Genomic DNA, 115,343 nt, shown 5'->3' on the forward strand with positions numbered 1-115,343 from the left:
AAGGCTAGCGCGTTCATCGCCAGCGGCACGCGGCCGGTGACGCGCAGGCCGGGCGCGGTGCCACCGGTCAGTTCCATCCAGCGAACGTCGGTCTTGTTGCCGGTATCCTGCGGGCGAATATAGTCATGATCCTGGGCGGCGATCGCCCCGCGCCACAACCCGATCATCGCGCTCGTCTTGCGGTCGACATAGCTTTCATGCGGCCCGCGGCCATACCATTCCACCGTCTCGAACCGGGTCGGCATGGCGTAGGCGAAACCGATCCGCAGGGGATCCGGCAAGTCGCTCGCCAGCGGGGTAAAGATGCCCTCCACCGCGACCGATCCGTCGCCGTCCATAGTGTAGCGGGTGACGAAACGGACCGCCTTGCCCGCCTTCGTGCCGTCGCCCATTGTTGCGTCGACAGTGACGGTCGCCCCGTCAGCGGTAACGCGGTCGATCGTGCGGGCATCCGACATCGCCTGCCATGTGGCGTGCTTCTTGTCCGGATCAGTACCGATATCATTGTCGGTCAGCGCCCGAGCGAAGTTGGGCGCACCGCCGCTGAGGATATCGGTGGTACCGACGCGGTAGCTGGCAATCAGCCCGGTCTTGCGGTCGACGGTCAACATGGCGCCGCCGGCCGCCAGCGACACCGTGCCCGGCTTTTCCGATAGCGTGACGCGACCGGGTCGCGGTGTCGGTACGGCGGGTGTGGCGGCCAGCGCAAACTGCTCCCACCCAACGATCGCGTTGGCAGGGACGAGCGGGATCGAGCCGGACTTTGCAAGGGCGCGGATCGTGACCAGATATTCGCTGCCGGGGGTGGCTGACAATGCCGGCAGCGCCAGCGCGAACGGCTGCGTGGTGCGCGCCTTGGTCGCGAGTCGTGGCCCCGCACCGCGCGCGACGACGACCCCGTTCCTGGTTACCTCCCAGTCGAGGGTAAACCCCGACAGGTCTTGGAAGTCGTGGTGATTGGTGACCGTGAATCGACCCGATCCGGCATCGGCCGCGGCAAACTGGATCGGTGAATAGACCTTTTGCAGTTCGTAGAAATGCGGGTTGGGCGTGCGATCGGACTGGAGCAGGCCATCGCCGAATTCGATCTCGCCACCGGGGTTCGGTCCATATTCGCTGCCGTCGCCCCAATAGCGGTGGCCGGCCTTGTCATAGCGATACATCGACTGATCGACCCAGTCCCAGACAAAGCCCCCCTGCAACCGGTCGGGATGGGCGTAGATCGCGTTCCAATAGTCGGTCAGGTTGCCGCCCGAATTCCCCTGCATATGGGCATATTCGCACTGGATCATCGGTTGCCGATATTCGGTGCGCCGTGCGTACTCGATCATCTTGGCCGGGCTGTCATACATCGGCGCATAAATGTCGGAGAACGGGTTTGGGCGGAAATCCTCCAATTGGGTCCAGCCGAGATATGAGATCAGGCGGGTAGGATCGAGAGCGCGCGCGGCGGCCGCGGCGGCTTCGAAATTGGGGCCGTTGCCGGATTCGTTGCCGAGCGACCAGAAGATGATCGAAGGGTGGTTCTTGTCACGCTCGACCATGTTGACGACTCGTGACACCTGCGCCGCGCGCCACGCCGGGTCATAGCCGATCTCGTACTTCGTGCGGTCGACGTCGGTGCGACGGGCATTGATCATGTAGCCGTGGCTCTCGATGTCCGCCTCGTCCATCACGTACAAGCCGTATTCGTCGGCCAACGCATATAGCCGTTCGTCATTCGGGTAGTGCGAGGTGCGCAACGCGTTGATGTTGGCGCGCTTCATCAGTTCGATGTCGCGCCGCATCGATGCTTCGGAAATGACGTGGAAGGTTTCGGGATCATGTTCGTGACGGTTGACGCCACGGATCGTGATCGGTTTGCCGTTGACGGTGACGACCCCGTTGCGGATCGCGACGGTGCGAAAGCCGATCCGTTGCCCGGTCGCCTGAACCACCGTCCCCTTTGCGTCGATCAGTTCGACCAGCAGGGTATAAAGGTTGGGGGTTTCGGCGGTCCACGGCTTTACCGACCGAACGATGCCGGTGATGCTGACAACCGGCGTGGCGGGTGCGATCTTGGTAAAGAGAGCGCGCGTGCCGTCAATCAGCGTGACGCGCGCGGTCATGCCGCGAGCGGGATGAGTCGTCTTGAGCGAAAGCGCCAGCGTGCCATCGCGCCATGCGTTGGTCAGGCCGGCTTGCGCGGATATGTCCGCGATCCGGGCCTTGGGCGCCGCAATCAGATAGACCGAGCGTTCGATACCAGAGACACGCCAGAAATCCTGGTCTTCGAGATAGCTGCCGTCGGACCAGCGGTGGATCTGGATCGACACGCTGTTGCGACCGGCCTTCACGAAGCGGGTGACGTCGAATTCCGACGGCAGCTTCGAATCTTCCGCATAGCCGATCTTGTGGCCGTTGACCCACACGTCATAGGCAGACCCTGCCGCGCCGATATGCAGGATTACGTCTTCTCGCACCCAGTCGGTCGGTAGGTCGACGTCACGGCGATAGGAACCGACCGGATTGGTGGCATGGGGGATCAGCGGCCGGTTGGCGGGAAACGGATAGGTGATGTTGTTGTATCGTGGCTGATCATAGCCTTGCGTCTGCCAGTCGGCGGGTACCTTTATCGCTTTCCAGCGCGATACGTCGTACTCCGCGCGCGCAAATTCGGTCGACGCCTTGTCCGCATCGGCGGAGAAGGCGAATTTCCACATCCCGTCGAGCGACAGGAAACGGCGCGACCGGCTATGGTCCCCCACCAGCGCGGCAGCGCGCGTTTCGAATGGAAAACCGGTGGCGTGCGCGGGCAACCTGCCGCGTTCGAAGACTGCCGGATTTTCCCAGTCGGGTCGGGACTGGTCGACCTGTGGCTGGATCGGCAGCACCATTTGTGCGGACAGCGGGGTGGCGCTCGACAGGAGCAGCCAAACGGTGTGCGAGGGTTTCATCGCTGGCCACGCCGCGACCAGGAGGCACGGCGGTTCGCCGTCGTCGCGCCGGGCGGGGCGGTGGCATAGGCGATGCCTTGTTCAAGCCCGCGCAATTCCGCTAGCCCGCGCAGCCGCCCGATCAGCGAATAGCCGGGATTGGTAACGCGGCCGAGATCGTCGAGCATCTGGTGGCCGTGGTCGGGACGCATCGGGATGCTGCGGCCGGACGCGGTCGACAGGCGATGCACGGCGGCGATGATCGCGGGCATGTCGGCGCTGCCACCTAGATGGGTTGCCTCGTGAAAGGCCGTCTCGCCTTCGCGTTCGACCGCGCGGAGATGAAGGAAGCCGATCCGCTCGCCCAGCCGGTCGATCATGCCAGGCAGATCGTTGTCCGCCCGCGCGCCCAGCGATCCGGTGCAGAAACACAAGCCGTTGGAGTCATGGGGGACGCTGGCGAACAGCGTGGCGAGATCGGCCTCGGTACTGACGATGCGCGGCAGGCCGAAGATCGGAAACGGGGGGTCGTCGGGATGGACCACCAATCGGATACCCAGCGTGTCGGCATGGGGGCACACCGCCTCGAGAAAAGCGACGTGATTGGCGCGCAATCGCTCTGCGTCGATGGTCGCGTAATCGGCGATCGCAGCGAGGAAGCTGGCGGAGGTGAAGCTCTCCTCCGCGCCGGGCAGACCCGCGAGAATGGTGGCTTCGAGCCGATCGCGCTCGGTCTGGTCCATCGCAGCAAAGCGGCGTCCGGCGGCTTCGACGATCTCGGGGGCGTAATCGTCTGCCGCGCCGCGCCGGCACAGAATATGAAGATCATAGGCGGCGACCGCTTCCCATTCGAACCGCAGCGCCAACGCGCCGTCGGGCAACGCATAGGCAAGATCGGTGCGGGTCCAGTCGAGCAGTGGCATGAAGTTATAGGTGACGACGCGGATACCCTCAGCCGCGAGATGACTCAGCGATTCTTTATAGGCCTCGATCAACGCGGGGGCGCGCGGGCCACCGGTCTTCAACTCGTCGTGCACGGGCAGGCTTTCGACTACCGTCCATTCGAGGCCAGCCGCCTCGATCAGTGCACGGCGTTCGGCGATCGCCAAGCGGGGCCAGACTTCGCCGTTCGGGATGTCGTGCAGGGCGGTGACGATGCCGGTTGCGCCCGCCTGGCGAATGCCCTCCAGCCTGACGGGATCGGCCGGGCCGAACCAGCGCATCGTCTGCGTCATCAACACGTCATTCGTCTCCATCGATTCAGACCGCCATCGATCCCGCAAGATAACAGACCAGTGTGAAGTTATTGGTCGGTCCACTTTATCGTCCGAGCCGCGCAATTGTGCAAGCGTATCGCCGTGGCCACCGGACTGCGACCGCTGCAGATGTCGGACAGGTCGACATGACCGCCCCCCGCGGCGCCGTGGTTACGATTTCGATCCATTCGCCGCGAGCCGAGCACAGTCACGACCTATTCGCGGCTGGTGAGGATGGGCAGGCATTGCGCTGACGCTACGGGGGTCGACCGGGACCTCAATCCTCTCTCACGCGGCCACGGCGAAGGGCGAGTTGGCGTGATCCCGGGACGCCCTTTTACATTAGCCGAGAACGCCGCCGGGCTTTCCCGGCCGCGCCGTTTGGCGGACGCGTGCGGTTGAGTTCCGCGATCAGCGCGCGTTGGGCAGCGACCGCCTCGTAGTGACCATGATCCGGTTGGCGATACCCCTCGATTTCCTCATGGGCGAACGCCAAGATTTGGCCCGGGATGCCGACCGTCACATCACTGCCATGGGAGAGGCGTTCGAAAGTCTCCGGGTTAATTGCGACGAAATCGGATCGATATTCGAACGATCGCGCTCGGTGCTTGATGCCACAGTTTGCAGGTTCCAGCCTAGGCGGCATAAGCGAGCCATCCGATCGCGATTGGAGCGGCGCCATGGCGGGCTTGTCGAGCATGTGCGGCGTTACAAAGATGTGCACGGTTCATTTGTGCAACCAGCGCAATTGCTAAATGGTCGATCGTGTCCCGCCGGGTGATGTAGCTTTGGCGGCGTAGCGGTATTGATCGCCGGTCTGGCCGGCATTGGTCGGGCGGTCACGGATGGCAGCGTGACGGCGGTATCATCGTCCCATTGCGTAGCGTTTCCCGGCGTCATGTAGCGACCCCGGGAAACCGCCCGCTTATCGGCCTCCTCCAATGGCAAAGCGCTGGCGACGCGGGTAAGGCATCCTTGATGGGAAAAATGCCGACGATGCCGGTGTCTCGTTTGATCGCGCCGTTTGGCGGTCGAGTGGGTTGGCGCTGTGCTGTGCAGCGATCCGGTGGCGGGAACAATATGTAGGGGAGCACGTCGTCCTCAGCCGCATATCAGTCGCACGCGGCCGGTCAGGGCCCAGACACGCCCGATTGACCTCCTCGTCACCGCTATGCTGGTTACCCCAGCGCCGAGGAGCGCCTTGGCGATCTGGTCGTCCACGGGGTGCTCGCCGCTTGCGCCGAAAGCGCGCAGCCGGGCCGGACCATCGGTGCCACGCGCCCGGCGCGGTACCAGAGCAGGCGAATCCAGTTCGTGCCAGCCTGCTCGATGTCACCGCTGTGGGACTTCGGCGACGGCCCTCTCGAACCTCGTCCTGTCGCCCGCCACGAGGCTCCAATCGGTGTTGGACCCAGGGCCTATGATGGCCGGGGTATAGAGGTCGTCGACGTCGCGCGACTGTCGCGGCGGCGAGCGCCATGAACGTCAGGGCGTGTCGTTCGGGACCTGTGGGGCCACCATCGTCGCCGGCGCCTCGTACCGGCGGGGCTCCAGGGCTGCGGGGGTGGGGACGAGCGCCATCCACCGCCGCGCGTCGGCGGGCGCAGTCTCGCAGGCTGCGTACTCGCGGGCGAAACCGAACTTGGCGTTCAAAAAGGTCCTTGATGAGAAGCGACACCTTCACGACGGCCTTGCCGTCGAAGGCCCCAAGGGGCGCCTGTCAGGCAGCGCATCTGAAGTAGAGCCGGCCGGTGCCGGGATCTGCCGAGGGCGATGCCATCGCGCGCTTTGTCACGTCGTTCTGTACCCATGTGCGGTCCACATCGCGGGCAAAGATCACGTGAGTAAGGATATTTCCAAGCGTTGGTCGGAAATGGTGACCCCTACGAGAATCGAACTCGTGCTTACGCCGTGAGAGGGCGTCGTCCTAACCGCTAGACGAAGGGGCCGTGTAGCAGAAGCGGGCGTCTACGGAAGGGGGCGGCAGTCGTCAAGACGATTACCGCAAATTCCTTAGGCGCCCGCTGTTTTTTCTCAGGCGGCGACCTTCTTCCGCTCGGCCATTTCCTCGTTCAGCATCTCGGCCAGCAGGAAGGCGAGTTCGAGGCTCTGGCTCGCGTTGAGGCGCGGGTCGCAATGCGTGTGGTAGCGATCCGCCAGCGATTGCTCGGTCACGTCGACCGCGCCGCCGGTGCATTCGGTCACATTCTGCCCCGTCATCTCGGCATGGATGCCGCCGGCATGCGTGCCCTCCGCGCGGTGGACCGCGAAGAAGCCGCGGACTTCGGCAAGAATGCGGTCGAACGGGCGCGTCTTATAGCCGTTGGCGGCCTTGACGACGTTGCCGTGCATCGGGTCGCAGCTCCAGACCACCGGATGGCCTTCGCGTGTCACGGCGCGAACCAGGCGAGGCAGGTTTGCCTCTATCTTGTCATAGCCGTAGCGCGTGATCAGCGTCATCCGACCCGGGATTCGGGCAGGGTTGAGCGTGTCGAGCATCCGAAGCAGCGCTTCAGGCTCAAGACTGGGACCGCACTTGATGCCGATCGGATTGCCGATGCCGCGCAGGTATTCGACGTGCGAAGAGCCTTCGAAGCGGGTGCGGTCGCCGATCCACAGGAAGTGTGCGCTGGTATCGTACCAGTCGCCGGTCAGTGAATCCTGCCGGGTCAGCGCCTGCTCATACTGGAGCAGCAGCGCCTCATGGCTGGTGTAGAAATGCGTCTGCGCGAGTTGCGGCACGGTTTCGGGGTCGATCCCGCACGCCGCCATGAACTCGAGCGCCTCGCCGATCCGGTCCGCGGTCTCGGCGTATTTCCTCGACCACGGGCTGCGGCCCATGAAGTCGTGCGTCCAGCGATGGACCTGATGCAGGTTCGCATAGCCTCCTTGCGCGAACGCGCGCAGCAGGTTGAGCGTCGCAGCCGACTGCGAATACGCCCGGATCATCCGCTGGGGATCGGGCGCACGTGCTTCGGGCGTGAAGGCGATGTCGTTGACGTTATCGCCGCGGTACGACGGCAGTTCGACGCCACCGATCGTCTCGGTATCGGTCGAACGCGGCTTGGCAAACTGGCCCGCCATGCGCCCGAGCTTCACCACCGGAAGCTTCGACGCAAACGTCAGCACGACCGCCATTTGCAGGATGACGCGGAACGTGTCGCGGATGTTGTTCGCACTATGCTCTGCGAAGCTCTCCGCGCAATCGCCGCCCTGCAGCAAGAATGCCTTACCGGCGGCGACCTCGGCGAGCGCAGCGGTCAGGTTGCGCGCCTCGCCGGCAAAGACGAGCGGCGGGAAGGTGGCCAGCTGATCGGTAGCAGCGGTCAGCGCTGCGGGATCGGTGTAGGTCGGGAGCTGGCGAGCTTCGTGCTGCGTCCAGCTGTCGGGGGCCCAGTTCACGGCCATGATATGTCGTCCGATTAGTGAATTGTGCGGCTGGCCATGCGCGAAAACCGGTTTTTGCGCAACGAAGTAAACCTTGGCTCCGCATGGTACAGACCGGCATCCGCGAGTGTGCAATCACTTCGATGGATATTTTCATTCAGTGTGGCACAAATAATATATGGCGTGTTCGCTGTCGTTTAGGCATGAACCGTAAATGGATATGCCAATGCGAATTATCGTTGCGTTCTCGATCATCGCCGGCGGCGTCGCGCTTGGCGTGCCGGTGCTGATCATACTCGGCCGTCGCCGGCGCGCCGACAAACTGCGGCGGCGTGGCGTCAAAAGCTATAATCGCCGGCCGCAAGTCACGCCCGTCACCACGCGGTCGAGCGGTCAGTAACCCGCCGTCAGGTCGGCGACGTTCTGCAGCGGCGTACCGGCAAGAAATGCGGTCAGGTTCTTCATGAACAGGGTCGCACCGCGGGCGAACATCGTCGTCTGGCTGCGGCCCGACAAGTGCATCGTTATGATGGCGTTCGGCGCCGACCATAAGGGATGATCGACCGGCAGCGGTTCGGGGCTGGTCGGATCGAGGAATGCGCCCGCGATGTTCCCGTTTTCCAGTGCCGTGATCAGCGCATCGTCGTCGATCATGTCGCCGCGCGCGATGTTGATTAGCCACGCCGATGGCTTCATCCGTGCCAACGCGGCGCCATCGATCATCGCCTGCGTCGTATCGGTTGAGGGGGCGGCAAGGATGACCCAGTCGAATGCGCCGAGTCGATCGTGCCAGGCATCCGGCGTGATCGTCCCGTCACGGCCGCTGCGCGTCACGCCGGTCACATCGACGCCGAACGCGATCAGGCGATCGCCGATCATCCGGCCAATCGTACCATAGCCGATCACCAGCGCCTTGGTTCCAGCAAGTTCGACCTTGCCGGGTGCATCCCTCAACCACTCGTGACGATCCTGCGCCCGCAGGACGGTATCGAACCGCTTGGCGGCCACCAGCACCCCCATCACGGCATATTCGGCGACGGTGACAGCGTTGATGCCCGCGCCGTTGGTGAGCGTCACGTTACCGGTGCGCAGGACATCGAGCGGGAATGCGTCGAGCCCTGCATAGATCGTCGACACCCACCGCAACCGGGGACCGGCGGCGCGAATCGCCTCTGCCACGAGATGCGTCGGCTGCATGTCGACCCAGGCGATCTCCGCATCGGCGATCATTGCCTTCGCCTCGTCGGGGGTCGTGAACCAGGCGGCTTCGAGCGTTGGCGGCAGTTGCGGTTCGAGGAGGGGGCGAGCGGCGGCGGGCAAGACGGCTTTCATCCCCCCAGCATCGGCGCTGCGTGCCGTCTGTCAAGCATCGCGCGCACATCGTCCGGCCGACGGGCTAAGCGTACAGTTTGGCGGAAGGGTCGAGCACCGCCGGTCGTCGCAGAATGACGATTGCACGAGCACCATCGGCTTGTGATTCGACTTTGCGAACACGTCTTTTGTTGCCATGCCGGGGTGTACGACGATGCACTGAGAGCCTTATTGGCAGATCAACGATAGACGCCAGCAGAACCGGTCCCGGGGTGACCGACGGGTTTGCGACTGCTGCGTCCCCATTCATCGCAGGACGACCGCTGTCGAGCCGGCCTTGCTCAAACCGCGTGCCACACGGACGGCGGGCTCCATCCCCGCCATTGTGTCGACCGTCAGAATGGCGGCGGCGTGACGGCCGGGCATTGCGTGCGGTGCGCGGCCGTCTCCGTCCGCTCAAGCGTCAACTGGCGTGGACGGTCTTCGTGATCAGATGCGCGGCGATGCCCTCGGGTCCGTCCTCGGAGCCGTGGCCACTCTCCTTGATACCACCGAACGGGCTGTCGACGTAGCTGAGGCGGACATTGTTGATCGCGATCATGCCCGCCTCGATCGCGTCGCCCAGAACGTTCTGGCGGCGACCATTCTCGGTAAAGCAATAGGCAGCGAGGCCGAACGACAGGCGATTGGCTTCGGCGATCGCGTCGTCGTCGGTCGCGAACCGGCTGAGCAGCGCGATCGGGCCGAACGGCTCCTCATTCATCGCGCGCGCCGACAGCGGTACGTCCGACAGAACGGTCGGCTGAAAGAAAAATCCGCCTTGCCCGCCATAGTCGCCGCCCGCGAGCAGCCTGGCGCCGTGGCTGGTAGCATCGCCGACCAGTTCAGCGATCGCCGCCGGACGGCGGGCATTGGCCATCGGGCCCATCTGGCTCGCCGCATCCATCCCGTCACCGATCCGCAGCGCACGAGTGCGCTCGGCAAACCCTGCGGCAAAGCGGTCGTAGATCCCGTCCTGGACATGAAACCGCGTCGGTGCGACGCAGACCTGCCCGGCGTTGCGAAACTTGTGCGCGACCAAGGTATCCAGTGTCTTGTCGAGGTCGCAATCGTCGAACACCAGCACCGGACCGTGGCCGCCAAGTTCCATCGTTGTCCGCATCATCGTGTCGGCGGCGAGCTTCATCAGCGCCTTCCCGACCGGTACCGAGCCGGTGAAACTCAGTTTCCGTGTGATCGGCGACGCGAGCAACTGGCGCGAGACCGCGTCGGGTACGCCGAATACGCATTGCGCGACGTCGCCGGGCAGGCCGGCATCCTGGAAGCAGCGCATAACCTCGACCGCGCTGCCCGCCGTCTCCTCGGACGGTTTGATGATGATCGAGCAGCCTGCGGCGACCGCCGGCGCGATCTTGCGCACGACGTTCATGATCGGAAAATTCCATGCACAGAACGCCGCGACCGGGCCGACCGGCTGGTGCAGGACGAGGCTGCGCGAGCCCGACGGGCGGGGCAGGACGCGGCCATAGATCCGCTGTGCCTCGGCCGCGTGGAATTCGAGTAGGCCCGCAGCGAACGCGATCTCACCCTTCGCCTCGGCCTGGATCTTGCCCTGCTCGAGCGTCGCGATCCGTGCGATATGATCGCCGCGTTCGCGCAGCAATTGTGCGGTGCGGACCAGGATCGCGCCGCGCTTTTCGGGCGGGGTCGCCCGCCACGCCACGAAGCCGCGCTGCGCCGCCTCCAGCGCCCGATCGAGATCCGCGGCCGTGGCAAGCGGCAACGCCGCCTGGCCCGCTCCGGTTGCCGGATTGAGCACGTCGCGCGTATCCCGTCCGTCACCGCTGAGCCATTCGCCGGCGATGTAGAGGCCGAGCGTCGTGTCATAGGGCGTGGTCATGGGTCGTCTCCGTTGCTGGCACCGCGTGAGGCTGCGTTGCTGCCGTCAGCCCAGGCCGTCAATGCGAATTCTCTGCTCGCCAGACAAGCGTTCGTCGGCGCGCCCGTGGCAATGCCGGAGCGCGCGCGGTGGGATGCGATCGGCGTGATAGCCGTAAACCTGCACGCCGACCCGCGCAAAGCCGACAATGCCGTCCACCGTTTCGGACCAGCGGGAATTCTACAGGGCGTGGTCGCCATTCGGGTCGGCTGTACCGCAGGTGACGGCGCGTTTGCCATGACGCTCGGCGGATCGGACGCGGCCAGCGATCCGCGTCTGGTCAGCGTCGAAAAAGTGCGGGGACGCGGCCGCGTCCCCGCTCACGATCAATATTTCACACGCAGGCGGGTATAGTAGAAGCCGCCATTAAACCCGAATGGTCCGCCGTTCCGCGCATAGACCTGGCCGTCGGACGTGCCGCCGGTAAGCGGGTAGATCTGCACCGTCGCATTTGCCGCAAGGCGATCGGGATGCTCGTCGGTAAAGTTCTGCGCGCCGACCGACAGCGTGAAGTTTTCGGCGAAGATGTAGCTCAGCTCGAGATCGGTGGTGAACTTGCCGCCGAAACGCTGATTGGCATACCCCTCGGCGGGCGTCGTGGCGGTGGCCGCCCTGGTTACGGTCACGCCGTAATCCTGCGCGCTGGTCCATGAGCTGTAATAGTTTTCACGCACGTTAAAGCTCAGATTGCCCAATGACCAGTTCGCGTTCGCGACGAGGCGGTGTTTCGGTGCCAGGTTTTCGGCATCGATCCGTTGCGCCAGACCGATCACCTGCTGGTCGAACGATTTAAGCTTGGTATTGTTGTAGTTGTACGCCAGCGAGAAGTTGAGCATCGCGCCGCTAAACTTTGTACGATAGGTGCCGACGAAGTCGATGCCGCGCGTCCGTGTCTTGAATCCGTTGGTGAAATATTGGACCTGCCCGTCGACCCCGACCGCCTGGAGCGCCGGCTGTGCGGCGACCGCCGCCGCGTCGACGATGAACGGCGATGTCAGGCCGATGCGGTTGCGCAGATCGATCTGATACCCATCGACCGTGATCGTCATGCCGCGGATCGGTTCCAGGATGACGCCAGCGCCATAGTTGGTCGATTTTTCCGGCGTCAGCGGCTGGGCGCCATAATATTGCGCCGGTGCGCTGTCGACGGGATAGGTGCCCGCCTGAAACGCGTTGCCGCCGTTGAACGACGTCGTGACGATCGAGACGTTCGACTGGCCCGGCGACGGCGCATGGAAGCCGGTGCCGAAACTGCCGCGGACCGAAAGCCCTTCAACGAGCTTGTAGAGTGCGTTGACCTTGCCGACCCACGCGCTGCCGAAGGTGTTGTAATGCTCGTACCGGCCCGCTGCGCCGACCGTTAGCGCGTCGGTCAGATCGGTTTCGAGACCGACATAGGCGGCATAGGCCTTCTGGTCGAAACTGCCTGCAGTTGCCTCGCTGGTGCCGGCATAGCCGCTGGCGCCGACGCCTTGCGCCGCGGTCTTGCCGGAGTCGACATATACGCCCGGCGCGGTCAGCGTGTAGAGTTGCTGTGCGACCGCATAGGGTCCCGCGCTATAGGATTGCAGATCGCCCGCAGTCTGTTCGTAGGTTTCCTTGCGGAATTCGCCGCCTGCCGAGATCGTCAGCGGCGCCGCCAGTCCAAGTTCCGCCGCATAGGTGAAGTCGGCGTTGAAGTTCACTTCCTTCTGGATCAGGTCGCCGAAATCGAAGCTCGTCTGCGTCGCCGGCCCGTAGGAGAAGTTGGCCGAATTATACATCGACAGCGACAGCTTGTTGCGCGCCAGCGTCCCCGACAGATCGTAGCTAAAGGCGCCGCTGGTGCCCTTGTAACCCAGCACGCCATAGAGCTCCTGCGTCTTGCCGACGAAGCGCGGCGTGAAGCCGGCCGGATATAGCGTGCCGAACTTGAACGTGTTGCCGTCGCGGACGAAGCCGCCGCTCTTGCAGGTCGCGTTGCCGGCGGGGCAGGGGGTCAGGAAGAAGGTGTTGTTGAACGCGCCGTTCGCGTTCTGAGGGCGGACGACGCCGTTCGTGTCGACCGCGGTGCTGCTCACCGACGCGCGATAGTTGAAGCTCTGGTTGCCCTTGCTCTGCGCAAAGTTGCCGAAGAAATACAGCTTGCTGTCAGGCGTGACGTTGATCGCCGCGTTCAGCACCGACTTGAAGCCATGCGAGGGCGAATTGCCCCAGATCTGCACCGGCAGCGGATAATTGGGCAATTGCGACGCCAGCGCGGGGAAATTCTGCGCGAAGTTCGCCGCCGACGGGCGCGTTCGGCCGCGGCTGGTCTGCCCCTCGTCGACATATTCACCGGTCGCGTTGATGAACCCCCAGTCGCCCTTTAGGCCTGCATTGCCCGCAATCTGGTAGCTTTCGCCATCGCCTGCGTAATATTGGCCCACACGGCCGACCAGTTCGATCCCCTGGTCTTCACGAAGCCCGTAGTTGAGCACGCCGGCGATCGCGTCAGAGCCGTATTGCGCGGTCGCGCCTTCGCGCAGCACCTGGAGATTGCCGATCGCGAGCGACGGGATCGCCGAGATGTCCGGCCCCTGCGCGCCGCGGCCAAGCCCGGTGTCACTGCCGCCATAGACCTGCACCAGCGCCGACCGATTGTAGCGCTTGCCGTTGAGCATAACGAGGACCTGGTCGCCCGACAGCCCGCGCAGCGAAGGCGAGCGCACGAAGGTCGACGCGTCCGAGATCGAGTTCTGCCCGGCATAGAAGGACGGGACGATATTCTTGAGCGCATCGATCATGTTCGCGGCGGGCTGCGTCGTCAGGTCGGCCGAACTGATGATGTCGACCGGCGACGCCGAGTTTGCGAGCGTTCGGTCGGTGCGGCGCGTACCCAGGACGAGAATGTCGCCGGCCGGTTCTGCTTCGGCGGGCGCGACGGCCTGCGGGGTCACATCCTGCGCGGACGCCGCGACGGCGTCCTGAACCGCATCGGAGCCGGCCGCATATGCGGCCGAGCTCGACAGCAATGCAATCGCCAGTGCGACGGTCGAAGTCGTATGTCTGATCATCTGAAGCCCCCGTAAGAAATCCGGCCCGTCAAGAGCCTTGTCCGGATGTTCCCAATCGCGATCGTCGCTTATCCGCGACGTATCGAAACCGCTTTTTGATCAGCCCTGCGCAGTTGTGACCGCGTCATTCCATGCGCCGTCATCAGGCGACAGAGCGACATACTAGCTCCCGCATGACAATCGAAAATGTCGCTGGACGCGGCAAAAGTATCGTGACGTTGCATTTTTAGCGCACTATCGGTGCAATTGTGGCGCAGGTTGCGTTTGTTTCTTCACCGAAACGTCGAGCGCTTGCAGATCATAGCGACCAGCATAGCGCTGCCAACGCGACACGTATGTCACGCCTTTACCACGTCGCGATACTGGGCGCTGGCAAGCGACCTGCGGCTAGCGCGCACGGGGCCGTGCGTTGGCGCGAGCGTCGCCGTCAGCCGGGTTTACGTAACGCGCACACCGCGTAGCCCAACGGCGGCAGCGTGATGGTCATGCTGCCCGGCGCGGTGACCTTGCCACAGCCCCGGCCCGCCAACGTCGTAGCCGTCGCGGCGCCGACGCCGATCTCGACCTGCCGCGTCAATGCCGTCGATGCCGTGTTGAACGCGAGCAACACTTCGGCATTGGTGGCGGGATCGAAGCGCGAAATCGCAAGCAGGCCAGGCTTGTCCTCGCGTGCGCGCAGCGTCTGCGGACCGCGGGTGAGCGCAGGGGTCGCGGTGCGCAGGCGGGCAAGCGTCGCGGTTTGGGCGAACAGCGGGTTATCATGGCCGAAATGCGCCGTCGCGGTCGTGCTGGCCGTGCCGAGCAGGCGATTGTCGTTATATACAGCGACCTTGCTCGCGAACATGTCCTCGCGCGCGTCCTGGTCGTTGCCGTCGCTGACGAAGCCCTGTTCGTCTCCCGAATAGATCGTCGGGACGCCGCGCAGCGTCAGCAGCATGGCGTTCGCCAGCATCACGCGCGCCATTACCTCTGTATCGCTGGCCTGCGGAAACGCTCTCCGAACGAATGTCGCGAACCGGCCGTCGTCGTGATTGCCGGTGAAGGTCGGCAGCGTCACCGCGGTGTCGAACCCTTTCGCATACAGCGCGTCGCCGTCGAACAGCGCTTCGAAAGCCTCGGTGCCGCGCGAGCCCGCCACCGTCTCGACAACCGCCTGGCGGAACGAGAAGTCGAGCACGGCGGGCAGCTTGTCGACGATCGTGTGCTGCGCGAGCACCGCGGGGCGGACCTCGTGATCCGACACTTCGCCGAAGATGTGGAAGTTGGGGATGCCCTTTGCAGCAGCGCGGGCGGTCATCGCGGGAACGAACTGGGCCCAGAATGCCGGGTTGACGTGGCGCGCCGTGTCGATCCGGAAACCGTCGACGGCATAGCGATCGATCCAGCCGCCGAAGATGTCGATCATGCGCGCGACAACCCGCGGGTCCTCCGTCATCAGGTCGTCGAGCCCGACGAAATCGCCCATCGTCGAACTCTCGTTACGATAGGTCGTGTCGCCGCGGTTGTGATAATAGCGGACGTCGTTGAGCCAGGCGGGCACCTTTACGGTCCGCTCGCCCGCCGGCACAAACGGGGTATAGGCATAATCGCTCCGCATGAGCCGCGCGAAATTATCGGCCGTCTGGACGTCGTCACCCAGGAAGCCGGGATTGATCGCGGTGCCGCCGGTGCCGAGATGGCGCTGATACGGATAGTCCGCGCGGCTACGATACGGGCATTCGGTCTTGCCGACGCATTCGCGGTACTGGATCACGTCGGCAGTGTGGTTGACGATGATGTCCATATACACCTTCATCCCGCGGCCATGCGCAGCCGCGACGAGCGCGGCGAAGTCGGCGTTGGTGCCGAGATGCGGATCGACCTGCGTGAAGTTGGTGATCCAATAGCCGTGATAACCCGCCGACTGCCGGCCGGGACCGCCCTGCACGGGCTTGTTCTTGAAAATCGGGCCGACCCAGATCGCGGTGGTGCCGAGCGACTGAATATAGTCAAGCCGCTTGGTCAGTCCCTTGAGGTCGCCACCGTGGTAAAAGCCTTTCGCGGCAGGATCGAAGCCGGTGACCAAGGGCCCGCCGGACAGTCCGCCGCGATCATTGGAAACGTCGCCGTTCTCGAACCGGTCGGGCAGAAGGAAATATATGACCTCGTCCTGCGGCAACCGTGCGCGGTAGTCGTCGGCATGTGTGGCCGACTGAACGCCGGGCTGGGACCCTGATCGGGCGCTCGACTGGACCGTGGTATGCACGGGAGTCCGAACGGGGATCTGCGCGGCGGCGGCAGACGCGGCGAACAGCAGCGCGAGCGCTGTTCCGGTGGCAAGCTTCGACATAGATCCTCCCGAACGTCGCAGCTTCGCCGGTCTGTCGACGGCCACGTTCGGGCGGTATCTTGCCGGCTGGCGACGGCGACACCAACCCGGTCACATACGTATTCTGTCCCGATGGTACGGCGCGCCCTTGCGATCGCAGCGTCGTGATCGGACCGAACAGGCAGCGACCGGCAATGCCACGTGCGGAACCGGTCATGAGCGGAATCACGTTGTTACAGGGTGTGCTCGGAGCGTCGAAACCGGCGACCACGCGAAACCGATCGCGCGATAGAGTGATCGGCGCGCGCCGGTAACGACGACGTCGGCGGTGTCGTGCGGCGGTGCGGTCGTGGCGGCAGACGATGCGGGCGCCATTCGGTGCGAACGCCGTCCGCATGCAACCCACTCACGGCCTCGCAGCCGCCTGGGCGGCATCTGGGCTCCTCATCATCGTGTGTCTTCCGGGCGCATCTGTACGGATCGGTTATCGGCGGACCGCGACATCCGCGCGCCGCGCCGCAAACCGCGTCGCCTCACCGATCGGCGGGAACGACGCTGGCGGGTGTGCAGCTTAAAAATGCTTGCGTCTGCTTTCAGCTGTACCGATGCTGCGCGCGTCCGGCGCGTTTCGCCCGAAATTGAAGTGGAGTATGCCGTGCACGGTTCACCGCTTACCGCATTCGTCGCCATCGTCGTGACGCCGTCTTGACCCCGTCACGGAAAGCCTTTCTCGGCGAGCTGATCTCCGAGGCGGTGGCGATCTGCATCGTCATGACGTTCGGCCTGTCGGTCGCCGCGATGTACACGCTGTACGATCCGAGCCCGTACAAGACCGCCTATTGGGGCGTGTGCATCACCTGGGGCATGGCGGTGTCGATCTCGATCTACGTCACCGGTGCAGTATCGGGGACGCATGCCAATCCGGGCGTGACGCTCGCGCTGGCGCTGTACCGCGGGTTCGCGTGGAAGAAGGTGCTGCCCTATTGGTGCGCGCAACTCGTCGGCGCATTTCTCGGCGCGGCGATCGTCTACGCGCTGTATTACACCGTGATCGACCACTTCAACGCGACGCAGCACCTGACGCGGGCGGGCGGCGGTGCGGCGGGCGTGTTCTTCACGGCGCCGGGGCTCGCGGTGACGCCGATGAAGGCGTTCGTCGACGAGATCATCCTGACCGCGATCCTGATCTTCGGGATCTTCGCGATCACCGACGAGTTCAACACCATGGCGCCGCAAGCCAATTTCGGGGCGATCGTCATCGGGCTTCTGGTCGCGGTGATCGGTGCGTCGGCGGGGTATCTGGAAGCATGGGCGATCAACCCGGCGCGCGACCTAGGCCCGCGGAGTTTCGCGTGGCTTATGGGATGGGACGCGGCGGCGTTTCCCGGCGTCGGCAATTACTGGTGGGTGCCGATCGCGGGACCATTGATCGGGGCGGTGATCGGCGGCGGACTGCAACATCTGCTGATTCGCCCGTTCCTGCCGCGCAACAGGCCGCTAGCCGGTCCCCAATGAAGACGTCCCGCAAGGCTGACGCGCGCAAAGATATCAAGGAGAGTAAGGCGTGACCGACACCATCATCCTGGCGATAGACCAGGGCACGACCTCGACGAGGAGCATGACCTTCGGCACCGACGGCGTGCCGCGGGAGACCGTGCGCCGCGAATTCGCGCAGCATTATCCCCAATCGGGCTGGGTCGAGCATGACGCCGAGGACATCTGGCGCGACACCGTGGCGACACTCAAGGACGCAGCGGCGGCGGATGGCGGCAAGGTCGCCGCGATCGGCATCACCAACCAGCGTGAGACGGTGGTGGTATGGGATCGCAGGACGGGCGAGCCCGTCCATAACGCGATCGTCTGGCAGGACCGGCGCACCGCCAAGCTCTGCGCGGCGTTGAAAGCCGACGGCAACGAGCCGCTGGTGCGCGAGCGGACCGGGTTGATCCTGGATCCTTATTTCTCGGGCACCAAGCTCAAATGGATCCTCGACAACGTCGATGGCGTCCGCGCCCGTGCCGACCGCGGCGAACTCGCATTCGGGACGATCGACAGCTTCCTGCTGTGGCGGCTGACCGGCGGGAAGGTTCATGCAACGGACGCGTCCAACGCCTCGCGCACCTTGCTGTTCGACATCCACAAGGGGGCCTGGGATCCGGACATGCTGCGCATGCTCGACATCCCCGAGAGCTTGCTCCCCGAGGTCAAGAACAACAGCACGATCTTTGGCGAGACCACGTCCGACCTGCTCGGCAGGGCGGTGCCGATCGGCGGCATGGCGGGTGACCAGCAGGCCGCCGTCGTCGGTCAGGCCTGTTTCCAGCGTGGTGACGCCAAATCGACCTACGGCACCGGCTGTTTCGTCCTGCTCAACACCGGCAAGGAGGCGGTGACGAGCAAGAACGGTATGCTGACGACGATAGCCTATCAGCTCGACGGCGAGATCACGTATGCGCTCGAGGGCTCGATCTTTGTCGCCGGCGCGGCGGTCAAATGGCTGCGCGACGGACTTGGCCTGATCAACCGCGCGGCGGATACCGACGACATGGCGACCAAGCTCGACGGCAACGGGGGCGTCTACATGGTGCCCGGGTTCGTCGGCCTCGGCGCACCACACTGGGACCCCGATGCGCGCGCGAGCATCACCGGGCTCACCTTCGCCGCGACCGGATCCCACATCGCTCGCGCTGCGCTGGAATCGGTTGCCTACCAGACGGCCGACCTGATGAACGCGATGGTCGCCGACGGCGCGCGCGATGCGCGGCAGATCCGCGTCGATGGCGGCATGGCGGCGAACGATTGGTTCTGCCAGTTCCTCGCCAACATGCTCGACACCGACGTCGTCCGCCCCGCCAATATCGAGACGACTGCAGCCGGGGCCGCCTTCCTCGCCGGCATGGCGGTTGGGATCTGGAACGGCCCCGACGATATTGCGGCCACCTGGAAGGAAGACCGCATTTTCGAGCCCGGGATGAACACCAAGGAGCGGACTGCGTTGATGGCCGGATGGCAGGACGCCGTGGATCGAACACGTTCTAGGAAGACGGCATGAGCGAGCACGACACGCATCACGAGGTCGACCTCCTCGTCATCGGCGGGGGCGTCAACGGCACCGGGATCGCCCGCGATGCAGCCGGTCGCGGGCTGAAGGTCATGCTGGTCGAGCAAGACGACCTGGCCGCGCATACGTCGTCGGCAAGCTCGAAGCTGATCCATGGCGGTCTGCGCTATCTTGAGATGTACGAATTCCGACTGGTCCGCGAAGCGCTCGAAGAGCGCGAAAAACTGCTCGACATCGCACCGCATCTGATCCGTGGCATGCGGTTCGTGATGCCGCTGGCCAAGGGCATGAGGCCCGCGTGGCTGATCCGTATCGGCCTTCTCCTGTACGATAACATCGGCGGTCGCAGCCGGCTGCCCAAGTCGATCGGTGTCCGGCTCGATCGCACCGACTGGGGCCGGGGACTGAAGCCGGTCCGGCGCGGTTTCGTCTATTCGGACGGCTGGGTCGACGATGCGCGGCTGGTCGTGCTGAACGCGCTCGACGCGGCCGAACGCGGCGCCGATATCCGCACGCACGTGAAGTTCGAAGGGGCGACGCGCGAAGCCGACCATTGGGCGTGCCGACTGGGCGATGGCAGCATCGTCCGCGCGCGTGCGATCGCCAACACGTCGGGCCCCTGGGTCGGTCAGGTCCTCGGTGACATGCCCGAAGCCCAGCACGAGCGCCCACCGCGGCTGGTCAAGGGCAGCCACATCGTCGTGCCGCAGCTGTTCGCGGGCGACCATGCCTTCATCCTCCAGAACGCCGACAAACGCGTGATCTTCGCGATCCCGTATCAGGGCGACCTGACGCTGGTCGGCACCACCGACAAGCCGTTCGACGGTGACCCCTCCGCGCCGACGATCGATCCCGACGAGACCGAGTATCTGTGCGCCAGCGTGAACCGCTATTTCACGCGGCAGACCGCGCCCGCCGACGTGGTCACGAGCTATTCGGGCGTGCGGCCGCTGTTCGACGACGGCAACGCGAACGCATCCGAGGTCACGCGCGACTATGTTCTGAAGCTCGGCACGCGTGAAAGCCCGCAGATCCTGTCCGCATTCGGCGGCAAGATCACGACCTATCGCCGGCTGTCCGAACACGCCTTGGACGAACTGGCACCGTTCCTCCCGCCGATGGGGCCGCAATGGACCGCCGACGCACCGCTCCCCGGCGGGGACGTGCCGCCCGGCGGGATCGCCGCGTTCGCGGATACGGTTGCGAGGCGTTGGCCGTTCCTCGGCGATGCCACGGCACTTCGCATGACGCACGCTTATGGCACGCGGATCGGCGACGTGATGGGGGATGCGACCAGTATCGAGGATCTCGGCGACGGCCTGTCGACCCGCGAAGTCGACTATCTCGTCGCGAAGGAATGGGCGCGGTCGGTCGACGACATCCTGTGGCGGCGGACCAAGCTCGGCATCCACGGCGGCGAAACGCTGCGCGACGCGGTGGCGGCATATCTGAAAAGATCGGGCATCGTTACGGTCTGAGCGATCTTCTTGCGAAGAGCCAAGGGGGCGGTCGAAGCCATCAATCTGGAGCAAAGATCGGGAACGCCATGACATCGGCGATGGCACAGTTTCGCGCTGGCATCAGTTCTCCTCGGCGCACAGCCCGGGGTAGGGCGACGCCGTAGCACTGCAAGGGACGAACGCGTGACGGTTCAACTATACGGCATTGCCAATTGCGACACGATGAAGAAGGCGCGGCGGTGGCTCGACGACCACGGCGTCTCCTATGTCTTCCACGATTACAAAAAGACCGGTGCCGACGCGGCGCTGGTGCGGCACTGGGTGGAAACGCTGGGGTGGGAAACCGTGCTCAACCGCGCGGGCACCACGTTCCGCAAACTTCCCGAAGCCGACCGTGTCGACCTGGACGCCAGCACGGCGATCGCGCTGATGCTGGCGCAACCCTCGATGATCAAGCGCCCGATCCTCGACACGGGCGAGACGCTGCTGGCCGGCTTCGATCCAAAGCGGTATGAGGCGGTGGGACTGGGGAACGGCTGAAGGAGATCGGCATGCCTGTTGCGACATGGAACGGCCAAGAGATCGCACGCTCGGACGATACCGTCGTCGTCGAGGGCAACCCGTATTTCCCCGCGGACAGCGTTGATCCGGCACTGCTGGAGGATAGTGCGACGCAGTCGAGCTGCCCCTGGAAGGGCGTGGCGCACTACAAGACGCTGGTCGTCGACGGGAAGCGCAACGTCGATGCGATCTGGTATTATCCCGATCCCAAGCCCGCCGCCGCCGAGATCAAGGGACGGTACGCTTTCTGGAAGGGTGTGTCGGTCCGCTAAGGTGTGCAGCCTCGTGATGTGTCGTCCTTCGGACGAATTTCGCGAGGCGCCCATCATCAGGTATAGCGAGTCTTGGAAGGGGGGATCAGCGCTCGCGGCGGTATCGCACCGGTCATGGCGAATACGCGCTGAAAGTCTTTGCCTTGCGACCGGGGGCGCAAAGTCACGGGGACACAACGCGCGAAAAGCCTACCCGCTTCTCCTTCCCGATCGACCAAGGCTAACCGCCCCGCCGAGGCGGGGGCGGCGTTGCAGTCAGATCGCGCCCGAGAACGTGTCGCACTGCGCGGGGTCGCCACTGTCCAGACCGCGCTTCAGCCACGACTGGCGTTGCGCCGACGAGCCGTGTGTGAAGCTGTCGGGCACCACGCGACCCTGCGATTGCTTCTGCAGCGTATCGTCGCCGATCGCCTGCGCCGCGGTCATGCCCTCCTCGATATCGCCCGCCTCGAGCCGCGACCGGTTCGCCGCCGCCCAGACGCCTGCATAGCAGTCGGCCTGTAGTTCCAGCCGGACCGACAGCGCATTGCCCTCGGTCTCGCTGGCCTGACGCTGCGCCTGCTGGACTTGCGCGTTGGTGCCGAGCAGCTTCTGGATGTGATGGCCGAACTCATGCGCGATCACGTAATCCTGCGCGAAGTCGCCATTGGCCTTGAACCGTGTCGAGAGCTCGTTGAAGAAGCTGGTGTCGAGATAGATGCCCTGGTCGGTCGGGCAATAGAACGGCCCCATCGCCGACTGCGCCGCGCCGCAACCCGACTGGCCGTTGCCGTCGAAGAAGACGAGCTTGGGCGCTTCGAAACGCTGGCCGTTTTTCTGGAAGATCGCTTCCCAGGTGTTGTCGGCCGAGCTGAACGCGTTGCACGCGGCCTTGCTCTCGGGCGTCAGGTTGCAGCTCGACGTCGTGTCGGTGCCCGCGCGCGGCGACCCGCTCTGCGTGGTCGGGGCGGAGGACTGGCCGCCACCGAGCAGGCCGCCGAGCCCGCCCATGCCACCGAAGACCGCCATCAGGATCAACACGACGACGATGCCGCCGCACCCAAAGCGGCTGCCGATCATCGGCAACAGGCCCATCAACAGTCCGCCGCCACCGCCGAAGCCGCCGCCGCCGCCGCCGCCCGAGCCGCGCTGGTCCTCGACGTTAATGTTCGGATCGTAATCGTCGAGCCGCATGAAAATGCCCCTTTTCGTTTCTGCTTGGGAACGAAATGCGCAAGGTGGCGCTAGAGTTGCACGGCAGCTCGATCAGCTGCGCCAAAGCGATGGGGAGTGCGCATGTTCCTGAAAGGCAAGACCGCGGTCATCACCGGATCCACATCGGGGATCGGACTGGCCTATGCCAAGGCGTTTGCAGCCGAAGGCGCCGCGGTGGTGCTCAACGGCTTCGGCGACGCCGCGGCGATCGAGGCCGATCGCGCGGCACTGGCGCGGACCAGCGGTGCGGTAGCGCTGTACGATCCGGCCGACATGACGAAGCCCGACGAGATCGCTGCGATGGTCGCGCGCGCCGCGTCCGAGACCGGCAGCGTCGACATCGTCGTCAACAACGCGGGCATCCAGCACGTCGCCGGGATCGCCGACTTCCCGATCGACCGGTTCGACGCGATCATCGCGATCAACCTGTCGTCCGCGTGGCACATGATGCGCGCTGCCGTCCCGCTGATGCGCCAGAGCGGATGGGGGCGGATCATCTCTACCGCGTCCGCGCATTCGCTGGTCGCGAGCCCGAACAAGTCCGCCTACGTCATGGCAAAGCACGCGATCGCCGGGCTGACCAAGACCATCGCGCTGGAAACCGCGACAGACGGCATCACCGTCAACTGCATCTCGCCCGGCTATGTCTGGACGCCACTGGTCGAGAATCAAATTCCCGACACGATGGCGGCACGCGGCCTGACGCGCGATCAGGTCATGAACGACGTCCTGCTCGCGGCGCAACCAACCAAGGAATTCGTCACCCCTGAACAGGTTGCCGCATTCGCACTGTTTCTGTGTCGCGACGAGGCCAAGGCGATCACCGGCGCCAACCTATCGATGGACGGCGGCTGGACCGCAGCGTGACCCAAGCCCGCGCCCCCATCGCCAAACCCACCAGCACTCGACGCGATACCCGCCTGGCAACAGCCCCAACACTGCGACAGTCGACGATACGGACCCCGTTCGGCACGGCGCTATGGATGATCATATTGGCCGTTGGGGGAGGCGTAAGTGGGATGCGGGCCGCGGCGGCGGCACCCGTGCGCGATCGCGCGGACGTCGATGTCGATTGGCGCAGCGTCGCGACCTCTGCGGATCGTGGGCGGATACGCGGATGGCGCGGCGCATGGATCGCGGCACTCGCGCAGGTCGATCCGCTGGAGATCGTGCAGGACCCCGCGCTGTTCAATCCCGATCGTTCGATGGTCAATCCGCTGCCGCCGGCGGGGCCGTATCGGTGTCGCACCTATAAGTTGGGCGCGCGGGCCGGTATCGGGCCGACCTTCACGGCATCGGGATGGTTCGCATGCCGGATCGGTACCGCCGGCGGCGAGGCGGTAGTAAGCCTCGTCAAGCTCGACGGATCGCAGCGGCCGGTGGGGACGATCTTCGCCGACACCACGTCGCGTGCCATCTTTCTCGGGACGATGGAACTCGGCGATGAGACGCGCGCAATGCGGTATGGGCATGACGCGAACCGCGACATGGCGGGGCTCATCGAACGGATCGGCGCGCAGCGGTGGCGCGTCGTGTTGCCCTATCCGCGGTTTGAATCGTTGCTCGATGTGGTCGAGCTGGTGCCAGCGACGTAAAGCGCGCGCCGGCGACCATGCGCTCCGCTCTAGAGCGGCGCAGCGGCCAAGGGCGACGGCGTGGTCACAGGCGGCATTCCCGACGCATCGGGCGCAGCCGCGGCGAATCCCGGCGTGGCGGAACCCAGTGCGGCGGGATCAGATGCGGCAGCCCCCGACACGGCGGGCGCCGTCACGGGCGACGTCACGGGCGACGGAGTCGACGTGATCGGGCCTAGGCTCGCCAGATACGCGTTACCGTGCAACCCGACCGGAATGACCCGCCCCGCGTTCCCCGCCTCCACTGCCTTCAGATATGAACGCGGTTTCTTCATCAGACCGGGTTGATCGAGCGCCGATAGCCCCACCAGTCGTGCCGCCTCTTTGACGAAGGTGACGCAATTATGGTCGGCGACGCGATAGACGCTGTCGGGCTTGCCTTCGCTCCATGCGTCGACCAACCCAAGTATCGCGGTATATTGCGCACCGGTCATGACCACCGAGAACTGCGCATCGCTGCCCTTGATGTAGAAGGGCGTGGCAATATCGAGCTTGCCGGCGACCGGCTTGAACAACAGCGCAGGCGTCAGCGACTTGGCGGTAAAGCCGAAGTTCGCATCGACGGGCGCGCCACCGGCGTCGGCGACGCCGCGCAACGTGAAAAACGCATGCGGAAAGCTGTTGCCAAGCTCATGGCTCCAGAAGGTAATGGTGACCGCTGCCTGGGCAGGTTGGACACATCCGAGACACAGGGCGAGCAGGGCGACAAAGCGCAGCAGCGAGTTCATGACCCGCCATTATTAATAAATGTCGAGCGTTGCCAGTGTCTTGGTGCTGATTTTGATCAGTTCGGCGCGGTATTCTCTCCATCCGCAGCGCGCGCCGAGTGCGCCGGGGCGAGGACGGCGTTCTCGCGCTTCTCGGGCCTGATGTAGATCGACGACAGGGTCGGGACCGCGGCGCGCAATTCGGTTTCCATCGCCTCGATCATGGTCTCGCCGTCGCCCATCGTCACCGAATCGTCGAAGTCCGCGCTGATCGCTGCAAAGATGCTTTCTGGGGCGGTATGGATCGTGCGGACATGGTTCACCGAGACGATCGCGGGATGCGCGGCGACGATTGTGCGGATCGTCGCGATCACCGCCGGGTCGGCGCGCTCGCCGATCAACAGGCCCTTCGACTCACGAGCGAGCAGGACCGCGACCATCGCGAGGATCACACCGATCGCGATCGAGGCGGCGCCATCGATCCAGGGCTGGTTGAACGCATGGCTGGCCCAGATGCCGATTCCGGCGATCACGAGTCCGGCCAGCGCGGCCGAATCCTCGAACAATACGATGAACCCGGCCGGGTCCTTCGACCGATGAATCGCGTCCCACCAGCCAAGATCACCCTTGGCCTTGGCGAATTCCCGCATCGCGATCGTCCAACTGCTGCCCTCGAGCGCGAACGAGATCGCCAGCACGACATAGGCAACGGTCGGGCTGGTCATCGGCTCGGGTTCGCGGATATGGCGCCAGCCCTCGAAGATCGACACGCCCGCGCCGATCGCGAAGATCAGGATCGCGACGACGAATGCCCAGAAATAGAGTTCGCGACCATAGCCGAACGGATGCGCGTCATCGGCGGGGCGCTTGGCCTTTTTCTGCCCGTAGAGCAGCAGGACCTGATTGCCGCTGTCGACCACCGAATGGACGCCTTCGGTCAGCATCGACGACGAACCGGTCATCCCGGCGGCAACGAATTTAGCCACGCCGATCCCAAGATTGGCGGCGAGGGCACCGTAGAGGACGATGTCGTCCTTGATGCGAGCGGTCAGTGTCTTGGCCATGCCGCCGTCCTACACGAGGGAGGGCGGTTGGAAAGGGGTGGCTTCGCAACAGGTTGGCGAAAGTGCCTGCGCCCCTTGCCGACGAGCACGGGTCCGTAGAACAGGGATGTCCGCCGGTGGACGAACCACCGGCGGGCGCCTTTCCTCCCCAGGAAACTGGCAGCGTCAGCCGAGTCGGCCGAGGCGGTGGTACAGCGCACTCATCCGCGTCAGCCGCGCGTCGTCGATCGAGGTGCGGCTGATCATCTCGCCAAGCACCTCCTTCATCAGCGCGAAATCGTTGGTCGAAAAGACGGCGCGGGCGCGAGGTTGTTCGGTGGTCGTCTGCATGGCTTGCCTCCTTCGATGGTGATCGATGATCTTGTCTCTCTCTTTACAGAGTGGCTGTATCGAGAAAGGCGATGCACAGTTCATAGCGGACATTTTCGTTGGGTTGGAACGCACTACCGTCATGCTCCAGCGTCGCGATGTCCGTGGCGCTTGCACCTGACGTGTCGATCTGTAAACATCGTGACAGGAGGGTTTGCGATGGCGGAACGTAAATTGCTGGCGGGACACGCGATCCGTCGTTTGCGGCGCGGCGCAGGGCTGACGCAGGCGGCGATGGCCGACATGCTCGCGATCAGCCCGAGCTACCTCAACCTCGTCGAGCGCAACCAGCGGCCGATCTCGGCAACGTTGCTGATCAAGTTAGCGGAGAGCTTCGACTTCGACCCGCGCGCGCTGACCGCGGCCGAGCCGGGCGGCGGTGCGGATGCGATCCGGCGGCGGCTGGCGGATCCGATGTTCGCCGATCTCGAGATCGACCGCAACGAAGTCGAGGAATGGCTTGCCAGCGCGCCCGGCGGCGCGGCCGCGTTTGCGCGGGTGTTCGACCGGATCGGCGGCGGTGCCGCGGTCGAGGCGGGCGACGATCCGGTCACGCTTGTCCGCCGCGAGATCGAACGCTGGCGGAACCACTTTGCCGATCTCGACGCGGCGGCGGAGGCGCTGGCGGACGAACTGCGGCTGGGCGCGGGCGATCTCTACGGCGCGATTGCCGAGCGGCTGCGCGCGAAGCATGGCCTGACGATCCGCGTCCTGCCCGCCGATGTGTTGCCCGACACGCTCCGCCGGCTCGATCTTCATGCCCGCCAGCTTCAATTGAGCGAGATGCTCGACCCCGCCTCGCGGACGTTCGCGGTCGCGTTCCAGCTCGGGCAGATCGAGGCGAAGGCCGAGATTGACGCGCTGGCGGTCGGGGCCGGCTTTACCGATCGCGCGGCGGAACGGCTCTATCGCCGCCATCTGCTCGGCTATTTTGCCGCCGCGCTGATGATGCCTTATGCACGGTTCCTGCGCGGGTGCGAAACCACGGGCTACGACATCGAACTGCTGCAACGCCGGTTCGGCGCGGGGTTCGAGCAGGTCGCGCACCGGCTGACGACGTTGCAACGGGTCGGCGCGCGCGGGCTGTCCTTCTTCATGATCCGGATCGACCGCGCGGGGCAGGCATCGAAACGCTATCCCGGCGCGAGCAGCGCGACGCTGGTCGAAGCGGACGGGCGCTGTCCGCTGTGGCGCCTGCACCACGCGTTCGACCGACCGGGCAGTCTGATGGTCCAGCTTGTCGAACTCGAAGACGGCGCGCGCTGGCTGACGATGGCGCGGACGGTGACGCCGCAGGGGAGCCGCTTCGGCGAGGTCCATGCCGAGTTTGCGATCGGGCTCGGCGTCGCGGCATCGCAAGCGGGTGTGCTGGCTGCCGCGAGTGGCCTTGATCTCGCGGGCAGGGCGATGCCGATCGGTCTGGGCTGCCGGGCCTGCTTCCGCAGCGATTGCCCGCAGCGGTCGATCGCGCCCGCCGGACGCGCGCTGCTGATCAACGACCGTGAGCGGCGGACGTCCGCATTGACCTTCGCGGGTGACTGAAGCCGGGGATGGGCCTCAAATAAATAAACATACGTCAAGGCGAAGCTTAAGGGGCGATTGATACGTACCTTTGTACGCGGTGAGCCTGTGCGTTCCCTCGCTGGCCCGCCGCCTCGCCCCCGATCTCGATGGGGGGTCAAGAGGATGCTCGATCCGTCCTTTTGCTCAGCATGTTTAGGGTCGGATCGAGCGTCTGCTCCGGACGATCAGGCCAGCCAACCGCCCGTGAAGCCCGCGCGTTGCAGCCCGCGACGGATATGCGGGTTGCGCTGCATCGTCGACCAGACCAGCCCGGTCCGCCAGTTTTCCATCATCACGACGATCGCCCCCTGGTCGATGCCAAGATAATCGCCGTCGACCCAGCCCATCTTCGGATCGATGCTGCCATGCTTCAACGGTGCGGATGGCGTGATCAACGTCGGGTTGAACGAATCGAGAAAGCCGTATTTGCCGTAAATCTGCGCGCCGTAGCGGCCATGCATCGTCTCGATTGCGCGGCGTGCCAGTTCGGGCTCGAACGCGATCGACGCGGCCGCGGCGGTCGGCGCCAGCGTGCCGTCGTCGCGGTCGTCCGGCCCGCGTGCGGAATAGCTGAAGAACTCGCGCTTGCGGCCGCCGATGTCGGCGGTGAAGTCACCCGGGCCGTCGCACGCGGTCAGGCCCCAGACGTCGGGACCATAGCCCGTCCACCCGCCCGGATTGGCGATCGCATAGGCCCGTTGCGCACGCACGGCGCGGCGGCTGTTCTCGAAATAATCGATGCCCTTCTTCGCCATGTAGCGATCGCGGATGCCGCGGAAGTCGATCCAGCAATGGCTGTATTGATGCACGAACAGCGGCGAGAAATGGACGTGCGGCTCGCCCCATCGGTCGGTCCACTGCGTGTCGAAGCGATCGGTCCACGCGTCCCAGGTTTCTGCCGGCAACGCATGTGTCGGCGATCCCAGCGCCAGCACGTACAAGAGCAGCGCCTCGTTATAGGTGTTCCAGTCGTGCGGGATGAACCCGCTTTCCGGGTGCCACCCCATCGACAGGAATGGCGGCCGCGGCATGATCCAGTTCCAGTCGATCGCGGCATAGAGCTGGTCCGCCAGCGTGCGAATCCGAAGCTCGCCCGGGTGATCCGCATCGAACCAGCTCTGTGCGAACAGCACGCCGCCAATCAGCAGCGCGGTGTCGATCGTCGACAGTTCCGCGCGCGCGAACCGGTGGCCCTTGGTTGTGCCGAGGAAATGATAGAACAGCCCCTTATAGCCGCTATCGTCGCTCTTGCTGTCGCCTTGCGGTGCGGCGGCGAAGAATTCGAGCGTGGCAAGCGTCCGCGTGCGCGCCTCGTCGCGGGTGATCCAGCCATTGACCACGCCGATCGGATAGGCGGTGAGCGCGAACCCGACCGCGGCGATCGACGCGAACGACGGCGTCGGCCAGCGATCCGGCGCCAATCCGGTCGCCGGGTCCGTCGTTTCCCAGAAGAACCGGAAACTACGCTGGTGAAGGTCGGCGAGCAGCGCGGTGGGCAACGCGGTGCCGCTGCTGCTCCCGGTACTGCCGGTCGGGCCGCCGAGCCGGATGCGCGAAGGCACGGCACAGCCGGCCATGAGTCCCGCCAGGCCCAGCGTCGTGTGGCCCAGCACCTGCCTACGATCGATCATGACGTCCTTTGGTTACTGATACGCGAGAGGACGCGGGACGCAGCCGGGCTGCGGCCCGCCATTATGCTAGAACGAGAAGCCCGCCGACAGCTTGATCGTGCGCGGCGCGTTGCCACCCGTGCTGTAGGTCGATCGCTGACCGTAATTCGGATCGATCGGGCTGTTGTTGTAGTCGGTGTAATTGCGGTCGTTCATGACGTTCAGGATGTCGAGCCGCATGCGGACCCGCGTCTGATCGGTGATGAAGCCGAGCGGGACGTATTTGGTGAACGCGAAGTCCAGCTGTCGCCGACCCCAGAGGTCGCCGAGGCTATCCGCCTGCCGGCCGACCAGCGTCCGCGAGAACGGATCCGAATTGTCGATGAACGACTTCAGATAGCTTGGCGATTCGATCTGGAACTTGCTCGATATCGTTACCCCGATCGGCGTATCGACGCTGCCTGCGATCACGAACCGGTGACGCGGCACGCCCGACGACCGCAACGTCGGATAATCCGAGATCTGCGCAAAATCGAGCGCATAGGTTTCCCCGAACTGGCGGTTCTCGTCCGCCTGCGTGTAGGTGTAGGTCGCGTCGATGCTCCACGGCGATGCCGCCGAATAGGTCTTGGTCAGCTTGAAATAGACCGCATCTGAATTGGTCTTCAGGCCATTCGTGCCGAGGATGATGGAGCCGTAGCCGTTCGGCGAGTAGGTGAACGGGGATTGCGGGACGTCCGACACGCTCGCCGGATCGTTGAAGAAGAAGCTGCCGTCCGGGCGGCGATTGCCGAGCAGGAACGCGAACCCGTCGTTGCTTGCGATATGCGTGAAACCGACCTCCAGTTCGACCGGCGAGAAGCGCCCGCGTAGCCCGAGGCTGAACTGGTCCGCATAGGGCAGCTTCAGGTCGTTGTTCATCATGACGATGGCACGCCCGCCGCCTGCGGCCGAGCTCGTCAGTTGCTGGCGCCCGGCGTCGGTCAGATAGACCGGGTTCCAGGCGATGCAGGTCTGGCTCGGCACGCACGGGTTGAGCGAGTCGTTGCCGATGAAGTTGAACGTGCGGACCTGGTACGCGCCCTGGCTGACCTCCTGCTGGAGGAAGTCGAACTGGTTGCGGTCATACGACCGGCCATAGCCCCCGAACATCGAGAAGCGGCCCGCCTCGTCGAAGCGATAGGTGAAGCCCAGCCGCGGCTGCCACGCGCTTTTGAACGCCTTCCGGTTGTTGCCGGTCGAGATATAGTCGTTGATGTCGTAATCGGCGCCTCTGAGGTTGGTATAGTTGGCGGGCGAAACCGCCGCGACGATCTCTGGCGACGTAGCATAGTCCAGATAGGCCGGCGTCCGCTCATAATCCCAGCGCAGGCCGAGATTGAGCGTCAGGTGGCTGGTGACGTCCCAATCGTCCTGTGCGTAGAACCCGATCTGGAAATTGTTCGATCGGACGCTCGCACTGCCCGACGCACCCGGCGCACCGAACTCGAGTTTATAGGGGAGGGCGTCGTTGAACGCGACGCCGGGGATCGCGTTGACGTCGTAGGTGTATTGCGGGTTGGTCAGGTTCTGCTCGAGCGTGTTGAGCTTAACCCATTTGGCCTTGGCACCGACCTTGAACGTGTGTCCCTGCAGGCCGGTGAAGGTGAAATCGTCCTGGACGGTCCAGCCCTTCTGGCCCTTGGTCTGGAAGTTGCCGCCAGCGCCGGCGCGCAGCAGGTCGGTGCGCTGCGTGCCCGTGCCGATGCGTTGCGTCGCCTGGTAGAACTGCGTGATGCCGTCGGTCGAAGGCCTTGGCGAGAAGACCACGTCCTCGTACGACACGCGCGCATCGTTGATCCACTTGTCGCCGGTATGCTGCCAACGGAGCAGGCCGCGCTTGTCGACGACCTTGTTCAAGGTCGAGGTGCTGGCGGCGTTGATACCGGTCGCGTTCTGCAGCCCGGATTCGTTGCGATACTTGCCCGACAGTTCGATCAAATCATTGTCGGTCGGCACGATATCGATCTTGCCGAAATACAGGTCTTCCTTGAACCGCTGCGCGAACGTGCCGAAATTATCCTGGTATTGCTGCGGGATGGACGAGATCGGATAGCCGTTCTCTGGCCGCACGTCATACGGGCTGGAGATGCGCTTGCCTTCGTAGGTGGCGAAGAAATGCGCCTTGTCCTTGATGATCGGCCCGCCCAGCGCCGCGCCGAACTGCTTGTTGCTGGTCTCGACCTTGGAAATCGTCGTCGGGAAGATCTCGCTCGGGCGACGGTCGCGCAGATTCTGGTTGGTGAAGTCGTAGAAGCCCTCGCCGTGGAACTGGTTCGTCCCCGACTTGGTCACCGCGGTGATCGCGACCGAGCTGACCTGATCGAACTCAGCCTTGTAGTTCGACGACAGCACCTGATACTCGCCGATGCCGAGCTGAGGGAACGGGTTGCCGGGCGAGGAATCCTGGCCGGTGATGCCGTTCTTGAGGACGTAGTCCTTCTGGCTGACGCCATCGATGAAGACGTTGACGGTGCGGCTGTCCTGCCCGCCGCCCTGGATGCGCGATGCGCCGCTTGCGTCCTCGATGAAGCGCACGCCCGGTGCCAGATCGGCAAAGGCGAGGAAGTTGCGGTTGTTCTGCGGTAGCTGTTCGATCAGCCGCGACGAGATGACGCTGCCGACCTGACCGCCGGCGAGCGAGCGGATGCGGTTGCCGGTCACGACGATTTCGTCGCCGCCGGAGGCCGCGCCCGTGGCGGGGGCATCGGCATCGGGCGTGCCCGCGGGTTCGGCCCCGGTGGTCGCCGTGGGTGCAGTTGCCGCCGACAGGTCGAGGTCGAGCCCGGCGACCTGACCGACCCGCAGCGTGAACGCATCCGAGTTGCGCGTGCCGTTGCGCTGTTTGATTTCGAGGCGATACGTACCCGCACGTAGCGAGGCGAAGTTGTACGCGCCGCCGGCATCGGCCGGGACGGTACGGCGCAAGCCGGTCGAGATTTCGACGGCGGTAACCTCGACGACCGGATTGTCGCCGGGTGCGGTGATCGTGCCGCGCAGCGACGCCTGGCCGACCTGCGCCACCGCCGGCGTCGGCGCGAACAGCAGCCCGCTCGACAGCGCCGTCATCGAGACGACCGCCGCGCGCAACATCATCTTGGTCATGAAAGTTCCCCTTGTCCCGATTGTTCGGGTTTGTTGTTGTGGACGTTGAAAGGATCGTGGCCTGAGTGGAGGCCTTGCGAAGCGTGGCGTGCCGGGCCGGTGGACTCGCGCACGATCACGACCGGTTTGCGCTGCTCGACGCCATTATGATCGTCGCCCGCGATCGCCTTCACGAGCCGTGCGACGGCACTGGCGCCAAAACTGGCGATGTCGATGCTCGCCGACGTCAGCGAGGGCGAAATCAGCCTGGTCAGCGGGATGTCGTCGAAACCGCAGATCGCGATCTGGTCGGGTATGACGATGCCGGCGCGCTTGAGCGTTATCATCGCGCCGATCGCCATCATGTCGTTGGCCGCGAAGATCGCGTCGAAATCCGCTCCGTCCTCGATCAGCGTCGTGGCGGCGGCGGCGCCCGACGGCTCCCTGAAGTCGCCTGCCATCACACGGAGCGACAGCCCGGCACGCGCACACGCCGCTTGCGCGCCGCGCAGTCGTTCGTCGGCATCGATGTTACCCACGGGCCCCGAGATATGGACGAGCCGTCGGCGTCCGGTTGCGATCAAATGCTCGACCAGTGCCGACGCGCCCGCGACATTGTCGATGCGGAGTTCGGCGCGCGCCGATCGTCCCGGCGCGCAATTCACCAGGATGGCGGGCATGCCGACGGGCAGGTGCGCCAGCAGCTCGTCCGCCGACACCTGTGGCGCCATCACCACCAGCCCGTCGACGCGGCCGCGCATCGCGTGCAGCGCCGCGACGCCGCGTCGGGCATCGCCGTGCATCACCATCATCATGCAATACAGGCCGCGCTCGGACGCCTCGCGGTCCATCCCGCGCAGCAGCTCGGAGAAGAACTCGCCGTGCAGGTCGGGCACCACAACACCGATCATCCCCGACTTTGCCGAGCTCAAATGGCGCGCCGCAGCATGGGGAACATAGCCGAGCCGCGCGGCGACGCTTTCGATGCGCGCGCGCACTTCGGGGCGCACGTTGCTGTGCCCGTTCAGCGCACGCGACACCGTCGCCACCGACACCGCAGCTTCGCGGGCGATATCACGAACAGTGGCGTGCGGCATGAAGCGTCAGGATCCCCTCTGGCACCGATCTGCGCGTTGCGACCGGTATCTTGCTCTTGATGTAACCGGTTACATGATCCAGAAGCGGGGATCAAGAACCTTGCGACGATCGCCGTGCCGGTGCGTACCGGCGCGATCGCAGCAGGCACGGACGAGAGGGACTGGCGAATGGCGACAACGACGATTTCACGACGCGCGATGCTGATGGGCGTCGGTGCGATGACCGCTTGGGCAGCGAGTCCCGCGCGCGCGTTGTTGCAGCAGGCAGTAGGGGGCGGTGCAGTGCTCCCGGCATCGGTCGAGGCGATCATCGCGCACATGACCGTCGCTGAAAAGGCAGGTCAGCTGAGCCTGATGGCAGCCGCCTGGGCTGGCGGTGCAGCGACGACGCTCAATCCGGCCGGTGGCGCGACGAGTTTCGACGGACAATTGGCCGATGTGCGCGCAGGTCGGATCGGCGGCGTGTTCAACGGAAATGGCGCGGTCATGGCCAAGCGCATGCAGACCACCGCAATGCGCGAGTCCCGCTTGAAGATCCCGCTGCTGTTTGCCGCCGACGTCATCCACGGCATGCGCACGGTATTCCCCGTGCCGCTGGCCGAAGCGGCGAGCTTCGATCCGGAATTGACCCGCCGCACCGCGCGCGCGGCGGGCGCCGAGGCCGCCGCGTCGGGGATCGACTGGACCTTCGCGCCGATGGTCGACATCGCCCGCGATGCGCGCTGGGGGCGTGGCGTCGAGGGCGCCGGCGAGGATGTCCTGCTCGGCCGGCTGATCGCAGCAGCGCGCGTGCGCGGGTTCCAGGGGGAGCATGGTCTATCGGCATCGGACGCGGTCGCCGCCTGCGCCAAGCATTTCGCGGCATATGGCGCGGCAGAGGCGGGGCTCGACTACAGTACCGTGGACGTATCGGAGCGTACGCTGCGCGAGATCTACTTCCCGCCGTTCGAGGCGGCATTCGGCGCTGGCGCACCGACGGTCATGGCTGGATTCAACGAAATCTCCGGTGTCCCGGCGACCGCCAACGACTGGCTGCTGACCGGCGTGCTGCGGCGCGAATGGGGGTTCGAGGGGCTGGTCGTCTCCGATTACACCGCGGACGAGGAATTGATCGCGCATGGGTTCGCCGCCGATGCGCGCGAGGCGACCAAGCTCGCCTTCATGGCCGGCGTCGACATGAGCATGCAGAGCGGCTTCTACCTAAAACATCTCCCCGACCTGATCGCGGCGGGTGAGGTGCCGATGGCACGGCTTGATCAAGCGGTGCGGCGCGTGTTGGCGCTGAAGGTGACACTCGGACTGTTCGACGACCCGTTCCGGCGGATCGACCCGCGCCGCGAGAAGACACGCATCCGCACGCCTGAGACGTTGGCCTTGGCGCGCGAGGCGGGGGCCAAATCGATCGTCCTGCTCAAGAACGACGGCGACCTGCTGCCGCTGCCGCGCGCGGGAAAACGGATCGCGCTGATCGGTCCGTTCACGACCGGGCCGCACGATCTCATCGGGCCGTGGAACGTCTATGGCAGCAATGCCGAGGCCGTCGATCTCGCGACCGGCGTGCGTGCGGCGGTCGCCGATCCGTCGATGCTGAGCGTCACGGTCGGGTCTGCGATCGACGCGCCGCTCGCTGGCGGAATCGACGCCGCGGTGGCCGCCGCAAACGCGGCGGATATCGCCGTTCTCGCGATCGGCGAAAGCGAGGGGATGTCGGGCGAGGCACAGTCACGGGCCGACATCGTCGTCCCCGCCGCGCAGATGGCGCTGGTCGCGGCAGTTGCGGCGACCGGCAAACCGATCGTCATCCTGCTGCGCACCGGCCGCGCGCTGGCGTTGAGCGGGCCGGTGCTCGATGCGCCGGCGATCCTCGTCACTTGGTTTCTCGGATCGCAGGACGGGTCCGCGATCGCCGACATCCTGTTCGGCCGGATCTCACCGTCTGCGCGGCTCCCCGTGTCGTTTCCGCACGCGACCGGGCAGGAGCCGTATCACTATGATCACAAGAGTACGGGGCGCCCGAACCCACCGGGACCGGCGCTGGAATACAAGACGCACTATCGGTCGGTCGTCAACGCGGCGTTGTTCCCGTTCGGCCACGGCCTGACCTATGGCATCATCGTCTATAGCGCGCTCGATCTGGGCACCGCGCGGATCGACGGCGACAAGGGCGTGCTGGTCGTTCGCGCGACCATCGCCAACACCGGCCCGCGGGCGGCAGAGGAGACGGTCCAGCTATATATCCGCGATATCGCTGCCAGCGTCACGCGCCCAGTCCGCGAACTGAAGGCGTTCCGCAAGGTCGTGCTCAAGCCCGGCGAACGACAGGTCGTAGCGTTCACACTGCGCAAGGCCGACCTGCTGTTCATTGGCCGGGATCTCAAGCCGACCGTCGAGCCGGGTCGGTTCCAGGTCTGGATCGCACCGTCTGCGCAAGCCGAGGGCGTATCCGGCACGTTCACGCTGGTCTGATGGCGCCTTGCGGATCGCGGCGACGCGGGATGGCGATCACCGCCGCCAGCATCGCCGCGATCAGCACCGCCGGCCCTGCCAGCATCAGCCAGCGGATTGCGTACAGGCTGTCCGCGGTCTGGACCGTACCCGCGACGAAGCCGTTCGCCTGATAGACAGCGCCGATCGCAAACCCCGTCACCGCGAGCGCGATCTTCTGCACCAGTGCATAGGTGCCAAACGCCAGCGCCTCGACCCGCTTGCCGCTATGCGCCTCGCCCCAGTCGACCGCATCGGGAAGCAGCGTCCAGGCGGCGAGCGCGAAACCCGTGAAGGCCATCTGCATCGCCAGCAGGAACGCCGCGGTCGCGAAGCCACCGGGATGCGCGACCATCGTGAAACCCGCGGGCAACAGCAGTGCGAGGATCCCGGCACTGAACCAGACAGCGCGCGGACCCTTCGCGCGCGCGCGCGCGGTCCAGATCGGGACTGCGATCAGGCTGCTTACCGCCATGCCCGCCAGCGCGCGCGGACCGCCAGCGGCGTCGTCCAGCACGTAGCGAAAGACGTACAGCACCGACTGGCTGGTCAGCGCGGTGGCCGCACCGCCCGCCGCGGCTGCGAGATTGAGCGCAACGAACGCGCGGTTGCGGGCGAGCGCCGCCAGCCCGGACCGGATCGTCGGGCGGCGCGCGCTATCGGCACGCGGCAACGGCTCGGGCACCCGCCATGCCATGATCGCCAGCAAGGGCACGCCGACGACCGCCAGCATCGCCGCGGCGAAATCATAGCTGCCGGTCCGCTGTACGAGCCAGGGTAGCGCCAGCGCGACGAATATGCTTGCCGCCGACCCGAACCCCATCCGCAGTCCCGCAACGAGCGATCGTTCGCGACCGGTCTGCGCCACCCGCGTGGTCCAGGCGGCGTAGGGGATGTTGGTGAAGGCATAGACGGTGCGAAAGGCGATCTGCGTCGCCAGCGCCCAGGTCGCCGCGCCGGCGGGGACCGCGAACATCGCGATGAACGTCAGGCCGAGCGGCAACGCCCCCAAGCCGACCAGACGCCGATACGATAATCGCATCCGCTCCGCCGCCGCGCCGGCGAGGAAATCCGCCGCGCCATCCCAGGTCGCGCCGATCAGGAATACCAGCCCCGCGGTTGCCGGCGGCAACGCCAGCGCGTCGATATAATAGAATAACAGGTACAGGCTGATCGCCTGCCAATACAGGTTGAAGGCGAAGTCCCCCGCGCCGAACAGGACGAGTGTGGCTCGTGCGGCAGGGACGGCAGGGACAGGGGCAGGGGTTTCGTCGCGCGGCATATCCGCCGTTCCTTGGCCAACGCGCCGCGCTAATCAATCCGCGATCGCACCGCGTTTCCTCTTGCCGAGGCGAAACGTGACGTCACGTGGCGGGGCGTGACTAAGGGAAACGCAGCGCGCGCACGGACTGCGGCGATTCTTTACCCTAGCCTCGGGGGGCGGATCTTCGCGTCGGCGGCCATCGTCCTCGATCAGCCGTCCAGCCCATAGCGCGCGGCGCGTTTGGCAACGTCCGGGTTGATCGCCAGCGCCGCCTTGCGGTCCGCGTCCGCCGCCTCGGTCTTGCCCGCTCGGCGCTCGGCCACGCCGCGCATATAGAGCGACCACGCATTGCGCGGGTTGGCCTTCAGAGCCGCATCATAGTCGGCAAGCGCAGCGTCGAGCTTGCCGAGCCGGAGCTGCACCAGCGCGCGGCTGTCAAGATAAGAGGCCGAGCCGGGTCGGAGCTTCAGAGCGGTGTTGCAATCGGACAGCGCACGGTCAAGCTCACGGTCGAGCAACGCCCGCGCCCAGCACCGTCCGTTATAGGCGGTCGCGCGATCGGCATCGTCGCCGTGCATCTTGAGCCACGCATCGTAATTCGCGATCGAACCCTCGGGCTGGTCGATCGAATCGTACAGACCGGCGAGCCGGAGCCGGTCGTCGGATCCGGCAGCCAGCGTCCGATCGGCGACCTTCATATCCTCCGCTGCGCCGGCCGGATCGCGGCTCATGACCCGAAGCCGTGCGCGCAGCAGCCGCACCTCGTTGTCGTCGGGGCTCAACGCCGCCGCCTTGTCGATGTCCGCGGCCGCAAGCAGCAACTGGCCGTTGGCGAGCCGCGCCTGCCCGCGCAGAAACACGTAGCGGCCCACGGTCGGCGCCATCGCCACGGCCTTGTCGAGATCCGCGAGCCCCTCGGGATAGTGCCGCTTCGACAGGAACACCGCGGCACGCCGGCTAAAGCCTGCCGCATCGGTCGGCACGCCGGCGGTGTCGGTCAGATCAAGCTTCTCGCCCCCCGTCGTCCGCGCCCCGGTCGGCGTCAGACCGAACACCGTGCCGCCCTCATAGGTCATGTACATCAAGTGATTCGCGTTCGAGACGAACATCCGGTGCGTGAGAAAGAAATCGAACCCGATCAGCATGTCGCCGTCGAGTTTGATATCGGCGATATTGAATTTGGGTTTCGGCACGACCTCGCCACCAAGGTCGATGGTGTCGAACGGCGCGATCCAGGTCGTCAGCTGTTTTGAGCCCAGTCCGCTGTTATAGCCGACCGGCCTCACCCCCGGGCTCGTCGGCGTGATCCCCGCGCGCTTGGCCGCGGCAAGCGTCATGATCGTCGTCTGCGCGCCCGAATCAAATACCGCGCGCATCTTCACGCCGTTGACCAGCACGGTGCCGATCGTGTGCGGCTTCCATGGTCCACCGTCGCCGCGTTCGAGCGGGATCATCGAATATGGCTTGCCTGCCGCCCAATAGGCGAGCCCGACATTGCCGCAATCCTCGACCTTCATCAGCCGGACCGCGCCGTGCGGCAGATCGTATTCGACGTCGACCAACCCGAGAATGTTCTGGCCGAGCAGGCCCGCCGTGCCCGTGTCGGTGCCACCGACGATGAAGCTGACGCGCGGGAGCGGGATGCCGGCGAGCGTAAAATCCTTAGCGCTTGCGATCGAGGCGGAGGCGTCGCCATTGACTCCGCGCAGTCTGAACCACGATGGGGCGGGCGTGCTCGACAAGCCGAACTCCGCCGCCGATGCGCGCGACAAGGTGCTGTAGAACGCGCCGCTGTCGACGATGAACCGCGTATCGTGTGTGCCGAACTTGGCATCCACCATCGCCCGGCGTCCGATCAGCGTTACCGGCAATTCGGCAAGCTTGCTCACCTTGCACGCGCCGATCGCCGGACCCGCCATCGCCATCGCCATCACTGCGATCGCCACCCCCCGAACTACCGTCGATCCCCGCATGCGCATCTCCTGAGCCTCAGCCTCGCCTTAGGCACCCGAATGCTATCCCAGCGCGGATGCCAGCGCTACAGCGGCGTCGATGAGCCCGGGGGCAGGAACTGGCGTCCCGGCTTATGCGGCATGAAGGTGGCGTTAGCGAACCGGAAGTATGACCGCGGCGTCGCATCGATGCGGTTCGCGGCTCTTCACTGCACCTTGCAAGGCTCGCCGCGCGGATCGCCTGCACCGCCGCTGCGCCCACATCGCCGGCGATCCGCTGGCGGCCCGCTATGCGACGATCTGGAAACAGATCGCGGGCGATCCGCGCGCGCATCGACACGGTTCGTCACCGACCGGGGTCGCGTAACGCCCGCCTTCCAAGATCGTCCGCAGGCTATCGCGACGGTCTTCGTGCGCTTGCTATCTGGCGAACGGCGGATGCCCGCGCTGCCTTGCGCGCTGCGACGCTGGATCCCGCACGACGACGATCGCCTGTTTCAGGACGCGGCTCGATGCGCATTTCGGTGGCGCCGCAGCCGATGTCGCGGTCGCGCTCGTTCGGATCGGCACGCCTCGGGCACTGATCACCGTCCCGTCGCAGAGATCGCTTGGCGACGTCGAAAACAGGCGGTTTCGTGATCGTCGACCAGCCCGCATGCCTGCATCCAGGCATAGACGATGACCGGCCCGACGAACTTGAACCCGCGCGCCTTCAGCGCCGCGGACAGTGCCTCGGACACGGGCGATTGGGTCAACGCCTTTTCGCCGTCCCCGATCACGGGAACTCCATCGACGAAACGCCAGGCAAAGTCGGCAAAATCCTCTCCGGCGTCGCGCATCGCGAGATACGCGTGCGCATTGCCGATCGTCGCCTCGATCTTCGCGCGCGAGCGGACGATGCCTGCGTTGTCGAGCATCGCCGCGATCTCCGGCTCGCCGAACCGTGCGACACGCACCGGATCGAACCCTGCGAACGCCGCCCTGAACGCCTTACGCTTGCGCAGGATCGTGATCCAGGCGAGCCCGGCCTGGAACCCGTCGAGCATCAGCTTTTCCCACAGTGCGCGCGCATCCCGCTCGGCTACCCCCCATTCGGCATCGTGATAGGCCGCGAGCAACGGATCGCTTTGTGCCCAGCGGCATCGGCAGAGGTCGGCAACGATCATGACAGCGCTCGCAAACGGAAGGGAGATCGGCCTGTCCTCGGCAATGCGACCCGCCGCGCGAGCCGCACCCGTTTCGGCAGGCGGGCACGCGCCCTATATAGGCCAGGTCAGCCTGCCGGTCGACGGCGGCCTGTCCGCCGCGCTCGGCCAGCCATTTTGCTCAAGATCCGGAGGACACCATGACCGACTACAGGAAAACCGACGACGCGCTCGCCAAGCTGACGCCCGAGCAGTTTTACGTGACGCAGCAGAGCGGCACTGAACGCGCCGGCACGGGCGAATATCTGCACACCAAGGCGCCCGGCATCTATGTCGATATCGTTTCGGGCGAGCCGCTGTTCGCGTCTGCCGACAAGTTCGATTCGCATTGCGGCTGGCCGAGCTTCACCAAGCCGATCACACCCGACACCGTTGCCGAACTTCATGATCACAGCCACGGCATGACCCGGATCGAAGTCCGTTCGGCTGGTGGGGACAGCCATCTCGGGCACGTATTCCCCGATGGCCCGCGGGATCGCGGGGGCTTACGGTATTGCATCAACTCGGCATCGCTGCGGTTCGTGCCGCAGGCGGACATGGTCGAGCAGGGCTATGGCGCCTATCTCGACCAGGTCGAACAGGTCGGGTAAGCGATCGCCTTACCCGCATCGCCAGCAAACCCGGAACGTGCGCTGGCGATGCGGTCGAAATTACGCCGCCTGAACTCCGTACCGCAGATGGACGATACCGTGGTCGAGCACGTCGGCCCCGTTGAGCGTCAGCGTCGCCTTGCCAGCCAGGCCGTCGGGACCGGCGATGACGATGCCCTGCACGTCGGTGCCGCCATCCAGCGCAGGCGTGATCAGTACGCCGAGTTCGTCCACTACACCCGCTGCGAGCAGCGCGCCGTTGATGCCACCGCCACCTTCGAGCAGGATCGTCCGGATACCGAACGCGTCCCCCAGCGTCTCAAGCGCCGCGACGATATCGATCTCGTCCGTGTCGGCTACGACATAGGACACGCCGTCCGCCGCGAGCTCGGCGAGATGGCTGTCGGACACGCCTGCGCCGAGTAGCACGATCACATGGTCGCCGCCGATCGCGCCTCCCTCGAAATGCAGCTTGCCTGACCGGTCAAGCGCGATCGCGAAGCGTTTCGCATCGCTTGCGACATGTACCGCCCGGTCTACCGTCCATGGCTTTGGCGGCGCATGCGGGCCGGTCGCGCTCATTTCGGCCATCGTCACGCGACCGACCATCCACGCATCTGCCGCCATCGAATCGTGCAGCGTTTCATATGCCTTCGACCATTGCTGCCGCGAGCCATCGGGGCTTTCGGTATAGCGGCTCGGATGCAACCGTCCGTCGACCGAGGACAGCATCAGGCAGGTCACATGCGGTTTCATCAGCGTCTCCAAAGGTGCAGGACGCTAGAACGACCGTCTCACCGATCGGGCCCATGGCGACCGCTGCGTACGCCGACACTAACGCCAGGTCCGGTTGCCGAGAACGATCCCGAACGGCAGGCCCCGTCGTCCAGGCCCGGTCGCCCCGTCGGGCAGGCCGCAGTGCGCGCGGGCGAGACGGTCGACAATCGATAGGAGATCCCCGATCGCTTCGAGCGCGGCCCGCCAGCGCGCCAGCGCGCCAGCGCGCCAGAGTCAGCAAATACGAAGCGTCGGAGAAAGACGCGGACGATATCATTGGGGATGACGTCGGAAGTCGCGCCGAACTGTGACGATGCAGCGGCCGTCGCCAATCGGCAGGCTATATGCCTTGATCACGCCGCGTCGGATGACGTTCTTCGACCCCGGTCATCGCCGGATCTGGCCGGCGAACTGACGGGTCATGCCGGCCGGAATTACCGGTCGGCGCGTGCGGATCCGTCCCGTTTTGCGAGATGGCGTGGATCAGGGCGCGTGCGCCGCTATGGTCCGTGTCCGCATCCCGCACGCCTCGTTCGGATTTGATCGATGACAGATGTTTCGCGTCGCCTGCTGCTGTCCGCCGGTGTCGCCGGGGCGGCCATGAGCGCGCTTCCCGCCGCAATCGCGCGGGCTGCAGCGATCGCCCCCGATGTTCGGACGCGCTCGATCATGGATGTCGAGCATGTCGTCATCCTGATGCAGGAGAATCGCGGCTTCGATCATTATTTCGGGTCGCTGCGCGGCGTGCGGGGGTTCGCCGATCGATTGACGATACCCGTGGCGGGCCCCGTATCGGAGCAGGCCGCGCCGACGGAGCCCGCGGCGGTCTGGGCCCAGCACGATCGGACCGCGCCTGGCGGCGCGCGTACCGTCCTGCCGTTCCATCTCGCCACGCGCGCGAATTTCGACCTCATGCGGAGGGAGGGCACGCCGCATAGCTGGCCCGATGCGCAGCGTGGGTGGGACGAGGGTCGGATGGCGCATTGGCCCGAGGCCAAGAGCCAGCGCGCTATGGGGCATTACCGGCGCGAGGACATCCCGTTCCAGTTCGCGCTCGCGGAGGCGTTCACGGTGTGCGACGCGTATCACTGCTCGGCGCAGACCGGCACCAACACCAATCGGCTGTTCCTTTGGAGCGGGACCAACGATCCCGGTGGCACGCAGGGCGGCCCGGCGATCGGCAATTCGCACGACAGTTTCGTCGAGGATGGCGGCGCTCCCGACCCTTACCGCTGGACCACCGTCGTCGAGCGGTTGCAGGCGAAGGGCGTCGACTGGCGGATCTACCAGGACATGGCGGACAATTTCACCGACAACCCGCTGGTCGGTTTCGCCGCGTTCCGCGATGCGCATCGCGGGGACGGGGACGGGGAAGGGGACGCTGCTTTACGCGACCGAGCGCTGACCACGCGTGGGCTCGACGTCTTGCGCGCCGACGTGCTCGCCGGACGCCTGCCGCAAGTATCGTACGTCATCGCCACGGCGAAGGGCTCGGAGCATCCCGGTCCGTCGAGTCCGGCGCAGGGAGCGGCGTATACCGCCGACGTCCTCGACGCGCTGACCGCCGATGCCGCGGTCTGGGCGCGGACCGCCTTGCTGGTGATGTTCGATGAAAATGACGGGTTCTTCGATCATGTTCCGCCGCCTGCGCCACCGTCGCATGCCGCCGACGGCACGTTGCTCGGCGGGTCGACGGTCGATCTGACGGGCAGTTATCATATCGTCCCGAGCAAGGGCGATGCGACGCTCGACCTCCCGGCCTATCGCGGTCGCGCATATGGGCTGGGCCCGCGCGTGCCGATGTACGTCGTGTCTCCCTGGAGCCGCGGCGGCTGGGTCAATTCGCAGGTGTTCGACCATAGTTCTGTGATCCGCTTCCTCGAACGCCGGTTCGGGTTCCACGAGCACAATATCTCGCCGTGGCGCCGCGCGGTATGCGGCGACCTGACTTCGGCATTCGACTTCACCGCCGCCGATCGCGTGCCATTCGCCGCCATGCCCGATCCGCGGCGCGACGCGGCCCGGGCCGCCGCCATTCCGAAGCAGGTCCGTCCGCAGGCACCGACCGCCACCGATCCGCCGTGGCAGGAGCCCGGTATCCGTCGCGCGCGCCCGCTTCCCTATGCGCTGACCGTGAACGACACGATCGCCGATCGGGCAGTCGAGCTTCACTTCGAGGCGGCGGGTGCGGCAGCCGCCGTGTTCCACGTCTATGATCGTGTGGATCTCCGAACTGCGCCGCGCCGCTTCACGGTCGAACCGGGGCGGTCGCTCGACGGACGCTGGGCGTTCCAATCCGATGGGCGCTATGATTTGTGGGTGCTCGGCCCGAACGGTTTCCACCGACATTTTGCTGGAACGCGTGACGATCCGGCAGCGCTGGAGGCCGTCGCTTGGACCGTGACCGCGGACACCCTCGTGCTGGACCTCCCAGGCAGGCATCATGCGCTGGGGCTGACCGCGCACGTCGAACGGATCGGCGTGCGCGCGGTGGCGGAGCCCCTGACGGCAGCACGGTATCGCTGGCCGCTGCGTGACAGCTTCGGCTGGTACGACGTCAGCCTCTCCGCAACGACCGTGCCCGGGTATCGCCGCCGTGTCGCTGGGCGGGTCGACACGCCGGGCCGGGCCACGTGCAGCGATCCGTTCGTGGCCGTCTAGGGCCGCAGCGCGGCGATGCGCGATCCGAGGCGCGCGACGAACCGGTCGAGCGGACAGAGCGACGTACATCCCGGGATCGCAATCGGCGTGACGACGACAGCGGGTCGCAATGCGCGGATCGCGGCGAGCGACTGAACGCGGTAGAACACCCTGACATAGCGCGCGTGCGAAGTCCGATCGCGCAACCGCTCGATGACAAGGGCCCCGCCCGGTGCAACGTCGTTGCGCGCAAAGCCCGGTGCGTCGAGGTCGACACCCAGCGCCGCCGCAAGCGCGGTGACATTGGTGTCGTGACCGACCATCACGTCGAGGCGGGGGGCGGTGGGGGCGGTGAGCGTTTCGACGATGCGGTGGCCGAGCGCCGACGCTTGGTGAGCCGCCATGTACGGCGATCGCGTGAACACGTCGAACAGCGCCGCGTGGAGTGCGCCGAGGCGTTCGATCGTCGCGGGATCGGCGCGTCCCCAACCGACCGCGGCGCGGGGCAGGCCTTCCGCCTCCTGAAGCAGCAGGACCTGCGCGATCCCCGAGGTTGCCCGGATCGGCCCGGAAAGGTCGATGCCACGACCGTCCGCGGACGGCGTGAGCATCGCCGGGCTGTCGGGGCTGCAGGCGCCGTCCTTGCAGCTCAGCACGCGGTCTAGCAGAGCGATCGCCGGTCGATGGCGTGCGACGAGCGCGTCCATGCCTCCCGTGTAGCGCATGATCGACGCGATCGCCTGGCGTGGATCGAACGCGGTCGCACCCGCGCTGAGCGGTTCGAAGATCGGATCGGTCCGATCGCCTGGCAGATGCCCGACCCGGACGTCGCAACCCGGTGCGAGGCCCTGCGCGTAAGCCTCGCCGCTGGCGATCGTGCGTTCGGCGGTGTTGGTCCAGATCCGCACGGCGCCGGGTGCCGGGCAGCCGGCAAGGCCGAGCGGAGCGAGCCAGCGGCGATCATGGCGCGCCAACAGGATCAACGCTGAGGCGCCGTGCGGCGTAAGGCGCCCCTCGGACACCGTCCAGTTCGGCCAAGCCGTGGCGGTGCGCGTGTCGGCAGGCACTTCCCCCGACAGCGGTGCACGCACGCCGTGCCGCATCAGTATCACGACGCGTTCGAGTTCTAGGCCGTGCGGGGCCGCGATCGCCCCGCTCGATAGTCCCGCCAACGTGACGGCTCTGAGGATTCTCGAAAGGATACGAATACGGCGCATGGGAAACTGTCCTGGTTCGGGTAACGAAATCCGCCGGCCGCGCGAGACACGCGACCGGCGGTCGAGGAGGGGCTACATCTTCATCGTCAGGCTGAACTGGAACACGCGCCCGGTGTTCATATACCCGCCGTTACGATCGTTCGAGATGTACCGTTCCGACTTGCCGACCGTCGCCCAATAGGTGTGCTGGTCAAGCAGGTTACGCGCCGCCACGCCGATCTCGAGATTGTCGGTCGCGGCGAATGCCAGCCCGAAGTTCAGTTCGCCGACCGGCTGGACATAGATATCGGGCTGGCTGTCTTGCACCGTGGCCAGGAACCGGCCGGTGTAATTGTACGAAAGGTTGGTGCGGAACTGGCCGTCGGCATAGAAGACTTCGGCATTGTAGATCAGGTCGGGCGCCTGCGGCAGGCTGGAACGGCGGATGTCGGTCGCCGAGATCTGATACTCCGCCTCGGTATTTTGGTAGGTGATGTTGCCGCCGACCCCAAAATTCCCGAGGAAACGCGAGCCGACCATGTCGCCGATGGTGAAGCGCCCCGACGCCTCGATCCCCTTCGCACTGCCGCCGCGACCGTTGGCAGGCTGGATCGTGACGACGCTCCCCACGGTTTCGCTCAGCGAGCGCGTGCCGGTCGGCACCAGGATGTTCTTCAAGTCCTTGGAATACAGAGCGACCTGGAGATACCGCCCGACGCCGCCATAATATTCGACGCCCGCATCATAACTCCACGCCTCGACCGGCTTCAGGTCGGGGTTCGGCCTGGTCACGGTGATGACACCGTTGGAATCCGCATCGCTGCGCCGGGTGGGGCCTGCGATCTGGTCGAACCCCGGCCGCGCATAGCTCGAGCGCACCGCACCCCGCACCACGAACCGGTCGTCGGGCTTCCACGCCGCCAGCACGCTCGGATCGAGATGGTCATAGTTGCGCCCGGCCTTTACGAAACTGCCGCCGACGCCGTTGGCATTGGTCGAGAAATAGCGCGCGTCGAAGCTGTTGTCCTCATACCGAAGCCCCGGCACGACTTCGAGCGCCCCGAGCTTCAGCGTCGCGGTGCCGTAAACGGCCTTGCGCTTTTCGTTGGCCTTCAGCACCCCTTGATTGATCACCTGCGGCGCCACCGTCGCCAGGTTCACATATTTGCTGACCTGGGAGTCGAGCTGGCTGCGATCGAGCACCTTGATCCCGCGCGCCGGATAGTAATCGAGAAAGTCCTTCAGAACATAGCCCAGATACTGGTTGATCGTCGGACCTTGTTCGGTGCCCGATTGCAACGGCGTCAGGAACCGATAGCGCGTCACGTCGGGCGACAATGACCGGCCGTCGCGATCGGAATCCTCGTACAGCCCCCCGACCGCGACGCTGGCGAGGAATCCGGTGCCGTCCCAGCCGAGGCTCCCCTTCACGGTCTTCTTGACCTCCGACAGATAATCATAGCCCTGTTGGACGTAGAGCTGGGTCGGACGGTCGAGCGAGCCGACATAGGCGCTCGCGCCCGAAGACAGCACCGGGCGGGGCGAACGTGGGTCGGACAGGTCGACGGTGACGCCTTCGCTTGCCAACCCGGTGTTGCTCGCCGCACCGTTATAGGCGACGCCGCGGAACGCCGCCTCGATCCGCTGGGGCTGGTCGAACCGGCCATCGGCATAGCTGCCTTCAAGCGACGCGGTGACCCCGTTCCAATGCGCCTTGCCGCCGAGCTGCGCCGAGAACAGCTCCTGCTCGACGTCCTCGGTACGGAAATAGCTGGCCGGGTTGATGCCGAGCGGCGTGTAGATCCCCGCCGCATTATACGCCTGCGTGGTACTGCCGTTGCCAAGCGTGCGGACCGGGTTCGCGTTCGTCTGGCCGCGGGTCAGCTCGTTGCGCAGGCCGGTCTGGTTCATCGTGTTGGTGTTGAGATAGGTCGCATAGTTGACGCGGGCGAACAGCTCCACGGGATCGCTGTGAAAATCGAGCGAGCCGGTCGCGCCGTAGCGCTTGATCTCGTTATTGTAGAAGTTCCACTGGACGCCGTCGGCCGACAGCGCATCGCCATTGGCGCGCGCGGTGCCGACGTTGAAGTTGGTCGTCTTATAGTCGTTCTGGACCGCGGTCGATTCGGCGGCGTTTGCGCGCTCCTCGTAATAGCCCGCGACATATACGCCAAACTGGCGATCGCTGCCGAACCGGCGTGCCGCATCGATCCCGACCGCGCCGCCAAAGCCCTTTTGCTTGCGATCGAGCGCGAGTTGGGCGCCTTGGGCGAGAACGCGGGCGCGCGTGAAGTCGGTCGAGAAGTCGAACGCGGTCGGCGTACGCAGATCGACGATACCCGCGATCGCGTCCGTATCCTTGTTCGCCCCCGGCGTCTTGTCGACCGCGATGGCGCCGACCGCGAACGGCGAGAACAGGTTGAGCGAGATCGCGCGCGAGCTGCCCGCGACCTGCGGCAGGCGCAGACCATCGAGCGTATAGGCGTTGTAGCTGGTGTCGAATCCGCGGATCGAGACATATTGCGCTTCGCCCGTCGCGCTCTGGTTGCGGCCTTGGTCGCGGCTGACCGAGATTCCCGGCAGCGTCTTGGCGAGATCGGCGATCCCGGTTTGCGAGTGGATCGCGACGTCTCCGGTGGTGACGACGTCGATCACGCCGACGGCATCATGCTCTTCGGCGAGCGCAGACTGCTGGCGGCGACCATTGACGACGATGTCGCCGGTCAACGCTTCGCTGACGGTCTCGGTCGGCGCAGCAACGGTCTGATTGTCGGCCGGAATGGTCTGGGCGGACACCGGGGTACCGAAAAGCCAAACGCCGGATATGCCGACGGTCGCTATCGCCAGGGTGCCGCGGGCGGCTTGGGACAGCAAGGCAAGCGCAGGCGATCGCTGCCGGCGTACCGGCATCGTGAAGGTCGAAGTCATGGGTCCCCCCTGGGATGATCATGGGCTGAACTGCCCGATCGAGGGTTCGTTAGGACCGATTCGATACGGTTTTGTGACAAACAGGTAAGATCTTGTGTGATATCTCAACGTTCTCATCAGAAACTGATGGGGTCAGCGCTGAATCCAACATGATCCGGGAATTTGCTTGGAACCGTGACCGCCAGCCGTTAAGCACCCCGCATGATGAAGCGCAGCGATCGTCGTCAGGATATCCTCGACCTGCTGCGCAACGGCGATGCGCATGCGATCGCAGAAATGGCCACGGCGCTCGCGGTCTCCGACGAGACGATCCGGCGTGAATTGCGGCAGATGGAAGCCGATGGGTCGATAGAGCGCATCCATGGCGGTGCGCGGCTTGCGAAGACCGCGGAGGAGGGCGCGTTCGAGGTGCGTCTCGGTCGCAATGCCGCGGCCAAACAGCGGATCGCCACGGCGGTCTCGCTGCTCGTCGACGACGGTCAGTCGCTCTATATCGATGCCAGTTCGACCAGCCATTACGCCGCCCGGGCGCTGCGCTCGAAGCGCGATCTGACGATCGTCACCAATGCGCTCGGCGTCGTGCAGGAGCTTGGCGGGCGCAACGGCAACCGGGTGTATGCGGCGGGCGGCGAACTTGACGATCGCTACCGAGCCTATTTCGATAGTGATGCGCGCGCCTATCTCTCGCGGTTCCGCCCTCGTCTAGCGATCATCTCAACCGAATCGGTCGATCCCGTCGCGGGCTTTACCAATTATCACGTCGGCGAGGCTGCCCTTTGCCGCCAGATGATCGCGCAATCCGAACGCGTGCTGATCGCGGTCGACGCCTCCAAGTTCGATCGGTGCAGCGTCGCAGCGGTAGCGACCTTCACCGAGGTCGATATCCTGGTCGCCGACCGTGCGCCGGGCGAGGCCTATGCGGCGGCGATGGAAACGCTCGAGTGGGTCATCTGTTGATCCTCCGACGGAGCGTGAGCGCGAGCAGTAGCGCGACGCCGGCGATGGCGGCATGCCAGCCCCAGAATTCGGCGATTGCGATGCGTTCGTAGAAGCGACCGACCCAGCCGACGAACAGGTTGGCAAAGAAGCCGTGCAGATAGAACAGTCCGACCATCGTCCCGCTTTTGCCAGCCGGCGTAGCCGCGGTGACCAGCGCGAGTCCCGCCGGCCAGACGAACACCACGCCAAGATCGAGCAGGACGAGCGCGGCGAGCGGAACGAGTGCGCTGTCGCTTCCCGTCAGCGCCGCAGCGCCCAACACGCCGAACCCGGCAGCGATCGCGCCGCAGCCCACCGCCAGCACGGTCGCAGGCGTTAACGCCTTATATCCTCGCCGCGCGCGGACCGTGCCGATCCAGCGGACCAGCGCGACGAGCATTATGGTGAAGAACCCGTCCGCAGCGGCAAACCACGCCGGCGGTACCGCGAAGCCCGCTATGTCGAGGCGGACATGCCCGGCGATCCAGACGAGGAAGATGTTCGACACCTGCTCATAAGCGCAAAACGCAAGCACGACGATGACGATCGCCGCGACCGCGGTACCCCAATTCACCGATCGCTGCGCAGTCGTCCGCCGGGCGGTCGAGACGGCAGGGGCTGGCGGCGCGCCCAGATAGATCGTAAGCGCGACCACCATCCCGAGCGCGGCGGCGCCGAAGCCATAGCGCCATCCGAACTGCTGCGCGAGCAATCCGCACACCAGCGGCCCAAGCATCACGCCGATGTTGAGAAACGCGAGGTAGACCGCAAATGCCCGCCCGCGCCCTCCATCGTCGACCGGAAACAGATCACCGACCTGCGCCGCCAGGTTCGCTTTCATGCAGCCGGTGCCAACGATCAGCAGCGCCAGCGCAGGCAGCAGCAGGGCCTCGCGCATCAGGCAAAAATGCCCGCTGGCGATCAGCAGCGCGCCGAGCATGATCGCGCGCCGCCGACCCAGTACGCGGTCGCCGATCGCGCCGCCGATCGGCAGCACCAGATACGACAGCGCCGCGTAGAGCCCATAAAGCTGCGACGCGAAGGCGAGCGGGGTAAGCGGCCCCGACAGCACTTCCAGCATATGCCGCGCGGGTGCCAATCCGAGGACACCGTTCCTATCGTCGACCAGCACATGATCGATCAGATACAGCGTCAGCAGCGCCTTCACGCCGTGCAGCGAAAACCGTTCCCAGGTTTCGGTTGCAGCGAGATGATAGAAGCGTCGATCGAGTGCTGTCCGCGATGGCGTCGAATCCGTCATCGTCGCGCAATGATCGCTGGATATGACACTGGTGCGACGCCGCACCACGCGAACGCGTCATATCTACAGAGACTATACCCGATGCCCGTCCTTGTCCTGCGTTTCGCCGCGCTGCTCCTGTTGTGTCTGGCCGGGCCCGTCCTGGCGCGCGCGTCCGATGCGACCCGCTTGCGGGTGATGACGTTCAACGTCCGCTACCCCAATCCGGACGACGGCGTGAACGTCTGGGCCAACCGGCGGGCGCTGTTCGTGCAGACGGTTGCGGCGGCGAACCCCGACATCATCGGCACGCAGGAACTGTTCGCCACGCAAGGCGCAGACGTCGTGCATGCACTGCCCCGCTATAGCTGGTTCGGGCGCGATAGGCGCGGCGGGCATGCCGATGAGCATATGGGCATCTTCTACCGTCGCGATCGTCTGCGCCTGATCCGCCACGGCGACTATTGGCTGTCGGATACGCCGGCGGTGATCGGCAGCATGGCGTGGGGCGCGACGCTGCCGCGCATGGTCACTTGGGGAATCTTCGAAGCGCGGGCCACGCATCGACGGTTTGTCGTGTTCGATACCCATTTCGCACACCGCGACGAGGATGACGGCGCGCGCGAACGCTCGGCTGCGATGCTCATGGCAGAGCTCGCACCGATCGCCGGCGCGCTCCCGATCGTCGTGACCGGCGACATGAACGCAACCCCCGACAGCGCCGCCTATCGCCTGCTCGCCGGGCGGTTGACCGACGCCTGGGTCGCATCGCCGGTCCGCGTCGGCCCGGACCGGACCTTCCACGATTTCACCGGCACGCCCGATCGCCGGATCGATTACATCTTCGTCCGCGGCTTCACCCCGCTGGCTGCCGCGGTACGGACCGATCACGCGGCGACGGTCTATCCCTCGGATCACTTCCCGGTCGTTGCCGAGCTGCGGTTCGACGCGATCAGGCCGGGGGGTCGAGGCTGAATCGGTCGTCGGCGTCGTCAAACACGAACAGGTCGGCCTAGCGGCCCCATTCGGCTACGGTCCGCAGCGTCGTCGCTGCGAACTCGGGCGACATATGATCCTCCAGTCCGTCGCGGAAGCGCCCCGCCTACGCCTGATGAGTCGATCGCTTGTGCGCGCACTACGCCCCGGCGGCGGATGATCAAGCGCGAACGTCTCCCAGCATCACGGCCGGGTACAGAACGCTGTCAGGACCAGGGCGCCACGTGCAACAACGTCCGGGACGCAGCCGCGATGTGCCGCTAAAGCACGTCGGGAAACGAGGAACGGATATGATCGAGGCGGTAGCGAAGGCATGGGACGGTGTGATCGTCCGGACGTGGCTCGAACGTCGCGTCGCCGCCGCGAAGTCGGATCAGGTCGTGGCGGAGCGCGGCGGTCGCGATCGACACGACGATTGCGACAAGGCGACCGCGGAGGAAATGGTCTGCGGGCTGATGCAGGCCAAACAGGCACCGGAGACGCAGGAGGGTTTTGCCGCCGCACTACGCGCTCTGCTCGATCGCGACGAGTATATCTGGCGCGGCGTGTATGACGACACGCGTTTCGACCGCCATGTCCGCGCGATGATCAAGAAGCTCATCAAGATGACCAAGACGAACGACGGGTTCGCCAACACGACGCACTATCAGTGACGGCGCCAATGACCCTGACGACACTTGCGGATCTCGGCTGGACCACGTTCTTCAGCGATCAGGTTTCGGCGGAGGAGGCCGAACGCTGCCACCCGGTGCGCGTGATGTCGGTCCACCGCGGCAAGATATCGGTGTCGGGCGAGGCGGGGCAGCGCTTCATGACGCCGTATATTCAGGGCGCGCTACCGACCGACGATCACCCTACCGTCGGCGACTGGCTGCTGGTCGACGATGCCACCCTGCTTCCCGTTAGGGTGCTGCCGCGGATGAACCTGTTCAAACGCCGCTCGCCGGGCGACCCGCGCCGTGACCAGATGATCGCCGCCAATGTGGATACGGTGTTCGTCGTCGCGTCGTGCAACCAGGATTTCAGCGTCGCGCGACTGGAGCGCTATCTCGTGCTCGCGCGCGAAGTCGGAGTGACGCCCGTGGTGATCCTGACCAAGGCCGATCTCACCGACACGCCCGAGCTCTTCGTCACCGCGGCGCGCGCGCTCGAGCCGGGACTGCGTGTCGAGACGGTAAACGGCCGTGATCCCGGCGACGTCGTCCGCCTCGCGGCCTATTGCGGTCCAGGCCGGACCGTCGCGTTCCTGGGGTCATCGGGGGTCGGCAAGTCGACTCTCGTAAATTCGCTGCGCGGGTCGGATAGTATCGCGACGCAGGCGATCCGCGCCCATGACGGCACCGGGCGCCACACCACAACCGTCCGCGAGATGCACCGCCTGCCACAAGGTGGCTGGCTGCTCGATACGCCCGGCATGCGCGAATTGCAGCTGTCGGATGCGGCGGCGGGAATTGCCGAAGTGTTCGACGATTTCGCGCTCGCGGCGCAGGATTGCCGTTTTTCGGACTGCTCGCACGGCGTCGAACCGGGCTGCGCGGTGCGCGCCGGGATCGACAGTGGTGCGCTGACGGCGGAACGCTTCGATCGCTGGCGACGACTGGCGGTCGAGGAGAAGACGAACGCCGACCGCCTGACGAAACGCTGGTTGCGATAGGACGCGTCGACAATCTGGCACGACCGCCTTCGCCCCCCGCGTACGCGACGAACCGCAGTGATCCCATGCGGCCGAAAGCGCTGGCGGGGTCTGCGCGCTGCGGGCTAGACGCGGCGTCCGACTCTTTGGGCTAGGCCTTTATTCTGCGCGCATTGTCCGTCCTCAAATCGATCCGGCGTCGTGTCCGCGCGAGCGAGACGGCGTTCATCGTGCTCGCGACGCTAGTCGGCGCCGGCGCCGGGTTACTCAGCGTCTTGCAAGGCGCGGCCGCGCGGACGATGCAGCATGGGCTGTTCGGCCTGTCATCCGCCGCACGGCTCAGCGCCATGCCCGTTTTACCGCTCACCGCGCTCGTCGTGTTGCCGATCGGCGGGCTCGTGCTCGCGCTGTTCTCCTTGGCAACGCGCGCGCGCCGACGCCGGATGGTCGATGCGGTCGAAGCGAATGCGTTGCATGGCGGTCGCATGTCGGTCCCCGACAGCCTGGTCATCTCGGGGCAGACGATCCTGTCCAATGGCTTCGGCGCCTCGGTCGGGCTCGAGGCGGCCTATGCACAGCTTGGCGGTGCGATCGGATCGGTCGCGGGGGCGGCGTTCAATCTGCGCCGCGCGGATCTGCGCAATCTGGTCGGTGCGGGCACCGGCGCGGCGATCGCGGCAGCCTTTGGAGCACCGCTGGCAGGCGCGTTCTACGCGTTCGAGATCGTCATCGGCGCCTACACACCGACCGCGCTCGCCCCGGTGGTCGCAGCCGCGCTGGCCGGAACGCTGGTCGCGCACCTCCTCGGCACGCAGCCCTATGTGATCGATGCGGTCGCGACGATGCCCATCGAAACGCATCACTATCTGATCTACGCAGTGCTCGGCGCGCTGTGTGCAGGTATCGGCATCGCCCTGATGCGCGCGGTTGCGCTGGTCGAGACGGCGTCGCGCCGCACCAGATTGCCCGACTGGTCGCGGCCGGCGATCGGTGGCGCCTTGCTGGTCCCGATCGCGCTCGTCTCCCCGCAAGTTCTGTCGGCCGGGCATGGCGCGCTCCACGCCGATCTTGCGCTGGGCGCGCCGCTCGCGTTCATCGGCGTGATCTTCCTCGCGAAATGCGCGGCGTCGATCGTCTCGCTGGGGTTCGGGTTTCGCGGCGGGTTGTTCTTCGCGTCGCTGTTTCTAGGTACCCTGGTCGGCCATCTGTTCGCGGGGGGACTCGCGGCGATCGCCGGCCAGCATCTGGTCGATCCGCGCAACGCCGCGCTGGTCGGGATGGCGGCCTTGGCGGTCGCGGTCGTCGGCGGACCGATGACGATGGCGATGCTCGTGTTGGAGGCGACGCGGGATTTCGCGCTGACCGGTGCAGTGCTCGCGGCGGCGCTCGTATCGTCAACGATTGTGCGCGAGACGTTCGGCTACAGCTTCTCGACCTGGCGGCTGCACCTGCGTGGCGAGACGATCAAGAGCGCGCGCGACGTCGGCTGGGTCAAGACGCTGACCGCGGGGCGGATGATGCGCCGCGAGACCAAGGCGTTGCCTGCGTCGATCACGATCGCCGAGTTCCGCCGGCGGGTGCCGCTCGGTGCGACCAGCCGGACCGTGCTCGTCGATGCGGAGGATCGCTATGCCGGGATCGTCCAGACCCCGACCGCCTATGCCGAGGGGCTTGATCCGCAGGCCCCCGTCGGATCGCTCGCGGTCGTCGCGGATGCCGCATTGGTCCCGACGATGGACATCGCCGAAGTCATGCGCCGCTTCGATGCCTCGGGCGCGGACGAACTCGCGGTGCTCGACGACGCGCGTGCGGTCCTTGGGATCCTGTCCGAATCTTTCGTCCGTCGTCGCTATGCGGAGGAACTTGAAAAGGCGCAGCGCGAACTCTTCGGGGAACGCTGAGCGCGACGGCGCAGCTGTGCCAAATCGACCGACATGCCATCGGTATCGCCATCATTTGCGACCTAGGCTCCTTCGGCAGCAATCGGCTGTGCGTAAAGAAGGACGTCGTCATGACCCTCGAATATCCCCCCGTCATCCCCGCCGACCGTAGCCGACCGCGCCACCAGCGATCGGTCACCGATGCGCCGGATCCAACCCTACGCGCGCGCTTTACCTTTACCGAACTCGAGGTGCGCTTCGATCCCGAGCTCGACACGCTCTGGACCTATATGCGGCAACGCGTCCGACCGAGCTTCAATCCCGGGCTGCTGACCGAATTCAGCCAGTGGCAGGACGATATCGTCGCCGCCCGCCGCACCGGTGATATGCCGATCCGCTATGTCGTGCTCGGCTCGCGTTTCCCAGGGGTGTTCTCGCTCGGCGGCGATCTGGATCTGTTCGCAGCGCACATCCGCAACGGCAATCGCGCTGCACTGGTCGGCTATGGGCGTGCCTGCGTGCGCATCCTGCACCGTAACATGCTCAGTCTCGATCAGCCGATCATCACCATCGGTCTGGTCGAGGGCGACGCGCTGGGCGGCGGGTTCGAGGCGTTGCTATCGTTCAACGTCGTCATCGCCGAACGCGGCACCAGCTTTGGTTTGCCAGAAACCAATTTCGGGCTGTTCCCGGGAATGGGTGCGCATTGTTTCCTGTCGCGCAGGCTCGGGTCGGCCCGCGCCGAGCAGATGATTCTGAGCGGGCGCAGCTATAGCGCCGAGGAGCTCTACGACCTCGGGATCGTCCACGCGCTGGCCGAGCCGGGCGAGGGGCGCGTTGAAGTCGAACGCTATATCCGCCACAATCGCCGGCGTCACAGCGGGCATTGCGCGATCTACGAAGCGTCGCGCTCGGTCAATCCGCTCCCGCTCGGCGAACTTGAGGCGGTCGTCGACCTCTGGGCGGATGCCGCGCTGCGACTGAGTGCCGGCGATCTTAAACTGATGCGACGGCTGGTCGGGGCGCAGACCCGCTTGCTCGGCAAGGTCCAGTCTTGATCCTCGCGGTCAGGATCCGGACCGCGTCCTGACCGCGGCCCCGTCGGCAAGCATGGCTCCGACCGAGCTTGCCGGCATCGGGTGCGCGAGGAGATAGCCCTGTACCGCATCGCACCGCGTGCGGCGCAATTGGTCGAGCTGCGCCTGCGTCTCGATTCCCTCCGCGACCGTTCGCATCCCGAGCTTCGCGGCCAGGTCGATCACCGTCTGGACGATCGCCACAGAGGCGGGGTTCTGGTCGAGATCGACGATAAACGACCGGTCGATCTTGAGCGTCTGGAACGGGAATTTGGTCAGGTAGCTGAGCGACGAATAGCCGGTGCCGAAATCGTCCAATGTCGTCTGCACGTCGAGCCGGTTGATCGCATCGAGCGCGGCGAGCGATGCCTCGATGTCTTCGAGCAGCACCGATTCGGTCACTTCGAGTTCGAGGCGTCGCGCGGACAGTCCGCTGCTCGCCAGCGCGCCTAGGATGAGTTGCGTCAAATTGGCCGAGCGCAATTGCACCGGCGAGAGATTGACCGCGATCTGGACGTCCGTCGGCCAGGCGCTGGCGATCCGGCATGCCTCGCGGATGACCCAGCCGCCGATCGTGACGATCAGGCCGTTGTCCTCGGCGATCGGAATGAATTCGGCAGGCGAGATCGCGCCGTAGCGACGGTTGGTCCAGCGCAGCAGCGCCTCGCACGATACGATGCGGTCGCCCGCGAGGTCGAAGATCGGCTGGAACACCAGATGGAATTCGCCGCGTACGAGCGCGTCCTGCATTTCCGCCGCCAGATCGCGGCTGCGTTCGATCTTTTCGTCCATCACCGGCTCGTACACGCACATCTGGCCGCGGCCGCCGTCCTTGGCGCGGTACAGAGCGAGATCGGCGTTCTTCAGCAGCGTATCCGCATCGGTGCCATCGCGCGGCGCCACCGCGATCCCGAGCGACGCACCAACCCGCAACATCCGGCCGTCATGGTGGACCGGTTGTTCGACCAGCGTCAGGATCGTCCGCCCGAGCGCGAGGGCGTTGTCATGGTCACGGACCGTACTGACCACGGCAAACTCGTCGCCGCCCAGTCGTGCCACGATTCCCTCGGTGCCGAATGCGTCGTTCAGCCGGCGGGCGACGCCGGCGAGCAGCGCGTTGCCGGCAAGATGCCCGAACGAATCGTTGATCTCCTTGAAGCGATCGAGGTCGATCCAGTGAAGCGCGAGGCGGTCATCGTTATAGTGCAGCGCCTGCATCCGGGCTTCGAACTGTTCGCGAAACGCGGTCCGGTTGGCTACCCCGGTCAGGTCGTCGCGGCGAGCGACCGCCGCATGGTGATCGGCGATCGCCGCCTTTTCACGCGACACCAAAGTGGCCTTCAGAATCACGCCATAGGTTTGCAGCGTGATATCCATCATCGCCACCACGAACAGCAGGATGACGACCGCCAGCACGATCTTGAGCGTCTCGACCGACAGGAACAGCCCGATCGCCAGCGGCACCGACGCAAACAGCAGTTGCGACAGGGCGATCCACGGTCGACCGGCGTTGCGTCCGGCGATCCCGGCAGCGTAGCCGATCGTCGTCGTTACCGCGAGGAGCTGCAACACGCCATCATCGGTGCGCACCAGCGTCAGCAGGCCGAAAATACCGAGCAAGGCCGAATAGCAGAGCGCACCCGATCGATAGAGTATTTCGCGGCGGGTCGTCTTGCGCGCGATAGCCTCGACCGACGGTTCCACACGAGCCCGGGCCGCGTCGACAATCCGGATCGCGGCGACGAGCACGATCGCCGCTGCACACACCATGATCAGGCGATCGGCACTCATCAACGCCACGATCGCGGTGATCGCACCGCTCGACAGCGCGCCGATCACCAGCGACCGGGGGGACGCATAGAGCGATTCGACCAACGTCTCGCGGACGGCGGCGGCAATCGCCTGATCGGACCGACGCAGTTGTCGCAGCCGAGAAACGAGACCCGTCACTCAGCTATCTCCGCACGGCAGGTTTGTACAAGGTGCGAAGACATACGGGAGGTGGTCACAGGGTGCCGCATAACACGGCGTGGTCGACTATGGCGAAGGCAAATGCCGAAGCAGTCTGCGGCCGACGGCCCGCACGAGCCGAGCGCACGGACAGGATGCAGACGTTTGCATCCGACGAGGGCTGGCAGCCGGGACCGATTGCGCTATCGGGCGAGATCTGTTCCTCGACGCGATCGTTCCCAACGCCGTATGAAACCGCTGCCTTCCCGTTTGCGTCGCCTCGACGATGCGCTCGCCGACCTGCCGTTCGACGAGCCGATGCTGCTTACCGAACTCGACGGGTTCCTGACCGGTGTACTGCTGTGCCCAGAGCCAATCCCGCAGGCAGAGTGGCTGCAGGGCGTCTGGGGTATCGACGACGGCAGCGGTCCGCCATTCGAGGATCCGCTCGATGTCCAGTGGTTCGTCGATGCGATCACCGCCCGCTGCACCGAGATCGTTCGCGATCTCAGCCGCGGCAAGCCTCAGCCCCTATTCGACATCGACGAGCGCAATGGCGACGTTCTCTGGGAGTTGTGGATCGACGGGTTTGCCGAAGCGATGGCATTGCGGCCCGCAATATGGGCGACCTTGGCCGCTGGCGAAGACGACGTCGCAGACGCGTTGGCGCAAGTGTCGGTGCTGATCGACATCGCTCGCAACGATACGTCGCTCGACAGTTTGGCGATCAACGACCTTGAAGTGCGTGCCCATACCGATCTGGTCGACCTGATTGCGCGGTTGCACGGCGCCGGAATGCGCGCGGGCAGTGCGGCCTTGGCGATGCCGATCAAGACGATACCGACCAGGATCGGCCGGAACGATCCCTGTCGTTGTGGTTCGGGCAAGAAATCGAAGCGGTGCTGTGGATAGGGTTGCGGACAAGGCGACGGTCGCGGTCGCGTCTCCGGTGATGCCGCAGATGCCTGGCATCACGGTGTCGTCGACGCTGACCGCGCAGTCACACCCGCCGCGTCGATCCTCGTCATTCTCCACGACTTCGCGTTGAGCGGGACTGGACGCGTCGGCGCCCGCCTTGCCGTAGCATGGGCACGACCCGGGGTCACGGTCCGAATTTGCGCAGCGCTCTTCGCCGTGAACAGCGATCGCTCTGCCGGCGGCACCCATTCGCGCTCGCCGTGCGCAATAATGAGATACCGCGGCGGCCGCGCAAGGTCAGGCTCGGCGGATCAATCTCCTGTAGAGATGCGGGTTCACCCCGAGGCGCTATCGGGATGCGCCAAAGATGAACGATTTCTCACGGAACGCAGGCAGGGCCTCGCCGGTATCTCCTGTCCAAACCCTGTCTAAGAGGAAAACTGGGATGCGTCTTGCCCCTTTGTTCGCGCTTCCGCTGCTTGTGATGTCGGCCTCGCCGGTGCTCGCCAAGGGCTGCATTCGCGGTGCCGCGGCGGGCGGCGTCGGCGGCCATTTCGTCGGCAAGGGGCATGCGGTGATAGGCGCGGCCGCCGGCTGCGTGATCGCGCATCATCACTATGCCAAGCAGGCCCGCGCGCAAAAGGCTGCGGCTCGCGCACATAACTGATGAGCGAGCGAACGGGGCGGGGCGTTTGCTGCCGCCTCGTTCCGACATCGTGTACCGAAGGGCATATCGACATCGATTTCCGTCGGTCGCCAGCCACTTGCGTTGATAGCGCTTTCCACGCCCGCATCGACCGCCTAAGCGATGGCTTCCCCGGGGGGCCGCTGACGCGCGGCTGAGAGGTGGGCTGCAGCCCATGACCCGCTGAACCTGATCCGGCTTATACCGGCGTAGGGAGGGTCTGCGGCTGGCCCGTCGTCCCTCCGATTGGAGTGGATGTGAGCGTTTTTGATTTATGGTTTTGATCGTCGCGTCGCAGCATCGGGCGCGGGGGCGTGCCGTCGTTATGGCGCTCTCGGCCACGCTCATCACATCCGCGGCCGCAGCGCAGGTCGCCGCTGAACCAGACGCGCCGACCGAGATCCGCGTCGTCGGCAAACAGGACCCCGCCGGTCTGCTCCCCGACCAGAAGGTGCCGCGTGCGCAAAGCGCGATCTCCGCCGACTTCATCGTAAAACAGGCGCCGACGCTCAACGCGTTCCAGTTAGTGACGCTGCTCCCCGGCGCCAATGTCGCGTCGAGCGATCCATACGGCCTCTCGACCAGCTCCAGCCTGACGCTGCGCGGCCTTGGCCAGGACGAGATCGGCGTCTTGATGGAGGGCGCGCCGCAGAACGACATCGGCTATTACTACGCCTACCCATCGCAGTTCGCCGATCCCGAGAACCTCAAGCGTATTTCGCTGGCGCAAGGCTCGGTGGATATCGACTCACCGACGCTTGGCGGGGCGGGCGGGCTGTTGTCGCTCGCGCTCGACGATCCGAAGGCGCGTCCCGGCGCGCTCGTCGACCTGTCATTAGGTAGCTATGCGGCGCGGCGCGGCTTTTTCCGCGTCGATAGCGGCACCATCGGCAATACCGGGTTGAAAGCCTTCCTGTCCTATTCGAACACCCGCGCCGACAATTGGCGCGGCGCCGGCTACGATACGCGCCAGCATGTCGACGCGAAGCTGCTCAACGAATGGGGCGCCGGCAACCGCGCCAGCCTCGCGCTGTCGTATAACGACGCGAACTCGTCGAGTTACCCCAGCCCGACGCTTGCCGAATGGACCGCGCGGGGTCGCAAGTTTAACTACGACACGCGCTACACCGCCGGGAATACCAACTATTGGCGTCTGTACCGTGCACCCTTCCGCAATCTCTACGCGGCCGCGCCGGTCCACCTGGTGCTGTCCGACCGGCTGGTGCTCGACACCACTACCTATCTTCAATTTGGTTACGGCAACTCGCCCTACGGGACACAGCTGACCACCGAGGGAAATTTCCTCGGCACCGATGAACTGACCCAGCCGATTACCCTCCCCGGCGCGGTCGATGGCATGGCGACCGTGCTCGGCAATTATACCGGCGATCAGATGCGCGTCGGCAACGTCGGCAAGCTGACGCTGAACAGCGGCATGCACACGCTCACGGCCGGGCTCTGGTTCGACTACGGCACAGACCGTGTCACGCAATCATACACCTCGATCGATGCGGACGGGCAGCCGGTCGATCGCTGGGGCTATCGCGCCAAGGCGATCCGCACCGCCGATGGCCGCCTGCTTGCCTATGAGAACCAGCGCACCGTTACCGTGACGAAGGCCTTCTTCCTTGCCGACAGCATCGCGCTGACGCCGCGGCTCACGGTCGACGCCGGATTCAAGGGCGTGACCGTGCTGCGCAATGGGCATAACTATTTGCCCGGGCCGCAAAACAGAGTGCGCAACAACAGCTTCGCGGCGCTGCCCCGCGCGGCGATCCATTACCGGCTCGACGACCGCCAGCAGCTGTTCGCCAACATCACCACCAACTTCCGCACCCCCAATGAATTCACGCTCTACAACAGCTACGCCGGTGGCGCGGTGGTCGTGCAGGGGACGAACGCACTCAAGAACGAATATTCGGTCTCGCAGGAGATCGGCTACCGCTTCATCGGCGAGCAGCTCTCCGTCTCGGTAACGGGCTTTCATTACACATTCCGCAACCGCCAACTCGCGACCGTGGTCGACCAGGGCGGGGCGCAGGTGAACGCCACGATCAATGCTGGCGGACAGACCTCGTACGGCGTGGATGCGGAGATCGACTACCGCCCGGTCGCTGGTGTCAGCCTCTACCTTTCCGGCGAATATCTGCGCGCCCGGATCAACGACGACCTGCCGGTCGGTGCGGATTTCCTGCCGACCAGCGGGCGCCGCGCGGTGTCGAGCCCGACCGTCCAGTTCGGCGCCGGCGGGACCTATGACGATGGCCGGTTCTTCGGCAGCGTCGCATCGAAATATATCGGCAGCCAATATGCGACCTTCATGAACGACGAGTCGATCAAGGGGTATGCAACGCTCGACCTGTCGGTCGGCATGCATCTCGCCGACTGGCTCGACGGGAAGCGTACCGACCTGCGCGTCAACGCGATCAATGTCACCGATCCGCACGTTCTGGCCGGCGTGCAGTCGGTCAGCTCGAACGCGCGGGACACGATCGGACGCAACGGTACGGTCATCGCGGGCGCCCCCCCGGCCTATTATGTCGGCAGCGGTGCGGCGGTCATGGCGACGATCTCGCGGGCATTCTGAGGTGGCGACTGAGCCTGCTCACCTCGTTCACGGCATGGGCACCGCGATGGAGGCGCCGACTTGGCCCGCGATCACCGCGGAGGAAGCCGCGGCGGTGATCGCACGTTTTCCGTCGGCGGGGCGGATGACCGGCCAGCACTGGCATTCCCCGCGGCCATTCTCCGCCGCGACGCTGGTACACACGACGCAGGGCGCGTTCCTGCTGAAACGCCATTCGCGCGGTGTTCGCACGACCGAGGGGCTCGCCGAGGAACATGCGTTCATCGCGCACCTTGCCGGCGCAGGCCTGGCGGTGCCCGAGGTGATGGTAACCGCGGACGGCGCGACGGCGGTGGCGAGCGTCGCATGGTCGTACGAACTGCACCGTGCGGCACCAGGCGCGGACCTGTACCGCGACAGCCTGTCGTGGACGCCGTTCGCGTCGCACGCGCATGCGCATGCCGCTGGGGTGGCGCTTGCGACGCTGCACGAGGCAGCACGCAGTTTCTCCGCACCGGCGCGTCGCGCTCAGCCGCTGGTGGCCAGCTTTACCATCCTCCCCGCCGCCGACCCGGTGGCCGCGGCCGAAACCTATGTCGCTGCACGCCCTGCTCTGGCGGCGTTTCTCGCACCGCGTCCTTGGCGACGCGAACTCGCCCGGCTGTTCGCCGCCTTGGGGCAGGGGCTCGCCCCGTTGCTCGCCGGGCAGGTCTCGCTGTGGACTCACAACGACTGGCATCCGTCCAACCTGCTCTGGGGGCGGGACGGCCGTGTCGAAACCGTGTTCGACTTTGGGCTCGCCGACCGCACCTGCGCGGTCCATGACATCGCTACCGCAATCGAGCGCACGGCTCTTCACTGGCTCGATCTGGGGCAGGGGACGGACGACATTGCCGATCCCGACGCGGCGCTGGCGCTGCTTGCCGGCTATGCCACGGTCGTACCGCTCGACGGTGAAGATATCGCGGCAATCATCCGCCTCCTGCCGCTGGTCCACATAGAGTTCGCTCTGTCGGAGATCGATTATTTTACGGCGGTGGTCGAAGACGAGGACTCGGCCGCGCTCGCCTGGGACGGCTATCTGATCGGCCATGCCGCGTGGTTCCTGTCCGATCCGGGCCAAGGGCTTATCCGTGCGATCGAAGCTGGGGCTGCCTCGCGATGACCGCGTTCGAGATCATCGCGGTCGCCGTCAGCGTTGCCGGCATCTGGCTGACAGCCACCCGTCGGATGCTGTGCTGGCCGGTCAACCTCATCGCCTGCGCGCTCTATTTTAAGCTGTTCCTCGAAGTCCGGCTCTACGCCGACATGGTGCTGCAGGCGCTGTTCGGATGCGCGATCCTGTACGGCTGGGCCGCCTGGCGCCGTGGCAAGGACGACGCTGGTGACGTCGTCGTCGCCCCACTACGTCCTGGGGACGCGCTCGCAGGTCTCGTCGCCGGCGCGCTTGGTGCGGTTGCGATCGGCTCGTTCACGAGCCGCTACACCAATGCCGCGCTTCCGTGGATGGACGCCGGGCTCAGTAGCTTCAGCCTTGTCGCCCAATATTGGACCGCACGCCGCTACACCGCCAATTGGCTGCTCTGGATCGCCGTCGACATCCTCTATGTCGGGATGTTCATCGTCAAAGGCCTGATGCTGACCGCAGGGCTGTACGCGGCGATGATCGGGCTCGCCGTGATCGGCTACCGCCGCTGGCGCAGCGCCGCGCGGTCCGCGTCAGCCTGATCTCGCATCGAAGCCCACGCAGTCGGCTCACCAGCGCTTCAGGCCGCCGAACAGGATCTCGTTGCGGCTCAGGCGCCTCTCTACGTTATTGGCACAGCCGTCGGCCAGTATCGGCACGGTCGTTCACGGCCTCCCCACGGAGGGGGGATTGGATCGCGCCTTTCCCACCAAGTGATCCTGACCCCTGGCGTTGGTCATTCCCAAATACCCCGGCAATGCCGGCCGATGCGAAATCTGCGTAGTTCCCGAGGGTCTCCGCACGGCGACGCAGCCCGTAGACCGTTTTGGCAATGGCGCAGCGAGCTACCGAGCGATCGCAATTCGAGAGTCCGCTGTAACGCACGTCGACGGAGATCTTGCGATGACGGTCAAGGACCATGTTTCGACAGGCGGCAGGCATGCGGTGATCCTGTGCCATCCCGACTCGTCTAGCTTCAATCATGCCATCGCGGACGCCTATTGCGACGCCGTCCGCGCGACAGGGCAGGCGGTCGTGCTGCGCGATCTCTATGCGATCGGGTTCGATCCGGTCCTGAAGGCTGAAGAGCGACCGACCCGCATCGCAGCCTCATACGGCCAAGATGTGCTCGACGAGATCGAGCGTATCAGGGGCTGCGACGTGTTCGTGCTGATCTATCCGATCTGGTTCGGGACCCCGCCGGCGATGCTCAAGGGCTATGTTGAACGCGTGTTCGGTGCAGGCGTGCAGCCCGACGCGGTGCAAGGGCGCGTCCGCACCGATCTTCTCGGTCGCAAGCGGCTGCTCAGTTTCTCAACCTCCGCCGCGAGCAAGGTCTGGCTAGACGAGCAAGGGCAGGGCCAGGGTCTCAACAGCGTGTTCGATCAGTATCTGGTCCATGCGTTCGGGATGCGATCGCAGGAGCATCGGCGCTTTGCGCATATCGTGCCGGGGCTGAGCGCGCGCTTCGCCGATCAGTATCTGCGCGAGGTGGCGGTACAGGCGCGGCGGACCTGCGCGCAGATCGCGTTCGGCGACGAGGCACTGCTGGCCGACCCCGCCATCGTCACCCGGATGGCGGGGTGAATCCTCCGCATCTTCAAGGACAATCCATGACCCATATGATGCACGCCGCCGTCGTCGAGGCGTTCGGCAAACCGTTGACCCTGCGCGAGTGGCCGGTGCCGAGCGCGGGGCCGGGGCAGATCCTCGTCAAGACCGAGGCGTGCGGGGTGTGTCACACCGACCTGCACGCCGCACGCGGCGACTGGCCGGTCAAACCGGTACCGCCGTTCATTCCCGGCCATGAGGGGATCGGGATCGTCGTCGAGGTCGGCGCGGGCGTGACGACCGTGAAGCGCGGCGACCGGGTCGGTGTGCCGTGGCTCTATTCCGCCTGCGGTCACTGCGAATACTGCTTGTCCGCCTGGGAGACGGTGTGCGCCGAGGCGCAATTCGGCGGTTATACGCGCAATGGCGGGTTTGCGGAATATATCCTCGCGGACCCGAATTACGTCGCGCACATCCCCGTAGGCCTGTCCGCGGTCGAGGCGGCGCCGATCATCTGTGCGGGGATCACCACGTATAAGGGCATCAAGGAGACCGCGGCACGGCCGGGCGAGTGGATCGCGATCTCAGGCGTCGGCGGGCTAGGGCATCTGGCGGTGCAATATGCCAAGGCGATGGGGTTGCGGGTCGCCGCGGTCGATGTCGACGCGGGCAAGCTCGCGCATGCCGAGGCGCTGGGCGCGGACCTGATGGTCGACGCGCGACAGTCCGTTGCGATCGCGGCGCTGAAGGACGGCACCGGCGGCGGCGCGCACGGCGTCCTGATCACCGCGCCGTCGCTGACCGCGTTCAACCAGGGCGTGGCGATGACGCGCCGGCGTGGGACGTGCGTGCTCGTCGGCTTGCCGCCAGGCGACTTCCCGCTGCCGCTGTTCGACGTGGTGGCGAACTGCATCACCGTGCGCGGCTCGTTCGTCGGCACGCGCAAGGACATGGCCGAGGCGCTCGCCTTTGCCGCCGACGGCAAGGTCAAGGCGGATATCGAGGTGCAGCCGCTGTCGGCGATCAACGCCGTCTTCGACCGGCTCGAACACGGCCAAGTCGCGTCGCGCGTTGTCCTCGATTTCGGGAGCCAGACATGAGCGATCTGGCGACCCATTCGTCGGTCCCGGCACCGACCAGGGCTCACCCGCTTTCGCCCGACATGCTGCGCCGGATGGACGCCTATTGGCGCGCCGCGAGCTATCTGTCGGTCGGGCAGATCTATCTGCGCGACAATGCGCTGCTCGAACGGCCGCTGACGATCGCCGACGTCAAGCCGCGGCTGCTCGGCCATTGGGGGACGACGCCGGGGCTGAATTTCCTCTACGTCCATCTCAACCGGCTGATCGTCGAGCATGACCTCGACATGATCAACATCATCGGGCCGGGGCATGGCGGCCCCGGGCTGGTCGCGAACACCTATCTGGAGGGCTCGTACACCGAACGCTATCCGGCGATCGAGCGGAGCCGCAGCGGCATGCACCGGTTGTTCCGGCAATTCTCGTGGCCGGGCGGGATCCCGAGCCATGTCGCACCCGAGACGCCGGGATCGATCCATGAGGGCGGCGAGCTCGGCTATTCGCTGGCGCATGCCTATGGCGCGGCGTTCGACAATCCGGACCTGCTGGTCGCGTGCGTGGTCGGCGACGGCGAGGCGGAGACGGGCGCGCTAGCGGCGAGCTGGCACTCGAACAAGTTCCTGAACCCCGCGCGCGACGGCGCGGTGCTGCCGATTCTGCACCTCAACGGCTTCAAGATCGCCAACCCGACGATCCTGGCGCGGATCGACGGGCATGAGCTCGACGCGTTGCTGCGCGGCTATGGGCATGAGCCCTATTATGTCGGGGGTAGCGATCCCGCCGCCGTCCACCAGCAGCTCGCCGCGGCGCTCGACAAGGCGCTGGCGCGGATCCAGGCGATCCAGGCCGCGGCGCGCGTGCCGGGCGCGACGCCGGCGCGGCCGCGCTGGCCGATGATCGTGTTCCGCACGCCCAAGGGGTGGACCGGGCCGAAGATCGTCGACGGCAAGCCGGTCGAGGGCACATGGCGCGCGCACCAGGTGCCGATCGCGGATTTCAAGGATCCCGAGCATCTGCGCCAGCTCGAGGAGTGGATGCGCAGCTATCGCCCCGAGGAGCTGTTCGACGCGTCGGGCAAGTTCCTCGCAGAGTATGCGTCGCTCGCGCCGACCGGGCATCGGCGGATGGGATCGAACCCGCATGCCAATGGCGGCGAGCTGATGGTGCCGCTGTCACTGCCCGATTTCCGGGCGTATGCGGTGCCGGTCGAGGCACCGGGCCAGGTGAAGGCCGAGGCGACGCGCGTGCTCGGCCGCTATCTGCGCGACGTGATGAAGCTCAACCTGGCGACGGTGAATTTTCGCCTCTTCGGTCCGGACGAGACCGCATCGAACCGGCTCGCCGACGTGTACGACGTGTCGGGCAAGGTCTGGATGGCGGAGGTCGAGCCGGTCGACGAGCATCTCGGCCCCGATGGCCGGGTGATGGAGGTGCTGAGCGAGCATCTGTGCCAGGGCTGGCTCGAGGGATATCTGCTGACCGGGCGGCACGGGCTGTTCTCGTGTTACGAGGCGTTCGTCCACATCGTCGATTCGATGGTCAACCAGCATGCGAAATGGCTGAAGGTCACGCGCGGCATCCCGTGGCGGCGGCCGATCGCGTCGCTCAACTATCTGCTGACCTCGCATGTCTGGCGGCAGGATCATAACGGGCTGTCGCACCAGGATCCGGGGTTCATCGATCATGTCGCGAACAAGACCGCCGACGTCGCGCGGATCTATCTGCCGCCAGATGCGAACTGCCTGTTGTCGGTCGGCGATCACTGCCTGCGCAGCCGCGGCTATGTGAACGTGATCGTCGCGGGCAAGCAGCCCGAATGGCAATGGCTCGGGATCGACGCGGCTGTCCGACACTGCACCGCGGGCGCGGGGATCTGGGACTGGGCGGGCGACGATGCCGACCCCGACGTGGTGATGGCCTGTGCGGGCGACGTGCCGACGCTCGAGACGCTGGCGGCGGTGACGATGCTGCGGGCCTATGTGCCGGACATCCGGATTCGGGTGGTGAACGTCGTCGACCTGATGGTGCTGCAACCGCGATCCGAGCATACGCACGGGCTCGACGCGCGCGAGTTCGATGCGCTGTTCACGACCGACAAGCCGGTGATCTTCGCGTTCCACGGCTATCCGGCGATGATCCACAAGCTGACCTATCGACGCACCAACCATGCGAACATCCATGTCCGCGGCTATAAGGAGATGGGCACGACGACGACGCCGTTCGACATGGTCGTGCTGAACGATCTCGATCGCTACCGGTTGGCGCTCGACGCGATCGAGCGGATTCCGCGGCTGCGCGATCATGTTCCGCGCGAGACCGCGCGCTATTGGACGACGATGGAGCGGCACAAGCTGCATATCGCCGAAGAGGGCGACGATCTGCCGGAGGTGCGTGACTGGCAATGGTCGCGCTAGTGGCGGGCGCGGTCGTTCTGGCGCTCAACAGCGGGTCGTCGTCGCTGAAATATGGGCTGTACGCGGTCGACGAGGCGGCAGTCCTGCTGGTTGGCGGGACGATCGAGACGACCGACGACCATGGCCATGTCTTCGACGCGATCGAGAAGACGGTGCAGGGGTGGCCGGCACCGACGGTAATCGGCCACCGGATCGTACATGGCGGGCCGCACCGCGACGCGCATTGCCGGATCGACGATGCGGTGATGGCGGATCTCGCGACGGCGTGCGCGTTCGCACCGCTGCACGGGCCGGCGTCCCTCGCGCTGATCCGCGCGGCGGCGGCGCGCTATCCGGGGGTGCCGCAGGTCGCGTGTTTCGATACCGCGTTCCATGCGGGGATGCCCGATATCGCCACGACGCTGCCGATCCCGCGCGCCTACCAGGCAAGCGGGATCCGTCGCTATGGCTTCCATGGGATGTCGTGCGAGTCGATCGTGAGCCAGCTCGGCGGCGAGCTGCCCGCGCGGCTGGTGATCGCGCATCTCGGCAATGGCGCGAGCGTGACGGCGGTGCGCGATGGCCGGTCGATCGACACCAGCATGGGGCTGACCCCGGCCGGCGGCGTGATGATGGCGACGCGGACGGGCGATCTCGATCCGGGCGTGCTGCTGCACCTGTTGCGCGAGACGGGGCTGGACGCACCTTCGCTGGCGACGCTGGTCGATCATGCATCGGGCATGGCCGGGATTTCGGGTGTGTCGGGGGACATGCGAATTCTGCGCGCCGCCGCGACCGATGAGGCCGACCTCGCGATCCGCATGTTCGAGCGATCGGTGTGCAAGCAGATCGCAGCGATGATCGCCTCGCTCGGGGGTGCGGACATGCTCGTGCTGACCGGCGGAATCGGCGAGCATGACGCGCCGACGGCGCGCGCGATCCGGGCGGGGCTGGCATGGGTGCCGGGGTTGGACATCCGGATACTGCCCTCGCAGGAGGATGTGCAGATCGCGCGTCACGCCGCCACGCTCGCCTGACGCAACGCGGGGATTACGTGTTTTCCGATGCCCGACTCCGTGGCCGGCTCGCGATATTGTCTTGATGTGGATCAGCTCTCCAGACCCCGCATCGTGCGGCAGCGGGCGCGGACCAGCGGGGAATTTGCGATGAACGCCGTCCAGACCGAGATGCTCTATGTCCAGCGCCGCCTCGCTGCCACGCGCGCGATGGCCGATGCGGCGGCAGGGCCGTGTGCGCGCGCCGCACACGAGACGCTCGCGCGGTTGTACGCCGCTCGTCTCAGCGCACTCGCCGCTGCGGTGCCATGCCTGATCGCCGAGCCTGCGGTCGCGCCCCCGCGCCGCGCGGTCTTGCCGGTCTTGGCACCGGCGTTGCGCCGCGGGGCGCCGCGGGCTCGTTTGACGCTGAAGCTCGCCAGCTGATCTAGCCTCCGGGCCTGCGACCCGCGATCGAAGCGGCGATTGCGGTGAGGAGGGGGGCGTCGCCCGCGGCGCGGTCGAGCAGGCGGTCGCCATTGCGTTCGGCCGCGTGGACCAGCGCGGGCGCGGGGGCGGTGCCGAGCAGGATCGCGCCGCCACGCCACCCCGATCGTCGCATCGCGTGGAGCGTGTCCATGCCACTGCCGCCGATATCGACGACTATGCAGGCGACCGCGCGCGAGCGGGGATCGGCGAGCAGCGCCGCGCCGGTCGCGTAGGAGCGCACGTCATAGCGTTCGGAGAGCAGCATGATCTGGCGTGCGCGGCGGAGCGCGGGATCGCCATCGACCAGCGAAACGGCGATGCCGTCATGCGGCGGGGTTGGATGGTGGATCATCAGGCGTCCTTGTCGGACCCTGGATGCCATGCGTGTCCGCAGTCGTCTGTACGTAGTAGGCGAGGGTCTCAGCCCGGGTCGACAGGGTCGTCGCCCAACCCCGCCGCAAACGCGATGCGGAGGACGTCCGACAGGCTGCGTGCGGCCAGCTTGTCCATCAGGTTGGCGCGGTGGACTTCGACCGTGCGCGTGGCGATGTCGAGGTCGAACGCGATCAGCTTGTTCGGACGGCCGAGCACCATGCCGTCGAGCACGTCGCGTTCGCGCGGGGTGAGCGCGGCGAGCCTGATGCGCGCCTCGACCGCGGCGAGCTGCTCCCGGTTCGTCCGTGCGGCGTGTGCGAGCGCGGTCTCGATCGCGGCGAGCAAGGCGGTGCGTTCGAACGGCTTTTCAAGAAACTCGATCGCGCCTGCCTTGATCGCGCGGACCGCCAGCGTGACGTCGCCGTGCCCGGTCAGCATGATCACCGGCAGCGTGATGCCCGACTGGGCGAGCCGCGCCTGGACCTCCAGTCCGTCGAGATCGGGCATTCGGACGTCGAGCAGCACGCAACCACGAGTCTCGCGCGTGACCGCCTTCAGGAACGGCGTGCCGGCGGGATAGGTGCGGACCGCGTAGCCGCCCTTGCGCAGAAGGAAGCCGATAGACTGGCGGATCGCCTCGTCGTCGTCGACGATATGGACGATGCGGGTCGGATCAGTCACCGGTGTAGGCCTCCGTCGGCTGTCTCAGAGGCGTCCGCGCGGGCGGCGAGCGGCACGGTGAAGTGGAAGGCTGTGCCACCGGTGGCGATGCCCTCTGCCCAGATCCGTCCGCCATGCGCCTCGACGATCGTCCGGCAGATCGAAAGGCCGAGCCCCATGCCGTCCTCCTTGGTGGTCGCGAACGCCTCGAACAGGCGGGCGCGCACCGCGGCGTCGATCCCGGTGCCGGTGTCGGCGACGGTGATCTGCATGCAGCCGTCGCGTTCGGGCGCGGTAGCGATCGTCAGCACCTTGTCGCGTGAAGCCGCCATCGACTGGATCGCGTTGCGGATCAGGTTGACGAGCACCTGCTGGATCTGAATGCGATCGACCAGCACCATCGCGCCGCCCTGTGCGACGTGGGTGGCGACGGCAATTCCGGCCTCGCGCGCGCCGAGCAGGCCGAGGCTGGTCGCCTCCTCGACGAGCAGGTCGAGCCGTTCGTCGCGGAACGCGGTATCGCCGCCGTCGACGAACGCGCGGACCCGCCGGACGATCGCCCCCGCCCGCAACGATTGCGCCGCCGCCAGCTCCAGCGCCTCGGCGACGTCGGAAAGCAACGGGGCCAGTACCGCGTCGGGGCTGTCACCGATCATCGCGCGTGCCGCCTCCAGATAATTGGCGATCGCGGTCAGCGGCTGGTTGATCTCGTGCGCCAGCGTCGAGGCCATCGTGCCCATCGCGCTGACGCGCGAGACATGGACGAGCTCGGACTGAAGCTCCTTCAGGCGGCGTTCGGTCGCGCGGCGGTTGGTCAGATCGCGGATGAACCCGGTGAAGATCCGTTCGCCGGCGATCGACGCCTCGCCGACCGCGAGCTCGATCGGGAAGGTCTCGCCGCCCTTGCGCATCGCGCGCTCGAGACGGACGTTGCCGATCACGTGGCGCTCGCCCGTCTCGCGGTAGGTGCGCAGATGCTGGTCGTGATCGCGCGCCTCGGTCTGCGGCATCAGCATCGCGACGTTCTGGCCGATGACGTCGCTCGCCGCATAGCCGAAGACGAGTTCGGCCGCCGCGCTGAACGACGAGACGATGCCGTTTTCGTTCATCACGATCATCGCATCGGGGACGGTGTTCAGGATCGAGCGGAGATGATGTTCGCGCCGCACGATCGCGGCCTCGGCGGCCTTGTCCTGCGTGATGTCGCGGATGACCTTGCCGAACCCACGCAGCGCGCCCGCGTCGTCGTGGAGCGCGGTGATCGTGACGTGCGCGAGGAATTCGGAGCCGTCCTTGCGAACCCGCCAGCTCTCCTCCTCGATCCGTCCGCAGGCGTGCGCGCGCGCGAGGTCGGCGTGCGGCCTGCCTGCGGCGATATCGTCGGCGGGATAGAAGATTGAAAAGTCGCGGCCGATGATCTCCGCCTCAGCCCAGCCCTTGATCCGCTCGGCGCCGCGGTTCCAGATCGTCACGCGGCCCCGCGGATCGAGCATGTAGATCGCATAGGTCGTGGCGCCATCGATCAGCAGACCGAGCTCCTCCGCCAGCGTCGCATCGCCGCCCGCGACGGACCCGGGCGTGTTGTGGCCGTGCGGAGATTGCGACGCGATCATGCGGGCGGTACGATTGCTCGTGGCGCGATGCGGCAATTCATTGAGCGATGGGCCTTGTTCGGCGAACGGTTCCGATCCGCCAGGAGTCGAGGTATCGACAGCCGACATCGCAACATGACCCATGCTAGGCGGTTTAGCCACTATACGCCAATACTCCTTCGATCGCCGTTATCGCAAACAATATTGTTCCGCCAATCCCTAGTCTTGGGTTTATTACTGCAAGCGTTCCCATATACTTGTGGATTGCGCGGCGTGCCATCGCTTAATGCGACAACAAAGTGCAGCACCGGCTGTGCAGCAACAGGTCTCGCGTCATGCCGCCGAATGCCCATTCGCGGATCCGGCTGTGACCGTAGGCGCCGGCGACGACGAGGTCCGCCTCGACCTCGTCGGCGAGGGCTGCGAGCGTGTCGATGCTGGTACCCTTCATCCGAGCGACGACCTTGTCCGCATCGACGCCGTGGCGCGCGAGCCAAGCCGCGGCATCGTCGATCGGTGTGCGCGCGTCGATCGGGTCGATCGCGACCTCGGCGATGACGACGCGGTCGGCGGTGCGGAGCATCGGCAGCGCATCGCTGATCGCGCGGCGGCATTCGCGCGTGTCAGTCCACGCGACCATGACGGTCGAGAAGGTCGCTGTGGCGGGACCGTCAGGAACGACGAGCACCGGGCGGCCGGCGCGCAGAATCAGGTCGCCGGTGTCGGCATGCGTCGCGAGGTCGGTCAAACCAGGCCCTGCGCTTGTGATGATCAGATCGGCGGCGCGCGCCTGCTGTGCGACGACGTGCGCGATGTTGGCCAGCGTCGGGATCGATCGCCATTCGAGACTGTGCCGCGCGAGGCGTTTGTGCGCGTGGAATTCGGTCTTGGCGCGGGCGAGTTCGTCGGCGACGATCTCCCGCTCGATCACCGCATATTCGCCGCCGAGATAGCCGTCGCACGTCGCGATCGGGATCGGCCGGCAGGCCGCGATCCCGATCACCGCGGCGTCATACTGGTCGGCGAGCGTGGCCGCGACATCGAGCAGCGCGGCATTGGGGCGGCCACCATCGAGGTGCACCATCAGGGTCGAATAGGTCATGCGTGCTCTCCCTCCTTGCCGCGTTGTCGGCGTGGGGGAGGGCGAACAAAAGTATCGGGAATTACGCAATGTCGGGACCTGCGTAGTTCCCGAGACTGTCGGCGGACGGCCGCGTCGATAGGATTGCGCGCATCGGTACGGGACCGCCTGCGCCGCGATTTTGGGAGAGTGTCATGTCGCACGACGCAAGACTGCAAGAGGCCGTGCTCGCCGAACTCAACTGGGATCCCAGCGTCCCCGCCGGGCATATCGGCGTGACCGCGAACAACGGCGTCGTCACGCTGAGCGGCCATGCGGGCAGCTATGCGGCCAAATATGCCGCCGAACGCGCCGCGGCGCGCGTCGACGGCGTCAAGGCGGTGGTCGAAGCCATCGAGGTGCAACTAGAGGACCGCTTCAAGCGCGGAGACGAGGCGATCGCCAGCGCAATCGTGGAGCGGCTGTCCTGGGATACGACGATCCCGCACGACAGCGTGAAGGCGCAGGTCGAGGATGGCTGGGTGAGCCTGCGCGGCGAGGTACGCTGGCATTTCGAGCGGGATGCGGCCGAGGCGGCGGTGCGGCCGCTGGCGGGCGTGGTCGGCGTGATCAACCACATCACGCTGAAACCGCGCGTCGACGTGACCGATGTCAGCAACGATATCCGGACCGCGCTGCACCGCTCGTGGTTCTTCGACGGCGACACGATCAAGGTGTCGGTGGATGGGGGCACGGTGCGGCTGACGGGGTCGGTCGATTCGCCGCACGACCGGATGGTCGCCGAGCGCACCGCCTGGGCCGCGCCGGGTGCGGTGAAGGTCGAGAACATGCTTGAGATTGTCTGAGGTTAGGCGCTGTCGTCGGACCACGAACGTCATGTCGTCAACCGGTCCGGTTGGTGGCGCGCGACGCGTCGTGGGGGAGTCTCGACTCAATCCGAGCGACTAGTAGCCAGCTCTTTCGATGGCGAACGTCGATCATCCGATGCGAACGTCAAGCAACTCGCTTCGCCCGGCCTTTTTAAACGCCAGACGAGATGGTCGGGGAGACAGGATTCGAACCTGCGACCCCCTGGTCCCAAACCAGGTGCGCTACCAGCCTGCGCCACTCCCCGACTGCGATGGCCCTTAGCCTCAGCCTTCGCAGTATGGCAAGCGGCTTCGTATCCCGCGGGCCGAAAGACGCTGCCGGGGGCAGCGGGGAGCGCGCGGTACGGTCGTGCGTGCGGCGGGTGCGACGATGCGAGGTTCCGATCGCGGCGCGGCTGTGGCAGAGCCTTCGCATGGGTGGGACATCGAAAACCGCGCGGTTGCGCAATCTCGTGATCGGCGTCGTCGCCATGCTGGCCGGCAGTGGTCCGGCAGCGGCGCAGGACGATGCCGGATTTCAGGCCTATATGGTCGCACTCCGGCAACAGGCGCTTGCCGAAGGCGTCAGCACGCGGACGGTGAATGCGGTGTTTCCAGGCCTGACGCTGAACCAGCGGGTCATCGATCTCGACCGGCAGCAACCGGGTGCAGCCAATCCGAGCGCGGTACCGGCGTTCGCGCCGTATCGCTCGCAGCATGTCGATGCGGCAAGGATTGGGCGCGGTCGCCAGACGTATCAGGCGCAGCGTTATCGTCTGCAGCGGATCGAGCAGCAGACCGGCGTGCCTGAATCGATCATGGTCGCGATCTGGGGGCATGAGACGAATTACGGTAGCTATACCGGCAATTTCGATCTCCTACGGTCGCTCGCCAGCCTCGCCTATGAGGGGCGTCGTCGATCGCTGTTCGCGGGCGAGTTCATCGCCGGGCTTAAGATGCTCGATCGCGGCGTGACGCGCGAGCAGCTCAAGGGAAGCTGGGCAGGCGCGACCGGCAATCCGCAGTTCCTGCCGTCGATCTATCTGCGTCTCGCGCGGGACGGCGATGGCGACGGGCGCGCGGATATCTGGAAAAGTGCGGCCGATACGCTGGCGTCGATCGGCAATTACTTCGTCGATGCCGGCTGGCGCGCGGGGCAGCCCTGGGGCGTTGCGGTCAACGTACCCGCAGCATTCGACCGGTCGCAGGTCCGCAACCGGCTCGTATCGCCCCGTTGCCCGCGCGTTTTCGAACGGCATAGCGGCTGGCGCACGATCGCCGAATGGCGTGCGCTCGGCATCACGCCGCAAGGGCGCAGCCTGCCCGCGGACAGCGTGATGGCGACGCTGCTCGAGCCGGACGGGCAGGGGGCGACCGCGTATCTGCTGACGAGCAACTACCGCGTGATCCTCGATTATAACTGTTCGAACTTCTACGCGCTGTCGGTCGGGCTGCTGGCGGACGCGGTCGAGCGTTAGGCGGAATTTACGCGCAACGCGGGCGTGACGCGGTCGCGCCGCGGGGCTATGACCTGCATCACATCCTGCCCACGGATCGAGTTCCCTTTTGCTCACGGAATACCCCATGAAGAAGCTGATCGTCGCACCGCTCGTCGCCCTCGCGCTGGCGCACCCGTCCATCGCCGCCGCGCCGCAATTCCAGACCGCGGCGCCGATCGCGTATATGGAGGACCTGTCGTCGGGTGCCGTGCTGTTCGCACGCGATGCCGATCGTCGGATGCCGCCGGCGTCGCTCGCCAAGATGATGACGGTCTATGTCGCGTTCGACATGGTGAAGAAGGGCGAGCTGAAGCTCGACCAGATGATGCCGGTACGGCCCGAAACCTGGGCGAAATGGCATGGTCCGTCAGCGGGTTCGACGATGTTCCTGTCGTCGGGTGAGAATGTCAGCGTCGCCAATCTGCTGTACGGCATCGTCACGCTGTCGGGCAACGACGCGTGCATCGTGCTCGCCGAGGGCATTTCGGGGTCGGAGCAGGCCTTTACCGAACGGATGAACCGCAAGGCGGCCGAACTGGGCCTGAAGGACAGCCATTTCGGTACCGCGAACGGCTGGCCCGACAACGGCGTCACCTATGTCACAGCGCACGATCTTGCCAAGCTCGCGGCGGCGACGATCACGAACTATCCTGACCTGTACAAGCAGTTCTACTCGAAGCGCGACTTCACCTGGGGCAAGACGATGGGCGGCAGCGCGATCACCCAGGCGAACCGCGATCCGATCCTCGGTCGCGTCGCGGGCGCCGATGGCCTGAAGACCGGTCACACCGAGGAGGCGGGCTATGGCTTCACCGGCTCGGCGGTGCAGAATGGCCGTCGCCTCGTGATGGTGGTCGCCGGCCTGACCAGCTCGGGTCAGCGCGCCGAGGAATCGGTCCGCTTCATGGAATGGGGCTTCCGCGCTTGGCAGTCCAAGCCGATCGTCGCCAAGGGCAAGATGGTCGAGACCGCCGCTGTCCAGCTCGGCGATTCGTCGTCGGTCGGGCTCGTCGCGCCCAAGGCGCTGACCGTGACGCTGCCCGCCGGCACCTCGCCGGCGATGACCGCCAAGGTCGTTTATGACGGACCGATCAAGGCGCCGATCAAGGCGGGGCAGCATGTCGCCGATCTCGTCGTTACCACGTCCGACGGTCTTCAGCAGACGATGCCGCTGGTTGCCGACAAAGACGTCGGCGAGGCCGGCTTTTTCGGTCGAGCATGGGCAGGACTGACCGGCTTTTTCGGCTGATGACCCTGGCGCCTATAGTGGTGCAGGCATGACGCCGATCATCGGCAACACCGCTGCGCAGGCGGCCTTTCTGGCCGCCATGCGCGGCGGGTCGCTGCATCACGCATGGCTGATCGCTGGGCCGCAGGGCGTCGGCAAGGCGAGTTTCGCGCGCGCCGTGGCGATGCGGATGCTGGCGGATGCGGCCGAACCCGATGACGGGTCTGCCGGGTGGGAGGTTCCGGAAGGAAACCGGACGCGGTCGCTGATGGAGGCCGGGTCGCATCCCGACTTCCGCATACTCGCGCGATTGCCGAAAGATCCGGAAAAGCCCGATCAGGATCTAGCGCGCAGTATCACGATCGCGCAGGTGCGTACGCTGCAACCGCTGTTCGCAACCACGCCGTCGATGAGTCCGCGGCGCGTGGTCGTCATCGACGCGATCGACGATCTGGAGCGGGGCGGTGCCAATGCGCTACTCAAGAATCTCGAAGAGCCGCCCGCGGGGACGATCTTCCTGCTCGTCAGCCACGCGCCGGGGCGGTTGCTGCCAACGATCCGTTCGCGCTGTCGTCTGCTGCGGTTCGAGGCGCTCACCGACGGCGATGTCGCGACCGCGATCCGGACGCTGCAGCCCGACGCTGGCGAGGACGAGGTCGCCGCGCTGGTCCGCGCGAGCGACGGCGCGCCCGGCCGCGCGCTGCGCTATGCCGGGCTCGACATCGCCGCGATCGACGATGCCATCGCCGCGATCGCACAGGACGGCGACCGCGATAACGGACGCCGGTTGAAGCTCGCCAAGGCGCTGGGGCTCAAGGCGGCGCAACCGCGCTACGAGGCATTTCTCGACCGCGCGCCCGCGTTTATCGCCGACGCGGCACGGACCCGGTCGGGGCCGGCGCTGCGCGCCGCGCTCGATGCGCACGCCGCTGCGCGCGAGCTGGCGGGGGCTGCGATCGGCCTGTCGCTCGACGCGCAGGCGACCGTGTTCGAGATGGCGGGGATCGTCGCGACATTACGCCAGTGAGCGCCTGCACAGGCTTCACCTGATCGGGCCGATGCTCTAGGAGCGCGGCATGGCCGACCCTTTCTATATCACCACCGCAATCCACTATCCCAACGGCCGTCCGCATATCGGCCACGCGTACGAGATGGTCGCCGCGGATGCGATCGCGCGCTTCCAGCGTCAGGCCGGGTGCGACGTGCTGTTCCAGACCGGCACCGACGAGCATGGCCTCAAGATGGTCCAGACCGCGCGCGAGCGCGATATCACGGTGCGCGACCTTGCTAACGAAATGTCGTCCTATTTCCATGAGATGGCGGATCGTCTTGGCATCTCGTACGACCGTTTCATCCGCACCGTCGACGAGGATCACTACGCCGCGAGCGCCGCGATCTGGCAGGCGATGGCGGACGCCGGCGACCTGTATCTTGATCGGTACGAAGGCTGGTATTCGGTCCGCGACGAGGCGTTCTACGACGAATCCGAACTGACCGGGGAGGGCGATGATCGCCGCTCGCCGCAGGGTACGCCTGTCGAATGGACCGCCGAGGAGACCTGGTTCTTCCGCCTGTCGAAATATCAGCAGCCGTTGCTCGACCTCTTCGCCGCCAACCCCGATTTCATCCGCCCCGAGAGCCGTCGCAACGAGGTGATGCGCTTCGTCGAGGGCGGGCTGAAGGATCTGTCGGTCTCACGCACCAGCTTCGACTGGGGCGTGCCGGTGCCCGGCAGCCCGGGACACGTCATGTATGTCTGGGTCGATGCGCTCACCAACTATCTGACCGGGATCGGTTATCCCAACATGACCGGCGACAAGGCGAAATACTGGCCGGCGGATATCCATCTGATCGGCAAGGACATCGTCCGCTTTCACGCGGTCTACTGGCCGGCGTTCCTGCTGTCGGCAGGGATTCCCTTGCCGAAAAGCGTGTTCGGCCATGGCTTCCTGCTGACGCGTGGCGAGAAGATGTCGAAATCGGTCGGTAACGTCGTCGACCCGATGGCGCTGGCGGATGCGTTCGGCGTCGACGCGCTGCGCTATTTCTTCCTCCGCGAGGTCAGCTTCGGCCAGGACGGCAGCTATTCGCCCGAGGCGATCGTGATGCGGGTAAATGCCGAGCTGGCGAACAGCTTCGGCAACCTCGCGCAGCGGACGTTGTCGTTTATCGCCAAGAACCTGAGCGGTGAGTTTCCCACGGCTGGTGATGCTCAGGACGCCGACGGGATGCTGATCGAAGAGGTCGTCGTCGCCTGCGCCGGGTTGAAGTCGGGCTTCACCGATCTCGCGCTGTCGCAAGGCATCGAGGCGTGGATGCGCGGCGTGTTCGCGTGCAACCAGTATATCGACGCGCAGGCCCCCTGGGCGTTGCGCAAGACCGATCCCGAGCGGATGCACGCGGTGCTCCGCACGCTGGTTCGCGCGATCCGCATGCTGGCGATCGCGATCCTGCCGGTCGTGCCCGAGTCCGCGGGCAAGGTCCTCGATCAGATCGGCGCGACCGAGCGCGACCATGCGGCGATCGACGATGACGGCTGGTACGACCGGACTGCGGCATCGGGCTTCCGGATCGCCCCCCCATCGCCCGTATTTCCCCGTCTCGAAATGCCCGCGGAGGCCTGATGCTCGCCGACAGCCACTGCCATCTGAACTACAAGGGCCTTGTCGAGGACCAGCAGGCGGTACTCGAGCGCGCCCGGGCGCGTGGTGTGACCGCGATGCTCAACATCTCGACGCGCGAGAGCGAGTGGGACGATATCGTCGCGACCGCCGAACGTGAGCCAGACGTCTGGGCGACGATCGGCATCCACCCGAACGAGGCCGACACCTATCCCGACGTCGACGCGGCCAAACTGATCGCGCGCGCACGACATCCGCGCGTGGTCGGTCTCGGCGAGAGTGGCCTCGACTATTTCCGCGATACCTCGGACCGCGCACGCCAGCAGGCAAGCTTCCGTGCGCACATCGCGGCGTCGCGCGAGACCGGGTTGCCGATCGTCGTCCACACGCGCGATGCCGAGGACGATACCGCGGCGATCATGGCCGAAGAAATGGGGAAGGGGGCCTATCCCGGCGTCATCCACTGCTTCACGGCGAGTGGAGCTTTCGCCAACAAGGCGTTGGATATGGGGCTTTATATCTCGATATCGGGGATCGTGACGTTCAAGAACGCGCGCGACCTCCAGGAGACCGCGGCGCGCCTGCCGATCAACCGCCTGCTGATCGAGACCGATGCGCCGTTCCTCGCGCCGGTACCGCATCGTGGCAAGACGGGCGAACCTGGCTTCGTCGCCGACACCGCCAAGTTTCTCGCCGACCTGCGCGGGGAGAATGTCGAGGATTTGTCGCGTCGTACCGCGGAGAACTTCCACACGCTGTTCGCCAAGACGAGGGTGTCCGGGGCGGTCGTATGAAGATCACGATTCTCGGCTCCGGCACATCCTCCGGCGTGCCGAGGATCGGCAATGATTGGGGCGACTGCGACCCGGGCGAGCCGCGCAACCGTCGCACGCGCGCCTCCGCGCTGGTCGAGCATGACGGCACGCGGATCCTGATCGACACCAGCCCTGACATGCGCGAGCAGTTGCTCGCGGCGGATATCGACCGGGTCGATGCGGTGATCTGGACGCACGACCATGCCGATCATTGCCACGGCATCGACGATCTGCGGCAACTATATCACGCAACGGGAACGCCGGTGCGTGGGTACGCGCGCCCCGCGACGCTGGCGGCGCTGGACGCGCGTTTCGCCTATGCCTTTAACGGCCGGGCAGGGTATCCGCCAACGATCGCCGGGGTGCCCTTGCCCGATCGACTAACGATTGGCGGGATCGATATTCGTGTCACCGACCAGCCGCATGGCAACACGCAGGCAGCCGGACTGCGGTTCGAGGCGGATGGCCGTTCAATCGGATACGCGACCGATTTCAACATGATGACCGATGATATGGCTATTCTGTATGAAGGCTTGGACGTCTGGGTCGTCGATGCGTTGCGCCGGCGACCGCATCCGACCCATATGGAATTGCCGGCCGTCCTCGCCTGGGTCGATCGCCTGGCGCCCAAACGCGCCGCGCTGATCCACATGGACCAGAGCATGGACTATGCCTCTCTCTGCGCAGAGCTGCCGGCGCGGGTCGAACCCGGTTATGACGGACTGGTGCTCACCGCCTGAGGCTTGACGGTGAGCCCCAGCGGTGCGTCAGAAACCCTTTTTCAGCGAGACGAAGAACTGCCGTGGTGCGCCAGCGAGCAGCGTCTGGTTGTCACCGCTGGCGGTGAAGCCGTTCGAGCCGATCGTCGCAATATATTTCTTATCGGTCAGGTTGGTGACGCTGCCCTCGATCGCGACGCCGTGCAGTGCGCCTTCGCCGTCGAACCGGTAGCCGATGCTGGCGTCGACCAGCACGCGGCTCGGCACCGACTGGTCGTTGCGATAGGTGAAGTAGCGCTTGCTCATGTAATCCGCCCCGACCCGGCCGGTGAAGCCGGACTGTTCGAGCACGATCTCACCCTTGACCATGTGCTTGGGCGTATCGACCACGGTGTCGCCCTTGCGGACCTGGACCGATCCGGAGGCGTCGGTGACCGTGTCCTGATATTCGGCGTTGGTGTAGGAATAGCTAGCGAACAGCGAAAATGGCCGGAACACGCGGTAGTTGGCCGAGACTTCGGCGCCGTAGGTCCGCACGCTGCCGGCATTGTTGAGCGTCGGCGCATTGCCGAGGATGCCGACGCCGTTCGCGAAGGCGAGCAGTCGGTTCGAGAAGTCGACATAATAACCGACCGCCGAGGCCTGGAACGGCCCGCTATGCAGGCGTACGCCGCCCTCCGCGGTCTTCGAACGCTCGGGTTTTAGGCGGCCGCGAACCGCGTTGAAGCCGGCCTGGGTCGCCGCGAACGGCCCGGTCGTTGCCGACGAGACGAAGGCGCGCATGTTCTCGGTATAGTCCGCAAAGATTTCCGCTGCGGGAGTCAGCTTGAACAGGATGCCCGCCTGTGGCTGGAACCAGTCCTTTGCTGAGATGCGGCCGACGGATAGCGGCGCGGTCGTATCGGGCAGCATCGTCGCACTGTTGACGACATACGCCCCCTTCCACCCGGCGTTGACGATCAGCCGATCACCCGCCAGCTTCAGCGTATCCTCGACATGATACTGCATCGTGTCAGTGCCGTACTTGCCGTCCCACTGCGTTGCATAGGCGTTCTTCTGGAACTCCAGCACGTCGCGGTTGGGCGCGGCGCCGTCGGTCATCCCGTAGAAGCGACGTGCCTGCGTGAAGGTGTTGGTTTCGAGCCAGCCACCCACCTCGAAGGTGTTCGCGCCCGTCTCATAGGCGATGTTGCTGAGCGCACCACCGCGCTTGATGCTATATTCGGTCGTCCGGAAGCCAAGCGGGCTCGCTGCCGTGATCGCACTGCCATCCTGGTCCAGCGCCCCTACCGGCGTCGGCGAATAGGGCGTGATCCATGACCCCTGGCCCTTGTTGTCATGATAATAGCCGGTCGTGACCATGGTCAATTCGGGCGTGAGGTTGGCGTTCAGCGTGACCCCGCCAAGATAGTCGCGGCGCACGCCACCGGCATCGAAATACGCATCGTCGACCGTACCGAACCCCGTTGGAAAGGTCGTGCCGATGCCCGCCCACGGTGCGGCGAAACCGACCGACGAGCCGTTGTTGGCCCTGGTGTAGGTCGCCAGCGCGCCCTGATTCTGGTAGGTCTTCGCGATCTGCAGTGCGAGCGGATAATTGTTGGCGATATTGTCGTTGCGCAGCCCGCGACGACGGATGATGTCGTAGCTGAGATCCTGGTAGTCCTGCTCGCGACGATCGGAGAAATTGAGGAAAGCCGACAGGCTGCCGAACGCACCAAGGTCCTTGACGATCTTCCCGTTCGCCTGATGCTGACGCTGGACGCCGTCGCCCTTCCATTTGTCGGTCGTCAGGTAGCCATAGCTGAGATAGCCCTTGAGGCCGCCGCCGAGATCGCCGCTGTCGAGCCGGGCATAGCCGCGATAGGTATTGTCCGAACCATAGGTGCCGCCGCCGGTGACGTTCGCGGTGTCGCGCGGCTTGTCGCTGAAGAACTGGATCGTGCCGCCGAGATTGCTGGTCGAGGCGGTGCCGAGGGCGCCGGCGCCCTGCGCGACTTCGGTACGGGCGACGTTCTCGGAGATGATCGCGCGGCTGATGTGGAGGCCGTTGACGTTGCCATAGCTCATGTCGCCGAGCGGGACGCCGTCGAGCGTGAAGCCGAGCTGGTTCTGGTTGAACCCGCGCAACGAAATGCGGACCGCCCATTCATAGGCGCCGAACGGATCGGACGCCTGGAAATTGACGCCGGGTAGCTTCTCGATCGCCTTTAACGGGCTGGAACCGGGGGTGAGCCGTGCGAGATCGACCGCGCTGACGCTCTGCACCTGACGGCTCTGGCCGAAGCCAAGCACGACGATGTCAGCAGGGCTATCCGGCGACGCATCGGCGCCACCGCCTGGCAAAGGCTGGTCCGCCTGCGCGACCGAAGCAGACGTGTCCGGGGCGGTCTGTGCGACGGCGGGTGCGGCGATCGCGAGCACGGCGACACTGGCGAAAAGGCCGGATAGACGGTTCATGTTGGTCCCCCGCGCTGCCATGACGCAACGCTCTCAGAGCCCCATCGGCGCGCCAGGTTACCAGGCAGCGACGTTTCAATGACGGTTCGATGTCGATCAGTTAATTCCGGGCCGGTCCCTTTCGCCAGGCGGATTTGGCGGCTCCGGCGTGTCCGTTCCGCAACACCGGACATGGCGCCAGCAAAGCTGCACGCCTTGAGGCAGGTCGGCTCTGGACCGGCACGGAACCGATCGCGTCGGCGACGCTTTGCATTGGTCAATACCGCATGGGCCCGACGACGCACAGTCGCGGAAGTTTCGACGGGGCATCACGGGGGCGGATCATCACATGGGAACGAACGCGCAATGGCTCAAACGATCGCCGACATCATGGCACTCACGCTGGCCGACGCCGGTGTAAAGCGAATCTGGGGCGTCACCGGTGATAGCCTCAACGGTTTGAACGAGACGCTGCGAAAGATGGGTCGCATCGACTGGATGATGAGCCGCCACGAGGAAGTCGCGGCGTTTGCGGCAGGCGCTGAAGCGTCGCTGACCGGCGAACTCGCGGTATGCGCAGGCAGTTGCGGCCCGGGCAATCTGCATCTCATCAACGGTCTGTTCGACTGTCATCGGAACCATGTCCCGGTGCTGGCTATCGCCGCACATATCCCGTCGTCCGAGATCGGCCTTGGGTATTTCCAAGAGACGCATCCGCAAGAACTGTTCCGCGAATGCAGCCACTTCGTCGAGCTTGTTACCAACCCGGCACAGATGCCGGAGGTGATGCACCGGGCGATGCGCGCTGCCATCGGCAAACGTGGTGTTGCGGTGATCGTGGTGCCCGGCGACGTCGCGCTGCTCGATGCGCCGAAGGGAGCGACCGGGATGTTCCCTCGGCTGAATGCGCCGCGGATCGTACCGAATGCTGACGATATCGACACGCTGGTAACCTTGCTCGACGAGGCCAGAACGGTCACGATCCTGGCCGGCGCGGGCTGTGCAGGACAGCATGATGCCGTCGTAGCGCTGGCGGACACGCTCGGCGCGCCGGTGGTCCACGCGCTGCGCGGCAAGGAGCATGTCGAGTGGGACAACCCGTTCGACGTCGGCATGACCGGTCTGATCGGCTTTGCATCGGGTTATCAGGCGATGGAAAACGGCGAGCTACTGCTGATGCTCGGCACGGACTTTCCGTATCGCAACTTCTATCCGAAGGGCGCAAAGATCGTCCAGGTCGACCGTGATCCATCGCAACTCGGGAAACGCGCGGCGCTCACGCTCGGCATCGTCGGCGATGTCGGGGAGACGCTCGCGGCGGTACTGCCTCGGCTGACGCGAAGGACCGATCGCAAATTTATCGATGCGGCGCGCAGCCATTATGCCAGCGCCCGCAAGGGCCTCGACGACCTCGCGACGCCGTCAAAGCCGGGGCGCCCGATCCATCCGCAGTATCTGGCAAAGGTCTTGAGCGATGTGGCCGCGGACGATGCGGTCATCTCCGCCGATGTCGGCACGCCGACCGCCTGGGCGTGTCGCTACATCACCGTCAACGGCAGACGCAGGCTGCTTTTCTCGGCCAATCATGGATCGATGGCGAACGCACTGCCGCAGGCGATCGGCGCACAGGCAGCGTATCCCGCGCGTCAGGTCATCTCGCTATCGGGCGATGGGGGGTTCGCGATGTCGATGGGTGACCTGTTGACGTTGAAACAGCTCAACCTCCCGGTGAAGATCGTGATCGTCGATAACGGCGAACTTGGGTTCGTCGCGCTCGAACAGAAGGCCGGCGGGTTTCTCGACGTGAACGTGAAGTTGGAGAATCCGGATTTCGCGATGATCGCGCAGGCCTCTGGTATCCTGGGTATCAATGTCACCGAGTCCGCGGATCTCGAGGAATCGCTGCGACGGGCTTTCGCGCATGACGGACCGGCGCTGGTTTCGGTGAAGACCGCATCTTATGAACTGCTGATGCCGCCGTCGATCAAGGCCGAGCAAGCGAAAGGCTTCAGCCTGTATATGGCAAAGGCGATCCTCAACGGTCGCGGCGACGAGGTGATCGAACTCGCGCGGACCAATTTACGGTAGGTGGTGCGGCGACTGCACAGAGCCAGCGGGGAAGGTGGGGAAGGTCGTCGACCCTCCCCAGTCTTGCTTACTCTTCGTTGCCGAGCGTCTTCTTGGCAGCGTCGAGCGCGGCCTTCCCGCTCTTGCGGACAGTCTTGCCCACGGCGTCCCCAGCCTTCTCGACCGTGCTGCCGGCCTTGCGACCCAGACCGATCGACTTCGCCATCGCGCGTCGCGCTTCGGAATAGTTCGCGGCGACCATCGGATAGTCTGCCTTGAGGTTGAACCGCTCGCGATACTGCTCGGGCGTCAGTCCGTTAGTGGTGAGGTGGCGGCGTAGCGTCTTGTACTTCTTGCCGTCCAGCATCGAGATGATGTGATCGGGCGACGCGAGCGATTTGCGCGCCGTGACGGCAGGCTCATAGCTCTGCGCCGGTGCCGTCTCTGCATCGCTGTCCTCGCCGTTGGTCAGCTTGACCACGGCGGCATGCATCGAGAGCAGAAACGCCGGGACGTCGTCGGCCGACGTGCGAGTGTTCGGGTTTGCGAGCCAGGCTGCGGTCAGTTCCGCGGCCAGTTCCACGGCATTCATTGTATCGGTCACACTCAGTCCTTGTCTCTACGGCCCCCCGGCGGGGGGGTGACTACAACGTGCGCATCGAAATGAAAACCCGCGAAGAGATGACATCTTTGACAATATTCTTCTTGCATAAGTGCGCGTTAGTCTGTCGGCCGATCACTGTGTCAGGCGTTCGATACACCATCAACGCTGACCAGATCCGCTGTTATGGCGACGCCGATTATACGCACGCGCTTATGAACATGATCGACCGGTACGCGTGCCAATTGAAGTTGGTATCTGCCCCCATCATCGCGCTGCAATACGAACGCACCGTCCTCACGGATCAGCGTTCCGGTTTCATCGATTGGCGTGGGTGTGATGGTCATTAAGCGGTAACGCATGACATGCTGACAAGATCACCGGACATGGACGGGGTGATCAGCTAGGGAATACGGATGTCGCTCCCCATCCTCTACAGCTTTCGCCGCTGCCCCTATGCGATGCGCGCGCGCCTCGCGCTGCTCGCGAACGGGCTGTCGGTCGAATTGCGTGAGGTCTCACTGCGGGCGAAGCCGGCGGCAATGGTCGCGGTTTCGCCCAAAGCGACGGTGCCGGTATTCATCCTGCCCAACTGCCGAGTGATCGATCAGAGCCTCGACATCATGCGCTGGGCGTATGCGCAGCGTGGCAACGTCGAGACCCTGGACGCTTCGGCCGAAGCTTTGATCGCAACCAATGATACCGCGTTCAAGCATCATCTCGATCGCTATAAATATGCCGAGCGGTATCCCGAGGACGCGATAGAACACCGCGATGCGGCGACCGCGATCCTGGAACAGCTCGAGACATGGTATGCCGGGCAAGGCGTCTCAATCGACGGTCGGCCGAGTTTCACCGATATCGCGATCCTGCCGTTCGTCCGGCAGTTCGCAGCAACCGATAGTGGCTATTTCGAACAGTTGGCGCTCGCGAACCTGCAACGCCGCCTAGCTGCGTTTGTCGGGTCGCGACTGTTTGCGCAGGCGATGGTCCGCCTCGTACCTTGGCAGCTTGGTGACCGGCCTAGTGTGTTCGGCGCCGGACACACGCACTCGGGGCTGGCGGAAGAGGTGGGATTCGAACCCACGGAGGGCTTACACCCTCGCTGGTTTTCAAGACCAGTTCCTTAAACCACTCGGACACTCTTCCAAGCCAGTCGGTGAGCGCATCTAGGCGGTGCGCGGCATGATCGCAACACCTGCCGTCGGCGGTCCTGAATGGGGAACCCGCCGAACCATTTGCATGCGGACCGCGCCCGCGGCAAAGCGCGCGAATGCACCTAGACTCGATCTCGCAGCATTTCTTCGGGACGACCGATATTGATACGCTCGATCCCCACGCGCTCGAAGTCGGGCGGGACCGGGTGTCGCTGGCGTTCGGGACCGAGCGGGAGCCCGGGCGTCGATTTGCGCTATGGGCGGTGCTGCGAGCGACCGGCGAAGCGCCGGCACCAGCGGTTGCGTTCGAGAATGCGCACGAGCGGCGAGCCGCGGAGGCCTATGCACACCTCATGGGATTCTCGGGCCGGTCTTAGAAAGCGTGATCAGGCGGCGCGGCGCTGTTGAAGAGCGCGGTCGATCCGACAGATCAGGTCGGAGATTGATGGCCGGTCGAACTCGGTCGGCATCAGGTCCAACCGAGTCGGCGCGATGCGCATCCGGTTACCGACCAGCGTGAAGACATCCTGTTGACGTGCCATCGATCCACATCCCTTGCGATGCCGATCATCATGCCCGCGAACCGTTAACCAAAGATTGGCGACCGCGTGAAAAACCTGAGTTGTGCACCGGGGTGACGTCTTTTGCGTCGAGCGCCGAGGGAGAAAGTGTTCGCTGGGCGCGTTGAGGCGGCACTGTTCCCAAGCGAAAGACCAGCTATGCACAACGACCTGACGGGCCAGGCCGCGATCGTCACCGGCGCAAGTTCGGGTCTTGGCCGCGCCTCCGCCATCGCCTTTGCCAATGCGGGTGCGAAGGTTGCGGTCAACTACAATAGCAGCGCCAACAAAGCGCGCGAGGTGGTCGAGGCGATCGAACACGCAGGCGGCGAGGCGTTCGCCTGCGAGGCGGATACGTCGGACGAGGCGGCGGTATTGAAGCTCTTCGACGAGACGACCGAGCGCTTCGGCGGCGTCGACATTGTGTTCGCCAATGCCGGCATGCAAAAGGACGCAGCGTTTGCCGACCTGACACTGGAGGACTGGAAGCGCGTCATCGACGTCAACCTGACGGGGCAGTTCCTCGTCGCGCGCGAAGCCGTGCGCCGGTTCCGTAAGCAGGGTGACCGCGGCATCAGCCGATCGATCGGAAAGATCCTGTTCATGAGTTCGGTGCACGAGGTTATCCCCTGGGCAGGCCATGCCAACTATGCGGCATCGAAGGGTGGCAGCGGGATGCTCATGCGGACGCTTGCGCAGGAGGTTGCCGGAGACCGCATCCGCGTGAACGGCATCGCCCCTGGCGCGATCGCGACCGAGATCAATGCCGACGCGACCGCAGATCAGGACAAGCTGCTCGAGCTGATCCCATATGGCCGCATCGGCGACCCGGAGGACGTGGCGCGCGCTGCGCTGTTCCTCGTCTCGGACGCGGCGGATTATATCGTCGGATCGACGCTGACGATCGATGGCGGCATGTCGCTCTATCCCGGCTTTCGTGACAATGGCTGAGCGGGTGGTGGAGCCCCGGATCTTGATCGCGGATCACGGCGCGATCGGCAACCTGGAGACGATCGCGCTGATCGATACGGCGGGAACGATCGACTATCTCTGCTGGCCTTGTCTCGACAGCGCGTCGGTCTTCGCGCGCCTGCTCGACGGCAAGAAAGGCGGGCACTTCGCGGTCGAGCCCGACCTCTCCGATGCGAACATCGTCCAGATGTATCTACCGGAGACCAACATCTTGCTCACCCGCTGGATGGCAAACGCGGCCAGCGTCGACCTGGTCGATCTGATGCCGGTTGGGGACTCGGCGGATGACACACCATCGCGCGTGATCCGCCGACTGACCTGCACGCGCGGATCAGCCAGGATCCATGTCAGATGCGCGCCGCGGTTCGACTATGGCGTCGTGGGCCGGACGGCGTCGGTCACCGCGAATGGCGAGAACGTCTCGCGTGGCCGGTTCGATCATGAGAGCGGATTGGCGTTGGCGCTCCACGGCCCGGGTACGCTCGTCGCCGACGGCTACGACCTCACCGCCGACATATATCTCAACGAAGGTGACACCGTTTCGCTGGTCTTGAGCAATCCTGACGACGTCTCGCTTGACACCGCTGCGCTTGATGCCGTCGTCGAGAAGGACATTGCCTATTGGCGCACGTGGAGCCGCAAGTCGCTCTATCGGGGGCGCTGGCGCGAAACCGTTGAGCGTTCCGCGATGGCACTCAAATTGCTCACTTCTCGCAAGCATGGTTCGATCGCCGCAGCGGCTACATTCGGTCTGCCTGAAGCGCCTGGTGGTGTCCGTAATTGGGATTACCGGGCGACGTGGATCCGCGACTCGTCGTTCACTGTCTACGCCTTGCTGCGGCTGGGCTATCAGGGTGAGGCCGTCGGCTTCCTTCACTGGGCGATGGACCGCGCGCAGGCCTGTTCGCAGGGCCATATTGGGGTGATGTACGCACTCGACGGCGGCGAGATCGCGGATGAACGCAAGCTCGACCTAGCGGGTTTCGAGGTTGCGTCACCGATCGTCGTGGGCAACGAGGCGAAGGATCAGACGCAACATGACATCTATGGCGCGCTGCTCGACGCGACCTATCTCGGCAGCAAGTATGGCGAGCCGATCGCGCACGATTCCTGGGTCGCGATCTCTCGGATCGTCGATCAGATTTGCAAGACGTGGGCGACGCCGGATTCAGGCATCTGGGAAGTCCGCGGACCGAAGAAGCATTATCTTCATTCGCGGTTGATGAGTTGGGTTGCAGTCGATCGCGCTGTGCGGCTGGCGCAGAAGCGCTCGTTGCCCGGGCCGCTGGTACGCTGGTCGGAAGTTCGGACCGCGATCCATGACGATATCTGGGCCAATTTCTGGAACGACGACCTCGGCCGTTTCGTCCGCGCGCTTGGCGATGCACCCGAGGACAAGGCAGTCGATGGCGCGTTGCTGATGATGCCACTGGTCCGCTTCATCGGCGCGACCGATCCGAAGTGGCTCGCGACACTGAAGGCGATCGGCGATGACCTATCTGATGACGGGCAGGTCTATCGGTATCGGATCGACGACGGCTTGCCGGGGCAGGAGGGGACGTTCGTCGCCTGTTCGTTCTGGTATGTCGAATGCCTCGCGCGGGCGGGGCGGCTCGACGAGGCGCGGCTGAACTTCGAAAAGCTGCTCGCGCACGCCAACCATGTCGGTCTCTTCGCCGAGGAGATCGCACAGGACGGCAGCTTCCTCGGCAATTTCCCGCAAGGCTTCAGCCACCTCGCGCTGATCAGCGCCGCCTTCTACCTCGATCGCGCGCTCGACCGCGACGGTCCGCGGGAATGGGCATGATTTTCATCACCACCGAAAGGACGGCATCATGAATCTCGATATCGCAGGCAAGATCGCGCTCGTAACCGGCGCGGACAGCGGCATGGGCAAGGAAACCGCCCGGCTGCTATTGCAGGAAGGTGTTCGGGTCGCGATCACCGACCAGCCGGGCGGTGATCTCGACTCCAGCGTCGAGGACCTGAAGGCGCATGGCGAGGTGATCTCGGTCGAGGCGGACCTCACCAAGCTGGACGACGTGACGACCCTATTCGCCAAAGTCCGGGCGCAACTCGGCGAACCCGACATCCTCGTCAATTGTGCAGGCGTGACGGGCGCGACCGGCGATTTCCTCGATGTCGATGATGGGGGTTGGCAGTCGACGCTCAACATCAACCTGATGGGCGCGGTGCGCGTGTGTCGCGAGGCGATCCCGGCGATGCGCGCAAACAAATGGGGCCGCATCGTGCTCATGAGCTCCGAAGACGCGGTTCAGCCTTATGTGGATGAGCTTGCGTATTGCGCCTCTAAGGCAGGCATTTCGAGCCTGTCTAAGGGGCTGTCGAAGGCGTATGGCTGCGACAACGTGCTGGTGAACACCGTAGCGCCCGCCTTCATCGCCACGCCGATGACCGACAAGATGATGCGGAAGCGCGCCGATGAGAAAGGCACGAGTTTCGACGAGGCGATCGAGACGTTTCTCGAGGAGGAGCGCCCCGCGATGACCCTCAAGCGCCGTGGCAAGGCGGAAGAGGTCGCGTCGGCGATTGTGTTCCTGTGCTCGGAGCGCGCCAGCTTTATCAACGGTGCGAATATCCGGGTGGATTCCGGCTCGGTCATGACAGTCGCGGGCTGAGCACGCGTATCTGATTACCGGCGAAGGCGGGGGCGGGGATCTCAGACGAAATCGTCTGCAACCCCGCCCCCCCGCCGCAGCGGGGGAATAGGCTGTTTCGAAAGCCTACGCCTGGAACAGATCCTTGAATTGCCGCGGCTGCGATCGCAGATATTGGTTAGGCGCCTTGACCTTCCCGCCAAGGTGCGCCGCCGCATGCCAGGGCCAGCGCGGGTCGTACAGGATGGTCCGGGCGAGCGCGATCATGTCCGCATCGCCCGTCCCGATGATCGCTTCGGCCTGCTCGAAGTCGGTGATCAGCCCGACCGCGACGACCGGGATCGACACCGCCTGTTTCACCGCGCGCGCCAGTGGCACCTGATAGCTCGGCCCGACCGGGATCTCCTGCGCCGGCGTGATCCCGCCGCTCGACACATGGATCGCGCTGCACCCGCGCGCTTCCAGCGCCTTGGCAAACGCGACCGTCTGGTCGGAGTCCCAGCCGCCCTCGGCCCAGTCGGTCCCCGATACGCGCATCGTCACCGCGCGCTTTGCCGGAAACGCCGCCCGCACCGCATCGAAAACTTCGAGCGGGAAACGCATCCGGTTCTCGAGGCTGCCGCCATACGCGTCCTCGCGGCGGTTCGAGAGCGGCGAGAGGAACGCATGCAGCAGATAGCCATGCGCCGCATGCAACTGCACCGCATCGATCCCGAGCCGTGCTGCGCGCACCGCCGCCGCCACGAACGCGTCGCGCACCCGCGCCAGTCCCTCGGCGTCGAGCGCGACCGGCGCATTCTCCTCCGGCAGGAACGGCACCGTCGAGGGGCCCTCGGTCTGCCAGCCGTTCGGCGCGCCCGGCGCGATCTGCGCGCCACCCTTCCACGGCACCTCGCACGAGGCTTTGCGCCCGGCATGCGACAGCTGGATCGCGATCGGCATGTCCGACCAGCGCCGGATGCTCTCGATCACCCCCGCCATCGCCGCCTCGGTCGCATCGTCGTACAACCCGACATCGCCGTACGTGATACGCCCCTCGGGCAGCACCGCGCTCGCCTCGATCGTCAGCAGCGCCGCGCCCGACAGCGCGAGCTGGCCGAGATGGATCTGGTGCCAGTCATTCATGCAGCCATTGATCGCCGAATATTGGCACATCGGCGCGATGACGATCCGGTTGGCCAGCGTCAGGTTGCCGACCCTGAGCGGCGCGAACAGTTTGGGCCCGCTCATGCGGCGATCGATCGGAAAGTGGAAGGCATGCGGATGTCCCTTGATGCGTGATGCGAGTGCGTAGAAAACTCGCTGTCCGGTGCGGAACATAGGAACCGGCGGACGGGTTTCACGCCAAGGAATGCTGCACCGCGATAAAGTCGCGACCGCAGCGCTAAAACTAGGGGTCTTCGCCTTGCATCTACTGCCCGACACGCTCGACGCCGGCTCCGCCTATCCGCTGGGCGCGACCTTCGATGGCCTGGGCGTCAATTTCGCGGTTTACTCGGCCAACGCCGAGAAGATCGAGCTGTGCGTCTATGACGAGACCGGCCGCCGCGAGCTGAAACGCTATGCGCTTCCCGAATGGACCGACGAGGTCTGGCACGGCTACCTCCCCGACGCGCAGCCCGGTCTAGTCTACGGCTATCGCGCGCATGGCCGCTACGCCCCCGAGGAAGGCCACCGCTTCAACCCGAACAAGCTGCTGCTCGACCCCTATGCCAAGCAGATGATCGGCGAACTGCGCTGGACCGACGCGATGTACGGCTATCAGGTGAAGTCGCCCCGCGCAGACCTAAGCTTCGACAAGCGCGACAGCGCGCTGACGATGCCCAAAGGCGTCGTAACCGACAGCCATTTCGACTGGTCGCGCGACGTTCGGCCAAACACGCCCTGGTCGGAGACGGTGATCTACGAGGCGCATACCAAGGGCCTCACCAAGCTGTTCGACGAGGTCCAGCCCTCCGAACGCGGCACCTTCGCGGCACTCGGCAACCCCAAGGTCATCGATCACCTCAAACGGCTCGGCGTCACCGCGATCGAGCTGCTGCCGATCCACACCTACATCCAGGATCGCTTCCTGCAGGAGAAGGGGCTGCGCAATTACTGGGGGTACAACACCCTCAACTTCTTCACGCCCGAACGCTCGTTCTTCGCGACCGATAGTCATAACGAACTGCGCCGCTCGATCCGCCGCCTGCATGCCGCCGGGATCGAGGTGATCCTCGACGTCGTCTATAACCACACCTGCGAGGGCTCGGAACAGGGGCCAACGCTGTCGTGGCGCGGGCTCGACAATGCGAGCTACTACCGACTGGTCAAGGACGATCCGCGCTTCTCGATCAACGACACCGGCACCGGCAACACGCTCAATCTCACCAAGGCGCGCGTGCTCCAGATGGTCGCGGATTCGCTGCGCTACTGGGCGACCAGCTTCGGCATCGACGGCTTCCGCTTTGACCTCGGGCTGACGCTGGGCCGGACGGATACCGGCTTCGATCCCGGTGCAGGGTTCTTTGACGTGCTGCGCCAGGATCCAGTGCTCGGACGCCTGAAGCTCATCACCGAGCCGTGGGACATCGGCCCGGGCGGCTATCAGCTCGGCAACTTCCCCCCCGGCTTTGCCGAGTGGAACGACAAGTACCGCGACACGGTGCGTAAGTTCTGGCGCGGCGATCATGCGCAACGCGCCGATCTCGCCGCCCGCCTGACCGGCTCGGCCGATCTGTTCGACCGCCGTGCGCGCCGCCCCTGGGCCAGCGTCAACCTGCTTGGCGCGCATGACGGCTACACGCTCGCCGACACCGTCGCGTACGAAGAGCGCCACAACGAGGCGAACGGCGAGGACAATAACGACGGCCATTCGAACAATTGCTCGCGCAACTGGGGCGTCGAGGGCCCGACCGAAGACGCCGCGATCCTCGAGACGCGGTCGCGCGTGATGCGCTCGATGCTGACCACGCTGTTCGCATCGCTCGGCACGCCGATGCTGGTCGCAGGCGACGAGTTCGGCCGCACGCAGAACGGGAACAACAACGCCTATTGCCAGGATAACGAGATCAGCTGGCTCGACTGGGAGAAGGCGAAGTCCCCCGAGGGTAACGCGCTGATCGACTTCACCGCGCGCCTGATCGCGCTGCGTCGCGACTATCCGATGCTCCGCGCGGGCAACTTCCTCTACGGTGAGGACACGCCCGCCGAGGGCCTCAAGGACATCGAATGGTGGGACGAACGTGGCCTGCAGCTCACGCCTGACGACTGGGAGAACACCAACGGCCGCGCGCTGGTCATGCGTCGCGCGTGCGAGCTGGAGTCCGGTGAAGTGCAGGTGATCTCGCTCCTGCTCAACGCCTCGGAAGGCCCGCTGACCTTCCACATGCCACCTCCGGCAGAGGTCGAGCGGACCGTGCTGATCGACAGCAGCAAACCCGAGCAGCCTGCCACGCCGATCAAGGACAGCTACGAGCTTCCCCCGCAGGGTGCGGCGTTGCTGTCCTGGACGATCGCAGCAGCATGACGGCCTGGGGACCTACGCTCGCCGACGATGGCGCCACCTTCCGCTTGTGGGCGCCGGACCGTGACCGCGTGACGCTTGAGATCGCCGGCGGCGACGCGATGCCCATGACCCGGGATCCGGAAGGCTGGTTCGCGGTGACCGCCTCGGTGGGCGCCGGCGTCCGCTACCGGTTCCGGCTGGCAGACGATCTGACGGTTCCCGACCCGGCCGCGCGGGCGCAGGACGGCGGCGTCCACGGCTGGAGCGTCGTGGTCGATCACGATGCCTATGCGTGGCGCACGCCGGCGTCGCGCGGCCGTGCGTGGGAAGAGATGGTCATCCAGGAGGTCCATGTCGGCACGCTCGGTGGCTTCGCCGGCGTCGCGGACCAGCTTCCGGCAATCGCCGCGCTCGGCATCACCGCGATCGAACTCATGCCCGTCAACGCGTTCGGCGGCACGCGCAACTGGGGCTATGACGGCGTGCTGCCCTACGCCCCCGCCGAAAGTTACGGCACGCCCGACGAGCTGAAGGCGCTGGTCGACCGCGCGCACGCGCTCGGGCTCGCGGTGTTCCTCGACGTCGTCTACAATCACTTCGGGCCCGACGGAAACTATCTCGGCGCCTATGCGAAGGGTTTCTTCCACGCCGACGTCGACACCCCCTGGGGCGGCGCGGTCGCGGTCGATCAGGCGCCGGTCCACCGCTATTTCGTCGACAACGCGCTGATGTGGCTCAACGACTACAAGGTCGACGGCCTTCGCTTCGACGCGGTCCACGCGATCGAGAACGACGCGTTCCTCGACGCGATGGCGGCCGAACTGCGCGAGAAGACCGCGGGGCGCCACGTCCACCTCGTCCTCGAAAACGAAGGCAACGACGCCGACCGGCTCCACCCGGCCGCGTTCGATGCGCAGTGGAACGACGACTTCCACAACGTCCTCCACGTCCTGCTCACCGGCGAGACCAGCGCCTATTACGCCGACTTCGCCGACCGCCCCGCCGAACGCTTGGCACGCTGCCTCGGCGAAGGCTTCATCTACCAGGGGGAGGGCTCCCCCAACCACGACGGCAAGCCGCGCGGCAAGCCCAGCGCGCATCTGTCGCCGACCGCGTTCGTCGCGTTCCTTCAGAACCACGACCAGATCGGCAATCGCGCGATGGGCGAACGCCTGACGCTGCTCGCCGACCGCCAGGCGCTGCGCGCCGCCACCGCGTTGCTGCTGCTCGGCCCGCAAATCCCGTTACTCTTCATCGGCGACGATCACGGCAGCGAAAGCCAGTTCCTGTTCTTCACCGACTTCCACGACGACCTCGCCGACGCCGTCCGCGAAGGCCGCCGCAAGGAGTTCGCCAAGTTCGCTGCCTTCGCCGACCCGGAGGCGCGCGAGGCGATCCCCGACCCCAACGCGCATGCAACCTTCGAGCGGTCGCGCGCGCGCGGTGGTCCCGATGCGGCCGATTGGCAGGACCTGTACCGGACGCTGCTGACGATCCGCCACGCGCAGATCATCCCCCGTCTACGCGGCACGACCGCGACCGGCGCCGAAGCGATCGGCGAGGGGGCGGTGGTCGCGCGCTGGACGATGGGAGACGGCGCGATCCTCACCATCGCGCTCAATCTCGGCAAGGATCCTGTTCGTTTTCCTGCCATAGAGGTCTTGCCGATATTCAGCGACGGCGAGCCCGGGCATGCTGCTAGCGTGGCAGTCTGGCTGGAGCGATGAACCGCCTCCGCGAACTCGCTATCGCCGCGGGCCTGCAACCCGAATGGCAGGACGCGGCAGGCTCGCGTCAGACGGTCGTCGGCGATGCACTACAGGCGATCCTAGACCGCCTCGGACATCCGTCCGCCAGCGAGAAGCAGATCGTCGACAGCCTTGCCGCGATCGAAGCGCGTAACGCGCGGAGTCCGCGTTTCGTATCGGTCGACATGGGCGATCCGATCCGAATCGCCACGAAGGTATCGGGCATCGCCGAACTCACGCTGGAAGACGGCACGACCCAGTCGGTCGCTTTTAATGGCGGCACGTTGGGACCGATAAACAAGAGCGGCTACCATCGTCTTGAAATGCAGGGCGAAGTGATAAACCTGCTCGTTGCCCCACGCCGCTGCTATACGATCGCCGACGCGCTACCGGGTCGCAAACTCTGGGCGCCCGCCGTCCAGATTCCGAGCCTCCGCACCGACGCGCCAAACGCGTTCGGCGACTTTGCCTCGCTCGCCGAAGCCGCCCGCGCGTTCGGCGCGCGCGGTGCCGACGCGCTTGCGATCAGCCCGACGCACGCGTTGTTCCCCGCCGACGCCAGCCGGTACAGCCCCTACGCACCCTCGAGCCGTCAATTCCTCAACGGCCTGTACGGCGCCCCGTCCGCGTTCGGCATCGTGTCCGACGACTCTGCCCCCGATCTTATCGCGTGGCAGAGCGCGATCCCGGCAAAGCTCGCACAACTTCGCAGAGTCTTTGGGGAAACCGCTCCAAACCTTGCCGAAATGCTGGCGACATTTCGCGAGGAAGGTGGCGTCGACCTCGAACGCCATGCCGAGTTCGACGCGCTCCACGCGCATTTCTTCGCCACCACCGGCGCCAAGGGCTGGCAGCACTGGCCGACCGACTATCACGACCCCGCCGGACCAGCCGTCCGTCGCTTCGTGACCGAGCACGCTGAAGACGTCACCTTCTACGTCTTCCTCCAGTGGCTCGCCCGCCGCGATCTCGATGCCGCGCAAAAGGCGGCCAAGGAGGCCGGGATGGCGATCGGCCTCATCGCCGACCTCGCGGTCGGCATGGACCCCGGCGGCAGCCACGGCTGGAGCCGACGCGGCGACCTGCTCACCGGCCTGTCGATCGGCGCGCCCCCCGACCCGCTCGGCCCCGACGGCCAGAGTTGGGGTATAACCGGCTTCGACCCGCAAGCGCTGAGTGAGTCCGGTTTCGCCCCCTTCATCGCGACGATCCGCGCCGCGCTCGCGCATGCCGGCGGAATCCGCATCGATCATGCGTTCGGCCTCCGCCGCCTGTGGGTCGTCCCCGAAGGCGCCTCCGCTGCGGACGGCGCGTATCTCGACATGCCGTTCGACGACCTGATGCGGATCATCGCGATGGAGTCGCAGCGCGCGAAGGCGATCGTCATCGGCGAAGACCTCGGCACCGTCCCCGACGGGTTCCGCGAGGCGATGGACGCGCGCGCCATGCTCGGCTTGCGCGTCCTGTGGTTCGAGCGCGACGCGGACGGCTTCGTTCCCCCCGCCAATTGGTCGACCGACGCGGTCGCAATGACTGGCACCCACGACCTTGCGACGATCGCCGGCTGGTGGAGCGGCCGCGATATCGGCTGGACCTGGGACCTCGGCCGCAAGTCCGAAGCGCCCGATGAACCAGCCGATCGCGCCAGGCGCAATGAAGATCGCGCCGCGCTCTGGTCCGCCATCGACACGGACACATCGCAGCCCGCGCCCGACGATACCGCCCCCGTCGTCGACGCCGCGATCGCGCATGTCGCCAGCACGCCCTGCGCGCTCGCGATCATCCCGATCGAAGATCTCGCCGGCCTCATCGAGCAACCCAATCTCCCCGGCACGATCGACGAGCATCCCAATTGGCGCCGCCGCATGCCCGACACGACCGAGGCGCTGCTGACCCGCCCCGACGTCGCCGCCCGCATCGACGCGCTCAACGCCACGAGACCCGCATGATTGCCCCCAATACGCCGCGCGCGACCTACCGTTTCCAGTTCCACAAGGACTTCACCTTCGCCGACGCGGAGGCGCTGGTGCCGTATCTCGACGATCTTGGCATCAGCCACCTCTACGCCTCGCCGATCACCACCGCCCGCAGCGGCTCCACCCACGGCTACGATGTCGTCGACCCGACCCGGATCAACCCCGAACTCGGCGGCGAGCCCGCCTTCCGCAGCCTCGTCGCAGCGCTCCGCACGCGCGGGATGGGCGTGATCATCGATATCGTCCCGAACCATATGGGCGTCGCCGGCGGCGAGAATGCGTGGTGGAACGACGTCCTCGCCCGCGGCCAGGCCAGCGACTTCGCCCGCTATTTCGACATCGACTGGCGCGAGAAGCTGGTTCTCCCGATCCTCGGCGATCCGCTCGCCGAAACGCTCGCGAGCGATGCGCTCAAGGTCGAGCAGGTCGACGGCCGCTACGTCCTCGAGGCGTATGGCGAGCACCGCCTGCCGATCCGCGACGAGGATCAGGCGACCGCCGCCACCGACGACATCGCCGCACTCCACCACCACCAGCACTACCGTCTGGAGTCATGGCGCGTCGCCAACGACGAACTCAACTGGCGGCGCTTCTTCACGATTAACGACCTCGCCGGGCTCCGCGCCGAGGACTCTGTGGTGTTCGACGCCACGCACGCGCTGTATTTTCGTCTCTATGCCGAGGGTCTGATCGACGGCGTCCGCGTCGATCACGTCGACGGCCTGACCGATCCCGCCGGCTATTGCCGTCAGCTCCGCGCGAGGCTCGATGCGATCGAACGTCCCGCCGATGCGCCGCCCGGCCCGGCCTACATCGTCGTCGAGAAGATCCTCGCCGATGGCGAACCGCTCAGCACCGACTGGGGCGTCGACGGCACCAGCGGCTACGACTTCATGGAACAGGTCACCGCGTTGCTGCACGCCCCGGCCGGCGCCGAACCGCTCGCCCAACTGTGGGCGGACGTCAGTGGACGCTCCGCCGACTTCGCACCCGAAGAACTGCGGGCCCGCCAGGAGCTGCTCGCATGGCAGTTCGACGCGCAACATCGCCGCTGCGTCGAGGCCTTCGTCGCGTTGGCACGGTCCGCCCCTGAGTGCGACGGCTTCACCGCCGGGATGCTCCACCGCGCCATCGAACGCCTGCTCTGGGTTTTTCCGGTCTACCGCACTTACGGAACTGGGGATGCTGCACCCGCATCAGACGCAGCGATCCGGGACACCGTCCGCCAGCGCGTCGCGCGCTTCGTGCCGCCCGGCGAAGGCGCGGTCGTCGACCAGATTCTCGATTGGCTCGCAGGCGGAGGTCCGGGCGACGCCGCGCTCGCGGCCGACGCCGTGCGACGCTTCCAGCAACTGTCCGCGCCGATCGCCGCCAAGGCGGTCGAGGACACCGCCTTCTACCGCTATGGTCGCTTGTTGTCGCGCAACGACGTCGGCTTCGATGCCGCGCGGATGTCGCTTCCTATCGGTGAGTTTCACGCCGCGATGATCGGCCGCGCGCGCGACTGGCCAGCCGCCATGCTCGCGACGGCCACGCACGACCACAAGCGGGGCGAAGACGTCCGCGCGCGGCTCGCGGTATTGAGCGAGGTGCCAGGTCTCTGGCTTGGTCGGGTCGAACATTGGCTCGCTCTGGCCGCGCCTTTTGCCGAGAGGGTCGATCCCGCCGATACCTATATGCTGCTCCAGACGCTGTTCGGCGCATGGCCCGAGCGGCTCTCCGCGTCGGATGCCGACGGTCTTTCCGCCTATGCCGAGCGGGTCGTAGCCTGGCAGGAAAAAGCGTTACGCGAAGCTAAACTCCGCTCGTCGTGGGAAGCACCCGATGAGGCCTATGAGACGCATTGTCACGATGTCGCGCGTGCGCTGCTCAGTCCAGATCGGTCGCGGGCGTTTCTCGATGACATGGTCGCGTTCGTCGTGCAGATTGCGCCCGTCGCGGATGCCAATAGTCTCGCGCAAGTCGTACTGCGCTACACGGTGCCCGGCGTCCCCGATTTGTATCAGGGTACGGAAGCCGCTGATCTCAGTCTGGTCGATCCAGACAACCGCCGACCGGTCGACTATGCACGGCTCCGCAAGGCTGCGGACGTGGATACGCCTAATAAGATGGCGATCATCCAGCGCCTTTTACGGCTGCGTCGCAAGCATCCTGCGCTGTTTGCGACGGGGGATTATACGCCGATCGCCGTTACGGGGCTTCGCTCCGACCAAGTGCTGGCATTTGAGCGGTCCAACAGCCGTACGACCTTGCGGTGCGTCGTCGCCTTGCGCTGCGCGGAACGCTATCTTGATAACGTGGAAGGCCGAACTTGGTGGGGCGATACGGTACTTGGGTCGGGGGAGGCCGTCGCCGACATTCTCGCTGAACAGTCGGTTTTCATCGATGTTTTTGATCCGAGTTCAGCCTGACCAGCCATTGGCGCGACACGGCCAGGCCGCGTCGCTGGACGGGCCTTTCGTCGCGCCATCCGGACAACGCTAGTCAAGCGCCGGAGCTTTCGCTCCGGCCAGATTGTCAGGCAGCGAACTGGTTCATCGTATTATGCGCGCCGCCAGCCTTCAACGCCGCCTCGCCAGCGAAATATTCCTTGTGATCGTCGCCAAGGTCAGAGCCGGACATGTTCTGGTGCTTCACGCAGGCGATGCCCTCGCGGATCTCCTTGCGCTGGACGCCCTTCACATAGCCGAGCATTCCCGCATCGCCGAAATACTCCTTGGCGAGATTGTCGGTGGAGAGTGCCGCGGTATGATAGGTCGGCAGCGTGATAAGGTGGTGGAAGATGCCGGCGCGTTTTGCCGAATCGGCCTGGAAGGTGCGGATGCGCTCGTCCGCCTCATCGCTAAGCGGCGTGCCGTCATACTCGACACTCATCAGGCGTGCGCGGTCATAGGCCGACACATCCTGACCTACCTGGCTCCAGGCATCAAAGACCTGCTGACGGAAGTTTAGCGTCCAGTTGAAGCTTGGCGAATTGTTGTACACCAGCTTGGCGTTCGGAATGACCGCGCGGATGCGGTCGACCATGCCGGCGATCTGCTCGATGTGCGGCTTTTCGGTCTCGATCCAGAGCAGGTCGGCACCATTTTGCAGGCTGGCGATGCAATCCATCACGCATCGATCCTCACCCGTGCCGGCCCGGAACTGGAACAGGTTCGACGGAAGGCGCTTCGGACGCAGCAGCTTGCCGTCGCGGTTGAGGATGACGTCGCCATTCTGCGCGGTGGCGGGGTCGATCTCCTCGCAGTCGAGATACGAGTTATACTGGTCGCCCAGGTCGCCCGCCGTCTTGCTGACCGCGATCTGCTTGGTGAGGCCAGCGCCGAGCGAGTCGGTGCGCGTGACGATGATGCCGTCCTCGACGCCCAGTTCCAGAAACGCGTAGCGGCAGGCACGGACCTTCGCGAGAAAGTCCTCATGCGGGACTGTGACCTTGCCGTCCTGGTGGCCGCACTGCTTCTCGTCGCTGACCTGGTTCTCAATCTGGAGCGCGCAGGCCCCCGCCTCGATCATTTTCCGCGCGAGCAGGTATGTGGCCTCCGCGTTGCCGAAGCCCGCGTCGATGTCGGCGATGATCGGCACGACGTGCGTCTGGTGGTTCTCGATCGCGTTGAGAAGGCGCTGTTCCTCGATCGCATTGCCCGCGGTGCGGGCGGTGTCGACGTCGCGGAACATCATGCCGAGCTCGCGCGCATCGGCCTGGCGAAGGAAGGTGTAGAGCTCCTCGATCAGCGCCGGGACGCTGGTCTTCTCGTGCATCGACTGGTCGGGCAGGGGGCCGAATTCGCTGCGCATCGCGGCGACCATCCAGCCCGAGAGGTAGAGGTAGCGGCGGTCGGTGGTGCCGAAATGCTTCTTGATGCTGATCATCTTCTGCTGCGCGATGAACCCGTGCCAGCAGCCGAGCGACTGGGTGTAGTTCGCCGGATCCGCATCATAGGCGGCCATGTCCTTTCGCATGATCGCGGCGGTGTAGCGCGCGATGTCGAGGCCTGTGGCGAAGCGGTTCTGGAGCCGCATCCGCGCGACCGATTCGGGCGAGATCGCGTCCCATGTGCCGTTCTGGTCGGCGATGAGCGTCGTCATCCGGGTGATATGCGTCTGGTAGGTCATGGGCGATCCTTCGCTGCTGCGTTGATCGTCGTGTAGGGTTGTTGACACCGGCTCTGGTGGAGAATCCGCTCCGCCACGAGGTGTTGATGTCACCTGAGCAATGTCGTGGATGTCGTTGTGTAAAGAAGATTACAGAGGGCGGTGATTGGAAGCGGGACAAAGAAGAAGGGCGTCCGGATTGCTCCGGGCGCCCTCTTGTCGGTCAGCGTCGTGGCGAAGCCACGCCGTCGGTCGTCGCTACTCGCGACGCCGGCCGACAGCGGCTGTGCGCCTTCGCGCACCGCTGCCGGCACGGCAGCTCAGCCGCTGTAGTACATGTCATACTCGACCGGGCTAGGCGTCATTTCCCAGCGTGCGACTTCGGCGCGCTTGATCTCGACATAGCTCTCGATCTGGTCCTTCGAGAACACGTCGCCCTTCAGCAGGAAGTCGTGATCGGCGAGCAGGCAGTCGAGCGCCTCGCGGAGCGACCCAGCGACGGTGGGGACCTGCGCGAGTTCTGCCGGCGGCAGGTCGTACAGGTTCTTGTCCATCGCTTCGCCCGGATGGAGCTTGTTCAGGATGCCGTCCATGCCCGCCATCATGAGCGCCGCATAAGCAAGATACGGGTTGGCCAGCGCGTCGGGGAAACGCACTTCGACGCGCTTCGCCTTGGGGCCGGTGCCGTACGGAATGCGGCACGACGCCGAGCGGTTGCGGGCCGAATAGGCGAGCAGCACGGGCGCTTCGTAGCCGGGGACGAGGCGCTTGTAGCTGTTGGTCGTCGGGTTGGTGAACGCGTTGACCGCCTTGGCGTGCTTGATGATGCCGCCGATGAAATACAGGCACATGTCGGACAGGCCCGCATAGCCGTTGCCGGCGAACAGCGGGGTCTTGCCTTCCCAGATCGAGAAGTGCGTGTGCATCCCCGAGCCGTTATCTTCCTTGATCGGCTTGGGCATGAACGTCGCCGTCTTGCCGTACGCATGCGCGACCTGGTGGACGACGTACTTGTAGATCTGCATGCGATCCGCGGTCTGCGTCAGCGTGCCGAAGGTCAGGCCCAGCTCATGCTGCGCGGCCGCGACCTCGTGATGATGCTTGTCGCACGGCAGGCCCATCTCGATCATCGTCGAGACCATTTCGCCGCGGATGTCGACCGCGCTGTCGACCGGCGCGACCGGAAAATAGCCGCCCTTGGCGCGCGGACGGTGGCCGAGGTTGCCGCCCTCATATTCGCGACCCGAATTGCCCGGCAGCTCGATGTCGTCGATCTTGTAGTAGCTGGTCGAATAGCTGTTCTCGAAACGGACGTCGTCGAACATGAAGAATTCGGCTTCGGGGCCGACATAGACGGTGTCGCCGACGCCGGTGGTCAGCAGATACGCTTCGGCGCGCTTGGCGGTCGAGCGCGGATCGCGCGCGTACAGCTCGCCGGTCGAGGGATCGGCGATGTCGCAGATCAGGATCATCATCGGCGTCGCCGAGAACGGATCGACATAGACCGCATCGAGATCGGGCTTGAGCGTCATGTCGCTCTCGTTGATCGCCTTCCAGCCCTCGATCGACGAGCCGTCGAACATCAGGCCGTCGGTCAGCTCGTCTTCGCCGATCAGGCTGGCGACCATCGTGAGGTGCTGCCACTTGCCCTTGGGATCGGTGAACCGCAGATCGACCCACTCGATCTCCTGGTCCTTGATCATATTGAGAACGTCGGAGGCCGAATTCGCCATGATGCTTGCCCTTCGTTTTGAGACTTCCACCGCGTCATGCGGGGAATCTAATTGCGGTATGGAACGTGATTTCCACACAATGTTGCGCTGCGTCAAATGACGATGTCGTCACCCCCCGTCAACAGGAACTGACCAACGCCGTATGCGTGGATCTGAACTAGATTGCGTCGTCGTCGCGCTCGCCGGTGCGGATGCGCAGCGCGCTTTCGACCGGGATCACGAAGATCTTGCCGTCGCCGATCCGGCCGGTCTGCGCGGCCGCGGCGATCGCCTCGACGACGCGCTGCGCAAGGCCGTCCTCGACGACCACCTCAAGCTTCACCTTCGGCAGGAAGTCGACGACATATTCCGCGCCGCGGTACAGCTCGGTGTGGCCCTTCTGCCGGCCGAAGCCCTTGGCTTCGGTCACGGTGATGCCGCTGACGCCGATCTCGTGCAGCGCTTCCTTCACCTCATCGAGCTTGAACGGCTTGATGATGGCTTCGATCTTTTTCACAGGTACGCCCCCGGTTGTCGTTGAAAGCCTCGCCCTAGCGAGCGAGCCGTACGCCCTCCCGGGCGCCTTGCACCAAACGTGCCAGCCGCGGCGCCCTCGGGCAACCGCGGAATAGCATTGATTTCACTGCCCGAAATTGCGGCAATCGCTGGGAGCGTGCGCAATGCGAGGGCAGAGGCCGCGATCACAGGATCTCGTGAAGCCGGGCAATCGGGCGGCCGAGACGGACGCCCTTGTCGGTTTCAACCAGCGGGCGCTCGATCAGCAACGGATCGATCATCATCGCATCGAGGATCGCCTCGGCATCGCCGTGCTTTACCGCCTTGGCGCCGTCTTCCGCCATGCGCAGGCCCTGACGCGGCGTCATGCCGGCGCAGTCGTAAAGGCGGATTAGCTCCGCGCGGGAGGGCGGCGTCTTGAGATATTCGACGATCGTGACGTCCGCGCCGGCATCCTGCAGCAACGCGAGCGCCTCGCGCGACTTGGAGCAGCGTGGGTTGTGGTAGATCGTCGCCTTCACGCATGCTCCGTCGTTATCGAACTCGCCCCTGTCAGAACACGTGTCCCGCCCGGTTCGTGTTCTCCCGCCTTCGCGGGAGAACACTCTAGGTAGCAAAGGAGCTTACGCCCCCTGCTTGGCGAGCCACTCTTCCAGCCACTTGATCGTGTACGCGCCTTCCTGGAACTCGGGATCGTCGAGCAGCGCGCGGTGCAAGGGGATCGTCGTCGTGACGCCCTCGATCACCATCTCCTCGAGCGCACGCCGCAACCGCCGCAGCGCGCCTTGGCGGGTCGTGCCGTAGACGATCAGCTTGGCGATCATCGAGTCGTAGAAGGGCGGCACGCGGTAGCCGGCATACAGCCCGCTATCGACGCGGACATGCATCCCGCCCGGCGCGTGATAGACCCTCACCAGCCCCGGCGACGGCGCGAAGGTGCGCGGATCCTCGGCGTTGATGCGGCATTCGATCGCGTGACCGCGGAACTGCACGTCTTCCTGGCGCAGTGTCAGCGGATGGCCCTCGGCGACGCGGATCTGTTCGCGCACGAGGTCGAGCCCGGTGATCATCTCGGTCACCGGATGCTCGACCTGAAGCCGGGTGTTCATCTCGATGAAGTAGAATTCGCCCGCTTCCCACAGGAACTCGATCGTCCCCGCGCCGCGATACCCCATGTCGGCCATCGCCTTGGCGACGATGCCGCCCATCCGCTCGCGCTCTTCGGCGGTGATGATCGGCGAGGGGGCTTCCTCAAGCACCTTCTGGTGGCGGCGCTGGAGCGAGCAGTCGCGCTCGCCCAGATGGATCGCGTTGCCGTTGCCGTCGCCGAAGATCTGGAATTCGATATGCCGCGGATTGCCGAGGTATTTTTCCATGTAGACGGTGGCATCGCCGAACGCGGCCTTCGCCTCGCTGCCGGCCTGCTGCATCTGCGTTTCGAGGTCTTCGGCGTCGTTGACGACCTTCATGCCGCGACCACCACCGCCCGACGCGGCCTTGATGATGACCGGGTAGCCGATCGATTCGGCGATCGCCTTAGCTTCGGCGATGTCGCTGATCGCGCCGTCGGAGCCGGGGACGAGCGGAAGCCCCAGCGCGCCCGCGGTGCGCTTGGCCTGAACCTTGTCGCCCATCGTGCGGATATGCTCGGGCTTGGGGCCGACGAACAGGATGTTGTGCAATTCGACGATCTCGGCGAACTGCGCGTTCTCGCTGAGAAAGCCGTAGCCCGGATGGATCGCGTCCGCGCCGCTGATCTCGGCCGCCGAGATGATGTTGGGGATGTTCAGATAGCTGTCGGTGGCCGACGGCGGTCCGATGCAGATCGCCTCGTCCGCGAGCCGGACGTGCATCGCATCGGCGTCCGCGGTCGAATGGACCGCCACCGTCTTGATGCCCATCTCATGGCAGGCACGGTGGATCCGCAGCGCGATCTCGCCGCGGTTCGCAATGAGCAGCTTCTTGATTTGCGGCATTATTCCACCACGACCAGCGGCTGGTCGAATTCGACCGGCTGGCCGTTCTCGACGAGAATCGCGGTGACCGTGCCGGCCGACGGTGCGACGATCGTGTTCATCACCTTCATCGCCTCGATGATCAGCAGCGTATCGCCCGCATTGACCTTCTGGCCGACGGTCGAGAACGGCTTGGCCTCGGGGTTGGCGGCGAGATAGACGGTGCCGACCATCGGCGACTTGACCGCGCTCGCGCTGGTCGCAGGGGCCGACGCGCCGACCTCGGCCTGCGGGATCGCGAGCGGGGCGGAGACGGGGGCCGCAGCGGGGGCGGGCGCGTAATGCGCGACGGGCGCGGCCTGGGCGGCCTTGCGCGCGACGCGGATCCGGCGCGAGCCGTCCTCGACTTCGATCTCGGTCAGCTGCGTGGTGTCGAGCAGTTCGGCGAGCTGGCGCACCAGGGTCACATCGACCTGCATTGCGCCCGTATTTTCAGTTGTATCGGTCATGGCGGGGCCTCCTGTCAGAACCGTGCGACGGCTTCAAGCGCGAGCAGATACGAAAGCGCGCCGAAACCCGCGATCGTACCCTTCGACGCCTGCCCGACCAGGCTCACATGCCTGAACGATTCGCGGGTGTGGGGATTGGAAAGATGCACTTCGATCACCGGCGTCTTCACGCCCTTGATCGCGTCATGGACCGCGACCGAGGTGTGCGTGAACGCGCCGGCGTTGAGAATCACCGCCTTGGCACCGCGCGCCTGCGCCTCCTGGATCCAGTCGACGAGGTGCCCCTCGTGATTCGACTGGCGCATGTCGATCGTCAGGTCGAGTTCGCGCGCGCGGTCCTCGAGCATCCCGGCGATATCGTCGAGCGTCTCGTCGCCATAGATCTCCGGCTCGCGCGTCCCCAGCAGGTTGAGGTTGGGGCCGTTCAGGACGAATATCGTATCGGGCAAGGGTGGCCTTTCGGTTGCGGGCGCTGGGGAGCGGTCTCTATATGCGCGTCACGCCATTCCTTACAGGCCCGTCTCGCGACAAGTCGAGCCGCGCCTTCGCTGTATAGTGGATCACACACATATGCCCCATTCCGATGGCACCGTCTCGATCACCGTCAACGGCGAGCACAAGCGCGTCACCGCCGGGCTTTCGCTGGCTGGACTCGCTACCGAACTCGGCCTCGTTCCCGAGAAGATCGCGGTCGAGCGCAACATGGAAGTGGTGCCGCGCTCGACGCTGGCAGACGTCATGGTCGAGGACGGCGACGACCTTGAGATCGTGCATTTCGTCGGCGGCGGCGATCATTCCGACAGCTGGACCGTCGCGGGGCAGACGTTCACGTCACGACTGATCGTCGGTACCGGCAAATATAAGGATTTCGCGCAGAACGCCGCCGCCGTCGCGGCGTCGGGCGCGGAGATCGTCACGGTCGCCGTGCGCCGTGTCAATGTGTCGGATCGCAACGCACCGATGCTCACCGACTTCATCGACCCCAAGAAGATCACTTACCTGCCCAACACCGCGGGCTGCTTCGATGCCGAATCGGCGATTCGCACGCTGCGGCTGGCGCGCGAGGCGGGCGGCTGGGAGCTGGTGAAGCTCGAAGTGCTGGGCGAGGCAAAGACGCTCTATCCCGACATGGTCGAGACGCTGCGCGCGACCGAGATTCTGGCGAATGAGGGTTTCAAGCCGATGGTCTATTGCGTCGACGATCCGATCGCCACCAAGCGGCTGGAGAATGCGGGCGCGGTCGCGATCATGCCGCTGGGCGCGCCGATCGGCTCGGGGCTTGGCATCCAGAACCGCGTGACGATCCGGCTGATCGTCGAGGGGGCAGGGGTGCCCGTGCTGGTCGATGCGGGCGTCGGCACCGCCTCCGATGCAGCGGTCGCGATGGAGCTGGGTTGCGACGGCGTGCTGATGAACACCGCGATCGCCGAAGCGAAGGATCCGCTCATGATGGCGGCGGCGATGAAGGCCGCGGTCGAATCGGGGCGGCTGGCCTATCGCGCCGGGCGGATGGGGCAGCGACGCTACGCTGACCCGTCGAGCCCGCTGGCCGGTTTGATCTGATCGTGCCCTAGCAAACTGGGTCATGACGCAAACGTCACGGAACCCACGGTAAAGACGGCCGTTATACCCTCACAAGTTCAAGCGGCCCGATTGGCGGGCCAGCGAAACAAGTGGAGGATCTCATGGGCGAGTTCACCGACAAGGTCGCAGCGGCAGGCAACAAGGTTGCAGGCAACGTCAAGGAAGCCGTTGGTAAGGCGACCGATAACGACCGTCTGGTAGCCGAAGGCGAAGCGCAGCAGGCCAAGGGCACCGCGCAGAACGTCAAGGGCAGCGTCAAGGGCGCACTCGGCGACGATATCTAAGCTTTGGCTCGATACAGGAATATTGGCCGCCCCGGGAAATCGGGGCGGCCTTTTCTTTGCGCATCAGTCGGGGCGCAGGGTATCACCTAACACCGTCATCGCCGCGCTGGCGGGGATCCATCATTTATGTCGCCTCGATAGACCCGCGCCGTCAGCCAGTATGGGTTCCCGCCTCCGCGGGAATGACGAACGGATGGTATGGCTTGCCCAACCCGCTAACCTCTCTCACGAGCACCCCCATGACCTTCCCCACCCGCAGCTACGCCGCGTTCCTGTTCGACATGGACGGCACGATCCTCACCTCAATCGCGTCGGCCGAGCGCACCTGGACCAAATGGGCGATCGCACACGGTCTCGACGCCGCGACGTTCGTGCCGACGATCCACGGGGTGCAATCGGTCGAGACGGTGCGGCGGCTTGGGCTTCCCGGTGTCGATCCGGTCGCCGAAGCTGCGGCGATCACCGCAGCCGAGATGGAGGATGTGGATGACATCGCGCCGATCGCCGGCGCTGCGGCGTTCCTCGCCAGCTTGCCGCCCGAGCGCTGGACGATCGTCACATCCGCGCCGCGCGCGCTTGCCGAAGTCCGCCTGAAGGCCGCGGGGCTTCCGGTCCCCGCGACGATGATCGCCGCCGACGACATTCCGAACGGCAAGCCAGCGCCGGACTGTTTCCTGGTTGCCGCCGAGCGGCTGGGCGTCGCGGCCGGCGATTGCCTGGTGTTCGAAGACGCGGCTGCGGGGATAACCGCGGGGGAAGCGGCAGGGGCCGATGTGCTCGTGGTTACCGCGACGCACTCGCACGGGGTGAAGACGTCGCATCCGACGGTGGTCGATTATGTCGGGCTCTCGATAACCGTCGGCGAGGATGACCTCGTCGTCACGCGTGACTGACCTGTCCGCCGTCCGTCATCCTGACGGAAGTCAGGATGACGGGGGGCAAGGGTGCGTCCGGGGTCTTAAAACAGCCCTTCGATCAGGCCTTCGTCGTTTAGATGGATCGCTTCTGCCGCGGGCACGCGCGGCAGGCCGGGCATCGTCATGATCTCGCCGCAGATCGCCACCACGAAGCCGGCACCGGCAGAAAGCCGCACTTCCCGGACGGGCACGATATGCCCGGTCGGCGCACCGAGCAGCGCGGGGTCGGTCGAGAAGCTGTATTGCGTCTTGGCAAGGCAGACGGGGAGGTGGCCATAGCCCGCATCCTCCCACCGCTTGAGTTGCGCCAGCACGCTCGGATCGGCGACCGCATGCTCCGCGCGATAGATGCGCCGCGCGACGGTATCAATCTTTTCGAACAGCGAAAGCTCGTCACCATAGATCGGCGCGAATCCGCCGCCATGCGTCTCGCAGAGTTCGGCGACCGCATCGGCCAGCACGACCGCGCCTGCGCCGCCCTCCGCCCAATGCCGGCACAGGACCGCGCGCGAGCCGTGCTGCGCGGCCGCCTCGACGATCGCGGCAATCTCTGCGTCGCTGTCGGTGTAGAAATGGTTGATCGCAACGATCGCTGGGACGCCGAACTGGCGGATGTTCTCAATGTGGCGGACGAGATTAACCGCGCCCTTGCGCACCGCCTCGACATTTTCGTGCGCGAGATCGGCCTTGGCGACTCCGCCGTTCATCTTCAGCGCGCGCGCGGTGGCGACGATCACGACTGCGTCTGGCGCGAGCCCCGCCTGGCGGCATTTGATGTCGAAGAACTTCTCCGCGCCGAGATCGGCGCCAAATCCGGCCTCGGTCACGACGTAATCGCCGAGCGACAGCGCTGCACGCGTCGCGATTACTGAGTTGCAGCCATGCGCGATGTTGGCGAACGGCCCGCCGTGCAGGAAGGCCGGCGTGCCCTCGAGCGACTGGACGAGGTTAGGCTTGATCGCTTCCGCCAGCAGCACCGCCATCGCGCCATCCGCCTTCAGGTCGCGCGCGGTGACCGGCTGGCGGTCGCGCGTATAGGCGACGACGATGTCGCCCAGCCGGCGCTCCATGTCGGCCAGATCGTTCGCAAGGCACAAGATCGCCATGACTTCGGATGCGACGGTGATGTCGAACCCGGATTCGCGCGGATACCCGTTGGCGACTCCGCCGATCGACTGGACGATGTCGCGCAGCGCCCGGTCGTTCATGTCGAGCACGCGGCGCCATACCACGCGGCGGACGTCGATCTGGAGCGCGTTGCCCCAGTGGATGTGATTGTCGATCATCGCCGCGAGCAGATTATGCGCGGCGGTTATTGCGTGGAAATCGCCCGTGAAATGAAGGTTGATATCCTCCATCGGCGCGACCTGCGCGCGACCGCCACCGGTCGCGCCGCCCTTGGTCCCGAAGCACGGGCCGAGCGAGGGTTCGCGCAGTGCCAGCACCGCCTTGCGCCCGGTATGGCGCAACGCGTCGGCGAGGCCGATCGAGGTGGTCGTCTTGCCTTCGCCCGCAGGGGTCGGGTTGATCGCGGTGACGAGGATCAGTCGCCCCTGTGCGACGCTCTGCCGCGTCTGGAGCCAGTCGAGCGCGATCTTCGCCTTGTCGCGGCCGTAGGGCTCGATCGCCGCGTCGGGAATGCCTAGGCCGTCCGCGATAGTAGCGATGGGGCGCAGCGCGACGCTGCGGGCGATGGCGATATCGGTTTCCATGCGCGCGTGCCTAGCGAGAGACACGGCAGGATTCCAGACGCTAAGCTAGCGCAGACGACGCCATCTCCGTAAACGCGGCCGCAATGACGGATATCGACAGCAATAAGCCCGAAGCTTTCACGGGAATGACCCCCGCTCTGACGATGGTGTTCGCGGTCGCATGCGGGATAATGGTGGCGAACCTTTATTACGCGCAAGCACTGATCGGTGAGATTGCGCCTGCGTTGGGATTGCATGGCAGCACGGCCGGCGCCATCGTGACGCTGACGCAGCTAGGCTATGGCGCCGGCTTATTGCTAATCGTGTCGCTCGCCGATCTGGTCGAGAATCGGCGGCTTATCCTGACAATGGTTGCAGGCACGACACTCGGGCTCATCGGAATCTTCTTCTCACAAGGGGCGCTGGGTTTCCTGGTGTTTTCGTTCGTTACCGGGTTCTGTTCTGTTGGTGCGCAGATAATGGTGCCGCTCGCCGCGCACCTTGTCCCGGATGCCAAGCGCGGCCAGGTGATCGGTAACATCATGGCCGGTCTCATCACCGGGATCATGCTTGCGCGTCCGCTGGCGAGCGGGCTTGCCTCGCTCGCCGGATGGCGCGCGATCTTCGCGGTTTCAGCGGTAGCCATGGTCGCGCTTGCGCTGTTGCTCGCGAAGATGCTGCCAGAGCGGCGGCCGAGCCCCGGCCTGGGCTATGGACAGATCCTCGCCTCGAGCTTTCGCCTACTGGCACGGACGCCGGCGATCCGGCGGCGGACGGCCTATCAGGCGACGATGTTCGCGATCTTCAACCTGTTCTGGACCGCGGTGCCGTTGGTGCTGGCGACGCGGTTCGCGCTCGGGCAGGGGGGCATCGCCATGTTCGCATTGGCAGGGGCGGGTGGCGCACTAGCCGCACCGATCGCGGGACGGTTGGGCGATCGGGGCTATATTCGGATCGGTACCGGGGTCGCACTCGGCGGCGCGGTGCTGGCATGCCTCATCGCCGGGTGGGCGGGTGCGACGCACCTGTTGGTGATGCTTGCAGCTGCAGCGATCCTGCTGGATGCGGCAACGCAGTTAAACCAGGTGCTCGGGCAGCGCGTGATCTATTCGATCGCACCCGATGCACGCGGACGGATCAACGCGATCTACATGACCGTCGTGTTTCTTGGCGGCGCGGCAGGATCGATGCTGGCCTCGGTCAGCCTGTATCGTGGCGGCTGGACCGCGACGATGGCGGTCGGCGGTGGGCTTGCGGTCGTGGCGTTCGCGCTGTTCCTGACCGAGCCGCGCGGCGATCACATCCTCAGCGGAGCCGCGTAACCCGTCAGTTCGAGATACCCGCTGCCGCCGGCCGTGCGCACCGCACCCTCCCAATAGACGGGCATTCCGCTACGTCGTGCGTCGAGCTCTTGATCGGCGAAGAGCGGGTTCAGGTCGAACCGGCGAATGCCTTCGGGCAAGCGCAGGCTGAGACGCTGCGTCACGGGATAGACCGCCCCGGTGCGCGGCGAGCGCCATTGGTTGAGCGGCTCGAAGCGGACGTCGCCGGGCGCGAAACGGATGACGCGACCGTCGGGACGGCGGAGCGAGCCGCCGGCCCATAACTGTTTGCTGCCAGGACCGCGGATCCGAAACGCCATCAGCGCACCGCCATCGTCGAGATTTAGCCCCGTCCAATCCCAACCGACCGCGCCGCCGCCGAGGTAATCGGAGGACCACTCGCGATCAAGCCAGGCCTGACCGGTGACTGGCTGCACCTGCCCTTTACGGGTGAGCCTTCCAGACACGGCTAGATGTGGGACGGAGTAATAATAGCTCGCCTGCTCGGGGCGGGGGCCCTTCTGGCTGTATCCATCCGACCCCTCGAGCAGTGGCTGCTGGCGTGGTGTGAGCGTTAGCGACAGCGCGAAATCGGGCGTCGAGACGGTCGTGACGAAGCGTCCGTCGGGAAGGCGACGGATCCGCCAGTCGCGCAAACGCACGTCGGTGTCGCCGATCCGCGCCCGGGCAAGTCCGAAACCGGAACGCGCGGCGCGCTCGCCGTGGAGCAGGTGGCCGAGACGCGGGTCCGACAGCGCGGCATGCGCGAACAGGACCTGCTCCGGCGCGAACCGGCTCGTGTTGGCCGGGTTCGTCTTGGGCGTGGTACGGAAGAAGGTGATCTGGAAGCCGAGATCGCGGCCTTCGCGGGTCTTGAGCAGGCCGGTTACGTACCACCATTCGGTACGGAATGCCGGGTGCGCGCCATGCTCGCGCGGGAAAACGAAGCGTGCGCCGGGGCGGACGACGGAATAATCGGAGCCCGCCGATGTCGCGGCGATCAGCGCGAGGGCCGTTAGGATCATGGGCCCGCGCATCACCAATCCTCCCGGACCATACGAACCGCATCGGCGGCGATCGCGCGGCGACCTGCTAGCGTCGCGGTGCCCGCCGCCGCGGCGACGAGCGCGATCGCGACGCTCGCGACTATCGTCCAGGGGACACGCGTCGCCATCGTCCAG

Annotated in this window: 92 protein-coding genes, 3 tRNA genes, 1 pseudogene and 1 riboswitch (2 of these 97 running past the window's edge); of the genes and pseudogenes, 51 read left to right on the forward strand and 45 right to left on the reverse strand. The window is 65.6% G+C overall.

Annotated elements, in window-relative coordinates; translation table 11 throughout:
* From ASF00_RS05940 to ASF00_RS05960, 5 genes are all read right to left on the reverse strand, one after another.
* Window positions 1–2,936: the 5' portion of a glycoside hydrolase family 2 TIM barrel-domain containing protein gene (locus tag ASF00_RS05940; RefSeq protein WP_055875749.1), read on the reverse strand. The gene continues 253 nt to the left of window position 1, outside the view; the window shows 2,936 of its 3,189 coding nt (coding positions 1–2,936); its start codon is at window positions 2,934–2,936; its stop codon lies beyond the left edge, outside the window.
* Window positions 2,933–4,171 (reverse strand): mannonate dehydratase, encoded by a 1,239-nt coding sequence (gene uxuA / locus ASF00_RS05945; RefSeq protein ID WP_055875751.1) that lies wholly within the window; start codon window positions 4,169–4,171, stop codon window positions 2,933–2,935. Before uxuA ends, ASF00_RS05940 begins: the two co-directional genes overlap by 4 nt.
* Window positions 4,172–4,508: 337 nt before the next feature.
* Window positions 4,509–4,871 (reverse strand): hypothetical protein, encoded by a 363-nt coding sequence (locus ASF00_RS05950; RefSeq protein ID WP_055875752.1) that lies wholly within the window; start codon window positions 4,869–4,871, stop codon window positions 4,509–4,511.
* Window positions 4,872–6,045: 1,174 nt separating this feature from the next.
* Window positions 6,046–6,120 (reverse strand) — tRNA-Glu (locus ASF00_RS05955).
* A gap of 85 nt (window positions 6,121–6,205) precedes the next feature.
* Window positions 6,206–7,579, reverse strand: coding sequence for a class II 3-deoxy-7-phosphoheptulonate synthase (locus tag ASF00_RS05960; protein ID WP_055875754.1), 1,374 nt, complete (start codon window positions 7,577–7,579; stop codon window positions 6,206–6,208).
* A 205-nt stretch (window positions 7,580–7,784) separates the two neighbouring features.
* On the opposite strand from ASF00_RS05960, the gene ASF00_RS18305 reads away from it, so the two are divergent.
* Window positions 7,785–7,958: a hypothetical protein gene (locus ASF00_RS18305; RefSeq protein WP_235525643.1), complete on the forward strand. Its 174-nt coding sequence runs from the start codon at window positions 7,785–7,787 to the stop codon at window positions 7,956–7,958.
* Here ASF00_RS18305 and ASF00_RS05965 read toward each other — a convergent pair.
* Together ASF00_RS05965 and ASF00_RS05970 are read right to left on the reverse strand one after the other, a co-directional pair.
* Entirely contained in the window at window positions 7,952–8,890 is a 939-nt protein-coding gene (locus tag ASF00_RS05965; RefSeq protein WP_055875757.1) for a D-2-hydroxyacid dehydrogenase, read from the reverse strand. The two genes, ASF00_RS18305 and ASF00_RS05965, sit on opposite strands and share 7 nt — an antisense overlap.
* Window positions 8,891–9,332: 442 nt before the next feature.
* On the reverse strand, window positions 9,333–10,769 hold the full coding sequence (locus tag ASF00_RS05970; protein ID WP_055875763.1) for an NAD-dependent succinate-semialdehyde dehydrogenase: 1,437 nt from the start codon (window positions 10,767–10,769) through the stop codon (window positions 9,333–9,335).
* Window positions 10,770–10,781: 12 nt separating this feature from the next.
* Here ASF00_RS05970 and ASF00_RS18310 point away from each other — a divergent pair, with 12 nt between their 5' ends.
* Window positions 10,782–11,162, forward strand: coding sequence for a hypothetical protein (locus ASF00_RS18310; protein WP_156348203.1), 381 nt, complete (start codon window positions 10,782–10,784; stop codon window positions 11,160–11,162).
* Here ASF00_RS18310 and ASF00_RS05975 read toward each other — a convergent pair.
* Both ASF00_RS05975 and ASF00_RS05980 read right to left on the reverse strand, forming a co-directional pair.
* Window positions 11,135–13,843, reverse strand: coding sequence for a TonB-dependent receptor plug domain-containing protein (locus ASF00_RS05975; RefSeq protein ID WP_055875766.1), 2,709 nt, complete (start codon window positions 13,841–13,843; stop codon window positions 11,135–11,137). The two genes, ASF00_RS18310 and ASF00_RS05975, sit on opposite strands and share 28 nt — an antisense overlap.
* Window positions 13,844–14,270: 427 nt before the next feature.
* Window positions 14,271–16,172 carry an alpha-amylase family glycosyl hydrolase gene (locus tag ASF00_RS05980; RefSeq protein WP_055875771.1) on the reverse strand — a complete coding sequence of 634 codons (1,902 nt, stop codon included), beginning with the start codon at window positions 16,170–16,172 and terminating at the stop codon, window positions 14,271–14,273.
* A gap of 684 nt (window positions 16,173–16,856) precedes the next feature.
* On the opposite strand from ASF00_RS05980, the gene ASF00_RS05985 reads away from it, so the two are divergent.
* The 5 genes from ASF00_RS05985 (at window position 16,857) to ASF00_RS06005 (ending at window position 21,505) form a co-directional block, all read left to right on the forward strand.
* Window positions 16,857–17,666 (forward strand): MIP/aquaporin family protein, encoded by an 810-nt coding sequence (locus ASF00_RS05985; RefSeq protein ID WP_082463248.1) that lies wholly within the window; start codon window positions 16,857–16,859, stop codon window positions 17,664–17,666.
* Between the two features lie 49 nt (window positions 17,667–17,715).
* Window positions 17,716–19,203 carry a glycerol kinase GlpK gene (gene glpK / locus ASF00_RS05990; RefSeq protein ID WP_082463249.1) on the forward strand — a complete coding sequence of 496 codons (1,488 nt, stop codon included), beginning with the start codon at window positions 17,716–17,718 and terminating at the stop codon, window positions 19,201–19,203.
* Window positions 19,200–20,690, forward strand: coding sequence for a glycerol-3-phosphate dehydrogenase (gene glpD, locus ASF00_RS05995; RefSeq protein WP_055875773.1), 1,491 nt, complete (start codon window positions 19,200–19,202; stop codon window positions 20,688–20,690). Before glpK ends, glpD begins: the two co-directional genes overlap by 4 nt.
* 165 nt (window positions 20,691–20,855) lie before the next feature.
* Complete coding sequence (locus ASF00_RS06000; RefSeq protein WP_055875775.1) at window positions 20,856–21,212, forward strand: ArsC family reductase; 357 nt, start codon at window positions 20,856–20,858, stop codon at window positions 21,210–21,212.
* A gap of 11 nt (window positions 21,213–21,223) precedes the next feature.
* Complete coding sequence (locus ASF00_RS06005) at window positions 21,224–21,505, forward strand: DUF427 domain-containing protein (RefSeq protein WP_055875778.1); 282 nt, start codon at window positions 21,224–21,226, stop codon at window positions 21,503–21,505.
* Window positions 21,506–21,760: 255 nt separating this feature from the next.
* Here the strand turns inward: ASF00_RS06005 and ypfJ are convergent, their stop codons facing one another.
* On the reverse strand, window positions 21,761–22,678 hold the full coding sequence (gene ypfJ / locus ASF00_RS06010; protein WP_055875781.1) for a KPN_02809 family neutral zinc metallopeptidase: 918 nt from the start codon (window positions 22,676–22,678) through the stop codon (window positions 21,761–21,763).
* 102 nt (window positions 22,679–22,780) lie between these two features.
* On the opposite strand from ypfJ, the gene ASF00_RS06015 reads away from it, so the two are divergent.
* Both ASF00_RS06015 and ASF00_RS06020 read left to right on the forward strand, forming a co-directional pair.
* Complete coding sequence (locus ASF00_RS06015; protein ID WP_055875784.1) at window positions 22,781–23,566, forward strand: 3-hydroxybutyrate dehydrogenase; 786 nt, start codon at window positions 22,781–22,783, stop codon at window positions 23,564–23,566.
* 152 nt (window positions 23,567–23,718) lie between these two features.
* Window positions 23,719–24,294, forward strand: coding sequence for a DUF4893 domain-containing protein (locus ASF00_RS06020; RefSeq protein ID WP_235525644.1), 576 nt, complete (start codon window positions 23,719–23,721; stop codon window positions 24,292–24,294).
* 29 nt (window positions 24,295–24,323) lie between these two features.
* Here ASF00_RS06020 and ASF00_RS06025 read toward each other — a convergent pair whose 3' ends face one another.
* The 3 genes from ASF00_RS06025 to ASF00_RS18780 all read right to left on the reverse strand — a co-directional run bounded on the left by ASF00_RS06025 (window position 24,324) and on the right by ASF00_RS18780 (window position 26,434).
* On the reverse strand, window positions 24,324–25,061 hold the full coding sequence (locus ASF00_RS06025; protein ID WP_156348204.1) for a hypothetical protein: 738 nt from the start codon (window positions 25,059–25,061) through the stop codon (window positions 24,324–24,326).
* A gap of 56 nt (window positions 25,062–25,117) precedes the next feature.
* Complete coding sequence (locus ASF00_RS06030; RefSeq protein ID WP_055875790.1) at window positions 25,118–26,104, reverse strand: cation diffusion facilitator family transporter; 987 nt, start codon at window positions 26,102–26,104, stop codon at window positions 25,118–25,120.
* A gap of 165 nt (window positions 26,105–26,269) precedes the next feature.
* Window positions 26,270–26,434 (reverse strand): hypothetical protein, encoded by a 165-nt coding sequence (locus ASF00_RS18780; RefSeq protein WP_200910134.1) that lies wholly within the window; start codon window positions 26,432–26,434, stop codon window positions 26,270–26,272.
* 198 nt (window positions 26,435–26,632) lie between these two features.
* Here ASF00_RS18780 and ASF00_RS06035 point away from each other — a divergent pair, with 198 nt between their 5' ends.
* Window positions 26,633–28,015, forward strand: coding sequence for a helix-turn-helix domain-containing protein (locus ASF00_RS06035; RefSeq protein WP_055875793.1), 1,383 nt, complete (start codon window positions 26,633–26,635; stop codon window positions 28,013–28,015).
* Window positions 28,016–28,221: 206 nt separating this feature from the next.
* Here the strand turns inward: ASF00_RS06035 and ASF00_RS06040 are convergent, their stop codons facing one another.
* The 3 genes from ASF00_RS06040 to ASF00_RS06050 form a co-directional block, all read right to left on the reverse strand.
* Window positions 28,222–29,667: a glucoamylase family protein gene (locus ASF00_RS06040; protein WP_055875795.1), complete on the reverse strand. Its 1,446-nt coding sequence runs from the start codon at window positions 29,665–29,667 to the stop codon at window positions 28,222–28,224.
* 66 nt (window positions 29,668–29,733) lie between these two features.
* On the reverse strand, window positions 29,734–32,790 hold the full coding sequence (locus ASF00_RS06045; protein ID WP_235525645.1) for a TonB-dependent receptor: 3,057 nt from the start codon (window positions 32,788–32,790) through the stop codon (window positions 29,734–29,736).
* Window positions 32,787–33,866 (reverse strand): LacI family DNA-binding transcriptional regulator, encoded by a 1,080-nt coding sequence (locus tag ASF00_RS06050; RefSeq protein ID WP_082463251.1) that lies wholly within the window; start codon window positions 33,864–33,866, stop codon window positions 32,787–32,789. Before ASF00_RS06050 ends, ASF00_RS06045 begins: the two co-directional genes overlap by 4 nt.
* Window positions 33,867–34,034: 168 nt before the next feature.
* Here ASF00_RS06050 and ASF00_RS06055 point away from each other — a divergent pair, with 168 nt between their 5' ends.
* The gene (locus ASF00_RS06055) at window positions 34,035–36,332 is read left to right on the forward strand and encodes a glycoside hydrolase family 3 N-terminal domain-containing protein (RefSeq protein WP_055875799.1); all 2,298 of its coding nucleotides are present in this window, start codon (window positions 34,035–34,037) and stop codon (window positions 36,330–36,332) included.
* Here the strand turns inward: ASF00_RS06055 and ASF00_RS06060 are convergent.
* The gene (locus ASF00_RS06060; protein ID WP_055875802.1) at window positions 36,319–37,632 is read right to left on the reverse strand and encodes an MFS transporter; all 1,314 of its coding nucleotides are present in this window, start codon (window positions 37,630–37,632) and stop codon (window positions 36,319–36,321) included. The two genes, ASF00_RS06055 and ASF00_RS06060, sit on opposite strands and share 14 nt — an antisense overlap.
* A 191-nt stretch (window positions 37,633–37,823) precedes the next feature.
* Window positions 37,824–39,587 carry an aspartyl protease family protein gene (locus ASF00_RS06065; protein ID WP_235525646.1) on the reverse strand — a complete coding sequence of 588 codons (1,764 nt, stop codon included), beginning with the start codon at window positions 39,585–39,587 and terminating at the stop codon, window positions 37,824–37,826.
* 148 nt (window positions 39,588–39,735) lie between these two features.
* Between ASF00_RS06065 and ASF00_RS06070 the strand changes: the two genes are divergently transcribed.
* Window positions 39,736–39,933 (forward strand): hypothetical protein, encoded by a 198-nt coding sequence (locus ASF00_RS06070; protein WP_055875807.1) that lies wholly within the window; start codon window positions 39,736–39,738, stop codon window positions 39,931–39,933.
* 217 nt (window positions 39,934–40,150) lie between these two features.
* Here the strand turns inward: ASF00_RS06070 and ASF00_RS06075 are convergent, their stop codons facing one another.
* The gene (locus ASF00_RS06075; protein ID WP_055875810.1) at window positions 40,151–40,732 is read right to left on the reverse strand and encodes a DNA-3-methyladenine glycosylase I; all 582 of its coding nucleotides are present in this window, start codon (window positions 40,730–40,732) and stop codon (window positions 40,151–40,153) included.
* Between the two features lie 179 nt (window positions 40,733–40,911).
* Here ASF00_RS06075 and msrB point away from each other — a divergent pair, with 179 nt between their 5' ends.
* Window positions 40,912–41,361 (forward strand): peptide-methionine (R)-S-oxide reductase MsrB, encoded by a 450-nt coding sequence (msrB, locus tag ASF00_RS06080; protein ID WP_055875813.1) that lies wholly within the window; start codon window positions 40,912–40,914, stop codon window positions 41,359–41,361.
* A 60-nt stretch (window positions 41,362–41,421) separates the two neighbouring features.
* Here msrB and ASF00_RS06085 read toward each other — a convergent pair whose 3' ends face one another.
* On the reverse strand, window positions 41,422–42,117 hold the full coding sequence (locus tag ASF00_RS06085; RefSeq protein WP_055877053.1) for a RibD family protein: 696 nt from the start codon (window positions 42,115–42,117) through the stop codon (window positions 41,422–41,424).
* 567 nt (window positions 42,118–42,684) lie between these two features.
* On the opposite strand from ASF00_RS06085, the gene ASF00_RS06090 reads away from it, so the two are divergent.
* Window positions 42,685–44,799, forward strand: a complete 2,115-nt coding sequence (locus tag ASF00_RS06090) for a phosphocholine-specific phospholipase C (RefSeq protein ID WP_055875818.1) — start codon at window positions 42,685–42,687, stop codon at window positions 44,797–44,799.
* Here the strand turns inward: ASF00_RS06090 and ASF00_RS06095 are convergent.
* Both ASF00_RS06095 and ASF00_RS06100 read right to left on the reverse strand, forming a co-directional pair.
* Window positions 44,796–45,995, reverse strand: a complete 1,200-nt coding sequence (locus tag ASF00_RS06095; protein ID WP_055875821.1) for a histidine-type phosphatase — start codon at window positions 45,993–45,995, stop codon at window positions 44,796–44,798. The genes ASF00_RS06090 and ASF00_RS06095 overlap by 4 nt on opposite strands.
* 72 nt (window positions 45,996–46,067) lie before the next feature.
* Window positions 46,068–48,902 carry a TonB-dependent receptor gene (locus ASF00_RS06100; protein ID WP_055875824.1) on the reverse strand — a complete coding sequence of 945 codons (2,835 nt, stop codon included), beginning with the start codon at window positions 48,900–48,902 and terminating at the stop codon, window positions 46,068–46,070.
* 201 nt (window positions 48,903–49,103) lie between these two features.
* On the opposite strand from ASF00_RS06100, the gene ASF00_RS06105 reads away from it, so the two are divergent.
* Window positions 49,104–49,859, forward strand: coding sequence for a DeoR/GlpR family DNA-binding transcription regulator (locus ASF00_RS06105; RefSeq protein ID WP_055875827.1), 756 nt, complete (start codon window positions 49,104–49,106; stop codon window positions 49,857–49,859).
* On the opposite strand, the gene ASF00_RS06110 is transcribed toward ASF00_RS06105, so the two are convergent.
* Complete coding sequence (locus ASF00_RS06110) at window positions 49,849–51,141, reverse strand: POT-type proton-dependent oligopeptide transporter (RefSeq protein ID WP_055875831.1); 1,293 nt, start codon at window positions 51,139–51,141, stop codon at window positions 49,849–49,851. The two genes, ASF00_RS06105 and ASF00_RS06110, sit on opposite strands and share 11 nt — an antisense overlap.
* 81 nt (window positions 51,142–51,222) lie before the next feature.
* On the opposite strand from ASF00_RS06110, the gene ASF00_RS06115 reads away from it, so the two are divergent.
* The 5 genes from ASF00_RS06115 to ASF00_RS06135 all read left to right on the forward strand — a co-directional run bounded on the left by ASF00_RS06115 (window position 51,223) and on the right by ASF00_RS06135 (window position 56,687).
* A complete protein-coding gene (locus tag ASF00_RS06115) occupies window positions 51,223–52,095 on the forward strand; it encodes an endonuclease/exonuclease/phosphatase family protein (protein WP_055875834.1) in 873 nt (290 codons plus the stop codon).
* 311 nt (window positions 52,096–52,406) lie between these two features.
* Complete coding sequence (locus tag ASF00_RS06120) at window positions 52,407–52,769, forward strand: hypothetical protein (protein ID WP_055875836.1); 363 nt, start codon at window positions 52,407–52,409, stop codon at window positions 52,767–52,769.
* An 8-nt stretch (window positions 52,770–52,777) separates the two neighbouring features.
* The gene (gene rsgA, locus ASF00_RS06125) at window positions 52,778–53,770 is read left to right on the forward strand and encodes a ribosome small subunit-dependent GTPase A (protein WP_082463252.1); all 993 of its coding nucleotides are present in this window, start codon (window positions 52,778–52,780) and stop codon (window positions 53,768–53,770) included.
* A gap of 152 nt (window positions 53,771–53,922) precedes the next feature.
* Window positions 53,923–55,650 carry a chloride channel protein gene (locus ASF00_RS06130; protein ID WP_235525647.1) on the forward strand — a complete coding sequence of 576 codons (1,728 nt, stop codon included), beginning with the start codon at window positions 53,923–53,925 and terminating at the stop codon, window positions 55,648–55,650.
* A 110-nt stretch (window positions 55,651–55,760) separates the two neighbouring features.
* On the forward strand, window positions 55,761–56,687 hold the full coding sequence (locus tag ASF00_RS06135) for a crotonase/enoyl-CoA hydratase family protein (RefSeq protein WP_082463253.1): 927 nt from the start codon (window positions 55,761–55,763) through the stop codon (window positions 56,685–56,687).
* A gap of 9 nt (window positions 56,688–56,696) precedes the next feature.
* Here the strand turns inward: ASF00_RS06135 and ASF00_RS06140 are convergent, their stop codons facing one another.
* Window positions 56,697–58,655: a putative bifunctional diguanylate cyclase/phosphodiesterase gene (locus ASF00_RS06140; protein ID WP_156348205.1), complete on the reverse strand. Its 1,959-nt coding sequence runs from the start codon at window positions 58,653–58,655 to the stop codon at window positions 56,697–56,699.
* A 249-nt stretch (window positions 58,656–58,904) separates the two neighbouring features.
* Between ASF00_RS06140 and ASF00_RS06145 the strand changes: the two genes are divergently transcribed.
* The 10 genes from ASF00_RS06145 to ASF00_RS06190 all read left to right on the forward strand — a co-directional run bounded on the left by ASF00_RS06145 (window position 58,905) and on the right by ASF00_RS06190 (window position 70,475).
* Window positions 58,905–59,567 (forward strand): UPF0149 family protein, encoded by a 663-nt coding sequence (locus tag ASF00_RS06145; RefSeq protein ID WP_055875844.1) that lies wholly within the window; start codon window positions 58,905–58,907, stop codon window positions 59,565–59,567.
* Between the two features lie 451 nt (window positions 59,568–60,018).
* A complete protein-coding gene (locus tag ASF00_RS06150; protein WP_055875846.1) occupies window positions 60,019–60,240 on the forward strand; it encodes a hypothetical protein in 222 nt (73 codons plus the stop codon).
* 141 nt (window positions 60,241–60,381) lie between these two features.
* Window positions 60,382–60,491: riboswitch (TPP riboswitch) on the forward strand.
* Window positions 60,492–60,583: 92 nt separating this feature from the next.
* Window positions 60,584–62,845 carry a TonB-dependent receptor gene (locus ASF00_RS06155; protein ID WP_055877062.1) on the forward strand — a complete coding sequence of 754 codons (2,262 nt, stop codon included), beginning with the start codon at window positions 60,584–60,586 and terminating at the stop codon, window positions 62,843–62,845.
* Window position 62,846: 1 nt separating this feature from the next.
* Window positions 62,847–63,989, forward strand: a complete 1,143-nt coding sequence (locus tag ASF00_RS06160) for a phosphotransferase enzyme family protein (RefSeq protein ID WP_082463255.1) — start codon at window positions 62,847–62,849, stop codon at window positions 63,987–63,989.
* Complete coding sequence (pnuC, locus tag ASF00_RS06165; RefSeq protein WP_055875850.1) at window positions 63,986–64,552, forward strand: nicotinamide riboside transporter PnuC; 567 nt, start codon at window positions 63,986–63,988, stop codon at window positions 64,550–64,552. The genes ASF00_RS06160 and pnuC overlap by 4 nt, the downstream gene beginning before the upstream one ends.
* Window positions 64,553–64,913: 361 nt before the next feature.
* Window positions 64,914–65,597, forward strand: coding sequence for an NAD(P)H-dependent oxidoreductase (locus tag ASF00_RS06170; protein WP_055875852.1), 684 nt, complete (start codon window positions 64,914–64,916; stop codon window positions 65,595–65,597).
* Window positions 65,598–65,623: 26 nt separating this feature from the next.
* Entirely contained in the window at window positions 65,624–66,661 is a 1,038-nt protein-coding gene (gene adhP, locus ASF00_RS06175) for an alcohol dehydrogenase AdhP (protein WP_055875855.1), read from the forward strand.
* Entirely contained in the window at window positions 66,658–69,054 is a 2,397-nt protein-coding gene (locus ASF00_RS06180; protein ID WP_055875858.1) for a phosphoketolase family protein, read from the forward strand. The genes adhP and ASF00_RS06180 overlap by 4 nt, the downstream gene beginning before the upstream one ends.
* The gene (locus ASF00_RS06185) at window positions 69,042–70,070 is read left to right on the forward strand and encodes an acetate/propionate family kinase (RefSeq protein ID WP_055875861.1); all 1,029 of its coding nucleotides are present in this window, start codon (window positions 69,042–69,044) and stop codon (window positions 70,068–70,070) included. The genes ASF00_RS06180 and ASF00_RS06185 overlap by 13 nt, the downstream gene beginning before the upstream one ends.
* A gap of 129 nt (window positions 70,071–70,199) precedes the next feature.
* The gene (locus ASF00_RS06190; RefSeq protein ID WP_055875865.1) at window positions 70,200–70,475 is read left to right on the forward strand and encodes a hypothetical protein; all 276 of its coding nucleotides are present in this window, start codon (window positions 70,200–70,202) and stop codon (window positions 70,473–70,475) included.
* Window position 70,476: 1 nt separating this feature from the next.
* Here the strand turns inward: ASF00_RS06190 and ASF00_RS06195 are convergent, their stop codons facing one another.
* The 4 genes from ASF00_RS06195 to ASF00_RS06210 all read right to left on the reverse strand — a co-directional run bounded on the left by ASF00_RS06195 (window position 70,477) and on the right by ASF00_RS06210 (window position 74,246).
* Entirely contained in the window at window positions 70,477–70,869 is a 393-nt protein-coding gene (locus ASF00_RS06195) for a hypothetical protein (RefSeq protein ID WP_055875867.1), read from the reverse strand.
* 68 nt (window positions 70,870–70,937) lie between these two features.
* Window positions 70,938–71,573, reverse strand: a complete 636-nt coding sequence (locus tag ASF00_RS06200; RefSeq protein ID WP_055875870.1) for a response regulator transcription factor — start codon at window positions 71,571–71,573, stop codon at window positions 70,938–70,940.
* The gene (locus ASF00_RS06205) at window positions 71,570–73,288 is read right to left on the reverse strand and encodes a PAS domain-containing sensor histidine kinase (RefSeq protein ID WP_235525648.1); all 1,719 of its coding nucleotides are present in this window, start codon (window positions 73,286–73,288) and stop codon (window positions 71,570–71,572) included. Before ASF00_RS06205 ends, ASF00_RS06200 begins: the two co-directional genes overlap by 4 nt.
* 139 nt (window positions 73,289–73,427) lie before the next feature.
* Complete coding sequence (locus tag ASF00_RS06210) at window positions 73,428–74,246, reverse strand: universal stress protein (protein WP_055875873.1); 819 nt, start codon at window positions 74,244–74,246, stop codon at window positions 73,428–73,430.
* Between the two features lie 173 nt (window positions 74,247–74,419).
* Here ASF00_RS06210 and ASF00_RS06215 point away from each other — a divergent pair, with 173 nt between their 5' ends.
* Window positions 74,420–75,070, forward strand: a complete 651-nt coding sequence (locus ASF00_RS06215; protein ID WP_055875876.1) for a BON domain-containing protein — start codon at window positions 74,420–74,422, stop codon at window positions 75,068–75,070.
* Window positions 75,071–75,262: 192 nt separating this feature from the next.
* On the opposite strand, the gene ASF00_RS06220 is transcribed toward ASF00_RS06215, so the two are convergent.
* Window positions 75,263–75,339 (reverse strand) — tRNA-Pro (locus ASF00_RS06220).
* 168 nt (window positions 75,340–75,507) lie between these two features.
* On the opposite strand from ASF00_RS06220, the gene ASF00_RS06225 reads away from it, so the two are divergent.
* The 6 genes from ASF00_RS06225 to ASF00_RS06250 all read left to right on the forward strand — a co-directional run bounded on the left by ASF00_RS06225 (window position 75,508) and on the right by ASF00_RS06250 (window position 81,976).
* Complete coding sequence (locus ASF00_RS06225; RefSeq protein ID WP_055875879.1) at window positions 75,508–76,551, forward strand: lytic murein transglycosylase; 1,044 nt, start codon at window positions 75,508–75,510, stop codon at window positions 76,549–76,551.
* Window positions 76,552–76,657: 106 nt separating this feature from the next.
* Complete coding sequence (locus ASF00_RS06230) at window positions 76,658–77,821, forward strand: D-alanyl-D-alanine carboxypeptidase family protein (protein ID WP_055875882.1); 1,164 nt, start codon at window positions 76,658–76,660, stop codon at window positions 77,819–77,821.
* 28 nt (window positions 77,822–77,849) lie between these two features.
* Entirely contained in the window at window positions 77,850–78,827 is a 978-nt protein-coding gene (locus ASF00_RS06235; RefSeq protein WP_055875885.1) for an AAA family ATPase, read from the forward strand.
* A gap of 49 nt (window positions 78,828–78,876) precedes the next feature.
* Window positions 78,877–80,424, forward strand: a complete 1,548-nt coding sequence (gene metG, locus ASF00_RS06240) for a methionine--tRNA ligase (protein WP_055875887.1) — start codon at window positions 78,877–78,879, stop codon at window positions 80,422–80,424.
* Entirely contained in the window at window positions 80,424–81,215 is a 792-nt protein-coding gene (locus ASF00_RS06245; protein WP_055875890.1) for a TatD family hydrolase, read from the forward strand. Before metG ends, ASF00_RS06245 begins: the two co-directional genes overlap by 1 nt.
* A complete protein-coding gene (locus ASF00_RS06250; protein ID WP_055875893.1) occupies window positions 81,212–81,976 on the forward strand; it encodes an MBL fold metallo-hydrolase in 765 nt (254 codons plus the stop codon). Before ASF00_RS06245 ends, ASF00_RS06250 begins: the two co-directional genes overlap by 4 nt.
* Window positions 81,977–82,003: 27 nt before the next feature.
* Here ASF00_RS06250 and ASF00_RS06255 read toward each other — a convergent pair whose 3' ends face one another.
* Window positions 82,004–84,415 (reverse strand): TonB-dependent receptor, encoded by a 2,412-nt coding sequence (locus ASF00_RS06255; protein ID WP_200910485.1) that lies wholly within the window; start codon window positions 84,413–84,415, stop codon window positions 82,004–82,006.
* Window positions 84,416–84,760: 345 nt separating this feature from the next.
* Between ASF00_RS06255 and poxB the strand changes: the two genes are divergently transcribed.
* Entirely contained in the window at window positions 84,761–86,482 is a 1,722-nt protein-coding gene (gene poxB, locus ASF00_RS06260; RefSeq protein WP_055875896.1) for a ubiquinone-dependent pyruvate dehydrogenase, read from the forward strand.
* Window positions 86,483–86,549: 67 nt separating this feature from the next.
* On the opposite strand, the gene ASF00_RS06265 is transcribed toward poxB, so the two are convergent.
* Window positions 86,550–87,053, reverse strand: a complete 504-nt coding sequence (locus ASF00_RS06265) for a MucR family transcriptional regulator (protein ID WP_055875899.1) — start codon at window positions 87,051–87,053, stop codon at window positions 86,550–86,552.
* A 152-nt stretch (window positions 87,054–87,205) separates the two neighbouring features.
* Window positions 87,206–87,409 (reverse strand): DUF5818 domain-containing protein, encoded by a 204-nt coding sequence (locus ASF00_RS17870; RefSeq protein ID WP_082463257.1) that lies wholly within the window; start codon window positions 87,407–87,409, stop codon window positions 87,206–87,208.
* 69 nt (window positions 87,410–87,478) lie between these two features.
* Between ASF00_RS17870 and ASF00_RS19215 the strand changes: the two are divergent.
* Window positions 87,479–87,700 (forward strand): annotated as a pseudogene (locus tag ASF00_RS19215) (glutathione S-transferase N-terminal domain-containing protein); the annotation flags it as partial.
* A 421-nt stretch (window positions 87,701–88,121) separates the two neighbouring features.
* Here the strand turns inward: ASF00_RS19215 and ASF00_RS06280 are convergent.
* Window positions 88,122–88,211: transfer RNA gene (locus ASF00_RS06280), tRNA-Ser, on the reverse strand.
* Between the two features lie 124 nt (window positions 88,212–88,335).
* Between ASF00_RS06280 and ASF00_RS06285 the strand changes: the two genes are divergently transcribed.
* Window positions 88,336–88,596, forward strand: a complete 261-nt coding sequence (locus ASF00_RS06285; RefSeq protein WP_055875904.1) for a hypothetical protein — start codon at window positions 88,336–88,338, stop codon at window positions 88,594–88,596.
* 9 nt (window positions 88,597–88,605) lie between these two features.
* Here ASF00_RS06285 and ASF00_RS18315 read toward each other — a convergent pair whose 3' ends face one another.
* Window positions 88,606–88,761, reverse strand: coding sequence for a hypothetical protein (locus ASF00_RS18315; RefSeq protein ID WP_156348206.1), 156 nt, complete (start codon window positions 88,759–88,761; stop codon window positions 88,606–88,608).
* Between the two features lie 177 nt (window positions 88,762–88,938).
* Between ASF00_RS18315 and ASF00_RS06290 the strand changes: the two genes are divergently transcribed.
* Genes ASF00_RS06290 through ASF00_RS06300 form a run of 3 tightly spaced genes read left to right on the forward strand, consistent with a single transcriptional unit; the run spans window position 88,939 to window position 92,390 of the window.
* Window positions 88,939–89,730: a glucose 1-dehydrogenase gene (locus ASF00_RS06290; RefSeq protein WP_055875907.1), complete on the forward strand. Its 792-nt coding sequence runs from the start codon at window positions 88,939–88,941 to the stop codon at window positions 89,728–89,730.
* Window positions 89,723–91,558, forward strand: coding sequence for a glycoside hydrolase family 15 protein (locus ASF00_RS06295; RefSeq protein WP_055875910.1), 1,836 nt, complete (start codon window positions 89,723–89,725; stop codon window positions 91,556–91,558). Before ASF00_RS06290 ends, ASF00_RS06295 begins: the two co-directional genes overlap by 8 nt.
* A gap of 28 nt (window positions 91,559–91,586) precedes the next feature.
* The gene (locus ASF00_RS06300) at window positions 91,587–92,390 is read left to right on the forward strand and encodes an SDR family NAD(P)-dependent oxidoreductase (protein ID WP_055875914.1); all 804 of its coding nucleotides are present in this window, start codon (window positions 91,587–91,589) and stop codon (window positions 92,388–92,390) included.
* Window positions 92,391–92,495: 105 nt separating this feature from the next.
* On the opposite strand, the gene ASF00_RS06305 is transcribed toward ASF00_RS06300, so the two are convergent.
* Window positions 92,496–93,599, reverse strand: coding sequence for an NADH:flavin oxidoreductase/NADH oxidase (locus ASF00_RS06305; protein WP_055877073.1), 1,104 nt, complete (start codon window positions 93,597–93,599; stop codon window positions 92,496–92,498).
* A gap of 175 nt (window positions 93,600–93,774) precedes the next feature.
* Here ASF00_RS06305 and glgX point away from each other — a divergent pair, with 175 nt between their 5' ends.
* From glgX to treY, 4 genes are read left to right on the forward strand one after another with little or no spacing between them, the layout of a single operon-like run.
* Window positions 93,775–95,877, forward strand: a complete 2,103-nt coding sequence (gene glgX / locus ASF00_RS06310) for a glycogen debranching protein GlgX (RefSeq protein ID WP_235525649.1) — start codon at window positions 93,775–93,777, stop codon at window positions 95,875–95,877.
* Window positions 95,874–97,583 (forward strand): malto-oligosyltrehalose trehalohydrolase, encoded by a 1,710-nt coding sequence (treZ, locus tag ASF00_RS06315; protein ID WP_055875920.1) that lies wholly within the window; start codon window positions 95,874–95,876, stop codon window positions 97,581–97,583. Before glgX ends, treZ begins: the two co-directional genes overlap by 4 nt.
* Window positions 97,580–99,553, forward strand: a complete 1,974-nt coding sequence (gene malQ / locus ASF00_RS06320) for a 4-alpha-glucanotransferase (protein WP_055875925.1) — start codon at window positions 97,580–97,582, stop codon at window positions 99,551–99,553. The genes treZ and malQ overlap by 4 nt, the downstream gene beginning before the upstream one ends.
* The gene (gene treY, locus ASF00_RS06325; protein WP_055875928.1) at window positions 99,550–101,991 is read left to right on the forward strand and encodes a malto-oligosyltrehalose synthase; all 2,442 of its coding nucleotides are present in this window, start codon (window positions 99,550–99,552) and stop codon (window positions 101,989–101,991) included. Before malQ ends, treY begins: the two co-directional genes overlap by 4 nt.
* A gap of 106 nt (window positions 101,992–102,097) precedes the next feature.
* Here the strand turns inward: treY and ASF00_RS06330 are convergent, their stop codons facing one another.
* The 7 genes from ASF00_RS06330 to aroQ all read right to left on the reverse strand — a co-directional run bounded on the left by ASF00_RS06330 (window position 102,098) and on the right by aroQ (window position 108,813).
* A complete protein-coding gene (locus ASF00_RS06330) occupies window positions 102,098–103,693 on the reverse strand; it encodes an isocitrate lyase (protein ID WP_055875931.1) in 1,596 nt (531 codons plus the stop codon).
* 299 nt (window positions 103,694–103,992) lie between these two features.
* Window positions 103,993–105,405: a type I glutamate--ammonia ligase gene (gene glnA, locus ASF00_RS06335; protein WP_055875934.1), complete on the reverse strand. Its 1,413-nt coding sequence runs from the start codon at window positions 105,403–105,405 to the stop codon at window positions 103,993–103,995.
* A 157-nt stretch (window positions 105,406–105,562) separates the two neighbouring features.
* Window positions 105,563–105,901 carry a P-II family nitrogen regulator gene (locus ASF00_RS06340; RefSeq protein ID WP_055875939.1) on the reverse strand — a complete coding sequence of 113 codons (339 nt, stop codon included), beginning with the start codon at window positions 105,899–105,901 and terminating at the stop codon, window positions 105,563–105,565.
* 184 nt (window positions 105,902–106,085) lie between these two features.
* Window positions 106,086–106,421, reverse strand: a complete 336-nt coding sequence (locus ASF00_RS06345) for an arsenate reductase family protein (protein WP_055875942.1) — start codon at window positions 106,419–106,421, stop codon at window positions 106,086–106,088.
* Between the two features lie 102 nt (window positions 106,422–106,523).
* Entirely contained in the window at window positions 106,524–107,876 is a 1,353-nt protein-coding gene (gene accC / locus ASF00_RS06350; RefSeq protein WP_055875945.1) for an acetyl-CoA carboxylase biotin carboxylase subunit, read from the reverse strand.
* Window positions 107,876–108,364, reverse strand: coding sequence for an acetyl-CoA carboxylase biotin carboxyl carrier protein (gene accB, locus ASF00_RS06355; protein ID WP_055875948.1), 489 nt, complete (start codon window positions 108,362–108,364; stop codon window positions 107,876–107,878). The genes accC and accB overlap by 1 nt, the downstream gene beginning before the upstream one ends.
* Before the next feature lie 14 nt (window positions 108,365–108,378).
* Window positions 108,379–108,813 carry a type II 3-dehydroquinate dehydratase gene (aroQ, locus tag ASF00_RS06360; protein ID WP_055875951.1) on the reverse strand — a complete coding sequence of 145 codons (435 nt, stop codon included), beginning with the start codon at window positions 108,811–108,813 and terminating at the stop codon, window positions 108,379–108,381.
* A 121-nt stretch (window positions 108,814–108,934) separates the two neighbouring features.
* Here aroQ and thiS point away from each other — a divergent pair, with 121 nt between their 5' ends.
* From thiS to ASF00_RS06375, 3 genes are all read left to right on the forward strand, one after another.
* Complete coding sequence (gene thiS, locus ASF00_RS06365; protein ID WP_082463258.1) at window positions 108,935–109,927, forward strand: sulfur carrier protein ThiS; 993 nt, start codon at window positions 108,935–108,937, stop codon at window positions 109,925–109,927.
* Window positions 109,928–110,049: 122 nt separating this feature from the next.
* A complete protein-coding gene (locus ASF00_RS06370) occupies window positions 110,050–110,232 on the forward strand; it encodes a CsbD family protein (protein WP_055875955.1) in 183 nt (60 codons plus the stop codon).
* Window positions 110,233–110,471: 239 nt separating this feature from the next.
* The gene (locus tag ASF00_RS06375) at window positions 110,472–111,125 is read left to right on the forward strand and encodes an HAD-IA family hydrolase (protein WP_055875957.1); all 654 of its coding nucleotides are present in this window, start codon (window positions 110,472–110,474) and stop codon (window positions 111,123–111,125) included.
* 65 nt (window positions 111,126–111,190) lie between these two features.
* Here ASF00_RS06375 and ASF00_RS06380 read toward each other — a convergent pair whose 3' ends face one another.
* On the reverse strand, window positions 111,191–112,861 hold the full coding sequence (locus ASF00_RS06380; protein WP_055875959.1) for a formate--tetrahydrofolate ligase: 1,671 nt from the start codon (window positions 112,859–112,861) through the stop codon (window positions 111,191–111,193).
* Window positions 112,862–112,944: 83 nt separating this feature from the next.
* Between ASF00_RS06380 and ASF00_RS06385 the strand changes: the two genes are divergently transcribed.
* Entirely contained in the window at window positions 112,945–114,162 is a 1,218-nt protein-coding gene (locus ASF00_RS06385; RefSeq protein WP_055875961.1) for an MFS transporter, read from the forward strand.
* Here the strand turns inward: ASF00_RS06385 and ASF00_RS06390 are convergent.
* Entirely contained in the window at window positions 114,138–115,187 is a 1,050-nt protein-coding gene (locus ASF00_RS06390; protein ID WP_235525650.1) for a lipocalin-like domain-containing protein, read from the reverse strand. The two genes, ASF00_RS06385 and ASF00_RS06390, sit on opposite strands and share 25 nt — an antisense overlap.
* Window positions 115,188–115,198: 11 nt before the next feature.
* Window positions 115,199–115,343 carry the final stretch of an FtsX-like permease family protein gene (locus ASF00_RS06395; protein WP_055875966.1) on the reverse strand. The gene runs 2,360 nt beyond the window's last position, so only the last 145 of its 2,505 coding nucleotides appear in the window; the start codon falls outside the window, past its right edge — the gene reads right to left on this strand; it ends in the stop codon at window positions 115,199–115,201.

The organism is Sphingomonas sp. Leaf34, from assembly GCF_001421805.1.
GTDB lineage: Bacteria > Pseudomonadota > Alphaproteobacteria > Sphingomonadales > Sphingomonadaceae > Sphingomonas.

Bases quoted from the DNA above. Each gene is read 5' to 3' on its own strand.
- uxuA (WP_055875751.1), bottom strand. From the start codon at position 4,171: ATGGAGACGAATGACGTGTTGATGACGCAGACGATGCGCTGGTTCGGC.
- ASF00_RS05950 (WP_055875752.1), bottom strand. From the start codon at position 4,871: ATGCTCGACAAGCCCGCCATGGCGCCGCTCCAATCGCGATCGGATGGC.
- ASF00_RS05960 (WP_055875754.1), bottom strand. From the start codon at position 7,579: ATGGCCGTGAACTGGGCCCCCGACAGCTGGACGCAGCACGAAGCTCGC.
- ASF00_RS18305 (WP_235525643.1), top strand. From the start codon at position 7,785: ATGCGAATTATCGTTGCGTTCTCGATCATCGCCGGCGGCGTCGCGCTT.
- ASF00_RS05965 (WP_055875757.1), bottom strand. From the start codon at position 8,890: ATGAAAGCCGTCTTGCCCGCCGCCGCTCGCCCCCTCCTCGAACCGCAA.
- ASF00_RS05970 (WP_055875763.1), bottom strand. From the start codon at position 10,769: ATGACCACGCCCTATGACACGACGCTCGGCCTCTACATCGCCGGCGAA.
- ASF00_RS05975 (WP_055875766.1), bottom strand. From the start codon at position 13,843: ATGATCAGACATACGACTTCGACCGTCGCACTGGCGATTGCATTGCTG.
- ASF00_RS05980 (WP_055875771.1), bottom strand. From the start codon at position 16,172: ATGTCGAAGCTTGCCACCGGAACAGCGCTCGCGCTGCTGTTCGCCGCG.
- glpD (WP_055875773.1), top strand. From the start codon at position 19,200: ATGAGCGAGCACGACACGCATCACGAGGTCGACCTCCTCGTCATCGGC.
- ASF00_RS06005 (WP_055875778.1), top strand. From the start codon at position 21,224: ATGCCTGTTGCGACATGGAACGGCCAAGAGATCGCACGCTCGGACGAT.
- ypfJ (WP_055875781.1), bottom strand. From the start codon at position 22,678: ATGCGGCTCGACGATTACGATCCGAACATTAACGTCGAGGACCAGCGC.
- ASF00_RS06015 (WP_055875784.1), top strand. From the start codon at position 22,781: ATGTTCCTGAAAGGCAAGACCGCGGTCATCACCGGATCCACATCGGGG.
- ASF00_RS06020 (WP_235525644.1), top strand. From the start codon at position 23,719: ATGCGGGCCGCGGCGGCGGCACCCGTGCGCGATCGCGCGGACGTCGAT.
- ASF00_RS06025 (WP_156348204.1), bottom strand. From the start codon at position 25,061: ATGAACTCGCTGCTGCGCTTTGTCGCCCTGCTCGCCCTGTGTCTCGGA.
- ASF00_RS06030 (WP_055875790.1), bottom strand. From the start codon at position 26,104: ATGGCCAAGACACTGACCGCTCGCATCAAGGACGACATCGTCCTCTAC.
- ASF00_RS18780 (WP_200910134.1), bottom strand. From the start codon at position 26,434: ATGCAGACGACCACCGAACAACCTCGCGCCCGCGCCGTCTTTTCGACC.
- ASF00_RS06035 (WP_055875793.1), top strand. From the start codon at position 26,633: ATGGCGGAACGTAAATTGCTGGCGGGACACGCGATCCGTCGTTTGCGG.
- ASF00_RS06040 (WP_055875795.1), bottom strand. From the start codon at position 29,667: ATGATCGATCGTAGGCAGGTGCTGGGCCACACGACGCTGGGCCTGGCG.
- ASF00_RS06045 (WP_235525645.1), bottom strand. From the start codon at position 32,790: ATGACCAAGATGATGTTGCGCGCGGCGGTCGTCTCGATGACGGCGCTG.
- ASF00_RS06050 (WP_082463251.1), bottom strand. From the start codon at position 33,866: ATGCCGCACGCCACTGTTCGTGATATCGCCCGCGAAGCTGCGGTGTCG.
- ASF00_RS06055 (WP_055875799.1), top strand. From the start codon at position 34,035: ATGGCGACAACGACGATTTCACGACGCGCGATGCTGATGGGCGTCGGT.
- ASF00_RS06060 (WP_055875802.1), bottom strand. From the start codon at position 37,632: ATGCCGCGCGACGAAACCCCTGCCCCTGTCCCTGCCGTCCCTGCCGCA.
- ASF00_RS06065 (WP_235525646.1), bottom strand. From the start codon at position 39,587: ATGCGGGGATCGACGGTAGTTCGGGGGGTGGCGATCGCAGTGATGGCG.
- ASF00_RS06070 (WP_055875807.1), top strand. From the start codon at position 39,736: ATGACCGCGGCGTCGCATCGATGCGGTTCGCGGCTCTTCACTGCACCT.
- ASF00_RS06075 (WP_055875810.1), bottom strand. From the start codon at position 40,732: ATGATCGTTGCCGACCTCTGCCGATGCCGCTGGGCACAAAGCGATCCG.
- msrB (WP_055875813.1), top strand. From the start codon at position 40,912: ATGACCGACTACAGGAAAACCGACGACGCGCTCGCCAAGCTGACGCCC.
- ASF00_RS06085 (WP_055877053.1), bottom strand. From the start codon at position 42,117: ATGAAACCGCATGTGACCTGCCTGATGCTGTCCTCGGTCGACGGACGG.
- ASF00_RS06090 (WP_055875818.1), top strand. From the start codon at position 42,685: ATGACAGATGTTTCGCGTCGCCTGCTGCTGTCCGCCGGTGTCGCCGGG.
- ASF00_RS06095 (WP_055875821.1), bottom strand. From the start codon at position 45,995: ATGCGCCGTATTCGTATCCTTTCGAGAATCCTCAGAGCCGTCACGTTG.
- ASF00_RS06100 (WP_055875824.1), bottom strand. From the start codon at position 48,902: ATGACTTCGACCTTCACGATGCCGGTACGCCGGCAGCGATCGCCTGCG.
- ASF00_RS06105 (WP_055875827.1), top strand. From the start codon at position 49,104: ATGATGAAGCGCAGCGATCGTCGTCAGGATATCCTCGACCTGCTGCGC.
- ASF00_RS06110 (WP_055875831.1), bottom strand. From the start codon at position 51,141: ATGACGGATTCGACGCCATCGCGGACAGCACTCGATCGACGCTTCTAT.
- ASF00_RS06115 (WP_055875834.1), top strand. From the start codon at position 51,223: ATGCCCGTCCTTGTCCTGCGTTTCGCCGCGCTGCTCCTGTTGTGTCTG.
- ASF00_RS06120 (WP_055875836.1), top strand. From the start codon at position 52,407: ATGATCGAGGCGGTAGCGAAGGCATGGGACGGTGTGATCGTCCGGACG.
- rsgA (WP_082463252.1), top strand. From the start codon at position 52,778: ATGACCCTGACGACACTTGCGGATCTCGGCTGGACCACGTTCTTCAGC.
- ASF00_RS06135 (WP_082463253.1), top strand. From the start codon at position 55,761: ATGACCCTCGAATATCCCCCCGTCATCCCCGCCGACCGTAGCCGACCG.
- ASF00_RS06145 (WP_055875844.1), top strand. From the start codon at position 58,905: ATGAAACCGCTGCCTTCCCGTTTGCGTCGCCTCGACGATGCGCTCGCC.
- ASF00_RS06150 (WP_055875846.1), top strand. From the start codon at position 60,019: ATGCGTCTTGCCCCTTTGTTCGCGCTTCCGCTGCTTGTGATGTCGGCC.
- ASF00_RS06155 (WP_055877062.1), top strand. From the start codon at position 60,584: ATGGCGCTCTCGGCCACGCTCATCACATCCGCGGCCGCAGCGCAGGTC.
- pnuC (WP_055875850.1), top strand. From the start codon at position 63,986: ATGACCGCGTTCGAGATCATCGCGGTCGCCGTCAGCGTTGCCGGCATC.
- ASF00_RS06170 (WP_055875852.1), top strand. From the start codon at position 64,914: ATGACGGTCAAGGACCATGTTTCGACAGGCGGCAGGCATGCGGTGATC.
- adhP (WP_055875855.1), top strand. From the start codon at position 65,624: ATGACCCATATGATGCACGCCGCCGTCGTCGAGGCGTTCGGCAAACCG.
- ASF00_RS06180 (WP_055875858.1), top strand. From the start codon at position 66,658: ATGAGCGATCTGGCGACCCATTCGTCGGTCCCGGCACCGACCAGGGCT.
- ASF00_RS06185 (WP_055875861.1), top strand. From the start codon at position 69,042: ATGGTCGCGCTAGTGGCGGGCGCGGTCGTTCTGGCGCTCAACAGCGGG.
- ASF00_RS06190 (WP_055875865.1), top strand. From the start codon at position 70,200: ATGAACGCCGTCCAGACCGAGATGCTCTATGTCCAGCGCCGCCTCGCT.
- ASF00_RS06195 (WP_055875867.1), bottom strand. From the start codon at position 70,869: ATGATCCACCATCCAACCCCGCCGCATGACGGCATCGCCGTTTCGCTG.
- ASF00_RS06205 (WP_235525648.1), bottom strand. From the start codon at position 73,288: ATGGGTCATGTTGCGATGTCGGCTGTCGATACCTCGACTCCTGGCGGA.
- ASF00_RS06210 (WP_055875873.1), bottom strand. From the start codon at position 74,246: ATGACCTATTCGACCCTGATGGTGCACCTCGATGGTGGCCGCCCCAAT.
- ASF00_RS06215 (WP_055875876.1), top strand. From the start codon at position 74,420: ATGTCGCACGACGCAAGACTGCAAGAGGCCGTGCTCGCCGAACTCAAC.
- ASF00_RS06225 (WP_055875879.1), top strand. From the start codon at position 75,508: ATGGGTGGGACATCGAAAACCGCGCGGTTGCGCAATCTCGTGATCGGC.
- ASF00_RS06230 (WP_055875882.1), top strand. From the start codon at position 76,658: ATGAAGAAGCTGATCGTCGCACCGCTCGTCGCCCTCGCGCTGGCGCAC.
- ASF00_RS06235 (WP_055875885.1), top strand. From the start codon at position 77,850: ATGACGCCGATCATCGGCAACACCGCTGCGCAGGCGGCCTTTCTGGCC.
- metG (WP_055875887.1), top strand. From the start codon at position 78,877: ATGGCCGACCCTTTCTATATCACCACCGCAATCCACTATCCCAACGGC.
- ASF00_RS06245 (WP_055875890.1), top strand. From the start codon at position 80,424: ATGCTCGCCGACAGCCACTGCCATCTGAACTACAAGGGCCTTGTCGAG.
- ASF00_RS06250 (WP_055875893.1), top strand. From the start codon at position 81,212: ATGAAGATCACGATTCTCGGCTCCGGCACATCCTCCGGCGTGCCGAGG.
- ASF00_RS06255 (WP_200910485.1), bottom strand. From the start codon at position 84,415: ATGAACCGTCTATCCGGCCTTTTCGCCAGTGTCGCCGTGCTCGCGATC.
- poxB (WP_055875896.1), top strand. From the start codon at position 84,761: ATGGCTCAAACGATCGCCGACATCATGGCACTCACGCTGGCCGACGCC.
- ASF00_RS06265 (WP_055875899.1), bottom strand. From the start codon at position 87,053: ATGAATGCCGTGGAACTGGCCGCGGAACTGACCGCAGCCTGGCTCGCA.
- ASF00_RS17870 (WP_082463257.1), bottom strand. From the start codon at position 87,409: ATGACCATCACACCCACGCCAATCGATGAAACCGGAACGCTGATCCGT.
- ASF00_RS06285 (WP_055875904.1), top strand. From the start codon at position 88,336: ATGCACCTAGACTCGATCTCGCAGCATTTCTTCGGGACGACCGATATT.
- ASF00_RS18315 (WP_156348206.1), bottom strand. From the start codon at position 88,761: ATGGCACGTCAACAGGATGTCTTCACGCTGGTCGGTAACCGGATGCGC.
- ASF00_RS06290 (WP_055875907.1), top strand. From the start codon at position 88,939: ATGCACAACGACCTGACGGGCCAGGCCGCGATCGTCACCGGCGCAAGT.
- ASF00_RS06295 (WP_055875910.1), top strand. From the start codon at position 89,723: ATGGCTGAGCGGGTGGTGGAGCCCCGGATCTTGATCGCGGATCACGGC.
- ASF00_RS06300 (WP_055875914.1), top strand. From the start codon at position 91,587: ATGAATCTCGATATCGCAGGCAAGATCGCGCTCGTAACCGGCGCGGAC.
- ASF00_RS06305 (WP_055877073.1), bottom strand. From the start codon at position 93,599: ATGAGCGGGCCCAAACTGTTCGCGCCGCTCAGGGTCGGCAACCTGACG.
- treZ (WP_055875920.1), top strand. From the start codon at position 95,874: ATGACGGCCTGGGGACCTACGCTCGCCGACGATGGCGCCACCTTCCGC.
- malQ (WP_055875925.1), top strand. From the start codon at position 97,580: ATGAACCGCCTCCGCGAACTCGCTATCGCCGCGGGCCTGCAACCCGAA.
- treY (WP_055875928.1), top strand. From the start codon at position 99,550: ATGATTGCCCCCAATACGCCGCGCGCGACCTACCGTTTCCAGTTCCAC.
- ASF00_RS06330 (WP_055875931.1), bottom strand. From the start codon at position 103,693: ATGACCTACCAGACGCATATCACCCGGATGACGACGCTCATCGCCGAC.
- glnA (WP_055875934.1), bottom strand. From the start codon at position 105,405: ATGGCGAATTCGGCCTCCGACGTTCTCAATATGATCAAGGACCAGGAG.
- accC (WP_055875945.1), bottom strand. From the start codon at position 107,876: ATGCCGCAAATCAAGAAGCTGCTCATTGCGAACCGCGGCGAGATCGCG.
- accB (WP_055875948.1), bottom strand. From the start codon at position 108,364: ATGACCGATACAACTGAAAATACGGGCGCAATGCAGGTCGATGTGACC.
- thiS (WP_082463258.1), top strand. From the start codon at position 108,935: ATGCCCCATTCCGATGGCACCGTCTCGATCACCGTCAACGGCGAGCAC.
- ASF00_RS06370 (WP_055875955.1), top strand. From the start codon at position 110,050: ATGGGCGAGTTCACCGACAAGGTCGCAGCGGCAGGCAACAAGGTTGCA.
- ASF00_RS06375 (WP_055875957.1), top strand. From the start codon at position 110,472: ATGACCTTCCCCACCCGCAGCTACGCCGCGTTCCTGTTCGACATGGAC.
- ASF00_RS06380 (WP_055875959.1), bottom strand. From the start codon at position 112,861: ATGGAAACCGATATCGCCATCGCCCGCAGCGTCGCGCTGCGCCCCATC.
- ASF00_RS06385 (WP_055875961.1), top strand. From the start codon at position 112,945: ATGACGGATATCGACAGCAATAAGCCCGAAGCTTTCACGGGAATGACC.
- ASF00_RS06390 (WP_235525650.1), bottom strand. From the start codon at position 115,187: ATGATCCTAACGGCCCTCGCGCTGATCGCCGCGACATCGGCGGGCTCC.